The organism is Phenylobacterium soli (assembly GCF_003254475.1).
Classification (GTDB): domain Bacteria; phylum Pseudomonadota; class Alphaproteobacteria; order Caulobacterales; family Caulobacteraceae; genus Phenylobacterium; species Phenylobacterium soli.
Genome location: NZ_QFYQ01000001.1, coordinates 1,263,777 through 1,374,622, shown reverse-complemented (window position 1 = coordinate 1,374,622; position 110,846 = coordinate 1,263,777). Strand labels below are relative to the sequence as shown.

The window sequence follows — 110,846 nt, the reverse complement described above, 5'->3', positions numbered from 1 at the left end:
GCACAACGACGGCTCGAACGGCCTCGACGGCCTGTTCCACGACTTCGCGAACCTGATCTACTACTAAGCCCCGCCCGGGACTCCGCCCCCGGGCCTCTGCGCTAAGCGCGACCTACTGCGCCGCCTCGGTCAGAGCCCGCGGCAGCTTGAAGCTCACCGTCTCGCGCGCCGCGCCCTCCTCCTGCACCTCGACGTCGAAACGCTCGGCGATCTTGGCGATGACCCCCTGCACCAGGTCCTCCGGGGCCGAGGCGCCGGCGGTCACCCCGACCGTGCGCGCGTCGTCCAGCCAGGCGAGGTCGAGCTTGCCGGCGTCGTCGATCAGATAGGCCGCCGCGCCCGCGCGCCGTCCCACCTCCGCCAGCCGCACCGAGTTCGAGGAATTGGCGCTGCCGATCACCAGCAGCACCTGCGCCTTCGCCGCCACCGCCTTCACCGCCTCCTGGCGGTTGGTGGTCGCGTAGCAGATGTCTTCCTTGTGCGGCGCGGAGATCTCGGGAAAGCGCTCGCGCAGGGCCCCGACGATCTCGGCCGTGTCGTCCACCGACAGGGTGGTCTGGGTGACGAAGGCCAGGGTCTTCGGATCCTTCGGGGTGAAGGCGCGGGCCTCCTCCACCGTCTCGATCAGGGTCACCGCCCCGTCGGGAAGCTGGCCCATGGTGCCCACCACCTCCGGGTGGCCGGTGTGGCCGATCAGCACGATCTCGCGGCCGGCGTCGAAGTGCCGCTGCGCCTCCACGTGCACCTTCGAGACCAGCGGGCAGGTGGCGTCGAGGTAGAACATCTTTCGGGCTTTGGCCTCGGCCGGCACCGCCTTGGGCACCCCGTGGGCCGAGAACACCACCGGCCGGTCCGGCGGACACGCCTCGAGCTCCTCGACGAACACCGCGCCCAGCGCCTTCAGCCGGTCGACCACGTGGCGGTTGTGGACGATCTCGTGGCGCACATAGACCGGCGCCCCGTAGGTCTCGATCGCCTTCTCGACGATCTGGATCGCCCGGTCGACCCCGGCGCAGAACCCCCGCGGCGCGGCGAGCAGCACGGTCAGCGGGGGCTTGGAAAGGGGGGCGGTCATGACGGCCCATACCTAGGCGCTTCACGCCGCGCCCGCCAGCCGCGTTGCCGCCGCATTCGATAGGCTTTAGTGAAGGCGCGAACCGCGGGATGGTCCCCGCGCGATTTCCCTTGCCTGGACGCCTTAATCCGATGCGCCGTCTCCTCCTCGTCTCGATCGCCGCCGTCATGGCCGCCACGCCCGTGCTGAGCTACGCCCAGGGCCGCCCCGGCCGCGGCGGTCAGGACCAGGCCGACCAGGACGCCGCCAAGAAGAAGAAGCGCGATCAGGAGTGGAACGACCGTCAGGCGCCGCTGCCGCAGCTGCGCAACGCCGGCCCCTGCCCCTATGTGAAGTCGCTCTACGACGCGGCCCGCTACGTCGAGTTCAAGGACAACAAGGAGGCCTCGGCCAACGTCGCCTACACCGGCGAGATCCAGGGCATCTCGGCGGGCTGCGCCTACAAGGGCGACGAGCCGATCAAGATGGCGATGCAGGTGCTGTTCGAGCTGGGCAAGGGCCCGCAGGCCGAGGGCTCCAGCAAGACCTACCGCTACTGGGTGGCCGTCACCGACCGGAACCGCGAGGTGCTGGCCAAGCAGCAATTCGAGATGAAGATCGATTTCCCCAAGGGCCAGGACCGGATCTATCACCGCGAAGAGCTGAACAACATCGTCATCCCGCGGGCGGCCGAGACCACCTCCGGCGCCAACTTCGAGGTGCTGATCGGCTTCGACGTCACCCCGCAGATGGCCGAGTTCAACCGCGCCGGTAAGCGCTTCCGCCTCAACGTCGGCCAGCAGGCCCAGGCCGACACGACCAAGAAATGAGCGACCTGAAGACGGCGTTCAGCGAAGCGGTCGCCGCCGCCTTCGCGGGCCTCGGCCTGCCTGCCGAGCTTGGCCGCGTCACCGCCTCCGACCGCCCGGACCTGGCCGACTTCCAGTGCAACGGCGCCCTGCCGGCCGCTAAGCGCGCCGAAAACGTCTCTGGCAAGAACCCGCGCGAGATCGCCACCGCCGTCGCCGAGGTGCTGAAGGCCGATCCGCGCCTCGCCGCGGTCGAGGTCGCCGGGCCCGGCTTCATCAACCTGAAGGTCGCCGATACGGCCCTCGCCGAGCGCGCCGACGCCGTCGCCGCCGACCCGCGCGCCGGCGCCGAGACCCTGGCGAACCCGCGCCGCGTGATCGTCGACTACGGCGGCCCCAACGTCGCCAAGCCGATGCACGTCGGCCACCTGCGCGCCTCGATCATCGGCGAGAGCGTCAAGCGCCTCTACCGCTTCCGCGGCGACACCGTGCTGGGCGACGCCCACTTCGGCGACTGGGGCTACCAGATGGGGCTCCTGATCGGCGCGGTCTGCGACGAGAACCCGGACATCAAGGCCGAGGTCGAGCGCCTCGACCGCGAGGGCGCGCCGCTGGACGCGGCGATTCCGGTCGTCTTCGAGAAGATCACCCTCGCCGATCTCGACCGCCTCTATCCGCTCGCCGCCGCCAAGGGGAAGGAAGACCCGGCCTACCGCGACCGCGCCCGCAAGCTCACCGCCGAGCTGCAGGCCAAGAAGCCTGGCGGCTATCTCCTGTGGCGGCGATTCCGGGAGGTGACCCAGGTCGCCCTCGAGCGCGACTTCCACGCCCTGGGCGTCGACTTCGACCTGTGGAAGGGCGAGAGCGACGTCGACGACCTGATCCCGGGCATGATCGCCGATCTCGACAAGAAGGGCCTGCTGGTCGACGACCAGGGCGCGCGGATCGTACGAGTCTCCCGTCCCGAGGACAAAAGAGAGCTGCCGCCCCTGCTGGTCGTCTCCTCCGAGGGCTCGGCGATGTACGGCACCACCGACCTCGCCACCATCCTCGACCGCAAGCAGAGCTTCGACCCGCAACTCGCCATCTACGTCGTCGACCAGCGCCAGGCCGACCACTTCGAGATCGTCTTCCGGGCCGCCTACCTCGCCGGCTACGCCGCCGAGGGCCAGCTCGAACACATCGGCTTCGGCACCATGAACGGGCCGGACGGCAAGCCCTTCAAGACCCGCGAGGGCGGCGTCCTGAAGCTTGCCGACCTGATCGAGATGACCCGCGACAAGGCGCGCGAGCGCCTGCACGAGGCGGGCCTCGGCGAAGACCTGCCGCCCGAGGAGTTCGAGGACATCGCCGGCAAGGTCGCCGTCGCGGCGCTCAAGTTCGCCGACCTCTCCAACTTCCGCGGCACCTCCTATGTCTTCGACCTCGACCGCTTCACCAGCTTCGAGGGCAAGACCGGCCCCTACCTGCTCTACCAGGCCGTCCGGGTGAAGAGCCTGCTGCGCAGGGCCGCCGAGGAGAAGGCCGAGGCCGGGCCCGTCCACGTCGCCGAGGGCGCCGAGCGCGACCTCGTGCTGACCCTCGACGCCTTCGAGACCGCCCTCTCCGAGTCCTACGACAAGAAGGCGCCGAACGCGGTGGCCGAGCACGCCTACCGGCTGTCCCAGGCCTTCTCGAAGTTCTACGCCGCCTGCCCGATCCTCAGCGCCGAGCCCGCCACCCGCGCCTCGCGTCTGACGCTGGCCCAAGCCACCCTCAAGCAGCTCGAACTCGCCCTCGACCTGCTCGGCGTGGCCGTCCCCGAGCGGATGTAGAAGACCCTCGCCTTCCCCTTGACCGACGCACGGTCACCCGCGCTCGGCTCTTCCCAACAACTCATCGTAGGGAAGGGAATTCGATGGTGGATCTGACCAACGCCTCGGCGCTCGTCACCGGCGGGGCCGGCGGCTTCGGAAGCGCCACGGTCAAGCGGCTCGCCGAGCGCGGGGCCAAGGTGGTCATCGCCGACGTCAACGACGAGCGCGGCGAGGCCCTGGCCAAGGAGCTCGGCAACGGATCGGTCTATGTGCGGACCGACATCCTCGACGAGGCCTCGATCGCCAACGCCGTCCAGACCGCCGCCTCCCTCGCGCCCCTGCGCGCCGCCGTCGTGGTCCACGGCGGCCCGCCGCCGCCCGGCGCCACCGGCCCGCAGCGCACGGTCAACAAGGAAGGCAAGCGCATCCCGCTCGCCAACTTCGCCCACACGGTGAACATCTATCTGAACTCGGCCTTTGCGGTGACCAGCCAGGCGGCCGAGGCCATGGCCCAGAACGAGCCGATGGCCTCCAACCAGCGCGGGGTGATCATCAACACCGCCTCGATCGCCGGCTACGAGGGCCAGCCCGGCCAGGCGGCCTACTCGGCGGCCAAGGGCGGCATCATCGGCATGACCCTGACCATCGCCCGCGATCTCGCCCCGCTGGGCATCCGGGCCATGGCCATCGCGCCCGGCACCTTCCTGACCTACGCCTACCGCTCGCGGATGACCGACGAGCAGGCCCAGGCGCACTGGGGCCCCATGGTCCCCAATCCCCGCCGCATGGGCGACCCGGACGAGTACGCCATCCTCGCCGCCCACATCGTCGAGAACGACTTCCTCAACGGCACCACCATCCGCCTCGACGGCGCCCAGCGGTTCTAGGCGCCAACCCGCAGTCCACCGCTCCATGGATCAGGCGGCCCTCGCGGCCGCCTTTTTCGCGCGCCGCGCCCAGCGCGCCGGCGCCGATCACGGCCTGTTGCGGGAACTCGCATTCCAGTGTTCTGTTGAGCCTGAGCCCGGGCGCCAAGACCCGGCTCTTAGGGAGATCCCTGCGATGCTCGACGCGCTCGCCCGGATGGTCGGCGGCCTCGTCAAGGCCTGGATGGACGGCTGCGCCCTCCACGCCCGTTCCACCCTCGGCTACACGCCCGACATGGCCGACTAGGCCGCCCCACGCCGAAGCCGTCGCACAGGGTTAGCCGGCGCACACCATCTCGCTCCATGCCTGGGCAAGGCCCGGGCCGTAACCTCGTGAGCGTCTGTCCCTCAGACGTTCCTATGGCGCGACGCCCCATGCCCCCTCCCCGGGCGTGGGGCGTCAATCCGCGCAAGGGAGCCGCCCGACCGGTCGCGGGCCGGGCTGGCTGCTCCCCAAACGCGACGCGCCCCCGCTCGCGGGGCGAGCGGGGGCGCGATGTCGGGTTAGCTGATGAGCGGCGTCAGGCGGCGACGCGGGCCGGGGCTGCGCCGTCGGCCAGCCGCAGCGCGGCCTCGTCGACGGAAAGGTCCAGCATCAGGGTCATCGAGGCCTCGCCCTGGAAGCCGGTGGTGACCAGTTGGGTGCGCCGCTGCCCGGCGTCCACCAGGCAGACCACCTGCTCCGGATTGACGTGGACTTCCCGACCGCCGGCGCCGGCGAGAGGCAGGGACACAAGACGCATGACGATCTCCAACTGAGAGGCCCACAGCCTCCCACCGGCCCATCGCCAAACGCTGAAACAGCAGGGTTTCGCCCGATTAACCCTCGCCCCAATCCTCGCCCGATTAACCCTCGCCGCCGTCGGGGGCCGAAACCAGCCCCGGCGCCAGCGCCAGCCAGGCCTGCCGCACCGGCTCCAGGCTCGGGTCCTGAAGCTCGCGCAGGTCGTGGCGCACCTCGAGCCAGAGGCCCGCCAGGTCGTTCTTGCGCCAGCGCGGCTGGGCCAGGAACGCCTCGCCCGCCCGATAGTCGAGCAGCACCAGCTTGCGCGACAGCTGGAAAACCGCCGGCGCCTGGATCTTCGCGCCCTTGGCGCTGCGGTCCTTGATCACGCAGTCGATCCACCCCTCGTACTTCGCCCCATAGAACAGGCGCGCGGGGATGTTGGTGGGCGTCCGCGGTTCGGCGCGGCGCTCGACGCCGCTCGGCCCGAAGGCGCGGGCCGTTTCCACGGACACGCCGGGCCGCAAGGGCGCGCTCGCCCTCAGGGACTCCAGCTGTTCTGGCGACATCGGCATTTTCGGCCTCGAACGGAACGCGGTTCTGCGAACCCGCCCTTATGCGCCGAAAAGGGTTAAGCCCGGCTTTGGCGGCGTGGTTAGCGCAACCTTGCCAGCGCCCGATCGCCCGGCCTGCGGCGCGACGCCGCACGGCAAAAAACCGGTCCCGCCGCGACGGGTGGAACCGCGCACCCGGTGGCGCTTTGGGAAGATGATTCAGCAGCTTCCGGTCTGAAGACGTCAAATGCCCTACAGCGTTCCCCCCTATCTCTACGGAGATAGCGACCAGCCGCTCGCCGGCCACGTTCACGCCGCCGACGAGATCCTCGACAGCTCCGTCGCGGCCTTCTCCCTCTCGGGCCCCGCCGCCCTGCCGATCCCGGTCGGCGACGCCCCGGCCCTGCTCGGCCACGCCACCGGCGGCGACGACACCCTCACCGCCAGCAGCATCGACGCCGCCGAGGCGGTGGGCGACGCCCTCGCCCTGCACGGCCGCGCCCGCGGCGGCGACGACCACGTCACGGTCGCCGCCCGCGGCCACGCCGAGGCCTATGGCGACGCCCTGGCCCTCGACGGCTTCGCCCATGGCGGCGACGACCTCGTCTCGGCGACCTCGCGCTTCGGCTCCTTCGCCTATGGCGACGGCCAGACCCTCACCGACCACGCCCGCGGCGGCAACGACACCGTCAGCGGCGGCGCCGACCTCACCGCCACCCTCTACGGCGACGGCGAGACCCTCAGCGGCCAGGCCCGCGGCGGCGATGATTTCGTGCGCACCGACTCGAGCTTCACCTTCGGCTCCGGCGACGTCCTCTTCGGCGACGGCCGCCTCCTCACCGACCGCGCCCGCGGCGGCGACGACACCCTCTCCGGGGCCGCCGGGCCCACCGCCAAGGCCACGCTCTACGGCGACGCCGAGACCCTCGCCGGCCACGCCCACGGCGGCGACGACGTGCTGATCGGGGGCCCCGGCTCGGACACTATGTACGGCGACGCGGCCGTGGTCGAACCGGGCGCCCACACCGGCGCCGACCGCTTCGTCTTCGCCCCCGGCGGCGGCCACGACCAGATCATGGACTTCCAGCCCGGCCAGGACCGCATCGAGCTCGACGGCTTCGGCCTGCACAGCCTCGGCCAGCTCGCCCCCCTGATGCACGACACCGCGGCCGGCGTCGTCCTCGCCCTCGACGCCCAGGACGAGATCCTTCTCCACGGCCTCCACGCAAACCAGCTCTCCGCCGGCGACTTCCTGTTCGGCTAGGCGCAATCCTCCCCCGTCAGGCAGACGGGGGAGCTGTCAGTCGCCGAAGAGCGACTGACGGAGGGGGCGGCTCGACGAGCTTGGGCCGGAACTCGCGGGGCGACATGACCCCGGTTATCCAGCGCAGCTGGCCCGGCCTTTGGCCCGCAGCGGGCGGTTAGGCCTGACGGCCTCGGATGAAACTGTACCAGTGCCATCCGCCCCCCTCCCGCCTTGACTCCCCCCCACCGCTCCATCAGTTTCCGGCCAACTCTCGCGGGAGAGATCGGGGGGCTTGCTGAGTCCCTCGGAGCCGAAGGCGCAACCGCCCCGGAAACGCTCAGGCAAAAGGACCGCGCGGGCTGACAAACGCTGGAAAGTAGCGGCCGGAAACGGTCGCTCGCCGAAGGAGCAGGGGGTCGCCGGGCTAGGGCGAGCCGAAATCTCTCAGGCTTCAGGGACAGCGGGGGCGCGAACGATCCGGCCGGCAAGGCCCTCGCTCGCCGCATCGTCAGCCGGAGTCCATCCCGTGAGCGCCACCGCCGAAGCCGACCTCAAGACCACGCCGCTCTACGAGGCGCACCTCGCCGCCGGCGCGCGCATGGTGCCCTTCGCCGGCTACTCCATGCCGGTGCAGTACCAAGGTGAATTTGGGGGCGTGCTCAAGGAGCACCTGTGGACGCGCGAGAGCGCGGGCCTCTTCGACGTCTCCCACATGGGCCAGGCCTGGCTGAAGGGCGTTGCCCCCCTCGCCGCCTTCGAGGAGGTGGTCCCCGGCGACTTCATCCGCCTCAAGCCCGGCAAGCAGAAGTATTCGGTGCTGCTCAACCGCCAGGGCGGGATCATCGACGACCTGATGGCCGGCCGGCCGATCGACGCCGCCGGGGCCGGGGCCGAGGACCTCTTCGTGGTCGTCAACGGCGCCTGCAAGGAGAACGACTTCAAGGTGATCGACGCCGAGCTCGCCGGCCAGGTGCGGATCGAGCGGCTCGAGGACCGCGCCCTGCTGGCGCTGCAGGGCCCCAAGGCGGCCGAGGTGCTCAAGGCCCACGCCCCCGAGGCGGCGACCATGGTGTTCATGGATATCCGCCGGATGAAGGCCTTCGGCGAGGACTGCATCGTCTCGCGCAGCGGCTACACCGGCGAGGACGGCTACGAGATCTCCGTCCCGGCCCATGCCGCGACCTTCGTCTGGAACACCCTGCTGGCCGACGAGCGGGTCAAGCCGATCGGCCTCGGCGCCCGCGATTCCCTGCGCCTGGAGGCCGGCCTGCCGCTCTACGGCCACGACCTCGACGAGACCGTCAGCCCCATCGAGGCCGACCTTTCCTTCGCGGTGAACAAGAACCGCCGCGAGCAGCGCGACTTCCCGGGCGCGGCGCGGATCGTCAAGGAGCTGTCCGAAGGTCCGGCCCGCCTGAAGGTCTGCCTGAAGGTGCTGGAAGGCGCCCCGGCCCGCGAGGGCGCCGAGGTCGCCGACGAGACAGGCGCGGTGATCGGCGTCGTCACCTCCGGCGGCTTTTCCCCGAGCCTGAAGCAGGGAATCGCGCTCGCCTTCGTCCCGCCCATCCATTCCGAGGTCGGCACGAAGCTGAAGGTCATCGTCCGCGGCAAGGCCCAGGCCGCCGAGGTGGTCCCTTCCCCCTTCGTCGCCCACCGCTACGTGCGCAAGCTCTAGGAGAGAACCCCGATGCGTTTCACCAAGGATCACGAGTGGGTGGAGCTCGACGGCGACGTCGCCACCATCGGCATCACCGCCTACGCCGCCGAGCAGCTCGGCGACGTGGTGTTCGTCGAGGTGCCGGAGGCCGGCAAGACCGTGAAGGCCGGCGACGGCTTCGCCGTGGTCGAGAGCGTCAAGGCCGCCTCCGACGTCTACGCCCCGGTGTCGGGCGAGGTGGTCGAGGGCAACGCCGCCCTGTCGGACGCCCCGGAGACCGTCAACGCCGCGCCGGAAGGCACGGGCTGGTTCGCCAAGGTCAAGGTCGCCGACAAGGCCGAGGTCGAGGCGCTCATGGACCGCGCCCAGTACGAAGCCTACCTCGCGACGCTCTAAGTCCCGCGCGCAGCGCGATCATTGTTCAAACCACGGAACACGCGGAACGCACGGAAACCTCTGCCGCCTACCCGCTCTAGGCTCGGCCGCTTCCGTGAGTTCCGCGTGTTCCGTGGTTCATCTCTTCTTCCAGGACGCCCATGCGCTACCTCCCTCTGACACCCTCCGACCGCGCGGAGATGCTGCGCGTGATCGGCGCGCCCGATGTCGACGACCTCTTCCGCGACGTGCCGGCGGCCGCGCGCAAGCAGGCCCTGTTCGACCTGCCGCTGCACGCCGGCGAGCTAGAGGTGGAGCGTGAGATCGCGGGCCTCGCCGCCCGCAACCGCGCCGCGGGCGAGGGGCCGTTCTTCTGCGGCGCCGGCGCCTACCGCCACCATGTGCCGGCGACGGTCGACCACATCATCCAGCGCTCGGAGTTCCTGACCTCCTACACGCCCTACCAGCCCGAGATCGCCCAGGGCACGTTGCAGGTGCTGTTCGAGTTCCAGACCCAGGTCGCGGCCCTGACCGGCCTCGAGGTGGCCAACGCCTCGATGTACGACGGCTCCACGGCCTGTGCAGAAGCCGTGATGATGGCCCAGCGCGTGACGCGCCGCGAGAAGGCGATCCTCTCCGGCGGCCTGCATCCGCACTACGCCGCCACCACCCAGACCATCGCCCACGCCGAGGGCATGGAGATCGAGCGCCTGCCGGCCGCCATCGACGCCGAGGCCGCCGTCATCGAGGCCATCGACGCCGAGACCGCCTGCGTGGTGGTCCAGTCGCCCAACGTGTTCGGCGTCGTCACCGACGTGACCAGGATCGCCGAGGCCGCCCACGCCGCCGGCGCCCTGCTCATCGTCGTCACCACCGAGGCGGTGAGTTACGGCCTCCTGAAGTCGCCGGGCGCCATGGGCGCCGACATCGCCGTCGCCGAGGGCCAGTCGATCGGCAACGCCCTGAACTACGGCGGCCCCTACGTCGGCCTCTTCGCGGTGCGCGAGAAGCTGGTCCGCCAGATGCCGGGCCGGGTGTGCGGCGAGACCGTCGACGCCGACGGCCGCCGCGGCTACGTGCTGACCCTGTCGACGCGCGAGCAGCACATCCGCCGGGAGAAGGCGACCTCCAACATCTGCACCAACTCGGGGCTCTGCGCCCTCGCCTTCACCATCCACCTGTCGCTGCTCGGCGAGGCGGGGCTGCGCCAGCTCGCCTCGCTCAACCACGCCAAGGCCCGCGAGCTGAAGACCGCGCTTTCCGCCGTGAAGGGGGTCGAGGTGCTCACCCCCCGCTTCTTCAACGAGATCGCCATCCGCACGCCGGTGTCGGCCACGAAGCTCGTCGAGGACTGCCTGGCCGACGGCGTCATCGCCGGCGTGCCCTTCGCCCGCCTCGACCCGCACGCGGGCATGGACGACGTCCTGCTCGTCGCGGCCACCGAGACCACCACACCTGAAGACATCGCGGCGCTCGCCGCGTCGCTTGCCAAGAGGATCGGCTGATGGCGATGAACAGCGTCGGACGCCCCACCAGCCCTGAGAGCGCCGGCGGCGCGGGCTTCACCTCCCTGACCGGCGGCCGCGGCCTCCTGCAGGACGAGCCGCTGATCTTCGAGACCGGCGGCTGGCAGACCACCGGGGTCGACCTGCCCGACGTCCCGCAGGACGCCTCGGACCTCGGCGACCTCGTGCGCGCCGATCCGATCGGCCTGCCCGGCCTCACCGAGCCCGAGGCGATGCGCCACTACGTGCGCCTCAGCCAGAAGAACCACGCCATCGACCTGGCGCTCTATCCGCTGGGCTCGTGCACCATGAAGCACAACCCGCGGCTCAACGAGAAGATGGCGCGCCTGGCCGGCTTCGCCGACCTGCATCCGCTGCAGCCGGTCTCCACCACCCAGGGCGCCCTGGCGCTGATGGACCGCCTCGCACATTGGCTGAAGACGCTCACCGGCATGCCGGCCGTGGCCCTGACGCCCAAGGCCGGCGCCCACGGCGAGCTCTGCGGCCTGCTAACCATCAAGGCGGCCCACGAGGCCAAGGGCCAGGGCCACCGCCGCACCGTCCTGGTGCCCACCTCGGCCCACGGCACCAACCCGGCCACCGCCGCCTTCGTCGGCTATTCGGTGACCGAGATCGCCCAGACCGCCGACGGCCGCGTCGATCTCGCCGACCTGGAGGCCAAGCTCTCCGGCGACATCGCCGCGATCATGGTCACCAACCCCAACACCTGCGGCCTCTTCGAGCGCGACATCCTCGAGATCTCGCGCCTGACCCATGCCGCCGGCGCCTACTTCTACTGCGACGGCGCCAACTTCAACGCCATCGTCGGCAAGGTCCGCCCCGGCGACCTCGGCGTCGACGCCATGCACATCAACCTGCACAAGACCTTCTCCACCCCGCATGGCGGCGGCGGTCCGGGCGCCGGTCCGGTGGTGCTGTCGGAGGCCCTGGCGCCCTATGCCCCCGCCCCCTGGGTGGTTTCCGGCCCCGACGGCCTGAGGCTGGTCGAGGAGGCCAAGGACGAGGCCGCGGCCGCCTTCGGACGGATGTGCGCCTTCCACGGCCAGATGGGCATGTTCGTCCGCGCCTACGCCTACATGGCCAGCCACGGCGCCGACGGCCTGCGGCAGGTGGCCGAGGACGCCGTCCTCAACGCCAACTACATCAAGGCCCGCCTCTCCGACGTCATGACCCCGGCCTTCCCCGAAGGCCCGTGCATGCACGAGGCGCTGTTCGACGACACCTGGCTCGAGGGCACGGGCGTCACCACCCTCGACCTCGCCAAGGCGCTGATCGACGAGGGCTTCCACCCGATGACCATGTACTTCCCGCTGGTCGTCCACGGGGCGATGCTGATCGAGCCGACCGAGACCGAGCCCAAGCGCGAGCTGGACCGGTTCTGCGAGGCGATGCTGGCCATCGCTCGCGCCGCCAAGGGCAACGATTCGGCGCGGCTGAAGTCGGCGCCGCACCTCGCGCCCATGCGCCGGCTCGACGAGACCCTGGCCGCGCGCAAGCCCAAGCTGACGTGGCGCCCGGACACCACCGCGCCGCTAGCCGAAGTGGCCGCCGCTTCGGCGTAAAGAGGCGCGGCGACAAAAGAATCTCGATGCAAGTCCGTGTCGGACTTGCATCGGGGGTGTGGCGCCGGCGCCATTGGCTGCGGAATAGAGTCGCGCCCACAAAAATTAACCGGACGTTGCCTTTACGTTTCCGTGGGGCGTTCGCATATCTGGCAAGCACGGCGGCGGTCCAGACCTCCCCTCGGGGCCGGCCCGTGCTTCCCAGGTAGAACCCAGTGTCACTCGCCATGCCCTCGCTGCGCGTGTACCGCGCCTCCGACGAATTCGCCCGAGAGCTCCTCGCGCGGATCGTTCGCTGGCTGCTGCTCGGCCTGGGCTTCGCGGTCATGCTGGTGGGCCTCGGCCTCGCCGCCCTCCCCGGTCACCTCGGCCTGCCGCTGCTGGTCGTCGGCCTGATGATCGTGCTGCGCAACTCCTTCAAGGCCCGCCGCCAGTTCGTGCGCATGCAGAAGGCCCATCCCAAGATGGTCTTCCCGATCCGCCGCCTGATGCGCAAGGAGCCGGAGGTCGTGCTGGTCTTCTGGCAGGGCTATCTGCGCATGGAGCGGCTGGTGCTGCCCCGGCGCGTCCGCTTCGCGGTCCGCACCCGCCGCTATTTCAAGCTGCGCATCCGCGCCCGCGCGGCGGCCTGATCCTAGATCCGGATATCGAGCTTCTGACCGAGGCCCGGCCCGGGCTTCGGGCCGGCCGCCGCCATCGCCTGCTCGGGCGCGGCCTTCCTCGGCTTGACCGGCGTGACCGGCGGCACCGCGAAGATCACGCGGCTGGCCGAAACCGGCGTTGCGCTGCCTATGGCGGGAGGCGACATGGGCGCATCCTATCGCGCCAGGGTTAAGGGACCGTAGGCGGAACAGGAAAAGGCCCGGGCGTGGCCCGGGCCTTCCCCGAACTCCGGCGTCGGTCGTCAGACGCGGATGTCGACCTTGTGGGAGGACGAGCCTTCGCCGGCCTCGCGGGCGGGCGCCACGCCCTTGTCGTTGTCGCCGTCGTGGTCGGCGTCGGCGGGCGCCACCTGCGGCCCCTGGATGGGCGCCGCGTGCTGGATCGGCGGCAGGCTGGAAATTCCGGATACGGACATCGTTGTCCTCCTTCAGGATCGAGCTGATCCCGCGGAGGTCATCGCCCATCGCGGTTAAGGAACGGGCCTCTGGAAATGGTAAAGGCCCGAAATGGCAAAGGCCCGGGGGTCGCCCGGGCCTCTACGCAGGTCAGGTTTCGCGGGCCGCGACGGCGGCGCGCTACTGGAGCTTGGCGGCGAGCTGGCCGATGGCGCTGTCCACCAGCGGATCGCTCTTGGCCCCGGCAAGCCGACCGGCCATCACCGACTCGGCGGCGCGGGCCGCCAGGTCGATGGCCGCGGCCTTCACCTCGGCGGCGGCCTGGGCCTCGGCGCTGGCGATGCGGCGCTCGGCGATCTCCTGCCGGCGCTGCAGGCTCTCGGCCAGCGAGGCGCGGGTCTCCGCGGCCAGGCGCTCGGCCTCGGCCTGGGCCTGGGCCAGCACCTCCTGGGCGTGGCGTTCGGCTGCCGCCCGCTCGGCCTTCAGCGTCTCGAGCAGGCGCTGGGCCTCCTCGCGGATGCGCGCGGCCTCGTCGAGGTCGGCCTGGATCTTCGCCGCCTTGGCGTCGAGGCTGCCCATGGCGATCTTGAACGCGCCCGCCCGCCACATGATGGCGAGGAGCACCAGGAGACCGATGCCGACCCACAGCTCGGGGTTGGCCAGGCTCCAGAACTCGGGTTCGAAAAACGCGGGCATCGCTTATCCCTGGCTCTTGATCGCGGCCGCCACGGCGCCGCGCGGGGCCTTGGCGCCCGTCAGCTTCTCGACCATCGCCTCGGCGACGTCGGAGGCCACCGTGGTGAGGTGTTGCAGGGCGCCGTCGCGGGCCGCACGGATGCGGTCCTCGGCCTCGGCCTGCTTGGCGGCGAGCTCCTCGTCGAGGGCCGCCTTGCGGGCCGCGATCTCGGCCGAAGCCTTGGCCGCCGCTTCGGAGGCCGTGCGCTGGGCCGAAGCCCGGGCCTCGGCGAGCGCGCGCTGCGCCCCCTCGGCCTGGCGATCGGCCTCGGCCTGCACTTCACGCGCGCTGGCGAGCGCTCCCTTGATGGTCGCTTCCCGCTCGTCGAACACCCGGCGGACGCGCGGCCCGAAGACCTTCGACATCAGCAGGTAAAGGATCGCGAACAGGATCAGCAGGTACGCGATCTGGCCGCCCCAGTGTTGGAACTGGAACTGCGGCAGGCCGGCGCTGTGCGCGGCCTCCGTGGACGCGCCGTGCTGTCCCACGTTCGCCGCCGACTCTGCGGCGCCGTTCTCGACCGAATGGGTCGTCGCGGGATCGGTCTCTAAGGCCATCAGTGAAGGGCTCCAGGTATCGGAAGTTCAGGCGGGGCCCCTGACGGGGCCGCCGCCGGCGTCCTCTCGGATCAGCCGAACTTCAGCAGGATGCCCAGCACGAAGGCCAGGATGCCGAGGGCTTCCGCGAGCGCGGCGCCGACGAACAGGTTGCCGATCTGGCTGGCGGCGGCCGACGGGTTGCGCAGGGCGCCCGACAGGAAGTTGCCGAAGATGTTGCCGACGCCGATGCCGGCGCCGATCATGCCGAGCGTCGCGAGGCCGGCGCCGATTTGCTTAGCAGCTTCAAGATCCATGGTTCTTCTCGTCCTAGGAGTGTGGGTAGAGGAAAAGGGGTGATCGCCTCAGTGACCGTGGCCGAGATTGACCACGTCGTTGAGGTAGATGCAGGTCAGCACGGCGAAGACGAACGCCTGCAGGAAGGCCACAAGGATTTCCAGGGCCGTCAGGGCGACGACCATGCTGAGGGAAAGGGCCGCGCCGGGGATGCCGAGGTAGCCGAGGCCGCCGCCGGCGGCCATCGCCCCCAGCGCCACCACGAAGCCGGCGAACACCTTCAGCGCCACGTGGCCGCCCAGCATGTTGCCGAACAGACGAAGGGCGAGGGTCACCGGGCGCAGCAGGAAGGAGACGAACTCGATCAGCACGATCACCGGCAGCAGCACGATCGGCACGCCGGAGGGCACGAACAGCTTGAAGAAGCCGAGGCCGTTCTTGGCGAAGCCGATGATCAGCACCAGCAGGATGGTGATCGCGGCGAAGGTCGCGGTGATCGCCAGCTGCGAGGTCGCCGTGAAGGTCAGCAGCAGGCCCAGGATGTTCATCCCGAGGATGAACATGAAGACCGTGAAGACGAACGGGAAATACTTCCGCCCGTCATGGCCGATGATCGACTCCGCGAGGTTGTCGATCATGCCGAAGATGGTCTCGCCGGCGGCCTGAAGCCGCCCGGGCACCACCTGCATGTTCGCGGTCACCAGCGACATGAAGCCGACCACCACGACGAACGCGAGGGTCATCGCCATGTGCGAGTTGGTGAACGCCAGCTCGGTCCGGCCGAACAACGGCAGGTTCACGGTCCCGAAATCGACGAGCTTTTCGATCTGGAATTGGTGGATCGGATCGTTCGCGGCCATCGGCCTTAAGATTCCTCGTCGTCCTCGAACGGAACCGACGGAAGCGGTTCCTCACCTTGCTTCGCCAGCGCCATGAGGCGGTTGGCCGTTCGCCGAGCCATCCAGACCGACAGGGCGAATCCCAGAAGGACTCCCCCGATCAATCCCCACGGCGTCGTGTTCAAGACCCGATCGACGATGAAACCGCCCGCCAGCCCTACCAGCACCCCGCCGATCAGCTCGGCGATGATGCGATAAGCCTGGCTTACGGCCTGCTCACCGGCGTGCGACGTCACCGGACGCTGGGTCCGGGCCCCAAGGGCGGCCGCCCGTTCGTCGAGACGTCTGATCGCCTCTTCGCGTGCGTCGTTGGCAGGGGCCATGAACGTGCAATACGAGTTTCGGGCGAACGTATGTCCCCCCGGCTTGATCGCGGCGGAACCTATAGACGCGAATGCGGCGCGTCAAGGCTAGGCAAACACCGTTTATCTCCCTGATATCGCTACATTTTTTCGATATCGCGACAGATCGCCCGAGCTTGTCGCGAAGAAGCCGCCTAGGTGACGCGCCGTCAAGTGCAAGGGGGTCACACCCTGCGTGGCCGCGCCGGGCCCCCAGCGTCGACCTACTGGGCGGCTATGGCCTCGGCCTGGCTGAGGTCCACCGATACCAGTTGCGACACGCCGCGCTCGGCCATGGTCACGCCGAACAGCCGGTCCATGCGGGCCATGGTCACCGGGTTGTGGGTGATCACCACGAAGCGGGTCTCGGTGCGCCGGTTCATCTCGTCCAGCAGGTTGCAGTAGCGGTCGACGTTGGCGTCATCGAGCGGGGCGTCGACCTCGTCGAGGACGCAGATCGGCGCCGGCTGGGCGAGGAACACCGCGAAGATCAGCGCCATGGCGGTCAGCGCCTGCTCGCCGCCGGACATCAGGCTCATGGTCGACAGCCGTTTGCCCGGCGGGCAGGCGTAGATCTCCAGCCCGGCCTCCAGCGGATCGTCGGACTCCACCAGCCGCAGCTCGGCCTGGCCGCCCTGGAACAGGGTCTGGAACAGGGTCTTGAAGTGCTCGTGGATGACCTCGAAGGCCGCCGTCAGCCGCTCGCGCCCTTCGCCGTTCAGTTCGTCGATGCCGCGCCGCAGTGCGGCGATGGCGCCGGTCAGGTCGGCCCGCTCGGTCTGCATGCCGCCCAGCCGCTCGGCGTATTCGTTGGCCTCTTCCTCGGCCCGCAGGTTCACCGCCCCGATCGCCTCGCGCTGGCGCTCCAGGTTGAACAGGTGCGCCTCGATGCCCTCGGCGTCGGTCGGCACCGCCACAGCGTCCTCAGCCAGCTTGCGGGCGAGCTCCGACGGCTCGACGCGCGCCGTCTCGCGGATCTGGGTCGTCACCTCGGCGAGGCGTTCCTGCGCGGCCTCGGCATGGGCGGCGAGGCTCGCCCGCACCTCGCGCGCTTCCGACGCCGCGGCCTCGGCCGCCCGCAACGCCCGCTCGGCCTCGGTGCGCTCCCTGTCGCCCTCGGCCAGGGCGTCCGAGGTCTTGGCCCGGCGGGCCTCGGCCATGGTCAGCTCGTCGAGCAGCTGGGCGCGGCGCGCCTCCAGCGTGCCGGGCGCCGCCCGCGCCTTCTCCAGCGCGGCGAACGTCTTGGTCCGCGCCTCGGCCAAGGCCTCGGTGCGCTTGGCCGCGGCCTGCGAGCGGCGGGTCCAGTCGTCCCGTTCGCGGCTCGCCTGCTCCAGGCGCCGGGCGCGACCGTCGCGCTCGCGGACCTCCAGCTCCAGCGCCGCGCGCGCCGCCGCGGCGGCCTCACGGGCGGGGCCTGCCGCGGCCCGCGCGGCAGCCAGCTTGCCGGCCAGCTCGCCGCTCGAGGCCACAGCGCCCGCGGTCGCCTGCGCCTGGGCCAGCGCCTGCTCGTGCTCGGCGAGCTCGGCCTCGAAGCGGCCGATCAGATCGTCGAGAGAGGCGGCGTGCGCCTCCTTGCGGGCCGCCTCGCGCTCGAATCGCTCCAGGGCCGATCGTGCCTGGCCGGCCTTCTGCTCCAGGGCCGGCGGCTCGCGCCGCGCCGCCCGCAGCGCCTCCTCAGCCCCCCGCAGGGTGTCGGACGCCGCCTTCTGCGCGGCCCTGGCCACGTCGACCCTGGGCTGCAGCTTCTCGATCTCGGCCTCGACCTCGGCCAGCCGATTGCGCTGCTCCAGTCGCACGGCCGCGGCCTTGGGCGCCTCGGCCCGCGCAGTGAAGCCGTCCCAGCGCCACAGGTCCCCCTCGCGGGAGACCAGGCGTCCGCCCGGCGGCAGCGAGGCCTGCAGCCGGTCGCCGTCCGCCCGCTCGACGAGGCCGGTGAACGCCAGGCGGGCGGCGAGGGCCGGCGGCGCCTTCACCACCTGCGCCAACGGCGTCACGCCGGCGGGCCAGCTCGGCGCCGAAGCGTCGCGTCCGCCCCAGAAGGCCGGCGCGGCCTTGTCTAGCGCCGCGTCCAGGTCATCGCCGAGCGCCGCCGCCAGGGCCTGCTCGTAGCCGCGGTCCGGCGTCACCGAATCCAGGGCCGGGGCGAAGCCCGCCCGCCGCGCCTGGGCGACCAGCTGCGCCAGGGCCCGCGCCTCGGCCGTCAGCCGGCCGAGCTGTTCGTCGGACTTGCGCGCGACCTCGCGCGCCTGAGCCTCGGTCTCCACGGCCTTGGTCCGGGCCTCTTCGGCCGCATCGAGGGCGGCGCGCGCGGCGGCCAGCGCCGCCTCGGCCGCGGCCAGCTCGGCCTTCGCCTGCTCGGCCTGCGGATTGGCGAGCGCCCCGAGCGCCTCGCGTTCCTGGCGCGCCTGGTCGAGCGCCCGGCGGGTGCGGGCGACACGGCCCTGCGCTTCCTCCACCCGCGAGGCGGCGGCCCGCGACTGGGCCTCCTGCGCCGCCAGCTCGCCGGCCAGGCGCTCGACCTCGGCGTCGCCCGCGGCGCGGGCCGCCTCCGCGTCGCGGGCAGCGGCTTCCAGCTCCGGGATCCGCTCGGGCGCGCCGGCGATCGCAGCCTCCAGCGCCGCCAGGTCCTCGGCGAGGCGCTTCAGGGCCTCATCGGCGTCCTCGACGATGTGGGCTTCGCGGGCGGCGTCGGAATCGATCCGCGCGATCTCGTTCTCAAGCCGCGCGATCTCGGCGGCATGGGCCTCGTGCTCGCGGTCCAGCCGGTCCTTGTCGATGGCCAGCTTGTGCAGCACCGCCGCGGCGATGGTCTCGGCCTCGCGCAGCGGCTTGATCGCCTCCTCGGCGGCGGCGGCCCGGGTGGTCGCGGCGGCGGCGGCGCGGGCGGTCTCCTCCACGGCGCGGGCAGCGAGCTGGGCCTCACCCACCAGCCGCTCGGCCGCGGCCTGGGCTTCTGAGTATCGGGCGTAGAGCACCGCCCCCTGCAGGGCGCGGATCTCGGCCGACAGTTTCTTGTAGCGCTCCGCCTGGCGCGCCTCGCGCTTGAGCCGGCCGAGCGCCGACTCCAGCTCCTGGGCCACGTCGTCCAGCCGCCCGAGGTTGGTCTCCGCCGCGCGCAGGCGCAGCTCCGCCTCGTGCCGGCGGGTGTGCAGGCCCGAGACCCCGGCCGCCTCTTCGAGGATCATCCGCCGGTTCTGCGGCTTGGCGGCGATCAGCTCCGAGATCTGCCCCTGGCGCACCAGGGCCGGCGAGTTGGAGCCGGTCGAGGCGTCGGCGAACAGCAGCTGGACGTCGCGGGCGCGCACCTCGCGGCCGTTGATCCGGTAGGTCGAGCCCGCGCCCTTGTCGATGCGCCGCACCACCTCCAGCACCGGGTGGTCGTTGAACGCCGCCGGCGCGCGGCGCGCGGCGTTGTCGATGGTCAGCGCCACCTCGGCGTGATTGCGCGAGGGCCGGTTGGCCGAGCCGGCGAAGATCACGTCGTCCATGCCGCCGGCCCGCATGGCCTTGGCGGAGTTGGCGCCCATCACCCAGCGCAGGGCTTCCAGGAGGTTCGACTTGCCGCAGCCGTTCGGGCCCACGATCCCGGTCACGCCCGGCTCGATCCGGAATTCGGTCGGATCGACGAAGGACTTGAAGCCCGAGAGTTTGAGCCGCTGGAAGTGCACTACCGCCTCGCGGGCTTCTTCCTGGCCGGCGGCTTGCCGGCCTTCTGCGGAGCCGCCTTCGCGGCCTCGGCGATCGCCGCCTCCAGGCTGGCGAGGTCGACCGCCTCCAGCTTCTTGCCGTTGACCACCAGGGTCGGTGTCGAGTCGATCTTGTCCTTGTCCATGGCCGCGGTGACCCGGCCGTTGAGGGCGTCGAGCGCCGCCTGGTCGGTGAGGCAGCTCTCCACCTGCTTCTCGGCGAGCCCGTTCTTCACCCCGGCCTGGATCAGGATCGGGCCGATGTCGCCGGTCCGCCATTGGGATTGGCTGGCGAACACGTCATGCAGGATGGGGAAGTACTTCGCGGGGCCGCCGCAGCGCGCCACCAGGAAGCCCGCCGCCGCCACTTCCGGCGGCGCGGTGAGGAACTCCTTCAGGGTGTAGTGCACCTTGCCGGTGTCGACGTATTTGGCCTTGAAGGCCGGGAACACGGTCTCGTCGAAGTGGGCGCAGTGCGGGCAGGCGGCCGAGGCGTACTCGGTCACCTGCACCTTGGCTTTGGGGTCGCCGAGGCTCATGTCGCCGTTCACCGCGTTCGCCGGAACCCCGGCCAGCGCCGGCGCGGTCCCGAAGGCCAGGACGGCGGCTGCGATCAGGATGCCTCGGCCCATCGTCCGCGCTCCTACTTCGAGGCTTCGGCGAACGCCTGGTCGAGCTGGGCCGCGGTGACCTCGCCCTCGGCGACCTTCTTGCCGTTGAAGAAGAAGGTCGGCGTGCCGGTGACCTTGTCCTCCTGGACCGCGCGGGTGACGCGATCGTTCAGCGCCTTCATCGCCTTCTCGTCGTTGAGGCAGGCGTTGAACTGCTGCTCGGTGACACCGGCCGACTGGGCGATACGCAGCAGCACGCCGCGGAAGTCGCCGGTCTGGAACATCTCGGTCTGCGAGCGGAAGATGGCGTCGAGGACGGTGAAGTACTTGTCCTTGCCGGCGCAGCGCGCCACGAGGAAGCCCGCCGCCGCGACGTTCTCCGGCGGGGTCAGGTACTCCTTGAAGGTGTAGTAGACCTTGCCGGTGTCGATGTACTTGGTCTTGAAGCCGGGGAAGACGTCGTTGTTGAACCGCGCGCAGTGCGGACAGCTCGCCGAGGCGTACTCGACGACCTTCACCTTGGCGGACGGGTTGCCCATGCTCATGTCGCCCTCGGACGGGCTGGTCGGCCCGCCGGCCTTGTTGCACGCGGCCAGCGCCAGGCTCGCAGCCGCAGCGGCGAGGATCATGAGGCGTCGGTTGAACATCTTTGGGCGTCCCTCTGGTCCGATGGGGAGTTAAGCGCGATTCCGGCAAGCGCCTCCACCTTGGGGCGCCGCGCCGTCAAGGCGATGGGACAACCACGGGTTTGAGTCAATTCAGCGACTTAGCGGCCGCCCCGCATCACCCCGCGGCCGAGCTTCATCAGCGCCTGTTTGAGCGGGCCGTCCGGCGCCTCGGCGAGGCCCTTGGCGAGCTTGGCCTCGGCCGCGGCGTCCAGCGGCTGGGCGCGACGAGGGGGCTTGGCGCTCTCCGGCGTCAGCCGCAGCGGGCCCTGCACGACGCGCAGCTTCTGCACCGCGTCCGCGCCCAGGAACAGGTTCACCCGCGCCAGGATCTCGTGCGCCTGATGCTGGATGATCGCGGCCGACGGCCCCGCCACGCGGATCTCCAGCGAGGAAGGCGTCGAGCCCCGTCCCTTGGTCAGCTTCACCGGCTCGGTCCGGCGGGCGATCTCCGGGCCGACGATCTCGCGCCAGCGGGCCTGCAGGGCGCCGGCCCCTTGCCCGAACTTGGCGTCGAGCTCCTTCAGCACCGGCGCCAGACTGCGCCCGGCCGGCGGCGGCGGGCGACGCGGCGGGCGCGTGCGCTTCTCCGCCAGGATGCGGAGCGCCTCTTGCGGGCTGGGCAGGGAGCGGCGGGCCATCGCCTCCTTCTACCGCCAACGCCGGCCGGACGCTAAGAGGGGATGTGACCGCACCCGAGATCCGGACCGCCCTCCTCGCCTGGTACGACGCCAACGCCCGCGCCCTGCCCTGGCGCGCGCCGCCGGGCTCCGGGCGCCGCACCGATCCCTATCGGGTCTGGCTCTCAGAGGTGATGCTGCAGCAGACCACCGTCCCGCACGCCACGCCCTACTTCCTGAAGTTCCTGCAGGCTTGGCCGAGCGTGACCGCCCTTGCCGCCGCGGACGACGCCGACGTCATGGCCGCCTGGGCAGGCCTTGGCTACTACGCCCGCGCCCGCAATCTCCTGAAGTGCGCCCGCGCCGTCGCCGAGGACCACGGCGGCGTCTTCCCGGACAGCGAGGCCGGCCTCATGAGGCTGCCGGGCCTTGGCCCCTACACCGCCGCCGCCGTCGCCGCGATCGCCTTCGACCGGCCGGCCAATGTCGTCGACGGCAACGTCGAGCGGGTGATCTCGCGCCTCTTCGCCGTCGAGGAACCGCTGCCCGCCGCCAAGCCCGAGCTGAAGCGCCTGGCCGCCGGCCTCGTCGGCGACGAGCGCCCCGGCGACTGGGCCCAGGCGCTGATGGACCTCGGCGCGGTGGTCTGCCGGCCCAAGGCGCCGCTGTGCGACCGCTGCCCGCTGACCGCCCACTGCGCCGCCTACGCCCGCGGCGATCACGAGAGCTTCCCGCGCAAGAGCCCCAAGGCCGAGCGCCCGCACCGCCACGGCGTCGCCTACCTGCTGACCCGCGGCGACGAGGTGGCCCTGGTCCGCCGTCCGCCGAGGGGCCTGCTCGGCGGCATGCTGGCCCTGCCCACGTCGGAGTGGCGCGCCGCGCCGTTCAGCGCCGACGAAGCCCTGGCCGCAGCGCCGGTGGCCGCCGCCTGGCGATCGGCGGGCGCGGTCGACCACGTCTTCACCCACTTCAGCCTGACCCTGCGCCTCTACCGCGCCGAGGCCGACGCGGCGGGCGTCATCTGGACCCGCCGCTCTGGGCTCACCGCCCTGCCGAGCGTCTTTCTCAAGGCCGCCAAGACGGGGTTGAACAGACTCATCTGACCCCTCTCCCCTTGCGGGAGAGGGTGGCCGCCGGAGGCGGTCGGGTGAGGGGTCTCTCAAAATCCTCCGCGCCGCACGCAGCCCGAGGCGGTCTTCGACCCCTCATCCGTCGGGCTCCGCCCGACACCTTTTCCCGCAAGGGGAGAAGGATCCTTGCTCAGACCGGCAGCTGGCTGCGGACCTTGGCGCGCAGGACGTCGATGGGGGCCAGGCCCTTGTCCGACTTGAAGTGCCAGTAGGTCCAGCCGTTGCAGGCCGGCGCCGACTGCACCATGGCCCCGACCTTGTGGATCGAGCCGGTCAGCTCGCCTACCGCCAGACTGCCGTCCGGCCGCACCCGGGCGGCCTTCTTGCCTTGCGGGCAGTAGAGGATGTCGCCCGGCCGCAGCAGCCCGGCCTCGACGATCTGGCCGAACGGCACGCGCGGCTCGGACTTCTTGGAGCCGGTCACCGCCAGCTCCTCGGCGGTCGCCGGGACGATTTTGGCGATCCGCGCCTCGGCGAGCTTCACATATTCGGTCTCGCGCTCGATGCCGATGAACTTGCGGCCGAGCCGTCGCGCCGCCGCCCCGGTGGTCCCGGTGCCGAAGAACGGGTCGAGGATCACGTCGCCCGGCTTGGTGGACGACAGGATCACCCGGTGCAGCAGGGCCTCGGGCTTCTGGGTCGGATGGGCCTTGGCGCCGTCGGCGCCCTTCAGCCGCTCCTCGCCCGTGCACAGCGGCAGGGTCCAGTCCGAGCGCATCTGCAGCTCGTCGTTGGCCATCTTCATGGCGTCGTAGTTGAAGGTGTAGCGCTTGGCGCCCCGGCCCTTGGCCGCCCAGATCAGGGTCTCGTGCGCATTGGTGAAGCGCGTGCCCTTGAAGTTCGGCATCGGGTTCGACTTGCGCCAGACGATGTCGTTGAGGATCCAGAAGCCCAGGTCCTGCAGCGCCGCGCCCACCCGGAAGACGTTGTGGTAGGAGCCGATCACCCAGATCGCGCCATTGTCCTTCAGCACCCGCCGGCATTCCTTCAGCCAGGCGCGCGTGAAGGCGTCATAGGCCTCGAAGCTCTCGAAGCGGTCCCAGTCGTCGTCGACCGCGTCCACCTTCGAGTTGTCGGGCCGCAGCAGCTCGCCGCCGAGCTGCAGGTTGTAGGGCGGATCGGCGAACACCAGGTCGACGGAGGCGTCGGGCAGCCTCTTCAGCTCCTCGAGGCAATCGCCCTGGATGATGGTGTCGGCCTTCGCGCCCATTCGGAAACCTCTTGAACCCAGAGAATGAATCCTGGGGCCCTTATGGTGAAGAGGCCGTTTACTCGCGTGGTGAACGAAAGCTTACCGCGCGGGCCGCGCCAGCGCATCCCTAGCCGCGCCAGCGCACCCACGCCCCGTGCGGATGCACCTCCGCCAGGGTCCGCCGCTCGCCGCCGGGCCACAGCGTCAGCCGCACCTCCATGGTCGCCATGTTCTCCGGCGGCGGCTCCATGGCGAGCCAGGCGAAGGGCGCGTCCGGCGTCGCCTTGGCGGCGATCGCCGCGATCGCGGCGGCCAGCGCCGCCTGGCTCTGGGCCGGCATGTATTGCCAGAAGACCGAGTGGTAGAGCACCGTCACGGCCCCGGCCTTCGGCGCCACGCGGGCCGCGGTCCAATCCGGCGCGTCGCCGGGCTCCACCGTCACCCCATTGGCCAGGGCCAGCTCGATCGCGGCCCGGGCGCGCGCCAGCCGCTCGGTCTGGTCGGGCCAGACATAGGCCAGGAGCCGCCGCCGCTCGGCCGGATCGGTCAGGTCCACCGGCCGCCGGTCGCAGGCCGCCCGCTCGACCACCGCCACCTTCGCCCCGATCGGCGGCGGCGGCCCCTCCCAGGCGCTGTCGAGCCGCACGCTCGACTGCGGATCGCCCCAGGCGGCGCCCGGCGCGAACTCGTAGCGGTAGCGGTCCCAGAAGAGGTTCAGCCCGGCGCTCGCGGCGATCTCGAAGCAGCGCAGCGGCAGGCCGGTGACCCGCGCGATCTCCAGGAAACCGCCGACCAGGCAGATCGAGCGCCGCACCTCGTTGGTCTGCGGCTCGTGCTCCATGAACCGCGCCAGCCGCTCCGGCTCGCGCCGCATGGCGGCCAGGGCGGCGGTCCAGGCGGCGTCCACGTCGAGCCGGCCGTAGGCGTCGGCCAGGGCCGCGTCCTCGCCGCCGAGCGCCAGGTCGTGCAGCGCGCCCAGCAGCCGTAGCGCGGTCGCCGCGTCGAACAGGGCCTTCAGGCCGGCGCTCTCCCAGGGGGCCAGCAGCGGCCGCGTCGGGCCGCCGGCCAGCCAGTCGTCGGCCGCCCGCTCCAGCAGGGCGGCGCTGAACTCCGAGCCCAGCTTGCGGCAGGCGCCCGCCTGCAGCCGCAGGCCCTTGATGACGTCGATGTGGTCACGCATGGCCAAGGCGTCCGTCGCCCGGGCCCGAGCGTCAATCTTGATTCAAACGATCAATCGCCAGGGTCGAACGGCAGCTCGTCCTGCGCCCCCATGGCGTCGCCGAACGCCATCAGCGGGTCCTTGCCCATCAGCGCCAGCTTCACCGGGCCCCAGCCCATGCGGTGGATCTCGCAGGGCCCGAGGCTCAGCAGCGCCTCGGCGTGGATCGGCGCCCGATAGCCCTTGTGGCTGGCGAAGCCGTAACCGGGATAGCGCGCGTCCATCTCCACCATCAGCCGGTCGCGCGCCACCTTGGCCAGGATCGAGGCCGCGGCGATCGACTTCGACTTGGCGTCGCCCCCCACCACCGGCGTCACCTCGCACGGCAGGGCGAAGCGGTAGTTGCCGTCCACCAGGGCGAAGGCCGGCGCCACCACCATCGCCTCGACCGCCCGGCGCATGGCGAGCCCCGTGGCGTGCAGGATGTTGAGCTCGGCGATCTCCTCGACGCTCGCGAAGCCGACGCCCCAGGCCACCGCCTTGGCCTTGATCTCGATCTCCAGGCTCTCGCGCGTCTTGGCGCTCAGCTTCTTGGAATCGTCCAGCCCCTTGGGGACCTTGCGCGGGTTGGGATCGAGTATCACCGCCGCGGCGGTGACCGGCCCGGCCCAGGGCCCGCGCCCGGCCTCGTCGACGCCGCAAACCGGCCCACCGACGAAGGCCTTCTCGAGCAGCATGGAAGGTCCGCGCGCCACGGCCTCAGCCTCCCATCCGGCGGATCGGCGCGTGCCGGTGGCAGCAGGTCAGGTGGTCGTTGACCATGCCCACCGCCTGCATCCAGGCATAGACGATCACAGGGCCGACGAACTTGAAGCCCTTGGCCTTCAGCGCCTTGGAGACCTCGACCGCCAGCGGCGTCTGGGCCGGCACCTGGCCGATCCCCGTCCAGTCGTTCTGGATCGGCTTGCCGCCCGTGAAGCCCCAGCAGAAGACCGAGAAGTCCTCGCCGCGGTCGCGCATGGCCAGGTAGATCCTGGCGCTCTCGATGGCCGCGTCGATCTTGGCGTTGGACCGCACGATCCCCGGATCGGCCATCAGCCGCGCCCGGTCCTCGGCCCCATAGGCCGCCACCCTCTCCGGGTCGAAGCCGTCGAAGGCGGCCCGGAAGGCCTCGCGCTTGCGCAGGATGGTGATCCAGGCCAGCCCGGCCTGGAAGCCGTCAAGCACCAGCTTCTCCCACAGCGCCCGCGAGTCGTACTCCGGCACGCCCCACTCGGTGTCGTGGTAGGCCTCGTACAGCGGATCGCCCGCCATGCCGCGCCAGCCGCAGCGGACGACGCTTTGTTCCCCGACCTCGGAATCCATGGCGCGCACTCTCAGCCGAGGCCGCGCCAAACCTCAAGGGGCGTTCTTCGCTATGCGGCGTTCTCGCCCAGCGCCTCAAGGAGCCAGTCGGGCTTCTCCACCCGGATTGGACGTCCGTTCACCGCCAGTTCGCCGTCGATGCGGTCAAGCCGGACCAGCGCCATGGCCCCGCCCTCGCGGCCCGACAGCACCTCGCCGGCCCTGAGGGTCCCGGCCAGGATCTCCGCGCCGGGCTCGGGCGCCGGCCCCTCGAAGCGGATCGGCAGCATGCGGGTCTTCACCGTCCCGCGCCGCTTCATGCGCGAGGTGGTCTCCTGGCCGACGAAGCAGCCCTTCTTGAAGTCGATGCCGTTCAGGAGGTCGAAGTTGGCCTCGATCGGATAGAGGCGGTCCGAGCCCCAGTCCGCCGGACCGGGCACCCCAAGCGCCAGCTTCTGCGCCTCGCGCGCATCCTCGTCGGCCACCGCCGCGCCCGCCGGCTCCTCTGCCCCATAGCCCCGCCAGCCCAGCGCCGGCAGCCGCGGATCCGGGGTCCAGCCGGCGCCCGGCGCCGGTCCCTCCCCGCCGGGATAGAGGATCGCCACCGGCGTCTCGTCCTTGCCGAGCTCCACCTTGGCCCGCAGCCGGTACATGGTCAGCCGCTGAAGGATCGCGTCACGATGTTCCGCCTCTACGTCCAGCCAGCAGCCATCTTCCCGCCCCACCACGAAGAGATCGTAGAGCAGCCGCCCCTGCGGCGTGAGCAGGGCCCCGAAGCGGGCCTCGCCGGGCTTCAGCGTCTCCACGTCCTGGGTGATCAGTCCCTGCAGGAACGTGCGCCAGTCCGGCCCGCCCACGGCGATCAGGGCCCGGCTGTTGAGAGGCGCATAGGTCAGGTTTCTGCTCATGCGTCGCAATTTGGGGGAGGGATCGGTGGAGCGCCAGCGGCGAGCGCCTTATAGACAGTCCATGGCGCGCGGGTCCTTCCCGATTCTCTTTATCACGGCGACGCGGATCGGCGACGCCGTGCTGTCGTCGGGCCTCATCAAGCGCCTGCACGACGAGATCCCCCAGGCCAGCTTCACCATCGTCGCCGGCCCGGTCGCCGCGCCGCTGTTCGCCGAGGTCCCGAACCTCGACGAGGTGATCGTCTTCGCCAAGGCCAAGGACGGCAGCCACTGGTTCGACCTGTGGCGCAAGGTGCGCAAGCGCCGCTGGGGCCTGATCGTCGACATGCGCGGCTCGGGCATCTCGCGGTTCCTGTCGGCCAAGCGCCGCGCGGTCTATCGCCGCCCGGCCGGGGCCGCGCCGGTGCACAAGGTGCTGGAGGCCGCCCGCGTCCTGCGCATCGAGGACGATCCGGCCCCGCCGCACATCTTCACCTCGCCCGCCATCGAGGCCTACGCCGACGAGCTCACCGCCGGGACGGGGCCGATCCTCGCCCTGGCGCCGGCCGCCAACTGGGTCGGCAAGACCTGGCCGCTGGAGCGCTTCAGCCAGGTGGCCATCCGGCTTCTGCGCAATTCCGGCGCGCCGCTCGAGAACGGGCGGCTGATGGTGCTCGGCGGCCGCGACGAGGTGAACCTCGGCCGCGACCTCAAGGAAGTCGTCGCCCGCGGCCAGCTCATCGACCTGGCCGGCAAGGTCGACCTGCTCACCGCCTACGCCTGCCTCAAGCGCGCCCGCCTGTTCATCGGCAACGACAGCGGCGCCATGCACCTCGCCGCCGCCGCGGGCGTGCCGACGCTCGGCCTCTTCGGCCCCTCCGACGAACGCCTCTACGGTCCCTGGGGCGAGCATGCCCGCGCCATCCGCGGGACCCGCACCCTGGAACAGATCCAGCAGGCCGACCCCCACCTCACCCAGGCCATCTGCCACATGATGGACTTGGGCGTTGAGCCGGTGCTACGCGCCGCCGAGCAGCTGCTCGCCGAGAGCGAGCCGGCGCCGTTGGCGAGGACGCAACATGGCTGAGACCCCAAATGGCTGAGACCTTCGATCTGATCGTGCGTGGCGGCGAGGTGATCAACCACGCCGGCCGGGGCCTTGCCGACGTCGGCGTCCGCGGCGGCAAGATCGCCGCCATCGGCAACCTGTCGCAGGCCAGCGCCGGCGAGGTGTTCGACGCCGCCGGCCTCACGGTCATGCCGGGCGTCATCGACACCCAGGTGCACTTCCGCGAGCCGGGCCTGGAGTGGAAGGAAGACCTGGAAACCGGCTCCCAGGCCGCGGTGCGCGGCGGCGTCGTCGCGGTGTTCGAGATGCCGAACACCGAGCCCACCACCACCGACGCCGACGCCATGGCCGACAAGCTGGCTCGCGCCAAGGGGCGCATGCACTGCGACCACGCCTTCTATATCGGCGGCACCCACGCCAACGCCGAATTCCTGGGAGAGCTGGAGCGCCTTCCCGGCTGCTGCGGGGTCAAGGTGTTCATGGGCGCCTCCACCGGCACCCTGCTGATCAAGGACGACGCCGGCGTCGAGAAGGTGCTGCGCAACATCAACCGCCGCGCCGCCTTCCACTCCGAGGACGAGTACCGCCTGGAGGAGCGCCGCGCGCTCGCCCGCACCGGCGACTGGACGAGCCACCCGGAAGTCCGCGACGCCCAGGCCGCCATCCAGTCCACCGAGCGGCTGGTGCGCATCGCCAAGTCCCTCGGCAAGCGCATCCACGTCCTGCACGTCACCACCCGCGACGAGATCGAGTACCTCGCCGCCCACAAGGACATCGCCTCGGTCGAAGTGACGCCGCAGCACCTCACCCTCGAAGGCCCCGAGGCCTACGAGCGGCTGAAGGGCTACGCGCAGATGAACCCGCCGATCCGCGAGGCCCATCACCGCGCCGGCCTGTGGAAGGGCGTCGCCATGGGCGTCGCCGACGTGCTCGGCTCCGACCACGCCCCGCACACCATCGAGGAGAAGGCCCGGCCCTATCCGGCCTCGCCCTCCGGGATGCCCGGCGTGCAGACCCTGCTGCCGGTGATGCTGACCCACGTCGCCGAGGGCCGCCTGACCCTCGAGCGCCTCGTCGACCTCACCAGCCACGGCGCCAACCGCATCTTCGGCCTCGCCGACAAGGGCCGCCTCGCCAAGGGCTTCGACGCCGACCTCACCATCGTCGACCTCAAGGCCCGCCGCGAGTTCCGCCACGAGGACATGGCCACCCGCTCCGGCTGGACCCCCTTCGTCGGCATGGAGGCCAAGGGCTGGCCGATGGCGACCATCATCCGCGGCAACGTCGTCATGCGCGACGACGAGATCATCGCCCCCTCCCTCGGCGAGCCCGTCCGCTTCGCCGAGACCCTGGCCGGCTGAGTTCCTCTCCCCCGCGAAGAGGGCGGGGAGAGGGGCGGCGGAGGCATGGCCGCGGACGCTCGTTTTCAGCGGCCGGCCCACCCTGACGCCACGTCGCACTCGCGCCCTTATCAATGTTCAGGTTAGGTAGGTCCGTAAGCCAAGACCGGCCGCGTCCAAGAGCCGGATCAGGAGGGGACCACCATGCACTACGCCGAACTGAACCAGGCCTGGGCCGAGCTGACCGCGCCGGGCCAAGCCTTCGAGATCGTCGAGGTCCCGATCGGCGGCGTGCCCACCAAGACCTTCAAGAACTCGCCGCCCAACGTGCGCGCCCTGTGGCTGTCCACCGCCCAGTTCGCCGACCGCGACTACCTGGTCTACGGCGACGAGCGGATCACCTACGCCGAGGCCCACAAGCAGGTCGCCTCCATCGCCAACTGGATGTTCGCCCACGGGGTGAAGCCGGGCGATCGCGTGGCCATCGCGATGCGCAACTATCCCGAATGGATGCTGATCTACTGGGCCTGCGCCTGCACCGGGGTCGCCGCGGTCGGCATGAACGCCTGGTGGACCGCCTCGGAGATGGCCTACGGCCTGAAGGACGCCGCGCCCAAGGTGCTGTTCGCCGACGGCGAGCGCATCGCCCGCCTCGATGAGCAGCCCGGCATGCTCGGCGACACCTTCCTGGTCGCCACCCGCACCGACAAGCTGCCCGCCGGCGCCGTGCCCTGGTCCGAGGTGGTCGCCACCGGCGGCGCCCTGCCCGAGGTCGCCATCGACCCCGACGCCGACCTCTGCATCTTCTACACCTCCGGCACGACGGGCTTCCCGAAGGGCGCCCAGCTCACTCACCGGTCGTCGATCAACAACCTGATGAACATGATGTTCTCGGGCCAGGTGCACGGCCTCGCCACCCAGCGCGCCACCGGCGTCGCCCCGCCGGCCGAGCCGCCGATCCCGGTGACCCTTGTGACCACCCCGCTCTTCCACGTGACCGCCAACAACTGCGGCGCCTACGCCACCACCGCGGCGGGCGGCAAGATGGTGCTGATGTACCGCTGGGATCCGCTGGAGGCCCTCAAGCTCATCGAGCGCGAGCGCTGCACCTCGGCCGGCGGCGTGCCGGTCATGGCCCGCGAGCTCATCGCCCATCCGGACTTCGACAAGTACGACACCTCGAGCCTGCTCAGCGTCGGCGGCGGCGGCGCCCAGCTTCAGCCCGACCTCGTCGCCAAGATCGACAGCGCGGTGGCCACCGCGCGGCCGAACACCGGCTACGGCATGACCGAGACGAGCGGCATCATCACCTCGGTGAGCGGCGACTTCTTCGTCGACAAGCCGGCGAGCTGCGGCCGCGCCATGCCGACCTTCGACGTCCGGATCGTCGGCGAGAACGGCGAGACCCTGCCGCCCGGCCAGCCGGGCGAGCTCTGGGTCAAGGGCGCCTCGGTGATCAAGGGCTACATCAACCGCCCCGACGCCACCGCCGAGTCCATCACCGACGGCTGGTTGCACACCGGCGACGTCGCCTACCTCGACGAGGACCAGTTCATTTATCTGGTGGACCGCAAGAAGGACATGGTCCTGCGCGGCGGCGAGAACATCTACTGCGCCGAGGTGGAGAGCGCCCTTCACCAGCACCCGGCGGTGGCCGAATGCTCGGTGTTCGGCGTGCCCGACCCGCGCCTCGGCGAGGAGGTCGGGGCCGCCGTCGTCGTCCGCGCCGGCGAGACGCTCGACGCCGAGGCGCTGCGCGAGCACTGCGCCAGCCTGATCGCCCGCCACAAGATCCCGCGCTACATCTGGCTGCGCGACGAGCCCCTGCCGCGCAACGCCAACGGCAAGTTCCTCAAGCGCGAGCTGCGCGAGACCCTGAAGGCCGAAGAGGCGGCGTGACCGAGGCGGCGGTCGCGGAGGAAGCCATGCCGATGACCGCCACCCGCCGGACCGTCCTCGCCGGCGCCGCGGCCGCCATCGCCGCGCCGGCCGTCGCGGAGGGGCCGATGCAGGACGCGCTCGACTACGTGCAGGGCCAGCGGACCACCGGCTTCCTAATGGTCCGAAACCGCCAGGTGCTGGTCGAGCGCAACTGGCCGCTGGGCGCCGACGCCGGGAAATTCCGCGACGACTTCACCTATGGGACGACCGCCGGCGGGGCCCTTCTCGAAGACGTCGCCTCCCAGCAGAAGAGCTTTGTGGCGGTGCTCGCCGCCATCGCCGCCGACAAGGGCCTGCTGGACGTCGAAAAGCCCGTCTCGGCCTATATCGGCCCCGGCTGGTCGAAGGCCGCCCCCGGGCAGGAGGCCGCCATTCGCGTCCTTCACCTGCTGACCATGAGCAGCGGGCTTTCCACCGAGTTCGCCTACGCCGCCCCGCCGGGAACGACCTTCCTCTACAACACGCCGGTCTACGCCGTGACCAAGGCGGTGCTGGCCGCCGCGGCCAAGGCGCCGCTGGAGGCGATCACCCGCGACTGGCTGACCGCGCCCGCCGGCATGGCCGACACCGCCTGGCGTCCGCGCCCCGCCAGTTTCGGCGACGTCGGCAATCCCACCGGCCTCGTCACCAGCCCGCGCGACGTCGCCCGCTTCGGCCAGCTAATCCTCGACGGCGGCGTCGCCGAGGGCGGCCGCCGTGTCGTCTCGGCGGCGGCGTTGAAGGCCCTCTTCGCCCGCTCGCCGGCCAATCCCGCCTACGGCCGCCTCTGGTGGCTGAACGGCTCGGACTACGCGATCCGGCCGCTGGCCAGACGCACCGACGGCCCGCTGATCCCCGCCGCGCCCGCCGACCTCGTGGCAGCGCTCGGCGCCCTCGACCGCAAGCTCTACGTGGTCCCGAGCCTTGGCGCCGTGGTCGTCCGCATGGGCCAGGCGGCCCCCGACCACGACTTCGACCAGCAGCTCTGGCTGCGGCTTTCCCGGGCGCTGGCCTAGGCCCTCACAGCCCCAGCACCGCCTTGGCCATGATGTTGCGCTGCACCTCGCTGGTGCCGGCGTAGATCGTCCCGGCCCGGTCGTTGAAATAGCGCGGCGCGGCGGTCCAGGCGTGCTCCGGCCCGACCGGCTCGCGGTCGTTCGAGGACGCGAAGCCCGGGGTGTCGCCGCCGGGCGCGGCGGCGTGCGGCTGCCAGACCCCGGCGTAGGCGCCGGCAACCGCCAGCGCCAGCTCCACCAGCTTCTGGCTGAGCTCGGTGCTGACCGTCTTGAGCAGCGAGGATTCCGGCCCCGGCGCCTCGCCGCGCGACAGGCCGGCGTTGACCCTGAGCTCCACCGCCTCGAGCGCCTCGACCTCCATGGCGAGCTCGGCGGCGCGGCGGCGGTAGGCCCGCGCCTCCTCATTTGTCCCCAGCCCCTTCAGAGCCTCCGCCGTGCGCGCCAGCCGAACCTTCAGGCCCGGGGCCGAGGGCGATCCGCCGCGCTCGAACTGCATCAGGTGCTTGGCCACGCTCCAACCCTCGCCGACGCGGCCGACGACATTCTCCTTCGGCACGCGCACGCCCGAGAAGAACACCTGGTTCTGGATGTGCTCGCCGCTCGAGAACACCAGCGGCTTCACCTCCACGCCCGGGCTGGTCATGTCGATCAGCAGGAAGGTGATGCCGCGCTGGCGGATCGCCTCCTGCGAGGTCCGCACGAGGCAGAACATCCAGTTGGCGGCGTGGGCGTGCGTCGTCCACACCTTCACCCCGTCGCAGACGAAGTGGTCGCCCTCGTCGCGCGCCGACATCTTCAGCGCCGCCAGGTCCGAGCCGGCCTCGGGCTCCGAATAGCCCTGGCACCAGAAGTCCTCGCCCGACAGCATCGGCGGCAGGAAGCGCGCCTGCTGCGCCGGCGTCCCGTGGGCGATCAGCACCGGGCCGCACATGCCCAGCCCCATGGGCGAGAGCGGCGGCGCCCCGGCCGCGGCCAGCTCGCCGGCGAAGATGTAGCGCTGCGCCACCGACCACTCGCAGCCGCCGAAGGCCTTGGGCCAGGCCGGCGCCACCCAGCCCTTGCGGTGCAGGATCCGCTGCCAGGCGAGGCTGATCTCCGGGTCGGCGTAGACGCTGGTCATGCCGCGCCCGGCCCGGCGCAGCTCCGGCGTCAGCTCCGCGTCCAGGAAGGCCCGCACCTCGTCCCGGAAGCGTGCGTCCTCGGCGCTCCAGCCCAGCTCCATGGTCCCGCTCCTCGTTTCGTTCGCGCCATCAGAGCCGATGCGACGCGGCGTCAGCAAAGCGGGCTGGACCCGGGCCGCCGAGCGGCTATGCAGATGGCATGACCGATCAGCGCCAGCCCGCCGCCGACGCCCCCATCGCCGCGCTCGAGTGGGGCGTGAAGCAGAGCTTCTGCAACTACGTCCGCATGGCCGGCGGGAGCATCGAGACCGCCGCCGGCGCCGAGGCTGTGGAGGGCGGCTTCCGCTTCCCCGCCGCGCCGGGCGAGGGCCGCTTCCAGGGCGAGGTCCGCTTCGACGCCCACGGCGGCATGCTGGCGGTGCGCCTCGCCGACCCGGCCGTGGAGATCGGGCCCGGCCGCGCCGTGCTCTCCATCGCCGACCTCTCGGCGGGCGGCCGGCGCGTGGAGATCGCCACCCTCGACCTCGCCGCGGCGAGCACCGAGGCCGACGGCGCGCGCCTGATTCCGGCGGCCCTGACCCTCGACGGCAGCTTCGTGCTCGGCGACCACTACCCGCCCGGGACGGCGCTGGACCCCCTACGGCTCGCCCCCGTGCGGCTCGCCCCGGACCGCGCCCGGTGAGCCGGTCCCGCAGGCTTTAACTCAGGCTAAATCGCGCCTTACCTTAGGTAAATGCGCGTATTACGTGTCCACCCCCAGGAATCCACGAAATAATTGTCCGGAAGCACAGGATGGACAGTATTTCCGTCGAGTCTGCCTGCACCTATAACGATTAATCTTGTTCCTCGAATAATCTTGTCGGATTAGGTCCCGAAGTGGGAGAGCGCCGTTCTTGCGACGGCGCGGTTCGGGGGACTTCGACCGATGTTCGGCGTGCTTTCGCATGGCTGGTCGCGCCTGTGCGCGGCCACCTTCAGCGGCTCTTCGCGGGTGGCGGCCGTGCTGGCCACAGCCTTCGCGGTCGTCGCCCTGGCCGCGCCGGGCGTCGCCCTCGCCGTGCCCAGCAGCAACGCCAACCTCTCCAGCCTCGACGTCGGCGGCCTGACCCTGTCGCCGTCCTTCGCGGCGGCCACGACGAGCTACACCGCGACGGCGCCCAGCGCGACGGCCTCGGTGATGGTCACCGCCGTCACCGCCGACGCCAACGCCACCATCACCGTCGACGTGGTCAATCCGGCGACCAGCGGCGTCGCCTACGGCCCGGTCAGCCTCAATTTCGGCAACACCACCATCGGCGTGCAGGTCACCGCCCAGGACGGGACCACCACCAAGACCTATCAGGTGACCATCTACCGGCCGGTGGGCGGCGGCGGCGGCGGCGCCTCGACCGACGCCACCCTCTCCGGCCTCACCCTGTCCGCGGGGACCCTGTCGCCGTCCTTCGCCGCGGCGACGACGAGCTACACCGCCTCGGTGGCCAATGCGGTCTCCTCGATCACCGTCACCCCGACCCTCAACGACCCGACGGCTTCCATGACCGTGAACGGCTCGGCCGTGACCAGCGGCTCGGCCTCCGGCTCGATCGCCCTCAACGTCGGCGCCAACACCATCACCGTCGCCACCACGGCCCAGGACGGCGTCACGACCAACAGCTACGTCGTCACCGTCACCCGCGCGTCGGCCTCCCTCACCGCCCAGACGATCACCTTCGCCAATCCCGGCGGCCAGAACTTCGGCACGACCCCGACCTTCGTGGCGACCTCGGATTCCGGCCTGACGGTCAGCTTCTCGTCCTCGACGACGGGCGTCTGCACCATCACCTCCGGCGGCGTGGTGACCTTCCTCACCGCCGGCAACTGCACCATCAACGCCGACCAGGCCGGCAACGGGACCTACGCCGCCGCCACCACCGTCAGCCGCACCGTCACGGTGTTCCCGGTCGCCCCCGGCGCGCCGACCATCGGCGCGGTCACCCCCGGCGACACCCAGGCCAGCGTCGCCTTCACCGCCCCGGCCTTCACCGGCGGCGACACCATCACCGGCTACACCGCCACCTCCAGCCCCGGCGGCCTGACCGGGACCTGCGCCAGCTCGCCGTGCACCGTCACCGGCCTGACCAACGGCACGGCCTACACCTTCACCGTCACCGCCACGAACTCGGCCGGGACGGGCTCGGCCTCGGCGGCCTCGTCCGGCGCCACGCCCAAGGCCAGCCAGACGATCACCTTCGCCAATCCGGGCGCGCAGAATTTCGGCACGACGCCGACCCTGACCGCGACCTCCAGCTCCGGCCTGACGCCCACCTTCTCGTCCTCGACGACCGGCGTCTGCACCGTCACCTCGGGCGGCGCGCTGACCTTCGTCACCGCGGGGTCCTGCACCATCGCCGCCGACCAGGCGGGGAACGGCGGCTACCTCGCCGCCACCACGGTGTCCCGCACCTTCACGGTCAACCCCGTCGTCCCCGGCGCGCCGACCATCGGCGCCGTCACCCCCGGCAACGGCCAGGTCGGCGTGGCCTTCACCGCCCCGGCCTCCAACGGCGGCTCCGGGATCACCGGCTACACCGTGACCTCCAGCCCCGGCGGCTTCACCGGCACGGGCGCGTCGAGCCCGATCACCGTCAGCGGCCTGACCAACGGCACGAGCTACACCTTCACCGTCACCGCCTCCAATTCGGCCGGCACGGGCTCGGCGTCGAGCCCCTCGGCCAGCGCCACGCCCGCCGTGGCCTCCACCGACGCCACCCTGTCGGGCCTGACGCTCTCCTCGGGAACCCTGTCGCCCGCCTTCGCCGGCGGCACGACCAGCTACACGGCCTCGGTGGCCAACGGGACCGCCTCGATCACCGTCACCCCGACGGTCAACGAGAGCCACGCCACGGTGAAGGTCAACGGAACCACCGTGACCAGCGGCTCGGCCTCGAACGCCGTCGCCCTCAATGTCGGTTCGAACACCGTCACGGTGCTGGTCACCGCTCAGGACGGGACCACCACGACGACCTACACCCTCACGGTCACCCGCGCCGACGCGCCGCCGCCTGACCTCGATCTGTCCGATCTCCAGGTCACCACGGGCGATTCTTCCTCGCCGGGCGCCCCGGTTCCGCTGGAGCGGTTTTCGGCCATGACCTCTTACGGCCGGGTCAAACTCATCGTGACCTCCGTCACGGTGAGCGCCAGGCCACCGCCGGGCGCCCATCTGACCATCAACGGTCAGGGCGGATCGACCCCGCCCGGCGCGGCCGTCAGCGTCGTCGTGCCGCTGAACCGGGACGACAACACCATCACGATCGTCACCTCGGCGGGAACGTTCACCAAGACCTACATCGTCTACATCAAGCGGATGGTGACCGATAACGCCGACCTCAGGTCCGTGAAGATCTGCGGCAAGACCTACGGCTGCAGCTCGACGGCCGTGGACCCGGCGACCACCAGCTACACGATCCCGGCGGTCGGCACGCTCACCATCTGGCCGACGCCCGCCGACGGGACCGCGCGCGTGGAGGTGAACGGGGCGCCCGCCTCGCCCACCTCGAGCATCCAGATCACCGCGCCGGCCACGGCGGTCACGCCCGTGGCCATCAAGGTGACGTCAAACGACTACACGGTCACCAAGACCTACACCTTCACCTTCAGCGCTCCGAAGCCCAGCGCCGACCTCAGCGCGCTCGGCGTCTCGGCCGGGACCCTGTCGCCGGACTTCGATCCGGCGAAGGTCAGCTACGATCTCCCGGTTTCCAGCGACACGGCCTCGGTGACGCTGAGCCCGACGGCCAAGGACGGGGCCGCCAGCGTCCGGGTGATCAACGTGGCGAGCGGCCAACCGGTGTCCGGCCCCGTCGCCCTCAGGGCCGGCGCCGCCAACCCGCTGTCGGTGACGGTCACGGCCAGCGACAAGTCCACCGCCAAGACCTACTATGTGAACGTCTCCCGGCCGAACCCGCTGACCGTCGAGGCCTACGACGCGCCGGCGACCGGCAAGGTCGGCGTCCTCTACGAGGCGGGCTTCCAGCTCGGGACCTCCCAGGGCGCCATCTGGTCGGCCAGCGGCCTTCCGCCGGGCCTGAGCCTGACGGAGAACGCCTCGCCCACGAGCCGGCCCTCAACGTCGCCCTCGTCCAACCCCAAGGCGTTGATCTCTGGCACGCCGGCCAAGGCCGGAACCTACACCTTCACCGTGACCGCCACGGCGAACGGCTACGGCGCACCCCTGGGCGGCGCCACCGGCTCGGCCAGCGTCACGGTCAACGTCGCCGAGGGCCCGTCGGACGTCGATCTCACGGCCCTGAGGCTCGAGGCCGGCGCGGCCGTCCCGCTGTCGCCGGCGTTCGATCCGGCGACGACCGCCTACACCGCCAGCACCGCGAGCGGCCAACTCTCGATCGGCGCCACGCCGCGGGATTCCGGCGCCACGGTGACGATCGACGGCGTCCAGGACGGGACCCAGGTTTCGCTGAAGCCCGGCGCCAATGTCATCACCATCAACGTGAGCAAGGGTTCGGCCTCCAAGACCTACACGCTGACGGTCAACAAGGTCGCCGCCGGGGCCAACGCCGACCTCAAGGGCCTCACCCTGGGCGCCGGCGCGACGCTCTCGACGCCCTTCGCGCCCGACACCTTGGCCTACAAGGCCACGGTGACCAACGCGACGACGTCGCTCCAGATCGCCGCGCCGACCGCCGACGCGAACGCCACGGTCAAGTTCAACCCCGCGGGACAGCAGTTCGGCCAAGGAACGACGGCGTCGCTGCAGGTCGGCGACAACGTCTTCAAGATCGCCGTGACCTCGGCCGACGGGACGCTCACCAAGACCTACACCCTCACGGTGACGCGGGCGGCCTCGGCCAACGCCGACCTGACGAACATCTCCGTCGTCTCGGCGGAGCTTGGGGTCGAACTCACGTCGAAACTGTCGCCGGCCTTCTCTCCCGCCACGACCACCTACAGCCTGGTCCTCTCGCACGGGGAGAGCGTGATCGAGGTTGGCGGGGTGGCCGCCGACACCAACGCTCGCACCGCCGTCGACAGCGTGAACTCGACCGGCTACGCCGCGACGCAGGCGGTCAGCGTGGATGACAGCATCGACACGCCCAAAGTGATCCCGGTGACCGTCACGGCCCAGGACGGGACCACCACCAAGACCTATTCCATCAGCGTCACGCGACCGGCGGCTCTGAAGGTCGCATCGTCGGTTCCGGAGGCCACCTCCGGCCAGGCCTACAGCGCGACGCTCGCCGCCTCGGGCGGCAAGGGGCCCTACGTCTTCAAGCCCGCTGCGCTGGCGGGCACGGACAGCCTGCCGAAGGGCCTCACCCTGTCCTCGGACGGAACGATCAGCGGGACGACCAAGGAAGCCGGCAGCTATTCGATCGGCGTCAGCGTGAGCGACTCCGCCGGCGGCCGGGGCTCCGGAACCGTCGCCCTGGCGGTCAAGGACCCACCGACGCCTGTGCCCGTCAGGATGGAACTCACCGTACCCACCCTCAGGCCGGACACCTCGGGCTTTTCCACCCAGTTCGTGTTGTCCGTCACCGACGCCGCGCTCGGGACCATCGAGTCGCATCTCGAAGCGAACGTCGATGTTTCCTCGTCCGTCTCCTCGGCCCCGACGGCCGCCGCACTCAAGTCCGGCAAGTCCGCGGGCGCCCCGATGATGGCCACGGCCGGCCAGGCCGCGGCCTCCGCGGACGGCGACCTCACGCTCCTGACGTACAGGACCGGCCCCAACGCCATGGGCCGCGACCGGATCGTGGTGATCGGGACCCTGCCCGACGGCACGCGCGGCGCCGTCGCGCTCAACTTCGAGGTGCCCGGCAAGGCGCCCGACCTGACGGCGAACGTCGCCGCCAACGGCCTCGCCCGCCTCGATCCCACCGCCTCGATCATCGGCGGGCCGTTCGTGGGGCTGCAGATCCTCTCCCCGCCGGCCTACGGCCAGGTCAGCGTCTCGGGCCTGCAGCTCGTCTACACCCCCGACCCGACGCACCTCGGCCCGACGTCCTTCGTCTACGCCGTCGACCTCGGCTTCGGCCTCTCGGCGCCGGGGACGGTGACCGTCACCACGGGCCAGGGGGTCACCGCCCCGTCCCTGGCGGCCACCGCCTACGCCGGTCAGAAGGTCTCGCTCGACCTCACCGCCGGCGCCCAGGGCGGACCGTTCACCGGCGCCTCGGTGATCTCCATCTCGCCGAGCTCGGCGGGGACGGCGGCGATCCGCGCCACGGGGACGGGGACCTACGCCCTTGACTTCACCCCGGCGACCAGCTTCGCCGGCCCGGCCAAGGTGACCTACGCGCTCTCGGGCGCGGGCGGCGCCGCCATCGCCGACGCGACCATCACCGTGCTGGCGCGCCCCGACCCGAGCCTCAACGCCGACCTGCGCGGCCTGATCTCGGCCAGCGACCAGGCGGTGAAGACCTTCGCCCGCACCCAGACGGACAATTTCAACGGCCGCCTGGAAAGCCTGCGCTCGGCCCGCGGCCGCGGCGGCTTCGACATGAGGCTCGGCTTCGCCGCCGCCTCCAGTGGCGAGGATCCGCGCGACCAGGCCGGCTGGCGCACCCGCCGCCTCGCCCAGCAGGCCGCGCCGGATCCGACGGGCCAGTCCCCCGCCGGTCCTCGCGCCAGCGACGCGCCTTCGGCCACGACCGGCGCCTCCGGCCAGTCACCCGGCAAGCCTTCCGCCTTCGGGTCCTGGGTGGCCGGTGTGATCCAGATCGGCCACGTCGATCCGTCCGTGCAGCGCAGCCGCTACCGGCTCTCCACCTCCGGTCTCAGCGCCGGCGTCGACTACCGGCTCTCCGACCACCTCGTGCTCGGCGCCGGCCTCGGCTACGGCGAGAACAAGACCCGGGTCGGCTCCAAGGGCTCCAGGCTCGACGCCGACAGCAAGGTGGGCGCCGCCTATGGCTCCTGGCTGCCGCGTCCGGGGATCTTCGTCGACGGCGTGCTGGGCTACGGCAAGCTGAGCTTCGACGTCACCCGCTACTCGGCGGAGGCGGACAAGCTGCTGACCGGCTCCCGATCGGGCGACATGACCTTCGGCTCCCTGCGGGCCGGGGTCGACGCCCGGCGCGGCGCCCTCCACGTCTCGCCCTACGGCCAGGTGTCGTTCCTGGACGGCCGGCTGGACAGCTTCACCGAGACCGGCGATGGCGCCTTCGCCCTGCGCTACTACGCGCAGGACGTCCGCTCCCTGGCCGCCAGCCTCGGCCTCAAGCTGGAGGGCCAGCGCAAGGTCGGCCGTGAGCGCACGCTCTCGCCCCGCTTCCGCGTCGAGTGGCGTCACGAGTTCGACGGGATCGGCGACCAGGCGCTGAGCTACGCCGACACCGCCGGCTCGCAGCGCTACGTCGTCGGCGGCGACCAGCTCGGCCGCGACGAGCTCTCCTACGAACTCGGCGGACGGCTCCAGCTCGAGCACCAGATCGCCATCGACCTCGGCTACCGCGGCATGTTCACCGAGAGCAGCCACAGCGGGACCTGGACGCTCCGGCTCGACCACAGCTTCTGACGCCGATCCCCCCCTCCCGCTCCGGCGGGAGAGGCAGGGTGAGGGCCGGCTGGGCTAGCGCCGGACGCCGGACCGAGGGCCCTTGTTCATCGCCGCCTCAGCCCCAGGCCGCCGGCTGGAAGATCTCGACCACGTTCCCCGACGGGTCCTCGGCCAGGATTTGGGACCCGCCCGGCCCGGTGACCACCTCGTTGCGGAACCTCACGCCCTCGCCGCGCAGCCGCGCGACCTCGGCGGCGATGTCCTCGACGATCACCTGGAAGCGGATCCAGCCGCCGGGCTCGGGCTGGCGCCCGTCGGGCATCGGCCGCCCGGCCGAGCTCATCTTGCCGCTGAGCAGCAGCCGCAGCGGCCCCTTCTGCACCGCGGCGAAGGCCGGCGAGGATGGCCCGACCGGCGCGAAGCCGAAATGGCTGACGTACCAGTCCACGGATTGGGGCACGTCCTCCACCATGTAGCGCACGTTCACCTGGGATTGCGGGTGGGATTGTTCGCTCATCGGCTCCTCCTCTTTTCGCTCGTCTTGCTCTTTCGCTCGTTCTGTCAGGGCGCGAGCGTGCGCCGCAGAAGGTGCTGCAGGGCGCCGAGCGTGGCGTCGCGGTCGGCGCCCATGGCCACCGCCCGGGGCGCCTCGTCGATCGCGGCGTAGATCAACCGCGCCGTGGCTTCCGGCTCGACCGGAGCGAACGCCCCGGCCTCCTGGCCGGCGCGGATGACCGCCGCCAGCCGCACGATGGCGTGCAGGGCCAGCGGCCGGCGCTCGGCGAAATCCGAATGGAACAGGGCCTGGCCGATCCCCTGGCGGGCGGCGGCGAAGTCGATGAAGGCCGCCGCCTGGGCGTCCATCACCGCCGGCCAGTCCACCGGCGCCTCGACCTCGGTCGGCAGCGGATAGAGCCGGTCGAACTCGGCCACGAGCCGCTCGCGCACCGTCTCCAGGAGGTCGTCCCAGCTCGGGAAGTAGAGGAAGAAGGTGCCCTTGGCGACGCCGGCTTCGCGGACCACGTCCTCGACCCGCACGCGGGAGCCGTCGCGCTGCAACAGCCGCTCCGCCGCCTCGACGATCTCCTGCCTGCGCGCCTCCGGCTGAAGGCGCCGCCGCGCCGGCTTGCCCATCGGACACTCCTACTGACCGTTAGTCATTAATTACTGACCGCCGGTCAGTGTCAACCCTCGACGCTGCTGCTCGCAGGGCTTCGCTTCGGGAAGCGGGAAAACACTTGCACTTCCGGCATTCTCATGTTCTCTTTTTGTTCATGTCGGCGGATGAACTCCAGGATGGCCTGAGCCGTCTCTTCCATCTCGGAATGGAACTGGCCGAGCGCATCCAGCAGGACGCCATGGAGGCCGAGCAGCCGGAGACCCGCGCCAAGCTCGCCACCGCCTTCCACCGCATCTCCCGCTCGGTCCGTCAGACCGCCGCCCTCAAGCTGCGCCTCGAGCGCGAGGCCAAGCGCGCTGTCCGCGAGGACCAGGCGGCGGTGCGCGCCGACCGTGAGCGCCAGGTCGACCTGCGCAAGACCCGCATCAAGGCCCGGGTCGAACAGCTCATCTGGACCGAGTACGAAGGCGAGGACGCCGACAGGCGCGAAAGCATCCTCGAGGACCTCCTCGACGCCGACGCCCTCGAAGACGACTTCCTGGACCTCTCCCCCGAAGCCGAGATCGCCAGGCTCTGCATGGACCTGGGCCTTCCCAATCCTCCCCCAAAGGGGGAGGTGTCGGCAAAGCCGATGGAGGGGGTTGAAGCCCACTCAACCCTCAGCCCTGCCCCTCAACCCCCTCAGTCGCTCCGCGACAGCTCCCCCCCAGGGGGACCATCTAGGGGAGCATCTGAACGCCCGTCGTTTCCGCGCGATAATCGCGGGGAGGACTACTGGAACTCGGCCTGAGGGCTGAGCCCCCTTCCCATCCGGCGCGACAGTCAATAACGGTCGGTGGATGGACGCCGAGACCAGCCTGCTGACTGCGCCGTTCCGCGACGCGCGCTACGCCCCGCGACGCCTGGAGATCGAGCGCCGTGACGGCGGCGAGATGGTGCTGACCAACCCGACGCCCGTCTCGCTGCGCTTCCAGACCATGACCGCGGCCCTCGAGCACTGGGCGGCCGCCGCGCCGACGCGCATCTGGCTTGCCGAGCGTTCCGGCGCGGGCTGGCGCACCCTCACCTTCGCTGAGGCCTGGGACCAGGTTCGCGCCCTGGCCGGCGGCCTGCGCGAGGCGGGGCTCGTCTCCACCCGCCCCCTGATCGTGCTCTCGAACAACACGATCGACCACGCGCTGATCAAGTACGCGGCCATGAGCCAGGGCATGCCGGTGGCGCCCGTCTCGCCGCAGTACGGGCTCAAGGGCGCCAACCTCGCCCGCCTCGCCCACGCCTGCGAGGTGCTGAGACCGGCCGCCGTCTTCACCGAGGACGCCGCCCTGTTCGAGGACGGCCTCGCCGCGGACTGCCTGGCGGGCCTGCCGGTGATCGCGGCGAAGAACGCCCGGCGCAAGAACGCCCAATCCAGCGACATTCCACTCGACCGCCTCTTCGCCGCCGCCCCGGCCCAGCCGACCGCGACGCCCGACGACCACGCCAAGTACCTGCTGACCTCCGGCTCCACCGGCCTGCCCAAGGCGGTGATCTGCACGCACCGCACCATCTCCACCAACGCCGCCCAGATCGAGGCCTGCTTCGCCGATCCGGATCCGCCGGTGATGGTCCACTCCGCGCCCTGGAGCCACAGCCTCGGCGCCAACGCCATCCTGCACATGGGCCTGCACCGCGGCGGCACGCTCTACATCGACTGGGGCCAGCCCACCGCCGCCCGCTTCGGCGAGACCCTTCGGAACCTCCACGAGGTCGCGCCCACCTACCAGAACATGGTCCCCGCCGGCTGGATGCTGCTGGTCGACGAGCTGGAGAAGGACGAGACCCTCGCCCGCACCTTTTTCTCCCAGGTCCGCCTGCTGCAGTACGGCGGCGCGGCCCTCGGCCAGGCCACCGCCGACCGCATCCAGAAGGTCGCCGTCCGCACGGTCGGCGAGAAGATCAGCTTCGGCTCCGGCTACGGCGCCACCGAGACGGGCCCCACCGCCTGCAACGTCCACTGGCTCAACGACCGGATGGGCATGATCGGCGCGCCGATCCCCGGCACCTCGGTCCGTCTGGTGCCCGAGGCCGGCAAGCTCGACTTCCGGGTCAAGGGCCCGCAGGTCACCCCCGGCTATCTCGGCCGGCCTGACCTCTCCGACCGCGCCTTCGACGAGGAAGGCTTCTATGTCCTCGGCGATGCGGCCCGCTTCGTCGACCCCGAGAATCCGATGAAGGGCATGGTCTTCGACGGCCGCCTTTCTGAGAACTTCAAGCTCGCCTCCGGCACCTTCGTCGGCGTCGGCGAGCTGCGCATCCACGCCATCGGCGCCATCGGCGGCGCGGTCACCGACGCGGTGGTCTGCGGCGAGGGCGAGGAGGGCGTCGGCCTGCTCCTCTATCCCAACCCGACCATGGACCGCGCCGAGATCGCCGCCGCGGTCCGCGAGGGCCTTGACCGCCACAACGCCACCGCCAGGGGCGCCGGGGGCAAGATCGCCCGCGCCCTCGTCCTGCCGAACGGCCCGGACGCCGGCGCCGGCGAGATCACCGACAAGGGCTACATCGCCCAGGCGCTCGCGCGGCGCCTGCGGGCCGAGGCCGCCCAGCGCCTGTTCGCCAATCCCTGCCCTTCCGACGTGATGGAGTTCTGATCGCCATGAACGGCGCCGACGCCCTGATCTCCACCTTCGTGGCCAACGAGGTGACCGCCTGCTTCGCCAATCCCGGCACCTCGGAGATGCAGTTCGTCGCCGCCCTCGACCGCAATCCGCAGATGCGGCCGGTGCTCTGCCTGTTCGAGGGCGTGGCCACCGGCGCGGCCGACGGCTACGGCCGCATGGCCGACCGGCCGGCCTGCACCCTGCTGCACCTCGGCCCCGGCTACGGCAATGGCGTCGCCAACCTGCACAACGCCCGGCGCGCCTTCACCCCGATCGTCAACGTCGTCGGCGACCACGCCACCTACCACCGCCAGTACGACGCGCCGCTGAACTCCGACATCAAGACGCTGGTGACGCCCAACTCGCTGTGGGCCAAGTCGGCCGACAGCCCGGACGCCGTGGCCGGGCTCGCCGCCGAAGCCGTCGCCGCCTCGATGACCGCGCCCTGCGGTCCGGTCAGCCTGATCCTGCCCGCCGACAGCGCCTGGCTGGAGACCACGACTGAGCCGGCCATCGCCCAGAAGCCGGTCCGCCCCGCCCCCAAGGGCGAGCAGGTCGAGGCCGCGGCCCGCGCCCTCAAGGACGCCAAGAAGCCCATCATTCTGATCGGCGGCCAGGCCTGCCGGGCCGAGGGCCTGAAGGAAGCCGCCCGCCTGCAGGCCGCCGGCGTCACCGTCTACGCCGACACCTTCGTTTCGCGCCAGCCGCGCGGCGCCGGCGCCTTCGCGCCGCGCCGCATGCAGTACTTCGGCGAGGCCGCGCTGGCCGAGCTCGAGGGCGTCGATCTGATGATCTACGCCGGCACCACCCAGCCGGTCGCCTTCTTCGCCTACCCCGACCGGCCGAGCGTGCTGGTCCCCGAGGGCGCGGCGACCCTCTCCCTCGCCGACCGGGCCGAAGACGCCGTCGCCGGCCTCGCCGCCCTCGCCGACGCCCTGGGCGCGCCAAAGGAAGGCCCGGTCCAGCCGCTGAAGCTGCCCGACGCCGCGCCGAGCGGAAAGCTCAGCCCGCAGCTCTGCGGCGTCACCGTCGCCCGCCACCTGCCCGAGGGCGCCGTGGTCTGCGACGACAGCGTCACCTCCGGCGGCGGCATCGCCGTGCCGTCCATGACCGCCCGGCCCCACGAGGTGCTGGCGCTCACCGGCGGCGCCATCGGCGCCGGCCTGCCGCTCGCCATCGGCGCGGCGGTGGCCTGCCCGGACCGCAAGGTCGTCTCCCTGAACGGCGACGGCGCGGCCATGTACACGGTGCAGTCGCTCTGGACGATGGCTCGCGAGGACCTCGACGTCTGCGCCGTGGTCTTCGCCAACAACTCCTATCGCATCCTCAACATCGAGATGATGCGCACCGGCTCGGGCCAGGCCGGCCCGCAGGCGTCCAAGCTGCTCGAGCTCGGCGACCCGGCGATCGACTGGGTGTCGCTGGCCAAGGGCCTGGGCCTGCCGTCCGTGCGCTGCTCGACCGCCGAGGAGTTCGAGAAGGCCTTCGCCGGCGCCATGGCGAACAGGGGCCCGATGTTCATCGAGGCGGTGATCTAGCGACCGCTCCTGACGCATCGGCCGGCCAAAGAAAAAGGCCCGCGGGACGAACCCGCGGGCCTCTTCATGTTGGAGCCTTGGCCGTGGCCTCAGCTCGTCTTGTTGCCCGGCAGCTGGCAGCCGCCGGCGAAGCGGCAGCCGGTGGCGCCGAGGGCGTTCACCGGCGCGGCCGAGTACTCGATCATGTAACCCGGCAGGCCGTCCGAGCAGGCCACCTCGACGAGGATGGTGCCCTTCTGGGTCTTGGCGGCCGGACGGGCGTTGGAGACCGTGCAGCTCTTCTCGAACTTGCGCAGGTCGGCGGTCAGGGCCGAGTAGTCGGCCTTGCCGAGGCTGCACTTGTAGCCGGCGACCAGCGCGTGGCCGCAGTCGAGCACGTCGCCCTTGCCGGTGGCCGGGAAGATGCCGATGGCGCTGTTGCCGTCGGCGCAGACCAGCTCCACGGCCTCCTTGTTGTCGGGACGGGCCGGGAACAGGGCGTAGCGGGTGACCTGGCAGTTCGAGCCCGAGTTCTTGGCGAGCTTGGTGTAGAGCGCCGCCTGTTCGGTCTCAGCCTGGCGGGCGTCGGTCAGGGTGCAGCCGCCGAAGAAGCCCTGGGCGTGGCCGCAGTCGGTGGCCTGGGCCAGCTTCGCGCCGTTGGCCTTGTAGATGTAGCCCTTACCGTCCTGGCAGGACGCCTCGTAGTAGTCGGCGCCGTCCTTGGCGGTGGCGACGAAGCGGCGGTCCTTCACGACGCAGCCGTTGTTGGCCGCGGTCGCGAGGCTGTCGACGATCTTCAGGCGCGCCGTCTTGTCGGACAGGGCGCACTTGATGTTGCCGGCGCCGTCGTCGAAGTTCAGGCAGTTCTGCGCTTCGAGGCCCTTGGAGGCGTCGAACGGCGCGCTGGCGATGGCCACGTAGCCGGCGCCTTCCTGGCAGGCCACTTCGATGAAGGTCTGGGTCTTGGTCTGGCCGATGCCGCGGGTGGCGGTCGGGGTGCACTGCGCGCCAGCCTTGCTCAGCAGCGGCCCAAGGACCGCCTTCGGATCGGAGTTGCCGGGCAGCACGCACGGCAGGGACGGCGGCTTGCTGGGATCGGGCGACGTGTTCGCCTCGATGCAGGAGAAGACCGTCGTCGGGCCGCCGGCCGAGGCCTGCAGGATGTAGCCCATGGTGCCGGGCGCGCAGGCGACTTCATAGTAGCTCTGGTCGGGCGTGCCCTTCTTCTTGTCGCCGGGCGATTTGCCGACGAAGCGGGCGTCGCTCACTTGGCAGGGCAGGCCCGCGGCCTGCACCAGCGCCGGGGTCTCGGCCATGCCTTGCTTGCGTTGGGCGTCCGACACCGCCGGCGCGCCCTTCGGGGCGGACATCACGGCGATCGGCGCCAGCGCCGCGACGAGCAGGGCGGCGGCCAGCCCCAAAACCTTAGGCCTCATTTTCTTTGGTCTCTCCTGGGTGGAATCCTCTGGCGCGCACATAAGCGCCCGCTTCGTCCCAGGGTCAAGTTGAGCCAAGAACCCGGCCGAACTATGGCCTGTTTCCAAAGGCTTAGCGTCGCCTTGCGAGGCGCGCGACGAACGGCGTTATGCGCCGCGCACGCGAAGCCGAGCTCCCTGCACGCCGACCACCTCGACCCGGGCGCCGTCGGCAAGGGCTTCGCCGTCGGCCAGCTCCGCCGCCCATTCCTTGCCGTCGATGAACACCCGGCCGGTCCGGTCGCGGAAGGCGCCCACCGCGCGGCCCTGGTGGCCGATCAGCCTGGCGACGTTGTCGTTGATGTCGTGGCCGTGCGGCCGCAGCGACCGCGGCAGGTAGCGGCGAGCGAGCACGGTGGTGACGATGGTCAGGGCCGCGAACACCAGCACCGCCGTCGTGGCGGAGACGTCGGTGGCGGCGCTCAGCACGGCCACCGCCCCCGCCGAGGTCGCCGGCCACAGCAGCCAACCGGACCCGGTCAGCATCTCAGCGGCGAGCAGCACCGCCGCCAGGCCGGTCCAGACCCAGAAGGCATGGCTTCCCGAGAAGGCGACGATGTCCGCCATGGCTCAGGCTCCGGTCGGCGGGACGGCGGACCCGCCCTTCTGGCCGCGCGCCGCCCGCGGCGCGGCGGGGGTCTCGGCGCCGGCGAATTTCACCAGTTCGCCGACCCCGGCGATCGAGCCGACCAGGGCGGCCATGTCGGCCGGCACGATGACGGTCTTCTGCTGCGGGCTCTCGGCGAGCTTGCCGAAGGCCTCCACGTACTTCTGGGCCACGAAATAGTTGATGGCGTTCACGTCTCCCTTGGCGATGGCGTTGGAGACCAGCTCGGTCGCCGTGGCCTCGGCCTGGGCCGAACGCTCGCGCGCCTCGGCGTCGCGGAACGCGGCCTCACGCCGGCCCTCCGCCTGCAGGATCGCCGACTGCTTCGAACCCTCGGCGCGGGCGATCGCCGCCTGCTTCTCGCCATCGGCCTCGGTGATCACCGCCCGGCGCTCGCGCTCGGCCTTCATCTGCCGGGCCATGGCGTTGGTGATGTCCGGCGGCGGCTGCAGATCCTTGATCTCGATGCGCGCGACCTTCACGCCCCACGGGCTGGTCGCCTGGTCGATGACGTCCAGCAGGCGCGAGTTGATGTGGTCCCGCTGGGACAGCACCTCGTCGAGCTCCATCGCGCCCACCACCGTACGCAGGTTGGTCATCGTCAGCTGCGAGATGGCGTAGTCGAGGTTCTCTACCCGGTAGGCCGAGGCCGCGGCGTCCATCACCTGGATGAACACGATGGCGTCTACCTGGACGGTGACGTTGTCCTTGGTGATCACCTCCTGGCGCGGCACGTCGAGCACCTGCTCCATCATGCTGATCTTGCGCCCGATGCTCTCGACGAACGGCGTCAGGATGCTGATGCCGGGCTTCAGCGTGCGGGTGTAGCGGCCGAAGCGTTCCACCGTGTATTCGCGCCCCTGCGGCACGATCTTGATCGACCCGACGGCGATGACGAACGCCAGCACCAGGATCACAGCTGCAACCGCAAATCCCATGAACCCCTCCCGAACCACTGGAGCGGGAGTGTATCGGTGGTCCACGCGTCCCGCCATGGAAACCGGCGCCACGCTCGCGCCCAAGTCCTGGGCCTGCTACCGATCCATCATGACCCGCAAGATCATCGCCATCGCCGTCCTCGCAGCGCTCGCGCTGACCGGCGCGGCCGAAGCCAAGACCCGCACCCCGACCCACCGGCCCGCGCCGGCTGCTCCCGCCGCCGCGAAGCCGGCCGCCGCTCCGGCGACCCCGCCCCTGCCGACCGGTCCCTTCGACGCGCGCGAGCCGAGGGACCTCGCCGCCCTGCTCGGGGCGCTGGACGCCAAGGCGCAGGTCAGCGCGCACGACACCGAGAACGTGGTGCTCAAGGCCACCTCACCGGCCGGCGACTTCGCCATCCAGTACGCCGGCTGCAACCAGCAGGGTCACCTCTGCAAGGCCGTGCAGTTCGACGCCTCGGCTCAGGCCAGGACCGCGACCGTGGCCGAGATCAACGGCTTCAATCAGAGCTCGCTCACCTGCCGCCTCTACCAGGACAAGTCCGGCAAGCCGCATGTGCTCTACTCGACCCTGGTGTTCGCCAGCACCGGGCGCCAGGACATGCTGGCGCACGTCAACGCCTGGCGCGGCTGCCTTTCGGACTTCGCCGCGTTCCTGAAGGATCCGCCGGGCTATCTGGCGGCCGCTCCTTAAGCGGGTTCGGCCGCCTTGGTGCGGAAGGCGTTGGCCCGGTCCAGGGCGGCCTCGGCCTCGGCCATGATCCGCTTGACGATTTCGCCGGCGGGCAGGACGTCGCGCACGCCGCCCGCAGACTGGCCCATGGCGAAGCACGACTTGTCGGCGTCGAGGCCTTCGATCTGGCCGCCGATGCCGCCCATGACGCCCGCCTGGGTCGAGAGCATCGCCTGCATCGGGAAGGGCTGGATGTCGGCCGGACGGCTCTCCCAGTCCTCGACGTAGGGGTTCTTCTTCACCCGCATCGGCTTGCCCGAGTAGCAGCGGGTGCGGACCGTGTCCTCGTCGGACGCCTCGAGGATCGTCTCGCGGTACATCTCGCCGGCGTGGGCTTCCTGGCTGGCGATGAAGCGGGTGCCCATCCAGACGCCCGTGGCGCCGAGGCAGAGCGAGGCCGCGAGGCCGCGGCCGTCGTAGAGACCGCCCGCCGCGACCACCGGGATCTTCACGGACTCCACGGCCTGGGCGACCAGCGGCATGGTGCCGACGAGGCCCGTGTGGCCGCCGCCCTCGCCGCCCTGGCAGATGACCGCGTCGCAGCCGGCCTGCTCGGCCTTCACTGCGTGCTTCACCGCCCCGCAGACGACCATGACCTTCAGGCCCGCCTTCTTCAGCTTCTCGAGGATCGGCATGGGCACGCCGAGGCCCGCCACGAAGGACGAAGCGCCCTCCTCGATGATCACGTCCACCGAGGCGACGAGGCTCTCCGGCGATGCGGCCAGCAGGTCGACGCCGAAGGGCTTGTCGGTCAGCGACTTCACCTTGCGCATCTGCTCGCGGATGAAGTCCGGCCCGCGCCCAGCCATGCCCAGCACACCGTAGCCGCCGGCGTTGGAGACCGCCGCCGCCAGCTCCGCGTAGGAGACACCGCCCATGCCGGCCAGCATGATCGGATGCTTGACGCCAAGCAGTTCAGTCAGGGGGGTACGCAGGGCCATGATTTCCTCCGGCTTTTGGCCACCATGGCGCCCGCGAGCGCCGGAGAAAACCGTGACGCGAGGGAAATCCGGCGATCAGAAGATCGTATAGCCGCCGTCGATGACGAAGCTGTCGCCGGTATGGAACTTCGAGGCGTCCGAGGCCAGGTAGACGGCGATGCCGGAGAAGTCCTCCCACTCGCCCCAGCGGCGGACGGGCACCCGCTTCAGGATCACCTGCTCGTTGAACTTGTCGTTGTCCTGGGCGCCCTGGGTCATGTCGGTGGCGATCCAGCCCGGCAGGATGGAGTTGGCGCGCACGCCGTAGCGCGCGTACTCGACCGCCAGGCCCCGCACCATCGACAGCACCGCGCCCTTGGTCGAGGCGTAGGCCTCGTTGCGCGGCGCGCCGTGGATCGCCGAGGTGGAGGAGGTGACCGCCAGCGAGCCGCCCGGATCGCCGGCATTGGCCCGCTCGACCATGTGCTTCACCGCTTCCCGGAAGGTCCAGAACACCGCGTCGAGGTTGACGGTCGTGACGCGGCGCCACTTCTCGGTGGTCATCTGGTCGAAGGGCGCGCCGCCGCCGATGCCGGCGTTGGCGGCGCAGAAGTCGAGCCGGCCGAAGGTCTTCAGCACCTGAGCGACGCCGGCGACCACCTCGCCCTCGTCGGCGACGTTGACCTTCTGGGCGAGCACCTCGACGCCGTGCGCCTTGAGGCGCGCCTCGGCCTTGGCGTTCTTCTCCTCGTTCTGGCCCCAGATGGCGACCTTCGCGCCGGCCATGGCCAGGCCCTCGGCCATGCCCAGGCCGATGCCGCCATTGCCGCCGGTGATCAGCGCCACCTTGCCCGTGAGATCGAACGGCTTGAACGCCATGGCCCTGCCTCCCTCGCTGAATTCAAACAGTCGTTGGATGGCACAAGCCGTGTTTCCGGGGCGGCGTCAAGCCGAAGGGCCGCGCCTCAGGCCGCCGTCCAGCCGCCGTCGACGCTGAGCGCCGCGCCCGTGGTCGAGGCGCCCATGTCGCTGACCAGATAGAGCAGCATGCCGGCCAGGTGCGGATATTCGACGAAGCTCTTGTTGGGCTGCGCGGCGAGGATCACGTCCTCGACGACCCGGTCCACGGGGATACCGCGCGCCTTGGCCTGGTCGGCGATCTGCGCCTCGACCAGGGGCGTCTTCACATAGCCCGGACAGATGGCGTTGACGGTGATCCCGCTGCGCGCGGTCTCCAGCGCGATCGCCTTGGTGAAGCCGACGATCCCATGCTTGGCCGCCACATAGGCCGACTTGAACGGCGAGGCGACAAGGCCGTGGGCCGAGGCCAGATTGACGATCCGGCCGCGCCCCTGGGCCTTCATGATCGGCACCGCCGCCCGGGTCGCGTGGAAGGCGCTCGTCAGGTTGATGGCGATGATCTGATCCCACTTCTCGATCGGGAACTCCTCCACCGGCGCGACGTGCTGCACCCCGGCGTTGTTGAGGAGGATGTCGAGCCGGCCGAACTCACGCTGGGCGAAGGCGACGAGGTCCGCGATCTCGCCGGGCTTGGTCATGTCGGCCCCGTGGTAGATCGCGCGCACCCCGGCGCTCTTCTCCAGCGCCGCGCGATCGGCCTCGATCTTCGCAGGATCGCCGAAGCCGTTCAGCACGACGTTGACGCCTTCGCCGGCGAGCGCATGGGCCATCGCCTGGCCGATCCCGCTCGTCGAGCCTGTGACCACCGCCACCTGCCCCTTCAGACCATAGTCGGCCATCTCAGGCTCCCTTGCGTTTGGCGACCACCGGCGGCGGCTGCGGCCGCGAGAAGGTGAACTCCTCGTCCGAGGAGAGCTGCGGGACGAACCGGTAGCCTTCGGAATCGAAGCCCTTGAGATCGGCGGCCTTGTCGATGCGGTGGTCGATGGCGTAACGCGCCATGAGGCCGCGCGCCTTCTTGGCGAAGAACGAGATCATCCGCGCCTCGCCGTCCTTCTCCTCGAGGAACTTGCAGGTCAGCACCGGCAGCTTCAGCGCGGTGCGGTCGACCGCGCCGAAGTATTCGCCGCTGGCGCAGTTCACGAGCGTCTTGTCCTTGTGGCGGGCCGCCGCCTGATTGAGGGCCTCGGCGATCCGCGGTCCCCAGAAGTCGTAGAGGCTCGCGCCGCGCTTGGTCTTCAGCCGCGTGCCCATCTCCAGCCGGTACGGCTGGATGGCGTCGAGCGGGCGCAGCACGCCGTAGAGACCGGAGAGGATCCGCACGTGATCCTGCGCCCAGGCGAGCCCCTTCTTGTCGAGCTCGCGCGCCTTCAGCCCCGTATAGACGTCGCCGTTGAAGGCGAAGGCCGCCTGCAGCCCCTCTTCAGAGGCCGCATCGAAGGCCTGGAAGCGCTCGCGGTTCAGCTTGGCCAGGTTGTCCGACAGCGACATCAGCCGCTTCAGGTCGCTGGCGGTGAGCTTCTTCGTGGCCTTGGCGAGCTCGGCGGTCTCCTCCCCCAGCTCGGGAAGGGTCAGCGGCGCCGACGGCGGGCCGGAGGTGAAGTCGAGCGCCTTGGCGGGCGAGAGCACGATCAGCATGGGTCCTGCTTTGGCGCGACTTGGCCGTGGCGCCAAGCGTAGAACAGGACCCTAAAATAGGACTCTGGGGTTCATGATGCGCTTGGGGTCGAGGGCGAGGCGGATCGCCCGCATGGCCTGCACCTCCACGGGGCTCTTGTAGCGCAGCGCCTCGGCCGTCTTCATGGCGCCGAGGCCATGCTCGGCGCTGATCGAGCCGCCCAGCGAGACCACGAGGTCGTGGACGATCCGGCTGCCCTCGTCGCGCTTGGCCGAGTGCTCGGCGTCGGAGCCGCCGTCGGGCCGCAGCACGTCGTAGTGGATGTTGCCGTCGCCCACGTGGCCAAAGGCGGCGATCCGCGCGCCGGGCGCGATCTGCAGCATGGCGGCGGTCGCGCGGTCGAGGAAGGTCGCGACCTGGCTTACCGGCACCGACACGTCGTGCTTCCAGGTGGCGCCTTCCGGCTTCTGGGCCGGGGACTGGTTCTCGCGGATGGCCCACAGCGCCTTGGCCTGGGCTTCGGTCTGGGCCACCACGGCGTCGCGGATCAGCCCGTCCCCGAGACCCGAGGCCAGGAAGCGCTCCATGGCGCTTTGCGCCGAGCCCGCCTCGCCGCTCGCGAACTCGGCGAGGACGTACCAGGGATGCCGCTCGGCCAGCGGATCGCGGGTGCCGGCGATGTTGCGCAGGGCGAACTCGATGCCGAGCCGGCCCATCAGCTCGAAGGCTTCGACGTCGCCGCCGGTCTCCTCCTTGGCGCGCGCCAGCAGCCGGATGGCGTCTTCGGGCGAACCGACGCCGATGAAGGCCACGGCGCGGGAGGCCATCTGCGGATAGAGCTTCAGCGCCGCGGCGGTGACCACCCCGAGGGTGCCTTCAGCTCCGATCAGCAGCTGCTTGAGGTCGTAGCCGGTGTTGTCCTTGCGCAGGCGCTTGAGCCCATTCCAGACCTCGCCCGTCGGCAGCACGGCCTCGAGCCCCAGCACCAGGCTTCGCGCCATGCCGTAGCGCAGCACCTGGGTGCCGCCGGCGTTGGTTGAGATCACCCCACCCACGGTGGCCGAGCCCTCCGAGGCGAGGCCCAGCGGAAAGCGCCGACGCTGGGCGGCGGCGGCCTCGTGCACCTCGGCCAAGGTTACGCCGGCCTCGGCGACGATCACGTCGTCGAAGGCGTCGAGGTCGCGGATGGCATTCAGCCGCTCGGTGGACAGCAGGATCTCGCCCTGCGGGATCTGGCCGCCGACGAGGCCGGTGTTGCCGCCCTGCGGCGTGATCGCCACCCCGGCCTCGAAGCAGACGCCGACGACGGCGGCGACCTGTTCGGTGGTCTTCGGCAGCGCCAGGAAGGGCGTCGTCCCCGTCCAGCGATCGCGCCACTCCAGCAGCTTCGGCGCCAGCTTGGCCGGGTCCTGGCTCCAGCCGCCTTCACCGAGCACGGCCTTGAGGCGGGAGATGACGTCGCCTGACATTCGAGGGGCGGGAACGGGAGCGGTCATGGCGGAAATCTAGTGCCTCGGACTCAGCCGACAAAGCCCGCCGCGCGCTTCAGCCGGTCGTTGATCGCCTCGCCCAGGCCCTCGTGCGGGATCGGGGCCACGGCGATGCCGCTCGCTCCGGAGCGATCGGCGGCGCGCAGAAAGCCGAACAGATTGGCCGCGGCTTCCTTCAGGTCGCCAGCCGGGCTCAGATTGAACACGCGCGCCCCCGCGGGCGATGGCCCGAACGCGAGATAGGCCTCGTCCGCCTCCGGAGCCGCGGCGTCCAGCCGGACCGGCAGGTTGGGCGCGTAGTGGCGCGCGAGCCGGCCGGGCGAGCGCCGGGCGTCGGCCTCGGCTTCCGCCAACGGGCCGATCACGGCCTCGATCTCGGCGCGGGTCACCGCCCCCGGACGCAGCAGCCGCGCCTCGTCCAGCAGGGACACCACCGTCGACTCCAGCCCGATCGCGCAGGCGCCCCCGTCGAGCGCCACCGCGGCGCTGTCTCCGGTCTCCTCCGCCGCGTCGGCGCAGGTGGTCGGGCTGGGCCGGCCGGAACGATTGGCTGACGGCGCCACCACCGGCCCGCCGAAGTTGCTCAAGAGCGCATGGGTCAGCGGGTGGGCGGGCGCCCGCACGGCGACGGTGTCGAGCCCGGCGCGGGCGAGATCGCAGACCGCGGCCGTATCCAACACCGGCATCACCAGGGTCAGCGGCCCGGGCCAGAACCGCGCGGCCAGCGCCTCGGCGCGGGGGTCGAAGTTGGCGATCCGCCGGGCGGCGGCGGCGTCGGCCACATGGGCGATCAGCGGATTGAAGCTCGGCCGCCCCTTGGCCTCATACACCGCCGCGACGGCTTGCGGGTTCGAGGCGTCCGCCGCCAGGCCGTAGACCGTCTCCGTGGGCAGGATGACGAGCCGCCCCTCGCGCAGGGCGCGAACCGCCTCGGCTATTCGCGCTTCGCCGTCAGGCTGACGTTGACGCTCACCTTGGCTGGAATCTGATCGGTGCTGCTCCACTCGCCCTGTCCAATGCCGAAGGAAGTGCGGTCGAGGGTCGTTACACCGCTGACCTCGGCCTTGTCGCCCGCGATCTTCAGGCGGAACGGCAGGTCCTGCGGCTTGGTCACGCCGCGCAGCTGCAGGGTTCCGTGGGCGACGTAGCGGTCGGGGCCGGTCTTCTCGAACCTCGTGGCGCTGAACATCGCCTTGGGATGGGCCGCGGCATCGAACCAGTCGCCCGAGGGCAGCACGGCGTCGCGCTGCTGGTCGCCGGTGTTGATTGACCCCACGTCGATGGTCACCTTGACCCGGGAGCGGTCCAGGGCCTCGGGCGAGAACTGCACGTCGGCCAGCCAGCGGTCGAAGCGGCCCTTCACGGGTTGACCGCTCCAGGTCGCGGTGAAGGCCAGGGTCGAGCCCGGCTGCACCGCCCAATTCACCGGCCCGGCAATGGCGGTCGGCGCTGCGGCGCTCGGCGCCGGCCCCGTCGGACTGGTCTGCGGCGAGGCATCGGCGTCGGCGGGCTCGCCGGGAGCCTGCGCCTCCGCCGGTTCCTGGGCGGGGCCTTGCGGTGTGACCGCCGGAGCGGGCGCGGCCATGCCGGGCGGCGGCGGCGTCACGAGGCGGCCGAAGACGATCACGCCCACGAAGGCCAGCAGGATGATCAGGATCCGCGGCTCGGCCCAGCGCCCGGCCACCGCGCCGGGCGCCATACGCGCGAGCACGGGCTCGTCCTTGCTGAACAGCTGGTGCTTCAGGGCGCCGGCCACGTGCAGGGCGAGCAGCACATAGATCACCTTGGCGATCACGCCGTGGCCGCCCTCGCCGATGTCGTGCCACAGCTTCTTGGCGGCGGGCGCGAGGTCGCCCACCAGCGGCAGGTTGGGCCAGGGCACGACGCCATAGAGCAGGGTCGGGATCGGGATACGGCTCGCCGAGACCATCAGCCAGCCGGTCAGCGGCATGGCGATCATCACCACGTAGAAGCCGACGTGCGTCCAGCGCGCGAGCTCGCGCTCCCAGCGCGGCATGGTCGCGGGCAACGGCGCCGGCGGGTTCATTAGGCGCCAGGCCAACCGCACGAGGCTGAGCAGCAGGATGGTGATGCCGATCGACTTGTGGAGCTGGGTGACGGCGAAGCTGGTCGGCGTTCGCGGCCCTTCCATCCGCCCGGCCAGCACGACCTGCAGGACGATGCCGGCTGCGATCACCCAGTGGAGCAGGATGGCGACCAGGGAATAGCGGGCGCTGCCGGCGGCTTTCGGATCTTTCGCGACGTCGGTCATGGGCTCCTACTTCCGGACGAACTCGAGCTCGAAGGCAAGATCGACGTCGTCGCCCGCCCACTGGCTCATGGCCGTTGCTCCGAAATCGGAGCGCTTGATGTGGGCGGTCCCCGAAAAGCCCATTCGCGTACCAACGCCCAACAGCCCCGGACCGGCCCCGTTGAACACCACATTCAGCGTCACCGGCCGCGTCGCGCCATGGAAGGTCAGGTGCCCGGCGAGCTGCCCCTCGCCGTTCTCGCCGCCCGTGATCGCGGTCGACGCGAAGCTGATCACCGGATTGGCCGCCGCGCCGAGGAAGCCTGCGATCTGCCTGTTGAAGCCCGCGTCGCCAGTGTCCGCCGACGCCGGATCGACCTTGAACGTGACCTTGGTCGCCTGCCAGTTGGCAGGATCGTAGGTGAAGCCGCCGTCCAGTCCGTCGAAGCGCAGGGTGTAGCGGGAGAAGCCGCCCATGTGCGGCACGCGGGCGATCAGGCTGGCGTGCCTTTTGTCGAGGACATAGGTCCCGGCCGGCGCCTTCGCCGGGTCGCGGCTGATGGGGTTGGCCGAGGCGGAGCCGGCCAGAGTGAGGCTCGCTCCAAGGACGACGGCGGCGATGCGCATGTTCATGACGGCGGCTCCCCAGCTCTCGTCTCACCAGATGGTGCGAGCCAAGCTTGGCTGAAAGACGGCGCCTGCGCGCCGTCCGCGACTTCCCTAAACGCGGCCCGAGCGACTAGAAGGACCGTCTCTTAGAGGAAGCACCTGCCATGACGTTCCGCGCTCCGGTCCGCGACATCGCCTTTGCGCTCCAGACGGTGGGCCATCCGGCCCTGCTGGAACGGGCCTTTCCCGAGCTGGACGCCGACACCGTGGCCGCCGTGCTCGAGGCCGCCGGGCAGTTCGCCGACTCCGAGCTGGCGCCGCTGAATCGCCGTGGCGACCTCGAGGGCGCGAAGTACGCCAACGGCGCGGTCACCGCCGCGCCCGGTTTCGCGGACGCCTACAAGGCCTTCGCTGCGGGCGGCTGGAACTCCCTGTCGGCCGATCCGGAGTTCGGCGGCCAGGGGCTCTCCAAGGCCCTGGAGCTCTCGGTGTTCGAGATGACGCACGCCGCCAACATGGCGTTCGGCCTTTGCCCGATGCTGACCCAGGCGGCCATCGAGGCCCTGGCCCTGCATGGCACCGAGCGCCAGAAGCGCCTCGTCCTGCCGAAGCTGGTGTCCGGCGAATGGACCGGCGCCATGTGCCTCACCGAACCGCAGGCCGGCTCGGACCTCGCCGCCCTGACCACCATGGCCCGGCCGGACGGCGAGGGCGGCTACACCCTGCACGGCCAGAAGATCTTCATCACCTGGGGCGATCACGACGCCACCGACAACATCGTCCACCTGGTGATCGCCCGCACGCCCGACGCCCCGCCAGGGGTGAAGGGCATCAGCCTCTTCCTCACCTCCAAGTACCTGCTCGACGACGAGGGCCGGATCGGCGCGCGCAATGACTTCCGGCCGGGCTCGATCGAGCACAAGCTCGGCATCCACGGCTCGCCCACCTGCGTCATGCTCTACGAGGGCGCCAAGGCCGAGCTGGTCGGCGAGATCGGCCAGGGCCTGGCCCACATGTTCGTCATGATGAACGCCGCCCGCCTGCAGGTGGGCGTCCAGGGCGTCGCGATCGCGGAGCGCGCCTTCCAGCAGGCCCTGGCCTTCAGCCAGGAGCGCCGCCAGGGCCGCGCCGTCTGGTCCGGCGACTATCCGGCGGCGATCTACGACCACCCGGACGTGCGCCGGATGCTGATGCTGATGAAGGCCAAGATCGAGGCGGCGCGGGCCATCTGCCTGACCACCGGCGTCCTGGCCGACCTCGCACGGCTGGCCGATACGGAACAGGAGCGCGCCGCGGCCAAGGCCCGCCAGGAGCTGCTCACGCCGATCGCCAAGGCCTGGTCGACGGACGTCGGCGTTGAGGTGGCGTCCATGGGCGTGCAGGTGCACGGCGGCATGGGCTTCATCGAAGAGACCGGCGCGGCTCAGCACTACCGCGACGCCCGCATCGCCCCGATCTACGAGGGCACCAACGGCATCCAGGCCAACGACCTCGTCGGCCGCAAGGTCGGCATGGGCCAGGGCGCGGTGATGCGCGAGCTCTGCGCCGAAATCCTGCTCACCGCCCAGACCCTGACCGAGGTTCCCGACCTCGCCATCGTCGGCAAGCGCCTCGCCCAGGGCGCCGCGGCGCTGGAGCACGCGACCGATTGGGTCCTGGCCCACGGCGGCCCCGACGCCCTCTCCGCCGCCGGTCCTTACCTGAAGCTCGCCGGCGACGTGATCGGCGGCTGGATGCTGGGCCGTCAGGCCCTGGCGGCCGGCGGTTCGGATGATCCCTGGCTGCAGGGCAAGGCCGCCCTCGCCCGCCTCTACTCCGGCCAGGTGCTGAGCCTCGCGCCGGGCCTCGCGGAGGGACTCAAGGACGGCGCGGCCGACCTCGAGGCGATGACGCCTGCGGCGCTGGCGGGGTAGTCCGGCCCGATTTCAACCGGCAGGAGAAAGACCGGCGTTTTTCTAAGCTTTACCTTTCCGAGCTAGCCTCCGCGCCTCCCAAGGGGGTAGCGATGACGGCGTCCGAGCCGAAGCCTGTGGAAGGCCTCGGCGGTGTGAATTCGAGGTGGAACGGATACCAGCTGACGCTCGCCGGGCTCGTGCTGCCGGTGTGGGCGCACCTGGTGTTCAATCTGCTGGCCGGCGTGTCCTGGTGGCTGCTCGGTCACCCCTATGCGGGCGCAGGCTATGTGGTCTGGGCCACCGCCTTCGACGCCTTCCTCCAGCGCACCCTCAGCCGCTGGATCGAGCACAGCGATACCGCCGACGAGGTCCCCGGACTTCGCAGGCTGGCGATCCTCTCCGGCATCCGCATGGTCGTCTATCTCGCCCCGACCCTGGCGCTCGTCTTCACCGGCGGCATCAAGGAGATCGTCTACTTCGGCGTCCAGGTCGTCACCCTGATCGTCCTGGCCCAGGCGGCGGGCTCCCTCTCGCGGATGGTGTTCTGGGGCTTTGCAGGTCCGGTGACGCTCGCAGGCGCGCTGGTGATCGGCTGGTTGCTGTCGCCCGTCGCCGCGGCCGCCTGCCTGCTGGGCTTGGCCGTGACCACCTTCCTCCTGGTGATCATCTCGGCCAACACCTTCAAGGCGGTCTCCACCTGGCATGCCGCGTTCAACTCGAACCTCGACCTCGTTACCGAGCTGCAGACGGCGCGCGACCAAGCGGTCGCCGAACGCGAAGCCGCCAACCGGGCGCGCGAGGCGGCCCGCCAGGCCAACCGCGCCAAGTCGAACTTCCTGGCCACCATGAGCCACGAGATCCGCACGCCGATGAACGGCGTGCTCGGCATGGCCCAGCTCCTCAAGCGCGACGAGATCGACCCGGCGCAGTCGGAGCGCCTGGACGTCCTGATCGAGAGCGGCGAGTACCTGCTCTCGATCCTCAACGACATCCTCGACGTTTCCAAGATCGACGCCGGCCGGCTCGAGCTGATCACCGGCCCGGAGGACCTCACCCTGTTCCTCGATCGGCTGGTCGGCTTCTGGACCGGGCGCGCCGACGAGCGCGGCGTCGACCTGGCCCTCATCCTGCGCGGCGATCTGCCGAACGTGGTGATGATGGACGCCCTTCGCATGCGTCAGGTGCTGTTCAATCTCGTGGGCAACGCGCTGAAGTTCACCGAGGCCGGCTCGGTGCAGATCATCGCCGAGGCGCGGCCCAAGGGCGCCGATCACAGCCTCGTCCACATCGCCGTGCGCGATACCGGTCCAGGGATTTCGGCCGAGCATCTGCCGATCCTCTTCGAGCGCTTCTCCCAGGCCGACGAAACCGAGATGCGCAAGTTCGGCGGCACCGGCCTTGGCCTCGCCATCGCCAAGCAGCTCACCGAACTGATGGGCGGCCGCATCTGGGTGGAGAGCCAGCTCGGCCTCGGCTCGACCTTCCACATCGAGGTGCCGCTGGCGCTCAGTCAGGGGGCGCTGCGCAAGCCGAGCCCGGCGAAGGCGCCCGAGGAGCCCGAGCTCGAGGCGGGTCTCCACGTCCTCTGCGTCGACGACAACGCCACCAATCTGCTCGTGCTCGACCAGCTGCTGACCAGCCTCGGCCACGCCGTGGTCAAGGCCGCCAGCGGACCCGAGGCGCTGGAGGTGATGGGCGCGCAGGCGTTCGACCTCGTGCTCCTCGACATCCAGATGCCGGGGATGAGCGGCGTCGAGGTGCTGCAGAACCTTCGCGCGACGCCGGGCCCCAACCAGCGCGCGCCGGTGGTCGCCCTGACCGCCGACGTCACCTCGGGCGGGCGGACGCGCTACCTCGAGCTCGGCTTCACGGAGCACGCCTCCAAGCCGATCCAGATCCTCGACCTCACCGAGGCCATGGCGCGCGCCCTCGCCGCCGAGCCGGCAGCGGACGCGGCGGCGGAAATCCGCTCGGCCTGACCCTCAGGCGGCCGCGAGGCTCGGCAGGTCGTGCAGGGCCGGATCGAGCCCGCGGCCCATCATGTCGATGAAGTTGTCGCGATAGAACCTGCGCTTCACCGCCTCCGAGCAGCCCTCGAGGCTGTCGTTGAATCGCTTCAGCGGATTGCGGCCGCCCTCCACGTGCGGGAAGTCGGAGGAGAACAGGATCATCTCCTCGCCGGAGTTCTCGATGATCCAGCGCACGTCCTCATGCGGATAGGGCGTCACCCGCAGCTGGCGGCGCAGGATCTCGCTGGGCTTGCCCGAGAGCTTCTGCAGGCGCTCTTCCTTGGCGAAGGCCGCGACGCCGGAATCGAGAAACTTCATCAGGCTGGGGAGCCAGGACGCGCCCAGCTCGATGGCGCCGAACTTCAGGTTCGGGAAGCGGTCGAAGACCCCGTCGATCACCAGGGCGGAGAGCGTCTGCCACACCGACACCGGGATGGTCATGAAGGTGAGCGAGGTGAAGTTCTCGTCGCCGCCATGGAAGTCCTTCACCTTCGGCAGGCCGTTCTCCAGATAGTCGGGGTGCATCTTCTCCTCGCCGCCGACGTGGAAGAGGATCGGCACGCCGGCCTCCTGCGCCACGGCCCAGAGCCCGTCGAGCTCGACGTGGCTGGGCGAGAAACCCGGCGGATGTCGCGAGGGCACGATCAGGCCCTTGGCGCCGAGCTTCAGCGCCTCGCGGGCGATCTCCGGCGCCCGGGCGCGGTCGACCAGCGGCACATACCCCGTGGCCAGCAGCCGGCGGTCCACCGAGCAGAACTCGGTCATCATGCGGTTGTGGGCGCGCGCTGCTTCGACGGCGAGTTCCACCTCACCCATCTGCTCGAGCCCGAAGTTCGAGAGGCAGGCGGTGGTGAAGACGAGCTGGCTGGCGAAGCCGAGATAATCGAGCGTCTTCGGGCGGTCCGACGCCTTGAAGGCGCCCAGCGCCTCGTAGTTCTTGCGCAGCAGGATGTTGGCTTCGGCCCCGGCCAGGAACTCCGAGTCCTCCATCTTGGCCGCGGCGTTGGCGAACCATTCGGGCAGCACGTCCTTGCGCCCGGTCTTGGCGACGAAGTCGTCGCGGTGCTTGGGATCGATGTAGCGGTTGATCGTCCCCGGCAGCTCCATGATGTGGCTGTCGGCGTCGTGAATGGTTTGGCCCTCGACGTACGGCATGGCACATCCTCCCGTTATGGTTGGGTCCATTTCACGCCCCGGTACGGAGCAGGGTCAAGCCTCGGTTTTCGCCCTGCATCCCGTGGACGCGGCGCGGGCGCTGATCGGCTGGACGCTGCTGGTCGACGGCGTCGGCGGCGTGATCGTCGAGACCGAGGCCTATCACCACGAGGATCCGGCCTCGCACAGCTTCTCGGGACCGACGCCCCGCAATGCGGTGGTGTTCGGCCCGGTCGGCCGGGCCTACGTCTACCGCTCCTACGGCATCCACTGGTGCCTGAACGTGGTCTGCGGCGCCGATCCCGGCAGCGCCGTGCTGATCCGCGCCATCGAGCCGACCCTCGGACTCGAGCTGATGCGCGAGCGGCGCGGCGTCGAAGATCCGCGCCAGCTCTGCTCCGGCCCGGGCAAGCTGTGCCAGGCGCTGGCGGTGACCCGCGCGCACGACGGCCTGTCACTGGAGGAGGCGCCCTTCGCGCTGGCGCCGCGCGCATCCGACCCGCCGATCGTGGCCGGCCCGCGGATCGGCATCAGCCGCGCCGCGGACCTGCCCTGGCGCTTCGGAGTGGCCGGCTCGAGATTCCTCAGCCGACCCTTCTCGAAGGCCTAGAGCTGGGCCATCAGGTACTCGGCTGAGGACACCTTGAATTCGCCCGGCGCCTCGACGTTGAGCTCCTTCACCACGCCGTCTTCGACGATCATCGAGTAGCGCTGCGAGCGCAGGCCCATGCCGAACTTGGAAGCGTCGAAGTCCAGGCCCACGGCCTTGGTGAACTCGGCGCCGCCGTCGGCCAGCATGACGATGTCCTCGCCGACCGCCTGGTCTTCGCCCCAAGCGCGCATGACGAAGGCGTCGTTCACCGAGAGGCAGGCGATCACGTCGACGCCCTTGCCCTTGATGTCCTGCGACAGCTGCTTGAAGCCCGGCAGGTGCTTGGCCGAGCAGGTCGGCGTGAACGCGCCCGGCAGGGCGAAAAGGGCCACCTTGCGGCCCTTGAAGAACTCCTCGCTCGACACCGGCTTGGGCCCTTCGGCCGTGGCCTGGGTCAGCGTCACGTTCGGCAGCTTGTCGCCAACTTTGATGGTCATGGCCGCATCCTCTCCCTTTGCGAAGCTTCGCAGATAAGGGCCCCGGCGGCGGGCGCAACCGCAGGCGCGCCAAAACGGCCCTTGAATACGCCATCATCCCCGCCAAATTGGGCGACGATGCAAGGCGGTTTCTTCTCCGGCCAGCTGCTGATCGCCATGCCGGGCATCTCCGATCCCCGGTTCGAGCGGGCGCTGATCCTCGTCTGCGCCCACGACGGGCAGCATGCGATGGGCGTTGCGGTCAATCGGCCGGTGGAGGGACTGACGCTTCCCGACCTGCTGACCCGGCTCGACATCAAGACCAGCATCGTCCTGCCGCCCGACCTTGTGCTCATCGGCGGGCCGGTGGAGCGCGAGCGCGGCTTCGTCGTCCATACCGACGACTACATGACCGATCACAGCCTCGAAATCGGCGCGGGCCTGGGCCTCACCGCCACCCGCGAAGTTCTCGAGGCGATCGCCCAGCACAAGCAGCAGCCGCGCCGCGCCTTCCTGGCCCTGGGCTACGCCGGCTGGGGCGGCGGCCAGCTGGAAGACGAGATCAAGGAAAACGTCTGGCTCACCTGCGAGCCCGACGAGGCCCTGGTCTTCGACGCCGACTACGAGACCAAGTGGAGCCGGGCCCTGGCCAAGATCGGGGTCGATCCGGACCGCCTGAGCAGTATCGCCGGCCGCGCCTGACGCGGCCCTAGCCGCGGCTGCCCCGCGCCTTCACCGGCGCCGCGCCGTCCACATAGCTTTCGTTGAGATAGACCTCGGCCTCCTGGGCCGACAGCGCCGGCGCATAGCCGAAGCCCTGGCCGTAGTCGCAGCCGAGCGCCAGCAGCTGGCGGGCCATGCCGGCGTTCTCCACGCCTTCCGCCACGACTTCCAGCGACAGGTCCTGGCCGAGCTTCACCACCGAGGAGACGATCTTCGCCGACCCGGTGTTGGTGGCCATGGTGCGCACGAAGTAGCGGTCGATCTTCAGGGTGTCGAACGGCAGGCGCGTCAGGTAGCTCAGGGACGAGAAGCCGGTGCCGAAGTCGTCGAGCGCCAGGCCCGCGCCCGCGGCGCGCAGATCCTCCAGGATCACCGCCGCGCGGTCGGGGTCGCGCATCACGTCGCTCTCGGTGACCTCGAGCTTCAGAGCGCCCGGCGGCAGGCCGGTCTCCTGGCGGATCCGGGCGACGTCGGCCACCAGGTCGGGCCGGTCGATCTCGCCGGTGGAGAGGTTCACCGCCACGCTCAGCTCGCCCGCCGCGCGGTGACGCAGCCGCCACTGCGAAAGCTGGCGGGCGGCCTCGCGCATCATCATCGCGCCCAGCTCGCGCATCAGGCCCATCTCGTCGAGCAGGGGCAGGAACTGTTCGGGCGTGAGCAGGCCGCGTCGCGGATGGCGCCACCGGACCAGGGCCTCGAAGCCCGACAGGGCGCCCGTCGAAAGCCGGACGATCGGCTGGTAGTAGGGCGCGAGCTCGCCGCGGGCCATGGCGCCGCGCAGATCGCCTTCCAGGGCGAGGCGCGAGAGGCCGTCGGTCTCCAGCGTCCGCCCGTAGGCCGCCGCCCCGCCGCGGCCGTGGCTCTTGGCCGACTCCACCGCCAGCTCCGCCCGGCGCAGCAGCTCGGCGGCTTCCGGCGCGTCGAGGCCGCCGCTGGCCTCCACCGCGCCGATCGAGAGGGTCGGATGGATGTCAAAGCCGGCCACGCGGAGGGGCTGCTCCAGGGCGCGTCGCAGGGCGTCCGGCCCCGGCGAGACCTCCACCGGTGCGAGCGCCGCGAATTCGTCCTCGCCGATCCGGCCGAGCAGCGCTCCGGCCGGGAAGGCGGCGGCGAGGCGGGAGCCCAGGGCCGCCAGCACGAGATCGGCGCGCTCGTGGCCGAGGGCCTCGTTGAGTCGGCGAAGCCGGTCGAGGTCGGCGACGATCAGCTCGTGGCGGCCCGCCGCCTGCAGCCGCTCGCGCGCGCCGGCGAGGAAGCCGCCGCGGTCAAGCAGGCCCGTCAGGCCGTCCTGGTCGGAGGCGGCGAAACGCGATTCCAGCGCCACGACGCCGGCGGCGCGGCAACCGTCCTCCAGCCACACTCCCCGCCAGATGCAGACGCCGCCCGCCCGCATGCGCAGCCGCACGGCCACCTCTGCGCCCGGTTCGCGGATGCGCAGGATGTCCTCGGCGAAGGCGCGGTCCTGCGGCAGGGACAGGGCGCGGAGCGCGGCGGAAGAACAGTCGGGGCTGAGCGGGCCAAGGCCGAGAGCGCGGGTGGCGCCGGTCAGGCGCAGGCGATCGTTCTCCGGCTCCCACAGCCAGAGCGCCACATCGGCGGCGCCGAGCGCCTCCAGCGTGGTCGTCGCATCCCACATCCAGCCGGTCGGCATCGTTGAAGGGTCGCCTGAATCCGAAGCGCTAGGTCCCGGAGGCGCCGATCAGACGGACACCCCCTCGTCCGGCCCCTCGAGCCCCTGGATCGGGGACACCAGGCCGAACAGCACATGGTCTCGCCAGGCGCCGTTAATTTTCAGATAAGCCTTGGCCTGCCCCTCCTCGGCGAAGCCCGCCTTCAGCAGCAGGGTCCGCGAGGGCTCGTTCTCCGGAATGCAGGCCGCTTCCAGGCGGTGGAGGCCGAGGGTGCGGAAAGCGAAGTCGCTCATCGACCGCACGGCCGCCAGCGTGAGGCCCTGGCGGGTGAAGGGCTGGCCGCACCAGTAGCCGATGGTGCCCATCTGGGCGACGCCACGGCGGACGTTGGACAGCGTGATCCCGCCGGTCAGCGCCTCGTCATGGGCGCGCAGCACGAAAAAGGCATAGGCCGCGCCGAGCTCGCGATCGCGCGCGTAGGCCGCCAGACGCCGGCGGAACGCCGCCCGGGTCAGGTCGTCGGCCGGCCAGGTCGGCTCCCACGGTTGCAGGAAGGATCGCGAGGCCGCGCGCAGCTCGCGCCAGGCGAGGTAGTCCGACGCCCGCGGCGGACGCAGCACGACGCCGTGGCCTTCGACGCGAAGGCTGCTTTCGGGGGCGATCCAATCGAGCAGCGCCATGCGGCGAGCCTCGCGGAATTCGCGGGCGCGTCAAGGCTTTAGCCGAATAGCGCCCGCTGGAAGCCCTCGGCCGCGCCGAGCGCCGCCTTGGGGCCCAGCACGGCCACCGCGGCGCGGCCCGGCTGCAGCATGGCCTCGGTGAGGCGAACGAGGTCGGCCGAGGTCACCGCGTCGATCTCGGCGGCCACTTCCTCCGGCTCCAGCGTACGGTCGAACAGCAGGGCCTGGGCCGCCGCCTGTTCGGCGCGCGACAGGGCCGATTCCCGGGCCATGAACATCGCGCCCTTGAGCTGCGCCTTGGCCCGGGCGAGCTCCGCCCCGCCGACCGCCGCGGTCATGCCGGCGATCTCGTCCGCCGTCACCTTGGCGAGCTCGGCCGCATCGGAGGCCGCGCAGCCGGCGAAGACGCCGAGCACGCCGGTGTCGGAATAGGTCTCGGCGTAGGCGTCGATGGCGTAGGCGAGGCCGCGCTTCTCCCGCGCCTCCTGGAACAGGCGCGAGGCCATGCCGCCGCCGAGGATCTCGGCCAGCAGGCGCAGGGCGAAGTAGTCGGGATGGCGCGCGCCCACGGTCGGCAGCAGCATCACGAGGTTGGCCTGCTCCAGCTTCTTGGAGACCGGCCGCAGGCCGCCGCTGAACGCCGCCGGCTCGGATGTGGCGAGCGCCGCGCCGCCGCGCATCTGGCCGAAGTCCCGCTCCACCAGCTCGAGCAGCTGGGCTTCATCCACCGCGCCGGCGGCGCTGACCACCAGGGTCTCCGGCGCATAGAGCGCCGCGCGCCATTCGCCCAGGGTCTGCGGGCTCGCGTCGCGGATCGAGGCGGTGGTGCCGAGGATCGAGCGCCCCAGGGCGTGGCCGTCGAAGGCGGCCTCCTGCGCCAGCTCGAAGACGAGGTCGTCGGGCGTATCGGCCGCCTCGGCGATCTCCTGGCCGACCACCTGCTTCTCCCGACGCAGATCCTCGGCGGCGAGGGTCGGCCGCTGCACCAGATCGGCGATCACCCCGACGCCGAGGTCGAGGCCGTGCGCCAGGGCCCGCACCTGGTAGCTGGTCCGCTCATAGCCCGTGGCGGCGTTGATCTGACCGCCCTCGGCCTCGATGGCCTCGACGATGTCCTTGGCCGAGCGCTCGCCCGCGCCCTTGAACACCATGTGCTCAAGAAGGTGCGACCAGCCGGAGCGGTCCTTCGGTTCGAAGCGCGCGCCGCGGCCGGCGACGACCGAAAGCGCCACGGTCTGCAGGCCCGGCATGGGATCGCAGATCACGCGCACGCCATCGCCGAGCCGATGGATCGGCAGGCCCTTGGGCTCAGGCTTCTGCGAAGGCGCGGACATAGGCCTTGATGGCGGTGGCCTCGGCCGGCAGGGCGTCGAAGCGCTCGGGCCGGGCCGCCAGGTTGGCGGCGCCGCGCGGCAGCTCGGGCGCGAGGCCTGCGGCCTCCGTCACGTCCTCCGGGAACTTGGCCGGGTGGGCGGTCGAGAGCACGATCACCGGATCGGGCGTGCCCGCCACCTTGCCGAGGCCCGCGACCGCGACCGCGGTGTGCGGATCGATCAGTTCGCCGGTCTCATTGAGCGTCGACAGGATCGTGCGGCGGATCTCGTCCTCGCTCACCGACACCCCGCGGAACAGCTCGCGCATGTAGGCCAGCGCCTGCGGCGGCACGTCGATGGCCCCGGCGCTGCCGAAGGCCTGGAAGGCGCGCGTCGTCTCCACCGCGTCGCGGCGGGCGGCTTCGAAATAGAGGCGTTCGAAGTTGGAGGCGGCCTGGATGTCCATGGCGGGCGAGATGGTCGGCTGCACCTGGCCGCGGGCGTAGCGGCCCTCCTCGAACGCACGGGCCAGGATATCGTTGGCGTTGGTCGCCGCGATGATCCGCTGGATCGGCAGGCCCATGCGGTGCGCCACGTAGCCTGCGAAGGCGTCGCCGAAGTTGCCCGACGGGACGCAGAAGCTCACCGCCCGGTCCGGCGCGCCCACGGCAACCGCCGTGGTGAAGTAATAGACCGCCTGGGCCGCGATGCGGGCGAAATTGATCGAGTTCACGCCCGAAAGGTCCACCGCCTGGCGCAGCGCCTGGTCGGCGAAGATGTCCTTCACGATCGCCTGGCAGTCGTCGAAGGTCCCGGCGACGGCGACGCAGCCGACGTTCGCCTCTTCCGCCGTGGTCATGAACCGGCGCTGGACCTCGGAGATGCGCCCCTGCGGGAAGAGCGCGACGACCTTGACGTTCTTGCGGCCGCGGAAGGCCTCCACCGCCGCACCGCCGGTGTCGCCGGAGGTCGCGCAGAGGATGGTCTGGACCCGGCCCTCCTGACCCAGCAGGTGGTCGTAAAGACGCGCCAGGATCTGCATGGCGACGTCCTTGAAGGCGAGGCTCGGACCGTGGAAGAGCTCGGCGATGAACGCGCCGGGCGCGACCTGGACCAGCGGAACCACGGCGGCGTGGTTGAAGGTCGCGTAGGCCTCGCGGCACATCTCCAGCAGCACGTCGCGCGGGATCTCGTCGCCGGCGAAGGCGCCGATCACCGCGGCCGCCACCTCGTGGTAGGGCCGTCCCAGGAAGCCGCGGATCTCGTCGGCCGAGAACTGCGGCCAGGCCTCGGGCACATAGAGGCCGCCGTCGGGAGCCAGGCCGGCCAGCACCGCGTCGGCGAAGCCCACCGCGGGCGATCCGCCCCGCGTGGAGATGTAGCGCATCAGGCCCTCGTCCTTCGGAAAAGCACGGCGGCATAGACGCCGAGCAGGGCCGCGGCAAGGCCGAACCAGGTGAGCGCGTACTCGAGGTGCCGGTTGGGGATCTCCCCCGGCAGCGGCGCCGGGACCAGGACCGGCAGCTCGGGATTGGTCGGGGTCTCGGCGGACAGGAACACGGGCGCGGGCTGCGCCGCCTTCAGCGCCGCGGCCATGGCGGCGACGTCGCGGGTGAACCAGTGGCCGGGCTGGTTGGCCGGGGCCATGAAGTTCGGCTTGTCCGGCCGGCGCAGCACGCCGGTCAGCCGCACCGGGGCGCTCGCGGCGGCGTCCACCTTCGGCCGCGCAGCCGCGGTGTCGGGGATGAAGCCGCGATCGACCAGCACCGTGCGATAGCGGGCGCTTTCGACGGGACAGGCGGAGATCAGGCGCACCCCGGCCTGGCCGTCGCGCAGACCGTCGAGTTCGAGGAACGGCGCGGTCGCCAGGCCCGGGCACACCGCGGTCACCCGCGTGAAGTCGACGTCGCGGCCCTCGCCGAGGGCGCCCATCACCGGACCGATGTCGACCGCCTTCGCCGACTGCAGGGCGGCGATGTGGGCCAGGAGGCCCTCTTTCCACTTGAGGCGCTGCAGCTGCCACACGCCGAGGCCGACGAGGATCGCCAGGCAGATCGCCACGGCGATGGTCAGGCCGACCGGAAACGCGGCGCGGCCGGCGCCGCCGCGCGCCTCAGTCATGGCGCGCTTCGGAGGCCTTGTTCATGAATTGCGCCGCCAACATCAGCCCCTTCATCGGCCGAAGGAGGACGAGGCACAGGATGAGGGTGGCGGGCAGCCAGAGGATCAGGTGGACCCAGACGGGCGGATGGACGGCGATCTCGGTGATGAGGGCCGCGAAGGCCACCACGAAGCCGGCGATCAGGATCACGAACACCGCCGGGCCGTCGCCGGAATCGGCCTTGGCCAGGTCGTACCCGCAGGCCTCGCACCTGGGCGAGACCCGCAGGAACCCTTCGAACAGCCGACCCTCACCGCAGTTGGGGCACCGTCCCAGGGCCCCTGCCACGAGTGCGTTCGGCTTGTTCATCGCATCAGCCGGCGTGGGTGCCGAAGATCACGTAGATGAAGGCGAACAGGAACAGCCACACCACGTCGACGAAGTGCCAGTACCAGGCGGCGGCTTCGAAGCCGAAGTGCTGCTTGGGGGTGAAACCGCCCATCAGCAGGCGGATCAGGCAGACCGTCAGGAAGATGGTGCCGACGAGCACGTGGAAGCCGTGGAAGCCGGTGGCCATGAAGAAGGACGAGCCGTAGAGGCCGGCGTTGGCCGCTTCCGTCGAGAAGAAGTACTTGTGCTCGATGATGTGGCTGTACTCGTAGGCCTGGATCGAGGTGAACATCACGCCGAGCAGGATGGTCAGCAGGAGGCCGATCTTGGCGCCCTTGCGGTCGCCGCTCTGCAGCGCGTGGTGCGACCAGGTCACCGTGGTGCCCGAGAGCAGCAGGGTCAGGGTGTTGACCAGCGGCAGGTTCCAGGCCGGGACCGTCTCGACGCCGTGCGGCGGCCAGGTGGCCCAGGCGGTCCGCACTTCCTCGATGGACGACAGCGTCCGGTGGCCGTGGAACAGGGCCATCTCGAAGAATATCCAGAACCAGGCGACGAAGAACATCACCTCGGAGGCGATGAACAGGATCATGCCGTAGCGCAGGCCGATCGAGACCACCGGGGTGTGGTCGCCCGCGTTGGCTTCCTTCACCACGTCGCGCCACCAGCCGAACATGGTGTAGAGCACGCCCGCCAGCCCCGCGAAGAACACCCAGGGCGTATGCGCCGGAAGGCCGAACAGACCCTTCATCCAGGTCACGCCGCCCAGAGCCATCACCGTCGCCGCGATCGAGCCGGTCAGCGGCCAGGGGCTCGGGTTCACCAGGTGGTAGTCGTGCTTCACGTCGCCGTGGGCCATCGCGGTCCTAACCCCTCACATTTCCCCCCGCGCGAATGAGAGTCGCGCGCAGTCGAGCCGACGCTATAGCCTTGAGCCGCGTCATCCGCCAAGGGGAAACGCGGCCGATTCGAAGGGGTCGGCAGGTGATTCTCGCCCTGTCCTCGCGGCATTCGCGAGTTCACCCAACGGCGCCCCGCTGTGCGCCCCGGCTCAGTGCGACTTCGCCCCGGCCTCGGGCGCGCGGGACGGCGGCGGCGCCCAGGTGCGGACCCAGCGCGCGCCCTCCCACAACTGCTTGACCCGGTGGTCGCCGAGGTGCTCGGCGGCGGCTTCGGCGACCAGGTCATCGCCGGCTCGGAATTCGAAGCGACGGGTCACCCGACCTTGCGGATCGAGAACGACGAGGCGGTAGAGCGGCATGCGGAACCTCCGCCGGCCACTCAGCCCCCGCACGCGCCCGCGCGCCTTGATCTGGCGCAGCGCTGCAGGCGCTGCCGTCAGCGCGCCGTTTCGGGCGGCGCCTTGGCGTCGGTCGCGGGGAAGAAGGTGTAGGACAACGTCACTTCCTTCTGGCCCTTGGTCTCGAAGTCCGAGGCGTACTTCGGATCGACGAAATAGAGCACCGGCATCTCCACCGTCTGGCCGGCCCCGATCGTCTGGTCGGAGAAGCAGAAGCATTGGAGCTTGCGGAAGTAGGCGCCGGCCTGTTCGGGCACCACGTTGAACACCGCCCGGCCGGTCACCGGATGGTCGGCGTGGTTGGTGACCTTGAAGAAGGCGAGCTTGGTCTCGCCGAGCTTCACCGGCTGGGCGACCTGCTCGGCCTCGAAGTCCCAGGGCAAGCCGTTGGTGTTGGCGTCGAAGCGAACGGTGATGGTGTGGTCGACGACGGCCGTGGGGGCCGCCTTGGCGCGGGTGACCGTGCCGTCGTAGCCGGTCGCCTGGCAGAACGCCTTGTAGGCCGGCACCGCGGCGTAGGCGGCGCCGATCATTCCGAAGAAGGTGACGGCGCAGATGATCCCGAGCTTACGGTTTCGCCGCTGCTCAGCCGTCAGCGGCGGACGATCAGAACCGGTTCCCGACATTGCCCCCGAGCCTCACGATGGTGACCACGAAGATGAGGATCACGAACAGAACCAAGCCCAAGGCCAAGGCGATATTGCGGCCGCGGCGGGCCTTCGCTTCGGCCCCGGATTCGGGCTGATCCGGACGGGCGGGGTCGCTCATAGGGAAAGGAGCTCCAGCGGCTTGGCGCCCATGAGGTGCTCCGCCAGCAGGGTGGCGAAGATCAGGGCGAGATAGAGGATCGAGAAGGCGAACAGGTTGCGCGCGTCCTTGGCGCCGGCGCGCACGTCGTAGAGCCCGTCGGTGTTGCGCTGGCCGCCCGCCTCGCCAGCGTGGCTGCGGAAGAGCCGCCAGGCGAGCAGGATGAACACCAGGCCGCCCAGACCCGAGACGGCCAGGTAGGCCGCGCCGCCGAGGCCGGTGAACGCCGGCGCGATGCAGATCGGGATCACCAGCAGGGAGTACATCAGGATCTGGCGGCGGGTGGAGGCCGCGCCGGCCACCACCGGCATCATCGGAACGCCCGCCTTGGCGTAGTCCTCGGAGGTGTAGAGCGACAGCGCCCAGAAGTGCGGCGGGGTCCAGAAGAAGATGATCGCGCAGAGCAGCCAGGCGTTGAGCGGCGCGGAGCCGGTCGCCGCCGCCCAGCCGATCACCGGCGGCAGCGCGCCGGCGAGCCCGCCGATGACGATGTTCTGCGCCGTCGAGCGCTTCAGCCACATCGTGTAGATCACGGCGTAGAAGAGGATGGTGAAGGCCAGGAGGCCGGCGGCGAACCAGTTCAGCGCCATGCCCATCAGCATCACCGAGAAGAGCGACAGCACGACGCCGAGGGCCAGAGCGTCGGCGCCCTGGACACGGCCGGCCGGAACCGGGCGTCCGCGGGTGCGCCGCATCTTCGCGTCGATGTCGGCGTCGTACCACATGTTGAGCGCGCCGGAGGCTCCGGCGCCCACCGCGATGCAGAGGATCGCCACGGCCGCCAGCACCGGGTGCACCGGCCGGTCCGCGCAGACCAGGCCCGTCAGGGCGGTGAACACGACGAGCGACATGACCCGCGGCTTCAGCAGCTGGACGTAGTCCTGCCACCTCGACGGGGCGCGGGAAGGGGAATGGGCCGTGGCCATGGCCATGAAACTATACTCTCGAATGGACGAGGGGCGCGCCTCGAGTTTCGAAGCGCGCCCCCTTAGCCCTTTGACGCGGTCGCCGGCTAGTGGATGTCCGGCTTCACCACGGGCAGTTCGTTGAACTGGTGGAACGGCGGCGGCGAGGACAGGGTCCACTCCAGCGTCGTCGCGCCCTCGCCCCACGGATTGGCCTCGGCCTTGCGGCGGAAGACCATGGCGTCGAGCAGGACCACCAGGAAGATGCCGACGCCCACCAGGGTCACGACGTAGCCCAGCGAGGACACCTCGTTCCACTTGGTGAAGGCCTCGGGGTAGTCGATGTAGCGGCGCGGCATGCCCTGCAGACCCAGGAAGTGCTGCGGGAAGAAGATCAGGTTCACGCCGATGAAGGTGACCCAGAAGTGGAGGGCGCCGAGCCACTCGCGGTACTTCACGCCCCACATCTTCTCGAACCAGTAGTAGAAGCCGGCGAAGATCGCGAACACCGCGCCGAGGCTCAGCACGTAGTGGAAGTGCGCCACCACGTAGTAGGTGTCGTGGAAGCTGTAGTCGATGCCGGCGTTGGCGAGGACCACGCCGGTCACGCCGCCGACGGTGAACAGGAAGATGAAGCCGATCGCCCAGAGCATGGGCGTCTTGAAGTCGATCGACCCGCCCCACATCGTCGCGATCCACGAGAAGATCTTCACGCCCGTGGGCACCGCGATGACCATGGTGGCCGCCACGAAGTAGGCCCGCAGGTTGATGTTCATCCCCACGGTGTACATGTGGTGGGCCCACACCACGAACCCGATGAAGCCGATCGCCACCATGGCGTAGGCCATGGCCAGGTAACCGAACACCGGCTTGCGCGAGAAGGTCGACACGATGTGGCTGATGATGCCGAAGCCCGGCAGGATCAGGATGTAGACCTCGGGGTGGCCGAAGAACCAGAACAGGTGCTGGTACATGACGGGGTCGCCGCCACCGGCCGGGTCGAAGAAGTGGGTGTGGAAGTTGCGGTCGGTGAGCAGCATGGTGATCGCACCGGCGAGAACCGGCAGCGAGAGCAGCAGCAGGAACACCGTCACCAGGATCGCCCAGACGAAGAGCGGCATGCGGTGCAGGGTCATGCCCGGCGCGCGCATGTTGAAGATCGTGGTGATGAAGTTGATGGCGCCGAGGATCGAGCTGGCGCCCGCCAGGTGCACCGAAAGGATGGCGCAGTCGAACGCCGGTCCGGTGTGGCCGGTGGTCGACAGCGGCGGATACATCGTCCACCCGCCGCCGAAGCCGCGGCCGGGGCCGCCGTCGACGAACATCGAGGTGAGCAGCATCACCCAGGCCGCGACGAGCAGCCAGAAGGAGATGTTGTTCATCCGCGGGAAGGCCATGTCCGGCGCGCCGATCATGAGCGGCACGAACCAGTTGCCGAAGCCGCCGATCATCGCCGGCATGACCATGAAGAAGATCATCACCAGCGCGTGGCCGGTGACCACCACGTTATAGCCGTGCTTGGACGGCTCGATGAGGCCCAGCTGGGCGATCAGGCTGTGCGGCTGGAAGACCTGGATGCCCGGAGCGGCGAGCTCCCAGCGGATCAGGCCGGACAGGGCGCCGCCCACCAACCCCGCCATGATGGCGAAGAGGATGTAGAGGGTGCCGATGTCCTTGTGGTTGGTCGAGAAGAGCCAGCGCGTCAGGAACGGCGGCTTGTGCTCGTGGCTGTCGTGATCGTGGGCGGCGGCTGAAGTTGCCATCTTACGCTAGGTCCCCGGGATCAGTGCGCGGCCGGCGCCTGGGGCGCGGCCGTGGTGTTGGTGGCGGACGTCGGAGAAGGCGTCGCACCGGCAGGCGCGGCGGGGTTCTCCGGAGCGGTCGCGGCGGCGGGCTGGCCCGCAGCGGCGGCCGAAGGCGCGGCCGCGCCGGTCCCCTGGACCTCGGCCGAAACCTGGGTCGGGGTCGGAGCGGCCATCGTGCCGTGCTTCGAGGCGACCCAGGCCGCGAACTCGGCGTCGCTCACCGCGTGGACTTCGATCGGCATGAAGGCGTGGTCGACGCCGCAGAGCTCGCGGCACGAACCGTAGTAGACGCCCGGCTTCTCGATCTTGAACCAGGTCTCGTTCACGCGGCCGGGGATGGCGTCGATGATCACGCCGAACGCGGGCACCGCGAAGGCGTGGATGACGTCGGCGCCGGTGACCAGCACCCGCACGGTCTTGCCGACCGGCACGACCAGCGGCTCGGTCGCCGCGAGGCGGTAGGGCACGCCCTTCGCCTTGGCCTTGTCCTCCGGCAGGACGTTGGACACGAACTCCGAGATCTTCTGGTCCGGATACTCGTAGCCCCAGTACCACTGGTAGCCGGTCGCCTTCACCGTGAGGTCGGGCTTGGGCATGTCGTGGTAGGCGAAGAGGAGCTTGAACGAGAAGATCGCGATGAACACCAGGATGAGGACCGGGACCAGGGTCCAGACCACCTCGATCGCGGTGTTGTGGCTCCACTTCGCGGGGACCGGATTGGCCCGCTTGTTGAACTTCACCATCACGTAGATCAGCAGGCCCAGCACGAACAGCGTGATGGCCGTGATGATCGGCAGCAGGATGGCGTTGTGGAAGAAGATGGCGTCATGCTTGAGCGGCGTGACACCCGGTTGCAGGTCGATCGCGCCAGGCGTCGGTTGACCCATCAAATCTTCGGCGAAGGCGCTGGCGCCCCAGAATGCCGACATTGCGCCCGCGGCGAGCCCCATCGCCAGCGATCGCATCCCCTGAAACCCTGACTTCATGTCCCCTCGGTCTGGCTGGCCGGAGTGCGAGTTGGTCGCAACCCCGACGACAGAGGGCGCGCATGCGCGGCCGCGCGTGCCCGGCCCCTTCGACCGGGGTGCATACGCGCATCATTATCGATTGCCAAGGCGCTTCCCGTGCGGCGCCTGACGCTTATTTGATCAGCGTCATTGCATTCCGCTGTCGGTCTCCCATGGAATCCGATGGGAATACCCGCGTTCGTTGTGCCGGCGCCCCGAACGGGCCTGCGCGATTCGACCGGGAGCGGGCCAACAGCGGGTGACGCGGGCGGGCGCTCTTCCTATCTTGTGGGCATGAACGCGCACGCCTCCGCCCCCTCCATCCTGCAGTCCGCCGGCGTCGATCCGGAACGCGCCCGCGAGGTCCTGTCCGACGCCCTGGCGGGCGCGGACGATGGCGAGCTCTTCGTCGAACGGTCGGAGAGCGAATCCTTTCTCTTTGACGACGGGCGGCTGAAGTCGGCGGCCTACGACTCGACGGAAGGCTTCGGCCTTCGGGTGGTGGCGGGCGAGACCGCCGGCTACGCCCACGCGAGCGAGATCTCCGAGGCCGCCATCCGCCGCGCCGCCGACTCGGCGCGGCTCGCCAAGCGCGGCTATTCGGGAACCGCGGCCGACGGGCCGCGCGCCACCAACGCCAAGCTCTATGGGGAGGACGATCCCCTCGCCTCGCCCGATTTCTCCGACAAGGTCGCCCTGCTGCAGGAGATCGACGCCTGGTGCCGGGCGCGCGACCCGCGCGTGGTGCAGGTCATGGCCTCGCTCGCCGGCGAACGCCGCGAGGTGGAGATCCTGCGCGCCGACGGTCGGCTGATCCGCGACGTGCGCCCGCTCTGCCGGGTGAACGTCCAGATCACCGTCGAGCGTGACGGCCGGCGCGAGAATGGCTTCGCCGGCGCCGGCGGCCGCGCCGGCTTCGAAGCCTGGATCAGCCCCGAGAAGTGGCAGGAGCAGGCCGAGGAGGCACTGCGCCAGGCGCTCGTCAACCTCGACGCCGTCCCCTGCCCGGCCGGCGAGATGGACGTGGTCCTCGGGCCGGGCTGGAATGGCGTGCTGCTGCACGAGGCCGTCGGCCATGGCCTCGAGGGCGACTTCAACCGCAAGGGCACCTCGGCCTTCTCGGGCCGGATCGGCGAGCGCGTGGCCGCGCCCGGCGTCACCGTGTTCGACGACGGCGCGATCGCCGGCTACCGCGGCTCGCTCACCGTCGACGACGAGGGCACGCCCACCGAGCGCACCATCCTCATCGAGGACGGCATCCTGAAGGGCTACATGCACGACCGGATGAGCGCCCGGCTGATGGGCCTCACCGCCACTGGCAACGGCCGGCGCCAGTCCTACGCCCACATGCCGATGCCGCGGATGACCAATACCGGCATGCTCGGCGGCGACACCCCGCGCGAGGAGATGATCCGGTCGACGAAGCGCGGCCTCTACTGCGCCAACTTCGGCGGCGGTCAGGTGGACATCACCAACGGCAAGTTCGTCTTCCAATGCACCGAGGCCTACCTGATCGAGGACGGCAAGGTCACGACGCCGGTGAAGGGCGCGACCCTGATCGGCGACGGCCCTTCGGCGCTGACCCGCGTGACCATGATCGGCGACGACTTCTGCTTCGACCCTGGCGTCGGGGTTTGCGGCAAGTCCGGCCAGAGCGTGCCGGTCGGCGTCGGGCAGCCGTCGCTGAAGATCACCGGCCTGACGGTCGGCGGCACCGCCGTCTGACCAAGGAAAAAGTTCGCCGCGGATCGATGGTCCGCGGCAACCTTTCCGCAAATTAATGCACCTTACGCGCAATTAATTGGCGCGATCGCCATTCGCCGGGCGACCAAGGCCCCGTTTCCTGGGGAGGACCGGTGAATGTTGCTTCTGACTCTGCTCGCCCAAGCCGCGGCCGTGGCCGCGCCGGCCGCCCAGCCGGCGACGCCGCCGCAGGGGGTGGCGAGCTACCCGGCCTCCTACTTCGCGAGTTCCAGCACCAACACCGCCCGCGACATGGTGGAGCGGCTGCCGGACTTCACCCTCGACACCGGCGCCAGCGTCCGCGGCTTCGAGGGCGCGGCCGGCAATGTGCTGATCAACGGCCAGCGGCCGACCTCGAAGACCGACGCCCTGGACGCCATTCTGCAGCGCATCCCGATTGGCAAGGTGGAGCGCATCGATCTGATCCGCGGCGGCGCGCCGGGCATCGACATGCAGGGCAAGACCGTGATCGCCAACGTCATCCTGAAGAAGGATTCCTCGGTGCGCGGCGTCTTCGCCCTCGCCGACCAGCACGTGAACGACGGGCGCAACATGACCGGCGTGCGTCTGGAGGGCTCGGGCGGTCTGGCCGGCGGCCGCAGCTGGGAGGGCTCCGCGCGCTATGGCATGGGCCCTGACGATGGCGTCGGCCCGGGCAGAAACGTCACCCGCTTCGCCGATGGCCGGCCGCCGCAGATCGCCAGCATCCGCAGCAAGGGCACCGACATGCTCTGGCAGTTCGCCGGCGCCTTCGAGACCCCGCTCGCCGGCGGGCGCTTTCGCGTCAACGGCTTCGAGAACCTCGAGAAGTTCAAGGAGCCCGAGCAGGACGACTTCTCCTCGCCCGCCTTCGACCTGCAGGACTTCGACTACAAGCAGGTGACTCACGACACCGAGGCCGGCGCCCGCTACACGCGGCCCTTCGGGGCCTCCACCGACCTCGAGGCCATCGCCCTTCGCACCACGCGCCACCGGACCACCCGCTCGGTGTCGCACGACGCCTTCCCGGCGGTCACCGGCAGTGACCACGACGAGGATTTCTTCAACGACCGCGACTCCAGCGAGCTGATCTTCCGGGGCGTGCTGAAGCACCGCTTCGGCGACAAGCTCTCCCTGGAGGCCGGCGTCGAGAACGCGGACAACAAGCTCGAGAGCAAGACACGCTTCTCGGCCAATGGCGCGCCGGTGCCGCTGCCCGCCGCCAACGTGCAGGTCGAGGAGAAGCGCACCGAGGCCTTCGTGAAGGGCGCCTGGCGGCCGGCCCCCGACTGGACGGTCGACATGGGCCTCCGCTACGAGACCTCCGACATCTCGTCCCAGGGCGACGTGGCGCTCGGCAAGAGCCTGTCCTTCGCCAAGCCGCGGATCACCGTCGCCTGGGCGCCGCAGCCCGCCACCCAGTTCCGGGCCCGTGTCGAGCGCGAGGTCAGCCAGCTCGACTTCAACGACTTCGTCGCCTCCTCCAGCCTGACCAACGCCACCGGCGTCACCACCGGCAACCCCAACCTCAACCCGCAGCAGGCCTGGGTGGTCGAGGGCGAGGTGGAGCAGCGGCTGTGGACCGGTTCGTCGATCGTGCTCGCCGCGCGGCACTACAAGCTGACCGACGTCGTCGACCGGGGCCCGGTGTTCGCACCGAACGGCGCGGTCTTCGACCAGCCGACCAACATCGGCGACGGAACCAAGGACGAGCTGCAGGCCACCGTCACCCTGCGCATGGACGCGCTCGGCTGGAAGGGCGCCCTGATCAAGGGCGACTTCACCAAGCGCTGGAGCGAGGTGACCGATCCGGCGACGCACCAGAAGCGGGAGATCTCCAAGCTCCACCCGGTCGACTGGACGATCAACTTCAGCCAGGACCTGCCGGCGCAGCACGCCAGCGTCGGGTTCGACCTCTACAATCCCTGGCGCGAGACCTCGTATCGGTTCAACTTCGTCGAGACGGTGAAGGTGCAGGGCTACTTCAAGCCCTTCGCCGAGTGGAAGCCGCGGCGCGACATCAGCCTCAGGGTCGAGCTGCCGCTGATCAACCACCCGAAGGACCGGCTGAAGGACCAGATCCTGATCTTCGACGGATCGCGCACGGCCACCGCCCTGCCCTCCGCCATCCAGACCCGGACCTTCACCTTCCCCTACAGCTGGTACATCCGCTTCCGGAAGGAATTCGGCTGAGGCCGAAGCCTCAGGCGTTGCGGTCGGCCCGCACCGCCTGAGGGTTCACCGCCTGGCGCTCGCCGTCCATGACCGGCGCCGTCGGCTCCGGCTGCTGCGGACGGCTGTCGCTCGCGCCGTGGGCCCACTTCTTGAGCACCGGCGAGAGCGCCAGCATCAGGACCCCGGCTCCGATGCCCCAGATGCCGATGGTCTTGAACACCTCGGCGTAGGTGGCCATCGCCTTGGCCGGGTCGAGCACCTGGCCGGCCACCGTCTCGGTGGCGGTCATCTGGGCGATGCGGCCGGCCAGCCACTGGGCGCCGGAGGTGCCGAGGAACCAGGTGGCCATCATCGTCGACACCACCGCGGCGGGCGCGAGCTTGGTCATCTGCGAGAGGCCGACCGGCGACAGGCACAGCTCGCCCGTGGTCTGCATCAGATAGGCGACCGCCAGGAAGATCAGCGGCGTCCTGAAGTCCGGCCCGGCGAACTGCATGCCGAAGATGATCACGAAGAAGCTAGCGCCGACGAACAGCAGGCCGAGCGAGAACTTGGCCACCGGGTTGGGGTCGCGGCCCTGCGCGCCGAGCCAGGCCCAGAGGGCGGCGAACACCGGCGCGAAGATCAGGATGCCGCTCGCCTGGAAGACCTGGGTCTGGGCCGGCGTCATGGACTGGCCGAAGCCGATGCGAAGATCGGTGGCGCGCTCGGCGAACTGGTTGAGCGAGGAGCCGCCCTGTTCGTAGAGAGCCCAGAACACCACCGAGGCGAGGATCAGCGACAGGGCGAGCAGCATGCGCTGGCGCTCCTCCTTGCCGCAGCTCGTGGCCATGAACCAGCCGAGGTAGCCGAGCACCGCGATGGCGCCGGCCGCCAGGATCCAGCCGACCAGCTCGTAGCGCTGGACGACGAACCAGATCACGGCGACGCCGGCGATGCCCGCGAGGTAGATCACCCACTCGAGGCTGAGCGGACCGGCGACCTTGGCCTTGAGGCGCTCGGGGTTCGGCGGCTCGGCCTTGCCCTCGAGCAGCGGCTTGCCGAAGACGAAGACCAGGTAGCCGAGCAGCATTCCGAGGCCGGCCGCGCCGAAGCCCGCCCACCAGCCGATCTTCTCGCCCAGCCAGCCGCAGGCGATGGCCGCCCAGAACGAGCCGAGGTTGATGCCGAAGTAGTAGAGGGTGAAGCCCGGGTCGCGGCGCGGGTCGCCCTGCGGATAGAGCTGGCCGACGATCGAGGAGATGTTCGCCTTCAGGAAGCCGACGCCCATGATGATCATGGCCAGGGCCAGGTAGAGGACGTTGGTGTAGATCGGCGCCGCCTGGCGGACGCTGAGCTCGTAGGAGCCCTTGGGCAGGACGGCGGGCAGCGGCGCGTTCGCCGGCAGGCCCTTGATGGCCAGGCCGCCGTCGCCGGTGGGCGCGTAGGCGTAGGTCTGGTCGCCGACCTTCAGCTTAACGTCACGGGACTCGGCGCGGCCGGTGACCTGGAACTCGTACTGGGCCTGGTTGTAGGTCAGGATCTGGGTCGCGGGCGGCCCCTCGAAGGCCATGGTGAAGTGGCCGGCGACCAGCAGCAGGGCGCCGAAGGCGACGGCCTTGCGGGTGCCAAGGAAGCGGTCGGCCAGGAAGCCGCCGATCAGCGGCGTCAGATAGACGAGGGAGGTGTAGGCGCCGTAGCCGCCCTGGGCGGACTTGTCGTCCATCAGCAGGTGCTGGGTCAGGTAGAAGATCAGGAGGCCGCGCATCCCGTAGTAGGAGAAGCGCTCCCACATCTCGGCGAAGAACAGAATGACCAGGCCGCGCGGGTGGCGCCTGAGCTGCAGCATGACCGGTACGACCGTCGCCACGGAGACGACGAGGCCGGCGAGAAAGACGATGTCCATAGGGGGATCCGGATCCTGGGCTTTCGGCGGCGCGTGTTGTTTAAGGTTCGATCCGCGCTCGGTCGGTCGATTTGCGGGGAGAAGATCACGCGATCTTGCGCGCGGCAAGCAAGGTCCTGCCCCACTGGAGCCCTCCCGCCGGAGCCCCCATGTGACCTGACGCGTTCATTGGGCGAGAGAAGGAGCTCCGCATGCTGAAGCCCGGCCCCGACCATCCGATCACCCTGACGCCCGCGAGCCAGCGCTGGCGCGCCTACTACGCCGGCCACGTGATCGCCGACACCGACGACGCCCTGATCCTGCAGGAGGCCAACCTGCCGCCGGTGGTCTATTTCCCGCGGGAGGACGTGGGCATGGAGTACATGGCCCGCACCGACCGCTCGACGCACTGCCCCTACAAGGGCGACGCCGCGTACTACACGCTCAACATGGACGGCCAGATCGCCGAGAACGCGGTCTGGACCTACGAGCACCCGCACCCCGGCATGGACGCCATCGAGGGGCGGCTCGCCTTCTACACCGACCGGGTCGAGGTCTATCCCGTCGACGACGAGACCCTGAATCACAAGCGCCACCCCGACGACGTCGACCAGGTGGTCCAGCACACCGACGCCGGCGACGGCCACTCCCAGCGCGAGCACTGGGCGCCGACCACCGAGACGCCGGACCACCCGGACGGCGGGCTGCGCTGACAGCCCTTCACCTCAAGCGAGCTTCGCCATAAGCTTCCACCATGGGTGGAAAAGCATGGATGGCGGGGCTCACCGCCGCGATGACGATCAGCGGTGTGGCGACAGCCGCGCCGCCGGCGAAGTGTGGCCTGGCCAAGGTCGCCGAGCTGCCGGTGACGATGCGGGGGCGCGGCCCCCTGGTCCACGTCAAGATCGACGGGCAGGACACGGCCCTGACGGCGGACAGCGGCGCCTTCTTCAGCATGCTGACACCCGGGGCGGCGCAGCGGCTCGGGCTTTCGACCCACCCGCTGCCCGCGGGGATGGAGGTCCGGGGCGCGGGCCGTACAATCAACGCCTCCGTGGCGACCGCGAAGACCATGGAGATCAGCGGCTCCACCCTGCGCCACGTGGACTTCCTGGTCGGGGGCCAGCCGCTCGCCACGGAGACGGACGGGCTGCTGGGCCAGAACATCCTCGGCGTGCTCGACGTCGAATATGACCTCGCCAACGGCGTGATCCGGCTGATGAAGGCGGAAGGCGACTGCCGGACCGCGTCCCTGGCCTACTGGTCCAAGGACATGCCGCTCGGCATGATGACCATCGAACCCCAGTCGCCGCTCGAACCGGCGCTGCGCGGACGGGCGAGCATCAACGACAAGTCGATCGAGGTGAGTTTCGACACCGGCGCGGCCGTCACCCTGATCAAGGAGCCGGCGGCTCGCCGGCTCGGCCTGGCGACCAAGGACGCGCCGTTCAAATCCGGCGGCGTGATCAGCGGCATCGGCGGCGGCATGGACGATTCCTGGATCGCGACGATCGGCTCGTTCGAGATCGGCGGCGAGCAGGTGAAGAACACCCAGATGACCGTGACCCGGCTGACGGGCGTCGGCTCCGACCTGATCATCGGCGCCGACTTCTTCCTGTCCCACAGGGTGCTGGTCGCGAGGTCGCAGCATCGGCTCTACTTCACCTACAACGGCGGGCCGGTCTTCCGACTGGAGCGGCCGGCGGCGCAGCAGGTCGCGGCGGCCGACGGCGCGGCCGAGGAGACGCTGGCGGACGCGGCCACCTACGACCGGCGCGGCGCCGCATTCCTGGCGCGGCGGGAAGCGAGGCGGGCGATCGCCGACTTCAGCAAGGCCGTGGAGCTGGAGCCGAAGAACCCCGAGCACCTCGTCAATCGCGCCTATGCCTATCTCGGCGCCGGCCAGCCGCTGCTGGCGATGTCCGACTTCGACCAGGCGCTGGCGCTGAAGCCCGACGACCTGCGGGCGCTCGAAGGCCGCGGCGGCCTCTATCTCGCGAGCCATGAGTTGACGCGGGCCAAGGCCGATTTCTCGGTGGCCCTCAGCCACGCCCCGCCCGACTCCATGCTGCCGATCGAGGTCGCCGGCGCCTATGCTCAGGCCGGCGACTTCACTCAGTCGATGACCATGTACGATGCCTGGATCGCCGCCCACGGCCACGACGAGCGGCTCGCCCGGGCGCTCAACGGGCGCTGCTGGGCCCGCGCCCTGTCGGGCCGCGACCTGCAACTCGCCCTCGACGACTGCGACGCGGCCCTGCGGCGGGCCACCGTCGCCGGCTTCCTGGACAGCCGCGGCCTCGTCCACCTGCGGATGGGCCACTGGGACAAGGCCATCGCCGACTACGACGCGGCGCTGAAGCTGCGTCCGGACCTGTCCTGGTCGCTCTATGGCCGGGGCCTGGCCAAGCTCGCCAAGGGCGCGACCGCCGACGGGCAGGCCGACATCAAGGCCGCCCTCGCCATCAGTCCGAACATCGCCAAGGAGGCCGGACGGTATGGCGTGACGCCGGTCGCCTCGGCGGAGCCGGCCGCCGCTCAAACCGCCGGCGGGCCGGGGTAGCGGGGATCGGCGACGGTCATACCGATGCCCTCGGTGGCGCGGACCGGGAGGGCGGCCATGTCGACGCCCTCCAGGCAGAAGACGTTGACGCCGAAATGGTCGGGGGCGGCGCGCTTGCGGTGAAAGACATAGATGCCGCAGCGGCTGCAGAAGTAGTGCTTGGCCCTACCGGTGTTCCATTCGTAGAGACTGAGCGCCGCCTCGCCCTCGGTGACGGCGAGCTGGTCCTCGTGGACCTTGGCCATCAGGGCGTTCTTCTTCACGCACAGGGTGCAGTCGCAGGTGGTCAGCTCGGTGAGCTCGGCGTCCACGACGAAGCGCACCGTCAGGCAGTGGCAGGCCCCCGCGTAGCGCGGCATCAGTAGGCAAAGGCCTCGAACACCTTGGAGGCGTCGCCGGCCCAGGGCCCGTTGTAGAGCTCGAGCAGGCGCTCGGCCGGGGTGATCCCGCTGGCGGCGATCTCGTCGAGCTCGCCGAGGTAGCCGCTCTCGTCCACCAAGCCGCCGGAGAGGCGGTTGCGGCGCTTCAGCCCCTCGCGGGCGATGGCCAGCATGTCCTTGGCGACGTCCTGCACGGTGCGGCCGGCGATTTCGGCCTTGAGGCCCACGCGGGCGACGTCGGCGCGCAGGCGCTCGTGGTCGGCGATGTCCCAGCCCTTGCAGAGGTCCCAGGCCGCGGCCAGCGCCGCCTCGTCGTAGAGCACGCCCATCCACAGCGCCGGCAGGGCGCACAGGCGGCTCCACGGGCCGGAGTCGGCGCCGCGCATCTCGAGGTACTGCTTGAGGCGCACCTCCGGGAACAGGGTGGTGGTGTGGTCGGCCCAGTCCTTGATCGTCGGCTTGACGCCCGGCAGCTCGGGCAGCTCGCCCTTCATGAAGTCGCGGAACGAGCGGCCGGCCACGTCGATGTACTTGCCGTCGCGCTTGACGAAGTACATCGGCACGTCGAGCGCGTAGTTGGCGTAGGTCTCGAAGCCGAAGCCGTCCTGGAAGACGAAGTCGAGCATGCCGGTGCGGTCGGCGTCGGTGTCGGTCCAGACGTTGGCGCGAGCCGAGACGAAGCCGGTCGGCTTGCCCTCCTTGAAGGGCGAGTTGGCGAAGAGGGCGGTGGCGATCGGCTGCAGCGCCAGGGAGGCGCGGAACTTGGCCACCATGTCGGCCTCGGAGCCGAAGTCGAGATTGGCCTGCACGGTGCAGGTGCGGAACATCATGTCGAGGCCCATGGAGCCGACCTTCGGCATGTACTCGCGCATGATCTTGTAGCGGCCCTTGGGCATCACCGGGATCTCGTCCCGGCGCCAGACGGGCGTGAAGCCGAGGCCGAGGAAGCCGAGGCCGAGCTCGTCGGCGACGACCTTCACCTCCTGGAGGTGGCCGCCGGTCTCCTCGCAGATCTCGTGGATGGTCTCGAGCGGGGCCCCCGAAAGCTCGAACTGGCCGCCCGGCTCGAGCGACACATTGGCCATGCCGCGCTCCAGGGCGATGACGTTGTCGCCCTCGTAGACCGGCTTCCAGCCATAGCGGGTCAGGCCGTCGAGCAGGGCCTTGATGCCGTTCGGCTCGTAGGGAACGGGGGCGTGGCTGCCCAGCCGGAAGACAAACTTCTCGTGCTCGGCGCCCACGCGCCAGTCGGACTTCGGCTTGGCCCCGGATTCCATCCAGCGGACCAGGTCCTCGAACACGAGCGGACGATCGTCGCAGGCGACCTCGGCCATACACTTCCTCCCAGCCCAACCCGGTTCGCCCACAACCGATGAGAGGAGGGCGAGGTCCAGCGGCGGCAATCTTTACGTCGCTTAGCTAAGTGGGCGCAAATCCGCCAAGCTCAAGTCCAGTCGCCGAGCTTGGCCTGCCAAAGCGTTAGCGCGGCGATGGCGGCGGTGTCGGCGCGCAGGATGCGGGGCCCGAGGGTCGCGGGCGTGGCGAAGGCGAGCTCGCGCAGGCGGGCGCGCTCGGCGGGCGAGAAGCCGCCTTCGGGGCCGATCAGCACCGCCCAGGGCGCGGCGGGCTGGCCGGCGAGCGCCTCCAGCGCGGGCCTGGCGTCGCCGGCCTCGTCGCAGAACAGCAGCCGGCGGCCGGCCGGCCAGTCGGCGATCAGGCGCTCCAGCTTCACCGGCTCGACGACCTGCGGGACATCGAGCCGGCCGGTCTGCTCGGCGGCCTCGACGGCGATGGCCTGCAGCCGGTCGACGCGGGTGTGGTCGGCGTTGGTGCGCTCGGTGATGACGAGCCGGACGCGGGCCGCGCCGAGCTCGGCGGCCTTCTCGACGATGGTCTCCAGGCGGGCGCGCTTGACGAGGGCGATGACGAGATCGAGGTCGGGCCCGACGGCCTGAGGCCGGGTCTGGGCCTGGACGTCGAGGGTGACGGCGCGTTTGCCGACGCTCTCCACCACCGCGCGCCACTCGCCGTCGCGGCCGTTGAACACCAGCAGCTCGTCGCCGGCGGCGAGGCGCATGACGGCGGCGAGGTAGCGGCTCTGGCCCTCGTCGAGGGCGAGCCGGACGGTCGGCGCGAGGGAGTCGGGCACGAAGAGGCGGATCATCGGGGGTGTTCTAGCGAGGAGGCGGGCGGAAGGAAGTGGGGATGAGGAAACCTTCTCCCCCGAAGATGTCCTTCTCCCCTTGCGGGAGAAGGTGTCAGCCGGAGGCTGACGGATGAGGGGTTGAAGATCAGTTCAGCTACGCCGCGCTTCGACGGCTTGCAGAATCTGGTCGAGCACGCGTTCGGCGACGTCGACCTCCCGGTTGGTGAAGCGCAGCACACGGAATCCCTGCGCCGCCAGCCAGGCGTCGCGCACGGTGTCACGCTCGGGATCATGGAAGGGCCCATCCGCCTCGATCACCAGCCGGTGTCGAAGGCAGAGGAAATCGACGACGTAGACGCCGATGGGCGCCTGACGCCGGAACTTCAGTCCGTCCAGCCGCCGGTTCCTGAGGAGGCTCCAGAGCCTTCGTTCGGTGGCGGGTGCGGCCTGGCGCAATGCGCGGGCGCGTCGGGGGGATGGCATGGGATCGGAGCTATTCTTGCGGAAAGGTTCATCGACCCCTCATCCGTCGGGCTGCGCCCGCCACCTTCTCCCGCAAGGGGAGAAGGAAGGTTCAGGTCGATGGCGAGGCGGGCGACCTGGGTGTCGAGGTCCTGGTCGAGGAAGTCGTCTTGGAGGGCGTCGGCGTCGAGGAGATCGTCGAGGATGGACTCGCACCGGTCGGCCTCCTCGCCCTCGTGCTCGGTCCAGATGAGCTGTTCGACCTGGGCTTTCACCTTGGTCTTGCGCAGGTCGACCTGGCGCTCACGGTCGGCGCGGACCGCCGCTTGGTCCTCGCGGACCGCGCGCTTGGCCTCACGCTCGAGGCGCAGCTTCAGCGCGGCGGTCTGACGGACCGAGCGGGAGATGCGGTGGAAGGCGGTGGCGAGCTTGGCCCGGTCGGCGGGCTCCTCGGCCTCCATGGCGTCCTGCTGGATGCGCTCGGCCAGCTCCATCCCGAGATGGAACAGACGGCTCAGGCCAGCCTGGAGATCGACCTCGGTCACCATGAACAAAAGTAGAACATGAAAATCCCGGAAAGGCAAATTTCCGGGGCGAGTTTTTTGACCGCGGAAAACGCAGAAGGGCGACTTCCCCCGTCCGTGTCATCCCGGTTTCGACCGGAGAAGACCGGGATCACACGAGATCTCACGCCGTCGATGTCGACCTGAGCGGTCAGCCCTTGGCGGCGGCCAGGATCGGGCCGCCCTTGCCAGCCTGGAGGAACACCGCCGTCCGCAGGCCGGGCTCCTGCGCGGCCGGCAGGCGGAGGGTCTGCGGCCGGCCGGTCCAGGCGCCCAGGCGCACGAGCTGCCTGACGATGTTCTTGTGCGGCAGGGTCTTGCCGCCGTTCTCGCCGCGCCGGATCGGCACCTGGAGCACGCGTGGGTCGTAGCGGGCGAGCCAGACCTCGGCGCTCCCCTGCCCCGCTCCGATGCGGACGGCGTCCGGGGCGATCTCGACGTCCGGCCTCGAGGCGCCGCGGTCGGCGGCGGCGACCAGGGCCGCGAAGGCGCGCGGATCGACGCCCACCCCGTCCTTGCGGCCGTTCACCACCACCTGGGGCGTGTAGACGTTGGGATGGCGGAGCGCGCGGGCGTAGTCCCACTGGCGCGCGGTGTAAGACGGCCGGGCGAAGGTGTCCTTCCAGCCGAGCTGGTCCCAGTAGGTGACGCTGAAGGACAGGGCGAGGACCTCGGGCCGGTCGGCCACGGCGGCGAGATTGGCGTTGGCCGGCGGACAGGAGGAACAGCCCTGGCTCTGGAAGAGCTCGATGACCACCGGATGGCGCGCGTCGGCGGCGAGGGCGCGCGAGGCGGAGGTTCCAGCTAGAAGCGCGCCGGCCAACAGTGCGGGAGCGAGACGCGCGGAGGACGGGCGGCGAGCGTATTGCATGCCGATGAGTTCGCCATGGCGCGCGGTTCGGTTACATCAGGCGCATGACGACGACCGCGCCCCTGCCCGACGCCGCCCCGGCCAACTGGGTCGACCGGTATGCGCCGGCCTGGTCGCGGCCCTGGCTGCGGCTGGGGCGGTTCGACCGGCCGACGGGGATCTGGCTGCTGATGCTGCCAGGCTGGCAGGGCATCGCCCTGGCCGGCGCCATGGCCGGGCGCGCGCCGGACTGGAAGCTGCTGGTCGAGTTCTTCGTCGGGGCGGCGCTGATGCGGGCGGCGGGCTGCGCCTACAACGACATCGTCGACCGCGACTTCGACGCCAAGGTGGCGCGGACCGCCGGGCGGCCGATCCCGGCGGGGCAGATCAAGGTCTGGCAGGCCTGGGCCTTCGTGGCCCTCTGCTGCCTGATCTCGCTGGGGGTGCTCCTGACCATGGGGCCGCTGGCCATCGGTCTGGGCGCCGGGTCGCTGGCGCTGGTGGCGGCCTATCCGTTCATGAAGCGGATCACCTGGTGGCCGCAGGCCTGGCTGGGGCTGACCTTCAACTGGGGCGCCCTTCTGGGCTTCGCCGCGGCGACCGGGGTGATCGAGGCGCCGGCCCTGCTGCTCTATGCGGGCGGCATCTTCTGGACCCTCGGCTACGACACGATCTACGCGATCCAGGACCTCGAGGACGACGCCCTGGCCGGGGTGAAGTCCTCGGCCCGGCGGCTCGGCGCCGGCGCACCGCGGGCGGTGGCGATGTTCTACGCGGTGGCCGTGGCCCTGGCGCTGGCGGCGGCCTGGACGGCGGACCTCAGCCTCTTCTTCACCCCGGGCCTGGCGCTCTACGCCACCCTGCTGTGGCTGCAGGCCCGGCGGGTGAAGATCGACCAGCCGCGGCTCGCCCTCGTGCTCTTCAAGTCGAACACCTGGGCCGGGCTGATACTGTTCGTGGGCCTAGCGGCCGGCGCCGGCCGCGTCTGACGCGCAGAGAAGTCCGACCACGAAAGACACGAAAAACACGAAACGATGCAGGGCCGGCAGCACGGCGGTTCGCGTCTTTCGTGATTTTCGGGGTTCGACATGGGGCGCGCTGTCGCGCGTGGCCTGGGGCGTTTCCCGGGGGGCGTTTCCCGGCGGGAGGCGTTTCCCTGCGGTCAGCCTGTCATCGCACGGTTATCGGCGGTAAGATGGCGGCCATGTCCGTGGCCGCACGCGTCGATCCGAAGACCTACTTCTCGCCCGAGGAATGGGCGCCGCTGTCGCGCCGGTCGGCCTGGAAGGGCCCGGCGATGGTGGCGCACGCCTGGAGCGTGATCGGCCTGGCCGGAGCCATGGCGGTGCTGTGGCCGGTGACCATCCCGCTGGCCATCGCCATCATCGGCGGCCGCCAGCTCGGCCTCGCCATCCTGATGCACGACGCCGCGCACGGGGCGCTGCACCCGAACCTGAAGGTCAACGACTGGGTCGGCAACCACCTGACCACCGGCGACCTTGGGCCCTACCGGCCCTACCACCTGGGGCACCACAAGTACGCCCAGCAGGCGGAGGATCCGGACCTCGGCCTCTCGGCGCCGTTCCCGATCACCCGCATCTCGCTGCGCCGCAAGATCGTCCGCGATCTGACCGGTCAGACCTACTACAAGCAGAAGTGGTCGGGCCTCGTTTCGCGGATCCGCGAGCGCAAGCCCGGCGAGCCGCTGTGGCCGATCCTCAAGGACGCGGTCGTGCGGCGGAAGCGCTTCTTCACCGGTATGGCCGTGACGCTGGCCCTGACGGCCCCGTTCGGGCTGTGGTGGGTATGGCCGGTGTTGTGGCTGGTCCCGCAGGCGACCTGGCTGCCGATGATCACCCGGCTGCGCAACATCGCCGAGCACGCCTGCGTGGCGAAGAACGAGCCCGACCCGCTGCGCCACGCGCGCTCGACCCACGCCAACCTGATCGAGCGGGCGTTCCTGGCGCCCTACTATGTGAACTACCACTGCGAGCACCACATGTTCATGCATGTGCCCTGCTACAACCTGCCCAAGGTGCAGCGGATGCTGAAGGCCAAGGGCGTGTTCCCGCAGATGCTGAGCGCCGGCAGCTACGCCGAGGTGCTGCGGCTGGCCTCCTCCAAGCCCGAGACGGTCGCGGCCGCGGCGTGATCGAGCAGAGCCTGCAAGGCCGGCGCGCCTTCATCCTTCAGAACACCACCCTGGAGCCCCCGCCGCACACGCCGGAGCTTGCGCTGCACGTGGCCTCCGAGATCACCCCGATCTGGAAGATGACCGAGGAGGCGCTGGAGGAGATCGGGCTGCCGCCGCCGTTCTGGGCCTTCGCCTGGGCGGGCGGGCAGGCGCTGGCGCGCTACACCCTCGATAACCCGCAGATCGTCACCGGCCACGGGGTGGTGGACTTCGCCTCGGGATCCGGGATCGTCGCCATCGCCGCCAAGAAGGCCGGGGCGGCGCGGGTGCTGGCGGCGGACATCGACCCGTTCTGCGAGGCCGCCACGGAGCTGAACGCCCAGGCCAACGGGGTGGAGGTGGACTTCACCGCGGAGAACCTGCTGGACGCGCCGCCGCCCGCCTGGGCGAGCGTCATCCTGGCGGGCGACATCTGCTACGAGAAGCCGCTGGCCGAGCGGGTCATGGCCTGGCTGGGCCAGGCCCGGGCGGCCGGCGCCACGGTGCTGATCGGCGATCCTGGCCGCAGCTATTTCCCGCGCCAGGGCCTGACCAAGCTGGCCGAATACCAGGTGCCGACGACGCGGGAGCTGGAGGACATGGAGGTCAAGAAGACCGCCGTGTGGAAGCTGCCGTAAGCCCCTGCCCTAGCCCACCACCCTGTGCCGCAGCATGTGGCCGGCCGCCGAGCCCAGCATCTGCAGGAACATCTCGTCGCCGCGCTCGGTCTGGGTGACGATCATCGCCGCGAAGAAGGCGGTGCCGAACAGCAGGTAGGCGCCGCGGGCGTAGTGCCGCTCGAGGTCGGCCATGGCGTAGCCGGTGACCCCGAGGCTCTGCAGGGTGCGCAGGTAGAGCTCGAGCAGCTCGGGCTCGTGGGCGGCGAGCTCGGCGGCCGGCAGGGCGCCGGCCAGGAAGTAGGCGAGGTCGGTCGCCCCGGCGCCATAGGCGAAGGACTGCCAGTCGAGCACCGTCACCGGATGGCCGCCGCGCGGGGTGGCGAACATCATGTTGTCGGGACGGAAGTCGTTGTGGGTCAGGCAGCGCGGGCCGTCGTGGGCGGCGCCGAAGGTGGCGAACCGCGGCGCCAGCCAGTCGCCGACCTGGACCCAGTCGGATTGCAGGCGCGGGCCGTAGCGGTCCTTGAACGCCTGCCAGAGGGCCATGACGGTCTCCTCGTTGGCGGCGCTGGGCGGGGCGGCTCTGGAGCCGGAGACCCAAGGCAGGTCGTCGAGCCGGTCGTCGGCCCAGTGGGAAGCGTGCAGGCGGGCCGCCTCGATGACCACCTGGCGGGCCTGGTGCAGGGTGACGCCGCGCAGCTGGTCGCCCTGCTCGGCGGGGGCGAGGTCCTCCATGATGAGGACGAAGTCGCTGGTGGCGGGATCGACGTCGGCCAGCCAGCAGCGCGGGGTGCTGACCAGGGCCTTGGGCGCCAGCTCCTGATAGAAGCGCACCTCGCGCAGGTAGTTGCCGAGGGCGACGCCGGTGGCGCGGCTCTCCGCGCCGGCGGCCGGGAACTTGCCGACCAGGGTGTCCGGCGCGCCGGGGCCGCGGCGGGCGTACTCCAGGTGGAAGCGGACGCTGTCGCCGATCTGGCCGGTGCCGACCGGCTGGAGGCGCGCGCGGGCGACCTCGGCGTCGACGCCGGCGCCCTGCAGGACGGCGGTCAGCCAGGGCCCGTCGATGGCGGCGGGCGGACGGATGTCGGCCCCGGTCTTGGGATGGGTGAGGACGGTCACGGCAGCGGGTGGACGTAGACTTCGTTGAGGGTGATCAGCTCGCCGTCGAGCAGCACGAGGTCGAAGCCGCGCATCCGCTGGCCGCCCTCGATGTCGCAGTACCAGCGGCCGCAGTAGCCGCCGGCGATCGGCCACACCTCGTCGGGGGTGTAGGTCATGGCCGGGGTGGCGGCGAAGAGGCCAGTCAGATAGGCGCGCAGGGCCTCGCGGCCCTGAAGACCGCCGGCGGTCTGCGGGTCCTTGTAGACGCAGGCCGGGGCGTAGAAGCCGACCAGGGCCTCGACGTCCTTGTCGGTCCAGGCCTTCAGCCAGCGGGCGTTGTAGGCCTCGAGGTCGAGCTTGGTGGCGCCGGCGAGGGTCATGCGTCCTCCACTTGATTTGCCAGGGGGGCTGCTTCGCCCAGCACGCGGGCGCGGTGGTCGTCGGTGAAGAGCTCGGCTGGCAGGCTCTCCGGCCCGGCCATGACGGCGAAGGCGTGGGCCTTGAGGCTGGGGTCGGCGGCCGAGCGCTCGAACAGGCTGCGGCGGCGTTCGCGGGCCGCCTCGCCGAACTCCATGTCGAGGCTGGCCTGGATCTTGGCCACGAAGCGCAGGCGGCGCAGGCGCTCGAAGCGCTCCTCGCCATAGGGGGAGAAGTCGAGGGCTGACCAGTCGTCGGCGGCCTTGAGGATCTCGGAGACCATGCGCACGTCGCGGTAGGTGATCGAGAGGCCAAGGCCGAGGATCGGGTCGTTCCAGCCGGCGGCGTCGCCGACCAGCACCACCCCGGGGGCGTAGGGCCGCTCGGTCCAGGCGTCGGCGTTGAAGTAGCTGTAGAGCGGGCCGGCCGGGCGGCCGGCGACGAGGGCGCGGTTGTTGGGGCTGCACGACAGGGCGAAGGCGTCGAGGAAGCGGCGGGCGCCGTCCTCGCCCTTGAAGCGCCTGGCCTGGTCGAGCGGATAGCCGCCGTAGACCCGCACCTTGCCGCCGCCCTGCGGGAAGGCGAGGAAGCCGAACTCGTCCTCGGTGCCGATCGCCTGGACTTCCGGGTCCCAGCCCTCGACGCCCTCGACCAGCAGGCCGGCGAACCAGTGGTGGGGCGGATCCTGCAGCAGGGGAATGCCGACCGCCTCGCGCACCTGGGAGGTGCGGCCGTCGGCGCCGACGATCAGCCTGGCGCGGGCTTCGTGCGCCTGGCCGTCGTGCGCGAAGGCGACGGCGGGATTTTCGCCGGCGGTGACGGCGGTGACCTGGACGCCGCGCAGGGCCTTCGCGCCGGCCGCCTTGGCGGCGTCGAACAGGGTCTGGCAGTGCAGCGGATGGCCCAGACACAGCGGGCCCGGCACGCCCTCGCGGAAGATGCCGAGCGGCAGGGGCGCGGCCTCGGCCGCGGCCGGGTCGAGGGTCTCGTCGTAGGTGACGTGGCGGGTGATGTGATGGCCGCCGGCCGACATCAGGAGATCGTAGAGGCCGACGCGCTGGACCTCGGCGACGCCCCAGGGGGCGATCCACTCGCCGCGCACCCGGTCGACGTAAGCCTCGGACTGTTCGAGCAGCAGGACGGAGCGACCGGCCCGGGCCATGACGGTCGCCAGGGCGGAGCCGCCGATGCCGCCGCCGACGATGACGAGATCGTACGCTTCCACCTTCCCGGCTCCCTTGCTTCCGCCGCGGTCTGGCGCCGCGCTCGAAAGGATTGGTGGCGGCTCGCCGGGGGCGCGTCCAATCAATTGGCTTGGCCCATCTATAGGCCACCCTTATCAATGCAGCTCATGGACCGCCGGGACCCTGTGGAGCTGCGGCTGGTGCGCGCCTTCGTGGTGCTGGCCGAGGAGCTGAATTTCGGCCGCGCGGCCGAGCGGCTGCACGTCACCCAGCCGGCGCTGTCGGCGCAGCTTCGCCAGATGGAGGCGCGGCTGGGGTTTCCGCTCTTCGAGCGGAGCACCCGGCGCGTGGCGCTGACCGCGCAGGGCGCGGCGCTGCTGCCGCACGCCCGGGCCCTGGTCTCCGAGAGCGGCCGCTTCGCCCAGGCGGTGGCGCAGATGCAGCCGAGGCCGCAGCGGCGCGTGGTGCTGGGCGCGGCGCTCTACACCCTGGAGATCCGCGAGCGGCAGATGCTGCTGGAGGCGTTCTTCGAGCGCTATCCGGACGCGCCGATCACCGTGCTGCCGCTCTGGCAGCGGGAGGTGGCGCGGGCGCTGCTGCGCGGCGAGGCGGACCTGGCGCTGATGCTGGGGGTAGCCGCGCCGCTGGCGCAGTGGGAGGCCGAGCCGATCGCCGAGGTGATCTTCCCCGAGACCCTGCCGCGGCTGGTGCTGCGGCGGCGCGAGGCCGGGCTGCTGGTGCCCAAGGAGAGCCCGCTGGCGGCCCATACGGTGATCCCGGCGGCGGCGCTGGAGGGCGTGGCGGTGGCCATGGTCGGGCCGACCCACGGCAGCGCCATCCTCGGGCCGCTACGGGCGGCGCTGGACCGGGGCGGGGCGCGGACCATCGTGCCGCCCGAGCCGCACGCCATCGGCGTCGAGCGCTACGGGCGCCAGTTCCGCATGCCGGCGGTGTCGCTGGGCTGGTTCAACACCGGCGAGGACGGCGATCCGGACATGGTCCGCCGGCCGCTGGAGGGGCTGGAACTCGTCACCGAGTTCTCGCTGGTCGGCTCCAGCGGCGCGCTGAGCCCGGCCGCGGCCCTGTTGTGGGACGAGGCGCGGCGGCAGTTCCCGGACGCGCGCCTCGTCGAGGGCCGGATCTAGAACGGCCTCTAGGCAGCCGCGGAGGCCTCGTCGTCCGCCCCGCTGGAGAGGCGCGCGCAGGCGGCCAGCAGGGTGTCGCGGGCCTGGTCGAGGCTGCGGCGCTCGGCCTCCAGGGCCTCCAGCCGCTCCTTGAAGAGCCGCAGCGCCAGAGCCGTCTGGGCCTCGGGACCGCCGGCCTCGTAGGTGTCGAGGATCTCGCGGATCTGGGCCAGGGTCAGGCCGACGGCGCGGCCGCGGACGACGAGCTGCAGCCGGGCGCGATCCTTGTAGGAATAGACCCGCTGGCCCTGATGGCGGCGCGGGAAGAGCAGGCCCTGGTCCTCGTAGAACCGCAGGGCCCGGGTGGTGCAGCCGAACTCGCGGCAGAGCTGGCCGATGGAATAGATTCGAAACGGTGCGACGCGACGCAAATGGGTCATGGCGCGTTTCTCCTGACGCTCGCTCCCTTATGCCTTCAGTCTGCGGAGGCCGGCGGCCGCGCGTCCAATAGAAGTTAATCGCGAATTGATCGCCGCCCGTTATGAATGGGCGAGCGCCGCCGCCAGCGGCGCGGCGAGATCGCCGCGGCCCTCGACCCGCACGCGCTCCAGCCCGAGCCAGCCGGCCATCAGCTTCAGCTCCTCGGCGAGGGCGATCGGCGTCGCCTCGCCGGCCCAGGGCTCGGCGTGGCTCGCCTGGACGATCAGGTCGCCGGCCTTGCGGTCGGCCTTGAGGTCGACGCGGGCGGTCAGGGCGTCGCCCTCGAGGAACGGCAGGACGTAGTAGCCGTGGGTGCGCTTGTGCGCCGGGGTGTAGATTTCCAGCCTCACCTTGACGCCGAAGATCCGCTCGGTGCGCTCGCGGAACCAGATCAGGTTGTCGAACGGCGAGAGCAGGGCGTGAGCCTCGACGCGGCGCGGCCGGCGCGCGGCCGGATCGAGATAGGCGGTCTCGCGCCAGCCCTTCACCGTCACCGGGACGAGGTCGCCGGCCTCGACCAGCTCGGCGAGGCGGTCCCTGAAGCCCTCCACCGGCAGGCGGAAGTAGTCGCGCAGGTCCTTGGCCGTGGCGACGCCCATGGCGCGGGCGGAGATGCGGATCAGCTCGCGCCAGGCGTCCTCGCGCGGCGGCGTCGGCGCATCGACGACGGCGGCGGGCAGCACCTTCTCGGGCAGGCCGTAGACCCGCTCGAAGGTCCCGCGCCGGGTGGCGGTGGTCAGCTCGCCGGTCCAGAACAGGCACTCGACCGCGCGCTTGGCGTCGCTCCAGCCCCACCAGCCACCCTCGCCCTTGTGTCCCATCTCCAGCTCGGAGGCCGAGAGGGGGCCGCGCTCGCCGATCTCGCTCAGCACCCTGTCGACGAAGTCGCGCCGCTCGCGCAGGAAACGGGCGATCCCCTTCCAGGTGCCGACCCCGTCGTGGGCGTCGGCCATGCGCCAGCGCAGCAGGGGCTGGGCCGAGAGCGGCAGGAGCGAGGCCTCGTGCGCCCAGTACTCGAAGAGCGGCCGCTTCCTGCCCCAGGCGATCTCCTCGAGCAGCGGGCGCGGATAGGCGCCGAGGCGGGAGAAGGCCGGCAGGTAGTGGGTGCGCGAGACGACGTTGACGGAATCGATCTGCACCACGCCGAGGCGCTCGATGGTCTTGAGGAGCTGGCGCTTGCCGATCCCGCCCTCGGGCCGCGGCTGAGCGAAGCCTTGCGCGGCCAAGGCGATACGGCGGGCCTCGGCCGGCGTGAGCGTGTCCTTCATCGAGCCCCGAGCCTTGCTACGGTTGCGAGGCTAGCCGACGAACGAAACCGGAACAAGGTCAGCGCGTCAGGCGTCCGTCGTCGAGGTCGGAGAGCTCGAAGCGGAAAAGGATGTCCGGGTCCGGCGGCTCGACCGAGCCGGCGATCTCAGGCGGGGCGAGCTGGCCGACGATGTGGGAGAGCAGCGCCAGGTGGGCCTTCTTCTTGTGGTCGGCGCGCACGATGGTCCAGGGCGCCCGCTCGGTGGCGGTGCGCTTGAGCATCTCGTCGCGGGCGGCGGAATAGGCGTCCCACTTCTCCTGGGCGACGGCGTCCATCGGCGAGGCCTTCAGCGCCTTCAGGGGATCGTCGGCCCGCTCCTTCAGCCGCTGCGCCTGCTCGGCCTTGGAGACGTCGAGCCAGATCTTGAGGAGCTTCAGGCCGCTGTCGATCAGCATGGCCTCGAAGGACGGGACCTCGCGCAGGAAGTCCTCCTGCTCCTTGGGCGTGGAGAAGCCCATCACCCGCTCGACCCCGGCGCGGTTGTACCAGGAGCGGTTGAAGATCACCGTCTCGCCGCCCGCCGGCAGGAAGCCGACATAGCGCTGAAAGTACCAGAGGCTGCGCTCGCGGTCCGAGGGCTTGGGCAGGGCCACGACGCGGGTGGCGCGGACCGAGAGGTGCTCGGTCAGGGCGCGGATAGAGCCGTCCTTGCCGGCGGCGTCGCGGCCCTCGAAGATGATCAGCACCTTCTCGCCGGCCTGCATGGCGTGCTGCTGCCAGCGGACCAGGGCGAGCTGGCGGGTCTGGAGTTCGGCTTCGTAGCGCTCGTCGTTCATGGCGCCAGTAACGCCCATCTTGGCGGCCGGGCTCAACAGGCTGTTGCGCAAAAGCCGCGCGAACAGGTTCTGCGAACATTGGTCGGCGGCCCCGCTTGACGCACGGTGAGGCGCTCCGTAGCGTGCCGGTTCTTCGAGGCCGCAACAGGGAGGTTTGAAAATGGCGACCGCTGTATTCCAGACCCTCCGACCGCGCCTCCGGCCGCCGCCGCGCCGCTAATTCAACCGGACGGCTTCGCAGATCCCCGACCGCGGGATTCGCGAAGCGATCCCGCGCGCCCGCGGTCCACCGGTCCCTGAAACCGGCTTCCCGCGTCGCCCCCACACACTCTTCCCAACTTCGCGCCCGACGTGCGCGCCGCCGCCATGGCGGTCCCGTCGGACGCCCATCGAGACGTTCGTCATGACCGACCATTACGAGGACTCCGACGAGAACAAGCCGCGGGTCCTGAACAACCGCCAGGTGCTCGGCTACCTGGCCGGCTACTGGCGCCGAAGGCCGGCGCTGTTGTGGATCACCGTCGTCATGACGGTGGTGGCCATCGGCTTCGACCTCTCCGTCCCGTGGGCCGCCGGCAAGCTGGTGGACATCGTCGCGGCGGGGCCCAAGGCGCTGGACGCGGCCTGGCGGGCGTGGGGCCTGCTGGCGGTCTGCTATGGCCTGGGCCTGATCCTGCGCAACACGGCGATGCGGGCCTGGATCCCGTTCGCCGCCGCCAACATGAAGGAGATCATCGACGAGTCCTTCGAGAAGGTTCAGTCGTTCTCCGCCGACTGGCACGCCGACACCTTCGCCGGCGCCACCGTGCGGCGGCTGTCGCGCGCCATGTGGGGCTATGACACTGTCTCCGACGCGGCGGTGATCTGGCTCGGCCCGGCGTTCCTGGTGCTGACCGGATTGTGCGTCACCCTCGGCCTGCGCTGGCCGGAGGTGGGCGCCTTCGCGGCGGTGGTGGTCGCCGCCTTCGTGGCCTCCAACATCTGGCTGACCGAACTCTACGCCCGGCCTTCGAACCTGAAGGCGGTGGCGCTGGACTCGCGGATCGGCGGGGCGCTGGCGGACTCGCTGTCGTCCAACGCGACAGTGAAGGCCTTCGGCGCCGAGCGCCGCGAGGAGGGGCGCATCGGCGAGGTCACGACCCTGTGGCGCAAGGCGGCCAGCGTCTCCTGGAACCGGTTCACCAACCTGTGGCTGCTGCACAACCTGCTGCTCGTCGTCCTGCAGGCCGGGATGACGGGCATCCTGGTGGTGCTGTGGTCGAAGGGCCAGGCCCGGGCCGGCGACATCGCCTATGTGATCACCGCCTTCATGCTGATGACCGGCTACCTTCGGAACATCGGCGACAACATCCGCATGACCCAGCGCGGCCTCGACGACATCGAGGACGTGGCGCGGTATTCGCAGATGGACCCGCAGGTGATGGACGTGGAGGGCGCCAAGCCGTTCCACGCCGGCCGCGGCGAGATCATCTTCGACCGGGTGACCTTCCGCTACAAGTCGGCGGCGCGGCCGCTCTACGACCGGTTCGGCCTGATGATCGAACCGGGCGAGCGGGTGGCGCTGGTCGGGCCGACGGGCTCGGGCAAGTCGACCTTCGTGAAGCTGATCCAGCGGCTCTACGACGTGGAGGACGGCCGGATCCTGATCGACGGGCAGGACGTCGCCCATGTGACGCAGGGCTCGCTGCGGCGCGCCATCGCCGTGGTGCCGCAGGACCCGGCCCTGTTCCACCGGACGCTCGCCGAGAACATCGCCTACGGCCGGCCCGGCGCCACGCAGGAGGACATCTTCGAGGCGGCCCGGCGCGCCCGCGCCCACGAGTTCATCACCCGCCTGCCCAAGGGCTACGACACCCTGGTCGGCGAGCGCGGCGTGAAGCTCTCCGGCGGCGAGCGCCAGCGGGTGGCCATCGCCCGCGCCTTCCTGGCCGACGCGCCGGTGCTGGTGCTGGACGAGGCGACCTCCTCGCTCGACGTCGAGACCGAGCGCCAGGTGCAGGCGGCGATGGAGGAGCTGATGGTCGGGCGGACCACCATCGTCATCGCCCACCGGCTCTCCACCATCCGCGGCTCGGACCGGATCCTGGTGTTCGACGATGGCCGGGTGGTGGAGGAAGGCGCGCACAAGGAGCTGGTGGCCAGCGGCGGCCATTACGCCCGCCTGCACGCGGTGACGGAGGGCTGGGCGTAGGCCCTCTCCCTCTCGCTGCGCGGGGGAGAGGGTTACTGGGTGTTGGTGGCGTTGGCGGCGGGCGCGCCGGGCTCGGGATGGCGATCGGAGAGGGTGTTGGTCGCCGGCGGCGGGGCGTGCGGGGCGGCGGTGGCCGGACCCTGCGCGCCCGGCGTCGTCGCCGCGTCAGGCATGGAGGCGGCGACCTCGCTGTGGGCGGGCGTCGGGGCGGCGTCCCTGCGGCTGCAGGCGGTCAGGCCGAAGGCCACGAGCAGGCAGGCGGCGGGAACGATCGGGTTCAGCGCAGGCTTCATGGAGCGGTCTCCTGTGGAGCGGGTCGCAGACCCAAACGCCGGGCGGCCCGCCGGGCTCCGAAGCTCAAGTCCCCTCTCCCGCTCTCCTCTCACTGCGCGGGGGGAGAGGGACTCGACTCCGGAAGATCTCGGCACTAGAACAAACGATGAACACGAAGGAGGCGGCCATGCGCGAGGACGGCAAGATCGACTATGTGGAGTTCCCGGCCGGCGACCTGATCCCGCTGAAGCGGTTCTACGAGGCGGCGTTTGGCTGGACCTTCACCGACTACGGCCCGACGTATGCGGCGATGGCCGAGGGGCTGGACGGCGGCTTCAACGGCGACGCCGCCGACCAGGCCGGCGCTCCGCTGGTGATCCTCTACGCCCACGACCTCGAGGCCATGGAGGCCAAGGTGCGCGCCGCCGGCGGGGTGGTGACCCGCCCGATCTTCGACTTCCCCGGCGGGCGCCGCTTCCACTTCAAGGACCCGAGCGGCAACGAGCTGGCGGTGTGGTCCGAGGGGTGAGGCGTTTCGGATACCCCCGTTGCTTTACGCGGCGGCGGGGGTTCACTGTCCAGCCCGGCCGGATTGCCGGCGGGAGGACGGACCATGAGCGTGGCGCACAAGGCCAACCAGGCGAAGACGCCGGGGGAACTGGCGCGGATGAACGAGGTGCTGCGGCTCCAGAAGGCGGCGCACATCCGTGACGGGGCGCCCAGCGCCGAGCAGCGCATCGACCGGATCGACCGCTGCATCAACCTGCTCATCAAGTACGAGGGCGAGATCGCCCGGGCGCTGAACGCCGACTTCGGCAACCGCGCGGAGGCGGTGAGCGGCATCACCGACATCGCCGGCTCGATCGGGCCCTTGAAGCACGCCAAGGCCCACCTGAAGGGCTGGATGAAGGCCGAGAAGCGCAAGACGACGCCGGCCCTGCTGGGCCTCTTCGGCGCCAAGGCCGAGGTGCGCTACCAGCCCAAGGGCGTGGTCGGCGTGATCAGCCCCTGGAACTTCCCGGTCAACCTGACCTTCGCCCCGCTGGCCGGCATCCTGGCGGCGGGCAACCGAGCCATGGTCAAGCCGTCGGAGTACACCCCGGTGACCTCCGAGGTGATGGCCAAGATGTTCGCCGAGGGCTTCACCGAGGAGGAGATCGCCTGCTTCCCCGGCGGGCCGGACGTCGGCCAGGCGTTCTCGGAGCTGGCCTTCGACCACCTGATCTTCACCGGCGCCACCTCGATCGCCCGCCACGTGATGGCGGCGGCGGCCAAGAACCTGGTGCCCCTGACCCTGGAGCTCGGCGGCAAGAGCCCGGTGATCGTCTCGCGCAGCGCCGACTACGCCACCGCGGCGGCGCGGATCATGGCCGGCAAGACGCTGAACGCCGGCCAGATCTGCCTGGCGCCCGACTACGTCCTGGCCCCGGCCGACAAGCTGGACGCCTTCGTGGGCGAGGCCAAGAAGGCGGTCCACCAGATGTTCCCAACCATCCGTGACAACCCCGACTACACCGCGGTGATCGCCGACCGGCACTTCGAGCGGATCAAGGGCTATGTGGACGACGCGCGGGCCAAGGGCGCCGAGGTGGTGGAGATCAACCCGGCGGACGAGGACTTCCGCCAGCAGGAGCACCGCAAGATCCCGCCGACCCTGATCATCAACCCCACCGACGAGATGAAGGTGATGCAGGAGGAGATCTTCGGGCCCGTCCTGCCGGTGATCACCTACCGCTCGGTGGACGAGGCGGTGGACTATGTGAACGCCCACGACCGGCCGCTGGGGCTCTACTACTTCGGCGCCGACGCGGCCGAGCAGGAGCGCGTCGTCGAACGCACGACCTCGGGCGGGGTGACGGTCAACGACGTGATCTTCCACGTCGCCCAGGAGGACCTGCCGTTCGGCGGGGTCGGCCCGTCGGGCATGGGCAGCTACCACGGCCACGACGGCTTCAAGGAATTCAGCCACAAGAAGGCGATCTACACCCAGCTCAAGAAGGACCTGGGGCCGATGAAGGCGCTGCGCCCGCCCTATGGCGAGGGCGTGAAGAAGTACCTGGCCTCGGCGCTGAAGGGCTAGGCGCGCAGGGCGCGGGCGGGGGTCAGTTGACCCGCCGCTCGCGGCCGGCCCAGTAAGGCTCGCGCAGCTCGCGCCGCAGGATCTTGCCCGAGGCGTTGCGCGGCAGGGCCTCGATGAAGTCGACGCTCTTGGGCGCCTTGAAGCCGGCGATGCGCGTGCGGGCGAAGGCGATGATGTCCTCGGCGTCGGCCTCGACGCCGGGCTTGAGGGCGACCACGGCCTTGACCGCCTCGCCCCACTTCTCGTCCGGCACGCCGATGACGGCGACCTCGGCCACGGCCGGATGGCCGTAGACCGCGCTCTCCACCTCGGCCGGATAGATGTTCTCGGCGCCGGAGATGATCATGTCCTTCACCCGGTCGTGGATGAAGAGATAGCCGTCCTGGTCGAGGTAGCCGGCGTCGCCGGTGCGCAGCCAGCCCTCGGCGTCGATGGTCGAGGCGGTGGCGTCGGGCAGCTTCCAGTAGCCGGGCATGTTGGCCACCGAGCGGGTGGCGACCTCGCCGACGACGCCGGGCGGCACGGCCTTGCCGGCCTCGTCGATGATCTTGATCTCGACGCCCGGCATGGGCACGCCGGCGGCGCGCATCCGCGGATTGCCGGCCGGGTCGTGGTCCTCCGGCGGCAGGTAGACGATGGTGCCGCAGGTCTCGGTCATGCCGTACTGCTGGACGAAGCCGCAGCCGAAGACGGTCATGCACTCGCGCAGCAGGTCGAGCGGGATCGGCGAGGCGCCGTAGAGGATGTACTTCAGGCGGCTGAAGTCGACGGTCTGGGCGCGCGGCTGACGCACGACGATCTGCAGCGCCGCCGGCACCATGAACATCTTCGAGACCCGGTCGTGCTCGATGTAGTCGAGCACCTTCATCGGATCGAACTCGCGGGCGACGACGCCCTTGGCGCCGTTCATCAGGCCGACGATGCCCCAGCCGGTGCCGCCGATATGGGCGACGGGCATGGCGACGAGACTGATGTCGTCGGGGCCCCAGGTGTTCCACTCGAGCCCCGCCTCGGCCGCCGCCTGGCGCCCGCCGAGGATGTTCTTGTGGGTGAGCATGGCGCCCTTGGGCCGGCCGGTGGTGCCGGAGGTGTAGAGCTGGACGGCGACGTCCTCGGGCGTGATGGCCGGCGGGGCGAAATCGGCGGGCGCGGCGTCGCGCCAGGCCTCGTAGGTGGGATAGCCGCCCTCGCCCGGCTCCATCGCTATGATTCCTGGGGCGACGACCTTAGGCTTGGCGGTCAGCTCGCCGAGAACGGCGGGGACCTGGCCGATGACCTCCGGACCGACGAACAGCAGGGGCGCCTCGGCGTCCTGGACGATGTAGGCGACCTCGGCCGGCGACAGGCGCCAGCCGATCGGCGTCATGACCACGCCGAGCTTGGCGGCGCCGAACAGGAGCTCGAAGTAGTGGTCGCTGTTCTTGCCGAAATAGGCGATCCGCTGGCCCTTCTTCAGGCCCTCGGCGGCGAGGGCGCTGGCGGCGCGATCGGAGCCGCGGTGGAAGTCGGCGAAGGTGGTCTCGCGGCCCTCGAACACCAGGGCGAGGGCGTCCGGCCGCTGCTCGGCGTGATAGCGGGCGATGTCGCCCAGGGTGGGCATGCGGGCGAAGTCGACGGCGGATCGGGTCATGCCGCTGGAAGTGAATTGTCGACGGGGCGTCATGCAAGGGATCGGGCAAGCCGGGCTGACGCAGCGGCGCCTCGAGTTGGAAGATTGGTGCCCCAGGCCGGACTCGAACCAGCACTCCCTCGCGGAAAGCAGATTTTGAGTCACACATGTCTGGGTGAGCGGATTGATTATACAGCGATTTCTTCATGCGTCGAGCCTTCTGTGTAAGAGACTGCGTAAGGATCGGCCCGCATCTCGACGCCGTGAGCCGCAGGCTCAGACCTTCGGCGGCGGCGGTGCTGGACGGCCGCCCTGCGTGGCGAGGAGCTTGGCTTTCATCCAGTCGATCTCGGCCTGCTGGCCGCGGGTGATCGTCGCGCAGAGGGCGCGGATATCCCGGTCGCGCAGGCGCGCCTGCTTACACATCAGGAGCGCCCCCGCATGGTGCGGGATCATTGAGCGCAGGAACTGCGCGTCGCCGATGGCTGACTGGGCGGGGGTCGCGGCAAAGGCCCCGACGAGGATCGCGAGTCCAGCTCCCCCGAGGCCGAGGTTCAGCCGCCTCTGCGGGTACATCGAGCCCATCAGCAGGAGCTCGAAGATCAGCATCGGCGCGGTCATCATCGCCGCCATGTAGGCTTGATTCAGATTCGGCAGGACGTTCGCGACGCGGTCCACCATCGCGTACATCAGCGCGAACATAGCTGCGAAGTGCAGCGCGGCCATGGCCGCCAAGCGGACGTAGGGCCTGTCGTGCATGAGTCGGTCCTCGGCTGGCGCCACTGGCGCAACCGAGAACTAAGCGACGAGGGATCGGAAATGGGTCCCGCTATCCGCAGACTGCAATCGCCTCAAAACCACGCCCGCAGGCCGACCACGAAACTCGTCGCCTCCGGATCCTCGCCGGCCGCGCGCGCGTAGTCGGCGGTCTTGCCGAAGCGACGGTCGTAGGAGACGCCGATGTAGGGCGCGAACTCACGGCGGATCTCGTAGCGCAGGCGCAGCCCCAGCTCGGCGTTGGAGAGGCCCGAGCCGGTCCGCGTGGCGCGGGTGTCCTGGCCGGCGAAGTTGAGCTCGGCGCGGGGCTGCAGGATCCACCGCTGGGTCAGGCGCAGGTCGTAGGTCCCCTCGGCGCGGGCCAGCACCTCGCCCTGGGTCGAGACGAAGAGCGCGCCCTCGACGTCCAGCCAGTAGGGCGCGAGGCCTTCCACGCCGACGGTGGCGTAGGTGCGGTCGTGCGGCTTGAAGTCCTGGCGCACCCCGGCCTGCAGGTTCCAGAAGGGCGTGATCGCCCGCGAATAGAGCGCCTGCAGCTCGGCCGCCTCGACGCCTTCGCCGCGCGTGCCCTCGCCCTCGGACTTGAAGACCAGGCGGTTCACGTCGCCGCCGAAGGACGCCTGACCGTCCCAGCGGTAGCCGTCCGGTCCAGAGCGCGACTGATATTCGGCGAGCTTGGCGATGACCTTGGAGTAGCGGACGTCGCCATGCTCATGCTGCAGCAGCGTTCGAGCCGCGGCCATGGCTGCGGGGTCGTAGTCGCGATCCGCCGCATGGTCCGTCGGCGGCGGGGGCGGCGGGGTCTGGGGGATGGCCTCCTCGGCCGGCGCAGCCTCGGCCGGCATCTCGTCTCCGGCGTGCGGGCTCTCCGCCGCGGCGCCCAGCGCCGCCGGCGTCGACATCGTGTGACCGGCATGAGGATCGGCGGTCTCGCCACCCGCCTTCGGCATCGCCGGCTGAGCCGGCGGCATGGTCGACATGTCGTGGCCGGCGTGGGGATTGGCCGGCGTTGCGGGCGCCTTCCGCTTCGCGGCCGGCTTGGCCTTCGCCGGCGTCTTCGGCATCGCCATGCCCGGCATGTTGGGATCCATCGGCTGGGCGTTCGCGACGGAGGCGAGGACGAACGAGGATACGAGGGCGAGCAAGACGGGCCGGATCATGCGGCGGCTCCCTCGAGCGGCCGCACGGCGAACACCTGAAACATGCCGGCGTGCATGTGGTAGAGCATGTGGCAGTGGAAAGCCCAGTCGCCGGGCTCGGCGGTGAAGTCCCACGCCACCTTCCCGCCCGGCAGAACGATCACCGTGTGCTTGCGCGGGCGGTGGCCCTTCGGTCCCGACGCCAGCTCGAAGAAGTGGCCGTGCAGGTGGATGGGGTGGGCCATCATGGTGTCGTTGACCAACGTCACCCGCACCCGCTCGCCCTTGCGGAAGCTGTAGGGCTGCGTCGTCTCCGAGTACTTCCGGCCGTCGAAACCCCACATGAAGCGCTCCATGTTGCCGGTGAGCCGGATCTCCAGGGCGCGCGACGGCGTCCGCGGATCGGGGTTGGGCTCGAGCGCCACGAGGTCCTTGTAGACCAGCACCCGGTGGCCGACGCTCTCGAGGCCCTGGCCTGGGTCGCCGGTGCGGTCCTGCGGCATCGGCGCGATCATCTGCACCCCCGGCCCGAGCTTCACCTGCGGCGCATTCAAGGGGTCCAGCATGGACATCTGCATGCCGCCCATATCCCCCATAGCATCGGAGCCGCGCGGCTTGGGGGCCGCCATCCCCGGCGCCGACGACATGTCCATGCCAGGCATCGAGGCGCCGCCGCCATGGCCCATGGCCGCCATGTCCATGCCCATGTCCTTCATCGTGGCGAGCGGCCGTGGCCGCAGCGGCGGCACGGGCGCGCTCATCCCGGGTCGCGGGGCCAAGGTGCCGCGGCCGAGCCCAGACCGGTCCACCGCCTCGGCCACCAGGGTGTAGGCTTGATCCTGCGGCGTCACGATCAGGTCGTAGGTCTCGGCATTGCCCATCTGGATTTCGTCCACTTCGACGGGCCGGACATTCTGGCCGTCGGCCGAGACCACCGTCAGCTTCAGGCCCGGGATGCGGACGTTGAAGACCATCTGGCCGGCGGCGTTGATGAGCCGCAACCGCACCCGCTCGCCCGGCTTGAACAGGCCGGTCCAGTTGTCGCCCGGCCCGTGCCCGTTCACGAGGAAGGTCGAGGCGGCCCCCGTGACGTCAGAGATGTCGGTCGGATCCATGAGCATCTTCGCCCAGGCGATCCGTTCGCGGAGCGTCTGGTCCCGGCCCGCCAGCAGCCCCGCCAACGTCTGTTTCTGGAAGTTCCAGTAGCCGCTCTGCTGCTTCAGCTTGTCGAACACCACGTGCGGGTGGATGAAGCTGTAGTCGGAGAACATGACCGTGTGCTCACGGTCGAACGCCACGGGATCCGGCGCCTTGGGTTCGATGATGATCGGGCCGTAGAGCCCCTCGAACTCCTGGAAGCCGGAGTGGCTGTGGTACCAGAAGGTGCCGCTCTGGATCAGCGGGAACTCGTAGACGAACGTCTCGCCGGGCTTGATGCCCGGGAAGCTGACCCCCGGCACGCCGTCCATGGCCGGTGGCACCAGGACCCCGTGCCAGTGGATCGAGGTCGGTTCGTCCAGCTGGTTGGTGACCGAGATGCGGACCCGCTCGCCCTCCTTGAGACGTAGCAGCGGGGCCGGCAGGCTGCCGTTGACGGTGACCGCATGGCCAGCCTTGCCGTCGATGAGGATGTGCGACCGCGCGATGACCAGCTTGATGTCCGATCCGGTCAGTTCCGGCAGGACGCTTTGCGGGCCGGTGGCGCCCCAGGCGAGCGTCGGGGCCAGGCTGGACATGGCCGCTGAGGCGGTGAGGACGCTGGCGCCGCGGAGCAACTGCCGGCGATCGAATTGCGACATGAGGACGACCCGGGAGGCGAGCGTTCGAAGCGTTGTGCGATCAATACGCGCGAGGGCTGGACTGTCCCTCACATTGTAGGCCCATCGGGCGCACTTTTCGGCGGTTCGCGTGTTCGTGAGGGAATTGCCCGACCTGGGCGTATAGGCATCGTGGCCTCGGCGTGAGGCCGAGGAGCCCGACGATGACGAAATTCCACCTTGCGGCCGCGACGGCGGCGATCGCCCTCCTGACGGCGGCGCAGGCCCAGGCTCACGCCAAGCTGGTGAGCGCGATACCCGCTGACGGCGCCACCGTCGCTGCGCCCAAGCAGATCGTCCTGAAATTCAGCGAGAAGCTGCAGCCGAAGTTCTCGACCGCGCACCTAATGATGCCCGCCATGAACAACATGGCCATGCCGGTGAAGGCGACCGTCGCCAAGGACGGCGTCACCATGATCGTGACTCCCAAGGGAGCCCTGTCGACCGGCGCCTATACCGTCCACTGGCAGGCGGTGGCCGCCGACACGCACAAGATGGAAGGCAAGGTCAACTTCACCGTCCGCTGACCGGGATGGAAACGGCGATCATCCTGACGCGCGTCGCGCAGTATATCGCGGCCGCGACGCTGTTTGGGACGCCGCTCTTCCTGACCTACGCACGCTCCTCGAGCGCGACGGCGCAGGGCGCCGGCCTGTCGTGGGCGCGTCCCCTGGCCGGCGGCGCCGCCTTCGTGGTGCTGCTCGGATCGGGCCTCTATCTATGCGCCCAAACCGCCATGATGGCGGGCGATGCGGCCGCTGCGACCGATCCGGAGATGCTGACGGGGGTTCTCACGGACAGCGCCATGGGCTTCGCGGTCCTCGCGCGACTGGCGGCGGCGGTCCTGGCGCTCGTCACCGCAGCGGTGCTGAAGCCTGGCCGGCCGCTCTGGCTCCTGCTGAGCGGCCTGGGCGCCGTCGTCCTGCTGAGCTTCGCGTGGAACGGCCATGGGGCCGCCACCGAGGGAGCGGGCGGATGGATCCATCTCTTTGCCGACCTCCTTCACCTGCTCGCGGCCGGCGTCTGGATCGGCGCCCTGGTCGCCTTTGCCGTCCTGCTGGCGAGGCCTGCCCAGCTGGAGGGGCCGGGAGCGAAGGCTCTGCACGAGGCGCTGGAAGGCTTCTCCGGAGTGGGCTCGGCGGTGGTCACCGTCATCGTGGCGACCGGCCTCGTCAACACTTGGTTCCTGGTCGGGCCCACGCACCTGGCGGGCCTCTTCAGCACCGCCTATGGACTTCTGCTGTTGGCGAAGCTCGCCGCCTTCGGCGGCATGGTTCTCCTCGCCGCGCGCAATCGGTTCGCGCACACGCCCGTCCTCGGACGCGCCCTGACGGCCGAGGCGGCCCAGCCCTCATTGCAGGCGCTGCGCATCAGCGTGGCGCTCGAGACGGTGCTAGGCATGGCCGTCTTGATCCTGGTCGCGATCCTCGGAATGCTCGAGCCCGTCGCGGCGCTGTAAGGCGCGGCGGACACCAGACAATACAAGGGGGGAAGCACATGCTTCGGGTGGCGCTGCAATTCCACAAGTGGATCGCCCTGGTCGTGGGCATCCAGGTCCTCGGCTGGGTCCTCGGCGGTCTGATCATGACGGCCATCCCGATCGAGCGGGTGCACGGGGACAACCACCTCGCCGCGCCGGTCCTGCCGCCCATCGACCTCAAGCGCCTCGTGCCTCTGGAGAAGGAGCTGGCGACCGCGGACATGACCGACGTGGGGAGCGCGACGCTGAAGAACACGCCCCGCGGCCCGATCTGGGTGCTGAAGTCGGCGGCCGGCAGCGAGGGCTGGTGGAACGCCTACACCGGCGAGAACATCGACGAGATCACCAAGGCCGAGGCCCAGACATACGCCCAGCAGGCCTACCGCGGGGCCGGCCGGCTGCAGGCGGTCGTCTACAAGGAGACCGCCCCGAAGGAGGCGCAGGTCAGCGGGCCTCTATGGCAGGCGAGCTTCTCGGATACGGAACACACCCGCCTCTACCTCGACGCCTTCACGGGCGAGGTGCTGAGCCGGCGCTCGTCGCTCTGGGGCCTCTACGACTTCTTCTACCAGATCCACATCATGAACTTCGGC

The 110,846-nt window shown here is 70.5% G+C and carries 105 protein-coding genes and 1 riboswitch (2 of these 106 cut by a window edge); of the genes, 39 read left to right on the top strand and 66 right to left on the bottom strand.

Annotation, left to right across the window (positions count from 1 at the left end):
* Positions 1–67 carry the 3' portion of a hypothetical protein gene (locus DJ017_RS06780; RefSeq protein ID WP_133255400.1) on the top strand. It extends 1,907 nt beyond the left edge of the window, so only the last 67 of its 1,974 coding nucleotides appear in the window; its start codon lies beyond the left edge, outside the window; it ends in the stop codon at positions 65–67.
* A 45-nt stretch (positions 68–112) separates the two neighbouring features.
* Here the strand turns inward: DJ017_RS06780 and ispH are convergent, their stop codons facing one another.
* A complete protein-coding gene (gene ispH / locus DJ017_RS06775; protein ID WP_111527998.1) occupies positions 113–1,075 on the bottom strand; it encodes a 4-hydroxy-3-methylbut-2-enyl diphosphate reductase in 963 nt (320 codons plus the stop codon).
* A 131-nt stretch (positions 1,076–1,206) separates the two neighbouring features.
* Between ispH and DJ017_RS06770 the strand changes: the two genes are divergently transcribed.
* From DJ017_RS06770 to DJ017_RS06760, 3 genes are all read left to right on the top strand, one after another.
* Positions 1,207–1,884, top strand: coding sequence for a Tat pathway signal sequence domain protein (locus DJ017_RS06770; protein ID WP_111527997.1), 678 nt, complete (start codon positions 1,207–1,209; stop codon positions 1,882–1,884).
* Positions 1,881–3,677, top strand: coding sequence for an arginine--tRNA ligase (argS, locus tag DJ017_RS06765; protein WP_111527996.1), 1,797 nt, complete (start codon positions 1,881–1,883; stop codon positions 3,675–3,677). Before DJ017_RS06770 ends, argS begins: the two co-directional genes overlap by 4 nt.
* Positions 3,678–3,760: 83 nt before the next feature.
* Complete coding sequence (locus tag DJ017_RS06760) at positions 3,761–4,546, top strand: SDR family NAD(P)-dependent oxidoreductase (RefSeq protein ID WP_227000050.1); 786 nt, start codon at positions 3,761–3,763, stop codon at positions 4,544–4,546.
* 560 nt (positions 4,547–5,106) lie between these two features.
* Here DJ017_RS06760 and DJ017_RS06755 read toward each other — a convergent pair.
* Entirely contained in the window at positions 5,107–5,328 is a 222-nt protein-coding gene (locus DJ017_RS06755; RefSeq protein ID WP_133255399.1) for a hypothetical protein, read from the bottom strand.
* Positions 5,329–5,431: 103 nt separating this feature from the next.
* Positions 5,432–5,824 (bottom strand): PilZ domain-containing protein, encoded by a 393-nt coding sequence (locus tag DJ017_RS06750; RefSeq protein ID WP_133255398.1) that lies wholly within the window; start codon positions 5,822–5,824, stop codon positions 5,432–5,434.
* 286 nt (positions 5,825–6,110) lie between these two features.
* Here DJ017_RS06750 and DJ017_RS06745 point away from each other — a divergent pair, with 286 nt between their 5' ends.
* The 6 genes from DJ017_RS06745 (at position 6,111) to DJ017_RS06720 (ending at position 12,861) form a co-directional block, all read left to right on the top strand.
* Positions 6,111–7,127: a calcium-binding protein gene (locus tag DJ017_RS06745; protein WP_111527993.1), complete on the top strand. Its 1,017-nt coding sequence runs from the start codon at positions 6,111–6,113 to the stop codon at positions 7,125–7,127.
* A gap of 246 nt (positions 7,128–7,373) precedes the next feature.
* A riboswitch (glycine riboswitch) is annotated at positions 7,374–7,472 on the top strand.
* 163 nt (positions 7,473–7,635) lie between these two features.
* Positions 7,636–8,784 (top strand): glycine cleavage system aminomethyltransferase GcvT, encoded by a 1,149-nt coding sequence (gene gcvT / locus DJ017_RS06740; RefSeq protein WP_111527992.1) that lies wholly within the window; start codon positions 7,636–7,638, stop codon positions 8,782–8,784.
* Positions 8,785–8,796: 12 nt separating this feature from the next.
* Positions 8,797–9,162, top strand: a complete 366-nt coding sequence (gcvH, locus tag DJ017_RS06735) for a glycine cleavage system protein GcvH (RefSeq protein WP_111527991.1) — start codon at positions 8,797–8,799, stop codon at positions 9,160–9,162.
* A 140-nt stretch (positions 9,163–9,302) separates the two neighbouring features.
* Positions 9,303–10,646, top strand: a complete 1,344-nt coding sequence (gcvPA, locus tag DJ017_RS06730; RefSeq protein ID WP_111527990.1) for an aminomethyl-transferring glycine dehydrogenase subunit GcvPA — start codon at positions 9,303–9,305, stop codon at positions 10,644–10,646.
* Complete coding sequence (gene gcvPB / locus DJ017_RS06725; protein ID WP_111527989.1) at positions 10,646–12,229, top strand: aminomethyl-transferring glycine dehydrogenase subunit GcvPB; 1,584 nt, start codon at positions 10,646–10,648, stop codon at positions 12,227–12,229. The genes gcvPA and gcvPB overlap by 1 nt, the downstream gene beginning before the upstream one ends.
* Positions 12,230–12,456: 227 nt before the next feature.
* Positions 12,457–12,861 carry a hypothetical protein gene (locus DJ017_RS06720; RefSeq protein ID WP_111527988.1) on the top strand — a complete coding sequence of 135 codons (405 nt, stop codon included), beginning with the start codon at positions 12,457–12,459 and terminating at the stop codon, positions 12,859–12,861.
* Positions 12,862–12,863: 2 nt separating this feature from the next.
* Here DJ017_RS06720 and DJ017_RS20270 read toward each other — a convergent pair whose 3' ends face one another.
* From DJ017_RS20270 to DJ017_RS06675, 11 genes are all read right to left on the bottom strand, one after another.
* Complete coding sequence (locus DJ017_RS20270; RefSeq protein ID WP_165830545.1) at positions 12,864–13,037, bottom strand: hypothetical protein; 174 nt, start codon at positions 13,035–13,037, stop codon at positions 12,864–12,866.
* Between the two features lie 96 nt (positions 13,038–13,133).
* On the bottom strand, positions 13,134–13,307 hold the full coding sequence (locus DJ017_RS20265) for a hypothetical protein (RefSeq protein WP_165830544.1): 174 nt from the start codon (positions 13,305–13,307) through the stop codon (positions 13,134–13,136).
* Between the two features lie 160 nt (positions 13,308–13,467).
* The gene (locus DJ017_RS06715) at positions 13,468–13,983 is read right to left on the bottom strand and encodes a F0F1 ATP synthase subunit B (protein WP_111527987.1); all 516 of its coding nucleotides are present in this window, start codon (positions 13,981–13,983) and stop codon (positions 13,468–13,470) included.
* A 3-nt stretch (positions 13,984–13,986) separates the two neighbouring features.
* Positions 13,987–14,580 (bottom strand): F0F1 ATP synthase subunit B family protein, encoded by a 594-nt coding sequence (locus tag DJ017_RS06710; RefSeq protein WP_111527986.1) that lies wholly within the window; start codon positions 14,578–14,580, stop codon positions 13,987–13,989.
* A 71-nt stretch (positions 14,581–14,651) separates the two neighbouring features.
* Positions 14,652–14,876 carry a F0F1 ATP synthase subunit C gene (locus DJ017_RS06705; protein ID WP_111527985.1) on the bottom strand — a complete coding sequence of 75 codons (225 nt, stop codon included), beginning with the start codon at positions 14,874–14,876 and terminating at the stop codon, positions 14,652–14,654.
* Positions 14,877–14,924: 48 nt separating this feature from the next.
* On the bottom strand, positions 14,925–15,716 hold the full coding sequence (locus DJ017_RS06700; RefSeq protein WP_111527984.1) for a F0F1 ATP synthase subunit A: 792 nt from the start codon (positions 15,714–15,716) through the stop codon (positions 14,925–14,927).
* A 5-nt stretch (positions 15,717–15,721) separates the two neighbouring features.
* Positions 15,722–16,078 carry an AtpZ/AtpI family protein gene (locus tag DJ017_RS06695; protein WP_111527983.1) on the bottom strand — a complete coding sequence of 119 codons (357 nt, stop codon included), beginning with the start codon at positions 16,076–16,078 and terminating at the stop codon, positions 15,722–15,724.
* Between the two features lie 242 nt (positions 16,079–16,320).
* The gene (smc, locus tag DJ017_RS06690) at positions 16,321–19,764 is read right to left on the bottom strand and encodes a chromosome segregation protein SMC (RefSeq protein WP_111527982.1); all 3,444 of its coding nucleotides are present in this window, start codon (positions 19,762–19,764) and stop codon (positions 16,321–16,323) included.
* Positions 19,764–20,414 (bottom strand): thioredoxin domain-containing protein, encoded by a 651-nt coding sequence (locus DJ017_RS06685; RefSeq protein WP_111527981.1) that lies wholly within the window; start codon positions 20,412–20,414, stop codon positions 19,764–19,766. Before DJ017_RS06685 ends, smc begins: the two co-directional genes overlap by 1 nt.
* Positions 20,415–20,425: 11 nt before the next feature.
* Positions 20,426–21,040, bottom strand: coding sequence for a DsbA family protein (locus DJ017_RS06680; RefSeq protein WP_111527980.1), 615 nt, complete (start codon positions 21,038–21,040; stop codon positions 20,426–20,428).
* Positions 21,041–21,159: 119 nt separating this feature from the next.
* On the bottom strand, positions 21,160–21,699 hold the full coding sequence (locus DJ017_RS06675) for a DUF721 domain-containing protein (protein ID WP_111527979.1): 540 nt from the start codon (positions 21,697–21,699) through the stop codon (positions 21,160–21,162).
* Positions 21,700–21,743: 44 nt separating this feature from the next.
* Between DJ017_RS06675 and mutY the strand changes: the two genes are divergently transcribed.
* Positions 21,744–22,781, top strand: a complete 1,038-nt coding sequence (mutY, locus tag DJ017_RS06670; RefSeq protein ID WP_111527978.1) for an A/G-specific adenine glycosylase — start codon at positions 21,744–21,746, stop codon at positions 22,779–22,781.
* A 157-nt stretch (positions 22,782–22,938) separates the two neighbouring features.
* Here mutY and DJ017_RS06665 read toward each other — a convergent pair whose 3' ends face one another.
* From DJ017_RS06665 to ygfZ, 5 genes are all read right to left on the bottom strand, one after another.
* The gene (locus tag DJ017_RS06665) at positions 22,939–24,018 is read right to left on the bottom strand and encodes a site-specific DNA-methyltransferase (RefSeq protein WP_111527977.1); all 1,080 of its coding nucleotides are present in this window, start codon (positions 24,016–24,018) and stop codon (positions 22,939–22,941) included.
* Between the two features lie 109 nt (positions 24,019–24,127).
* On the bottom strand, positions 24,128–25,180 hold the full coding sequence (locus tag DJ017_RS06660) for a DUF2332 domain-containing protein (RefSeq protein WP_133255397.1): 1,053 nt from the start codon (positions 25,178–25,180) through the stop codon (positions 24,128–24,130).
* 50 nt (positions 25,181–25,230) lie between these two features.
* A complete protein-coding gene (locus tag DJ017_RS06655; protein ID WP_111527975.1) occupies positions 25,231–25,896 on the bottom strand; it encodes a ribonuclease HII in 666 nt (221 codons plus the stop codon).
* Positions 25,897–25,918: 22 nt separating this feature from the next.
* Positions 25,919–26,524: a DNA-3-methyladenine glycosylase I gene (locus tag DJ017_RS06650; RefSeq protein ID WP_111527974.1), complete on the bottom strand. Its 606-nt coding sequence runs from the start codon at positions 26,522–26,524 to the stop codon at positions 25,919–25,921.
* Positions 26,525–26,574: 50 nt separating this feature from the next.
* Positions 26,575–27,411, bottom strand: a complete 837-nt coding sequence (gene ygfZ / locus DJ017_RS06645) for a CAF17-like 4Fe-4S cluster assembly/insertion protein YgfZ (protein ID WP_111527973.1) — start codon at positions 27,409–27,411, stop codon at positions 26,575–26,577.
* 61 nt (positions 27,412–27,472) lie between these two features.
* Between ygfZ and DJ017_RS06640 the strand changes: the two genes are divergently transcribed.
* The 4 genes from DJ017_RS06640 to DJ017_RS06625 all read left to right on the top strand — a co-directional run bounded on the left by DJ017_RS06640 (position 27,473) and on the right by DJ017_RS06625 (position 32,735).
* Positions 27,473–28,477: a glycosyltransferase family 9 protein gene (locus DJ017_RS06640; protein WP_111527972.1), complete on the top strand. Its 1,005-nt coding sequence runs from the start codon at positions 27,473–27,475 to the stop codon at positions 28,475–28,477.
* A gap of 8 nt (positions 28,478–28,485) precedes the next feature.
* The gene (locus DJ017_RS06635) at positions 28,486–29,820 is read left to right on the top strand and encodes a dihydroorotase (protein WP_111527971.1); all 1,335 of its coding nucleotides are present in this window, start codon (positions 28,486–28,488) and stop codon (positions 29,818–29,820) included.
* A 183-nt stretch (positions 29,821–30,003) separates the two neighbouring features.
* Entirely contained in the window at positions 30,004–31,698 is a 1,695-nt protein-coding gene (locus DJ017_RS06630) for a class I adenylate-forming enzyme family protein (protein WP_111527970.1), read from the top strand.
* The gene (locus DJ017_RS06625; protein ID WP_227000049.1) at positions 31,695–32,735 is read left to right on the top strand and encodes a serine hydrolase domain-containing protein; all 1,041 of its coding nucleotides are present in this window, start codon (positions 31,695–31,697) and stop codon (positions 32,733–32,735) included. Before DJ017_RS06630 ends, DJ017_RS06625 begins: the two co-directional genes overlap by 4 nt.
* Before the next feature lie 4 nt (positions 32,736–32,739).
* Here the strand turns inward: DJ017_RS06625 and DJ017_RS06620 are convergent, their stop codons facing one another.
* Positions 32,740–33,957 (bottom strand): acyl-CoA dehydrogenase family protein, encoded by a 1,218-nt coding sequence (locus DJ017_RS06620; RefSeq protein ID WP_111527969.1) that lies wholly within the window; start codon positions 33,955–33,957, stop codon positions 32,740–32,742.
* Positions 33,958–34,055: 98 nt separating this feature from the next.
* On the opposite strand from DJ017_RS06620, the gene DJ017_RS06615 reads away from it, so the two are divergent.
* Together DJ017_RS06615 and DJ017_RS06610 are read left to right on the top strand one after the other, a co-directional pair.
* Positions 34,056–34,538, top strand: a complete 483-nt coding sequence (locus DJ017_RS06615; RefSeq protein WP_111527968.1) for an HtaA domain-containing protein — start codon at positions 34,056–34,058, stop codon at positions 34,536–34,538.
* A gap of 243 nt (positions 34,539–34,781) precedes the next feature.
* Positions 34,782–41,372 carry a cadherin-like beta sandwich domain-containing protein gene (locus DJ017_RS06610; RefSeq protein WP_111527967.1) on the top strand — a complete coding sequence of 2,197 codons (6,591 nt, stop codon included), beginning with the start codon at positions 34,782–34,784 and terminating at the stop codon, positions 41,370–41,372.
* A gap of 97 nt (positions 41,373–41,469) precedes the next feature.
* Here the strand turns inward: DJ017_RS06610 and DJ017_RS06605 are convergent, their stop codons facing one another.
* Both DJ017_RS06605 and DJ017_RS06600 read right to left on the bottom strand, forming a co-directional pair.
* The gene (locus tag DJ017_RS06605; protein WP_111527966.1) at positions 41,470–41,871 is read right to left on the bottom strand and encodes a VOC family protein; all 402 of its coding nucleotides are present in this window, start codon (positions 41,869–41,871) and stop codon (positions 41,470–41,472) included.
* Between the two features lie 44 nt (positions 41,872–41,915).
* Positions 41,916–42,488 (bottom strand): TetR/AcrR family transcriptional regulator, encoded by a 573-nt coding sequence (locus DJ017_RS06600; RefSeq protein WP_111527965.1) that lies wholly within the window; start codon positions 42,486–42,488, stop codon positions 41,916–41,918.
* A gap of 191 nt (positions 42,489–42,679) precedes the next feature.
* On the opposite strand from DJ017_RS06600, the gene DJ017_RS06595 reads away from it, so the two are divergent.
* The 3 genes from DJ017_RS06595 to DJ017_RS06585 are packed head-to-tail and all read left to right on the top strand — an operon-like array spanning position 42,680 to position 46,651.
* Complete coding sequence (locus DJ017_RS06595; protein ID WP_133255396.1) at positions 42,680–43,264, top strand: flotillin family protein; 585 nt, start codon at positions 42,680–42,682, stop codon at positions 43,262–43,264.
* A 49-nt stretch (positions 43,265–43,313) separates the two neighbouring features.
* Positions 43,314–45,104, top strand: coding sequence for a feruloyl-CoA synthase (locus tag DJ017_RS06590; protein ID WP_111527963.1), 1,791 nt, complete (start codon positions 43,314–43,316; stop codon positions 45,102–45,104).
* A 5-nt stretch (positions 45,105–45,109) separates the two neighbouring features.
* The gene (locus DJ017_RS06585; protein WP_111527962.1) at positions 45,110–46,651 is read left to right on the top strand and encodes an acetolactate synthase large subunit; all 1,542 of its coding nucleotides are present in this window, start codon (positions 45,110–45,112) and stop codon (positions 46,649–46,651) included.
* 89 nt (positions 46,652–46,740) lie between these two features.
* Here the strand turns inward: DJ017_RS06585 and DJ017_RS06580 are convergent, their stop codons facing one another.
* The 3 genes from DJ017_RS06580 to DJ017_RS06570 form a co-directional block, all read right to left on the bottom strand.
* Positions 46,741–48,066: a hypothetical protein gene (locus DJ017_RS06580; RefSeq protein WP_133255395.1), complete on the bottom strand. Its 1,326-nt coding sequence runs from the start codon at positions 48,064–48,066 to the stop codon at positions 46,741–46,743.
* Positions 48,067–48,213: 147 nt separating this feature from the next.
* Positions 48,214–48,672 (bottom strand): NfeD family protein, encoded by a 459-nt coding sequence (locus DJ017_RS06575; RefSeq protein ID WP_111527960.1) that lies wholly within the window; start codon positions 48,670–48,672, stop codon positions 48,214–48,216.
* A 3-nt stretch (positions 48,673–48,675) separates the two neighbouring features.
* The gene (locus DJ017_RS06570) at positions 48,676–49,650 is read right to left on the bottom strand and encodes an SPFH domain-containing protein (protein WP_111527959.1); all 975 of its coding nucleotides are present in this window, start codon (positions 49,648–49,650) and stop codon (positions 48,676–48,678) included.
* 55 nt (positions 49,651–49,705) lie between these two features.
* On the opposite strand from DJ017_RS06570, the gene DJ017_RS06565 reads away from it, so the two are divergent.
* A complete protein-coding gene (locus DJ017_RS06565; RefSeq protein WP_111527958.1) occupies positions 49,706–50,344 on the top strand; it encodes a YbjN domain-containing protein in 639 nt (212 codons plus the stop codon).
* Here the strand turns inward: DJ017_RS06565 and DJ017_RS06560 are convergent.
* The 8 genes from DJ017_RS06560 to DJ017_RS06525 all read right to left on the bottom strand — a co-directional run bounded on the left by DJ017_RS06560 (position 50,341) and on the right by DJ017_RS06525 (position 58,216).
* The gene (locus DJ017_RS06560) at positions 50,341–51,324 is read right to left on the bottom strand and encodes an NAD(P)H-dependent flavin oxidoreductase (RefSeq protein WP_111527957.1); all 984 of its coding nucleotides are present in this window, start codon (positions 51,322–51,324) and stop codon (positions 50,341–50,343) included. The genes DJ017_RS06565 and DJ017_RS06560 overlap by 4 nt on opposite strands.
* A 75-nt stretch (positions 51,325–51,399) precedes the next feature.
* Complete coding sequence (locus DJ017_RS06555) at positions 51,400–52,182, bottom strand: SDR family NAD(P)-dependent oxidoreductase (RefSeq protein ID WP_111527956.1); 783 nt, start codon at positions 52,180–52,182, stop codon at positions 51,400–51,402.
* 86 nt (positions 52,183–52,268) lie between these two features.
* Entirely contained in the window at positions 52,269–53,063 is a 795-nt protein-coding gene (locus DJ017_RS06550; protein WP_111527955.1) for a 3-hydroxybutyrate dehydrogenase, read from the bottom strand.
* A gap of 1 nt (position 53,064) precedes the next feature.
* Entirely contained in the window at positions 53,065–53,862 is a 798-nt protein-coding gene (yaaA, locus tag DJ017_RS06545; RefSeq protein ID WP_111527954.1) for a peroxide stress protein YaaA, read from the bottom strand.
* Between the two features lie 51 nt (positions 53,863–53,913).
* The gene (locus DJ017_RS06540; RefSeq protein WP_111527953.1) at positions 53,914–55,338 is read right to left on the bottom strand and encodes an FAD-binding oxidoreductase; all 1,425 of its coding nucleotides are present in this window, start codon (positions 55,336–55,338) and stop codon (positions 53,914–53,916) included.
* Between the two features lie 23 nt (positions 55,339–55,361).
* Positions 55,362–56,270, bottom strand: coding sequence for an L-threonylcarbamoyladenylate synthase (locus DJ017_RS06535; protein ID WP_227000208.1), 909 nt, complete (start codon positions 56,268–56,270; stop codon positions 55,362–55,364).
* The gene (locus DJ017_RS06530; protein WP_111527951.1) at positions 56,267–57,604 is read right to left on the bottom strand and encodes a YceI family protein; all 1,338 of its coding nucleotides are present in this window, start codon (positions 57,602–57,604) and stop codon (positions 56,267–56,269) included. The genes DJ017_RS06535 and DJ017_RS06530 overlap by 4 nt, the downstream gene beginning before the upstream one ends.
* Positions 57,605–57,610: 6 nt before the next feature.
* Positions 57,611–58,216: a YceI family protein gene (locus DJ017_RS06525; RefSeq protein ID WP_111527950.1), complete on the bottom strand. Its 606-nt coding sequence runs from the start codon at positions 58,214–58,216 to the stop codon at positions 57,611–57,613.
* Positions 58,217–58,356: 140 nt separating this feature from the next.
* Between DJ017_RS06525 and DJ017_RS06520 the strand changes: the two genes are divergently transcribed.
* The gene (locus DJ017_RS06520) at positions 58,357–60,105 is read left to right on the top strand and encodes an acyl-CoA dehydrogenase (protein WP_111527949.1); all 1,749 of its coding nucleotides are present in this window, start codon (positions 58,357–58,359) and stop codon (positions 60,103–60,105) included.
* Positions 60,106–60,197: 92 nt separating this feature from the next.
* Positions 60,198–62,066: an ATP-binding protein gene (locus DJ017_RS06515; RefSeq protein ID WP_111527948.1), complete on the top strand. Its 1,869-nt coding sequence runs from the start codon at positions 60,198–60,200 to the stop codon at positions 62,064–62,066.
* 3 nt (positions 62,067–62,069) lie between these two features.
* On the opposite strand, the gene DJ017_RS06510 is transcribed toward DJ017_RS06515, so the two are convergent.
* Positions 62,070–63,251, bottom strand: coding sequence for an amidohydrolase family protein (locus DJ017_RS06510; protein ID WP_111527947.1), 1,182 nt, complete (start codon positions 63,249–63,251; stop codon positions 62,070–62,072).
* 82 nt (positions 63,252–63,333) lie between these two features.
* Here DJ017_RS06510 and DJ017_RS06505 point away from each other — a divergent pair, with 82 nt between their 5' ends.
* Complete coding sequence (locus DJ017_RS06505) at positions 63,334–63,861, top strand: DNA-3-methyladenine glycosylase (RefSeq protein ID WP_264371484.1); 528 nt, start codon at positions 63,334–63,336, stop codon at positions 63,859–63,861.
* Here the strand turns inward: DJ017_RS06505 and DJ017_RS06500 are convergent.
* A complete protein-coding gene (locus tag DJ017_RS06500; protein ID WP_111527945.1) occupies positions 63,858–64,340 on the bottom strand; it encodes a peroxiredoxin in 483 nt (160 codons plus the stop codon). The two genes, DJ017_RS06505 and DJ017_RS06500, sit on opposite strands and share 4 nt — an antisense overlap.
* A 117-nt stretch (positions 64,341–64,457) precedes the next feature.
* Here DJ017_RS06500 and DJ017_RS06495 point away from each other — a divergent pair, with 117 nt between their 5' ends.
* Complete coding sequence (locus DJ017_RS06495) at positions 64,458–65,021, top strand: YqgE/AlgH family protein (protein WP_111527944.1); 564 nt, start codon at positions 64,458–64,460, stop codon at positions 65,019–65,021.
* Between the two features lie 7 nt (positions 65,022–65,028).
* Here DJ017_RS06495 and DJ017_RS06490 read toward each other — a convergent pair whose 3' ends face one another.
* The 13 genes from DJ017_RS06490 to coxB all read right to left on the bottom strand — a co-directional run bounded on the left by DJ017_RS06490 (position 65,029) and on the right by coxB (position 76,957).
* Positions 65,029–66,693, bottom strand: coding sequence for a putative bifunctional diguanylate cyclase/phosphodiesterase (locus tag DJ017_RS06490; RefSeq protein WP_111527943.1), 1,665 nt, complete (start codon positions 66,691–66,693; stop codon positions 65,029–65,031).
* Between the two features lie 48 nt (positions 66,694–66,741).
* Entirely contained in the window at positions 66,742–67,353 is a 612-nt protein-coding gene (locus DJ017_RS06485) for a GNAT family N-acetyltransferase (protein WP_111527942.1), read from the bottom strand.
* A 38-nt stretch (positions 67,354–67,391) separates the two neighbouring features.
* Positions 67,392–68,687, bottom strand: a complete 1,296-nt coding sequence (locus DJ017_RS06480) for a M16 family metallopeptidase (protein ID WP_227000048.1) — start codon at positions 68,685–68,687, stop codon at positions 67,392–67,394.
* On the bottom strand, positions 68,662–70,053 hold the full coding sequence (gene thrC / locus DJ017_RS06475) for a threonine synthase (RefSeq protein WP_111527941.1): 1,392 nt from the start codon (positions 70,051–70,053) through the stop codon (positions 68,662–68,664). Before thrC ends, DJ017_RS06480 begins: the two co-directional genes overlap by 26 nt.
* Complete coding sequence (locus tag DJ017_RS06470) at positions 70,053–70,787, bottom strand: SURF1 family protein (RefSeq protein ID WP_111527940.1); 735 nt, start codon at positions 70,785–70,787, stop codon at positions 70,053–70,055. Before DJ017_RS06470 ends, thrC begins: the two co-directional genes overlap by 1 nt.
* Positions 70,780–71,136 (bottom strand): DUF983 domain-containing protein, encoded by a 357-nt coding sequence (locus DJ017_RS06465; RefSeq protein WP_111527939.1) that lies wholly within the window; start codon positions 71,134–71,136, stop codon positions 70,780–70,782. Before DJ017_RS06465 ends, DJ017_RS06470 begins: the two co-directional genes overlap by 8 nt.
* Positions 71,137–71,140: 4 nt before the next feature.
* Positions 71,141–72,013 carry a cytochrome c oxidase subunit 3 gene (locus tag DJ017_RS06460; RefSeq protein WP_111527938.1) on the bottom strand — a complete coding sequence of 291 codons (873 nt, stop codon included), beginning with the start codon at positions 72,011–72,013 and terminating at the stop codon, positions 71,141–71,143.
* A 192-nt stretch (positions 72,014–72,205) separates the two neighbouring features.
* A complete protein-coding gene (locus tag DJ017_RS06455; protein ID WP_111527937.1) occupies positions 72,206–72,415 on the bottom strand; it encodes a hypothetical protein in 210 nt (69 codons plus the stop codon).
* A 77-nt stretch (positions 72,416–72,492) separates the two neighbouring features.
* Positions 72,493–73,080 carry a cytochrome c oxidase assembly protein gene (locus tag DJ017_RS06450; RefSeq protein WP_111527936.1) on the bottom strand — a complete coding sequence of 196 codons (588 nt, stop codon included), beginning with the start codon at positions 73,078–73,080 and terminating at the stop codon, positions 72,493–72,495.
* Complete coding sequence (locus DJ017_RS20260; RefSeq protein ID WP_165830543.1) at positions 73,061–73,222, bottom strand: hypothetical protein; 162 nt, start codon at positions 73,220–73,222, stop codon at positions 73,061–73,063. Before DJ017_RS20260 ends, DJ017_RS06450 begins: the two co-directional genes overlap by 20 nt.
* Positions 73,219–74,193, bottom strand: coding sequence for a heme o synthase (gene cyoE / locus DJ017_RS06445; RefSeq protein ID WP_111527935.1), 975 nt, complete (start codon positions 74,191–74,193; stop codon positions 73,219–73,221). Before cyoE ends, DJ017_RS20260 begins: the two co-directional genes overlap by 4 nt.
* An 80-nt stretch (positions 74,194–74,273) precedes the next feature.
* Positions 74,274–75,929, bottom strand: a complete 1,656-nt coding sequence (gene ctaD / locus DJ017_RS06440) for a cytochrome c oxidase subunit I (RefSeq protein WP_111527934.1) — start codon at positions 75,927–75,929, stop codon at positions 74,274–74,276.
* Between the two features lie 20 nt (positions 75,930–75,949).
* Complete coding sequence (coxB, locus tag DJ017_RS06435; protein ID WP_111527933.1) at positions 75,950–76,957, bottom strand: cytochrome c oxidase subunit II; 1,008 nt, start codon at positions 76,955–76,957, stop codon at positions 75,950–75,952.
* Positions 76,958–77,272: 315 nt separating this feature from the next.
* Here coxB and tldD point away from each other — a divergent pair, with 315 nt between their 5' ends.
* Both tldD and DJ017_RS06425 read left to right on the top strand, forming a co-directional pair.
* Positions 77,273–78,703: a metalloprotease TldD gene (gene tldD, locus DJ017_RS06430; RefSeq protein ID WP_111527932.1), complete on the top strand. Its 1,431-nt coding sequence runs from the start codon at positions 77,273–77,275 to the stop codon at positions 78,701–78,703.
* Between the two features lie 135 nt (positions 78,704–78,838).
* Positions 78,839–80,893: a TonB-dependent receptor plug domain-containing protein gene (locus DJ017_RS06425; protein ID WP_111527931.1), complete on the top strand. Its 2,055-nt coding sequence runs from the start codon at positions 78,839–78,841 to the stop codon at positions 80,891–80,893.
* Between the two features lie 10 nt (positions 80,894–80,903).
* On the opposite strand, the gene DJ017_RS06420 is transcribed toward DJ017_RS06425, so the two are convergent.
* Positions 80,904–82,760: a peptide MFS transporter gene (locus DJ017_RS06420; protein ID WP_111527930.1), complete on the bottom strand. Its 1,857-nt coding sequence runs from the start codon at positions 82,758–82,760 to the stop codon at positions 80,904–80,906.
* Positions 82,761–82,951: 191 nt separating this feature from the next.
* On the opposite strand from DJ017_RS06420, the gene DJ017_RS06415 reads away from it, so the two are divergent.
* Both DJ017_RS06415 and DJ017_RS06410 read left to right on the top strand, forming a co-directional pair.
* The gene (locus DJ017_RS06415) at positions 82,952–83,452 is read left to right on the top strand and encodes a DUF427 domain-containing protein (RefSeq protein WP_111527929.1); all 501 of its coding nucleotides are present in this window, start codon (positions 82,952–82,954) and stop codon (positions 83,450–83,452) included.
* A gap of 59 nt (positions 83,453–83,511) precedes the next feature.
* Positions 83,512–85,302 (top strand): aspartyl protease family protein, encoded by a 1,791-nt coding sequence (locus tag DJ017_RS06410; RefSeq protein ID WP_227000047.1) that lies wholly within the window; start codon positions 83,512–83,514, stop codon positions 85,300–85,302.
* Here DJ017_RS06410 and DJ017_RS06405 read toward each other — a convergent pair.
* From DJ017_RS06405 to DJ017_RS06380, 6 genes are all read right to left on the bottom strand, one after another.
* Positions 85,278–85,661 carry a GFA family protein gene (locus DJ017_RS06405; protein ID WP_111527927.1) on the bottom strand — a complete coding sequence of 128 codons (384 nt, stop codon included), beginning with the start codon at positions 85,659–85,661 and terminating at the stop codon, positions 85,278–85,280. The two genes, DJ017_RS06410 and DJ017_RS06405, sit on opposite strands and share 25 nt — an antisense overlap.
* Positions 85,661–87,016, bottom strand: coding sequence for a glutamate--cysteine ligase (locus DJ017_RS06400; protein WP_111527926.1), 1,356 nt, complete (start codon positions 87,014–87,016; stop codon positions 85,661–85,663). The genes DJ017_RS06405 and DJ017_RS06400 overlap by 1 nt, the downstream gene beginning before the upstream one ends.
* Positions 87,017–87,126: 110 nt before the next feature.
* Positions 87,127–87,846 (bottom strand): 16S rRNA (uracil(1498)-N(3))-methyltransferase, encoded by a 720-nt coding sequence (locus DJ017_RS06395; protein ID WP_111527925.1) that lies wholly within the window; start codon positions 87,844–87,846, stop codon positions 87,127–87,129.
* A gap of 132 nt (positions 87,847–87,978) precedes the next feature.
* The gene (locus DJ017_RS06390) at positions 87,979–88,311 is read right to left on the bottom strand and encodes a DUF559 domain-containing protein (protein WP_111527924.1); all 333 of its coding nucleotides are present in this window, start codon (positions 88,309–88,311) and stop codon (positions 87,979–87,981) included.
* The gene (locus tag DJ017_RS06385) at positions 88,212–88,838 is read right to left on the bottom strand and encodes a hypothetical protein (protein ID WP_133255393.1); all 627 of its coding nucleotides are present in this window, start codon (positions 88,836–88,838) and stop codon (positions 88,212–88,214) included. The genes DJ017_RS06390 and DJ017_RS06385 overlap by 100 nt, the downstream gene beginning before the upstream one ends.
* Before the next feature lie 166 nt (positions 88,839–89,004).
* Positions 89,005–89,676: a DUF1223 domain-containing protein gene (locus tag DJ017_RS06380; RefSeq protein ID WP_227000046.1), complete on the bottom strand. Its 672-nt coding sequence runs from the start codon at positions 89,674–89,676 to the stop codon at positions 89,005–89,007.
* 92 nt (positions 89,677–89,768) lie between these two features.
* Between DJ017_RS06380 and ubiA the strand changes: the two genes are divergently transcribed.
* The 3 genes from ubiA (at position 89,769) to DJ017_RS06365 (ending at position 92,514) form a co-directional block, all read left to right on the top strand.
* A complete protein-coding gene (gene ubiA, locus DJ017_RS06375; protein ID WP_111527921.1) occupies positions 89,769–90,692 on the top strand; it encodes a 4-hydroxybenzoate octaprenyltransferase in 924 nt (307 codons plus the stop codon).
* Between the two features lie 215 nt (positions 90,693–90,907).
* Positions 90,908–91,855, top strand: a complete 948-nt coding sequence (locus tag DJ017_RS06370; RefSeq protein WP_111527920.1) for a fatty acid desaturase family protein — start codon at positions 90,908–90,910, stop codon at positions 91,853–91,855.
* Positions 91,852–92,514 carry a class I SAM-dependent methyltransferase gene (locus tag DJ017_RS06365; protein ID WP_111527919.1) on the top strand — a complete coding sequence of 221 codons (663 nt, stop codon included), beginning with the start codon at positions 91,852–91,854 and terminating at the stop codon, positions 92,512–92,514. Before DJ017_RS06370 ends, DJ017_RS06365 begins: the two co-directional genes overlap by 4 nt.
* Positions 92,515–92,523: 9 nt before the next feature.
* On the opposite strand, the gene DJ017_RS06360 is transcribed toward DJ017_RS06365, so the two are convergent.
* The 3 genes from DJ017_RS06360 to DJ017_RS06350 are packed head-to-tail and all read right to left on the bottom strand — an operon-like array spanning position 92,524 to position 95,239.
* Positions 92,524–93,615 (bottom strand): phosphotransferase family protein, encoded by a 1,092-nt coding sequence (locus DJ017_RS06360; RefSeq protein ID WP_111527918.1) that lies wholly within the window; start codon positions 93,613–93,615, stop codon positions 92,524–92,526.
* Positions 93,612–93,977: a YybH family protein gene (locus DJ017_RS06355; RefSeq protein ID WP_111527917.1), complete on the bottom strand. Its 366-nt coding sequence runs from the start codon at positions 93,975–93,977 to the stop codon at positions 93,612–93,614. The genes DJ017_RS06360 and DJ017_RS06355 overlap by 4 nt, the downstream gene beginning before the upstream one ends.
* The gene (locus DJ017_RS06350) at positions 93,974–95,239 is read right to left on the bottom strand and encodes an FAD-dependent oxidoreductase (protein ID WP_111527916.1); all 1,266 of its coding nucleotides are present in this window, start codon (positions 95,237–95,239) and stop codon (positions 93,974–93,976) included. The genes DJ017_RS06355 and DJ017_RS06350 overlap by 4 nt, the downstream gene beginning before the upstream one ends.
* A gap of 126 nt (positions 95,240–95,365) precedes the next feature.
* On the opposite strand from DJ017_RS06350, the gene DJ017_RS06345 reads away from it, so the two are divergent.
* Entirely contained in the window at positions 95,366–96,343 is a 978-nt protein-coding gene (locus DJ017_RS06345; RefSeq protein WP_111527915.1) for a LysR family transcriptional regulator, read from the top strand.
* 8 nt (positions 96,344–96,351) lie between these two features.
* Here the strand turns inward: DJ017_RS06345 and DJ017_RS06340 are convergent, their stop codons facing one another.
* From DJ017_RS06340 to ppk2, 3 genes are all read right to left on the bottom strand, one after another.
* A complete protein-coding gene (locus DJ017_RS06340) occupies positions 96,352–96,762 on the bottom strand; it encodes a MerR family transcriptional regulator (protein ID WP_111527914.1) in 411 nt (136 codons plus the stop codon).
* Positions 96,763–96,861: 99 nt separating this feature from the next.
* On the bottom strand, positions 96,862–98,070 hold the full coding sequence (locus DJ017_RS06335; RefSeq protein ID WP_111527913.1) for a winged helix-turn-helix domain-containing protein: 1,209 nt from the start codon (positions 98,068–98,070) through the stop codon (positions 96,862–96,864).
* 58 nt (positions 98,071–98,128) lie between these two features.
* Positions 98,129–98,887 carry a polyphosphate kinase 2 gene (gene ppk2 / locus DJ017_RS06330; RefSeq protein ID WP_111527912.1) on the bottom strand — a complete coding sequence of 253 codons (759 nt, stop codon included), beginning with the start codon at positions 98,885–98,887 and terminating at the stop codon, positions 98,129–98,131.
* 403 nt (positions 98,888–99,290) lie between these two features.
* Here ppk2 and DJ017_RS06325 point away from each other — a divergent pair, with 403 nt between their 5' ends.
* Positions 99,291–101,078, top strand: a complete 1,788-nt coding sequence (locus DJ017_RS06325; RefSeq protein WP_111527911.1) for an ABC transporter ATP-binding protein — start codon at positions 99,291–99,293, stop codon at positions 101,076–101,078.
* A 32-nt stretch (positions 101,079–101,110) separates the two neighbouring features.
* On the opposite strand, the gene DJ017_RS06320 is transcribed toward DJ017_RS06325, so the two are convergent.
* Positions 101,111–101,371, bottom strand: coding sequence for a hypothetical protein (locus DJ017_RS06320; protein WP_111527910.1), 261 nt, complete (start codon positions 101,369–101,371; stop codon positions 101,111–101,113).
* A 167-nt stretch (positions 101,372–101,538) separates the two neighbouring features.
* On the opposite strand from DJ017_RS06320, the gene DJ017_RS06315 reads away from it, so the two are divergent.
* A complete protein-coding gene (locus DJ017_RS06315; RefSeq protein ID WP_111529997.1) occupies positions 101,539–101,880 on the top strand; it encodes a VOC family protein in 342 nt (113 codons plus the stop codon).
* A gap of 84 nt (positions 101,881–101,964) precedes the next feature.
* Positions 101,965–103,431 (top strand): coniferyl aldehyde dehydrogenase, encoded by a 1,467-nt coding sequence (locus DJ017_RS06310; protein WP_111527909.1) that lies wholly within the window; start codon positions 101,965–101,967, stop codon positions 103,429–103,431.
* A 22-nt stretch (positions 103,432–103,453) separates the two neighbouring features.
* On the opposite strand, the gene DJ017_RS06305 is transcribed toward DJ017_RS06310, so the two are convergent.
* The 4 genes from DJ017_RS06305 to DJ017_RS06290 form a co-directional block, all read right to left on the bottom strand.
* On the bottom strand, positions 103,454–105,061 hold the full coding sequence (locus DJ017_RS06305) for a fatty acid--CoA ligase (protein WP_111527908.1): 1,608 nt from the start codon (positions 105,059–105,061) through the stop codon (positions 103,454–103,456).
* A gap of 255 nt (positions 105,062–105,316) precedes the next feature.
* Positions 105,317–105,766 (bottom strand): DUF305 domain-containing protein, encoded by a 450-nt coding sequence (locus tag DJ017_RS06300; RefSeq protein WP_111529996.1) that lies wholly within the window; start codon positions 105,764–105,766, stop codon positions 105,317–105,319.
* 125 nt (positions 105,767–105,891) lie between these two features.
* Positions 105,892–106,977 carry a copper resistance protein B gene (locus DJ017_RS06295; protein WP_111527907.1) on the bottom strand — a complete coding sequence of 362 codons (1,086 nt, stop codon included), beginning with the start codon at positions 106,975–106,977 and terminating at the stop codon, positions 105,892–105,894.
* Positions 106,974–108,755 (bottom strand): copper resistance system multicopper oxidase, encoded by a 1,782-nt coding sequence (locus tag DJ017_RS06290; protein WP_111527906.1) that lies wholly within the window; start codon positions 108,753–108,755, stop codon positions 106,974–106,976. The genes DJ017_RS06295 and DJ017_RS06290 overlap by 4 nt, the downstream gene beginning before the upstream one ends.
* A gap of 182 nt (positions 108,756–108,937) precedes the next feature.
* Here DJ017_RS06290 and copC point away from each other — a divergent pair, with 182 nt between their 5' ends.
* The 3 genes in view from copC to DJ017_RS06275 are tightly spaced (at most 38 nt apart) and all read left to right on the top strand, a layout consistent with a single transcriptional unit that may run on beyond the window.
* Positions 108,938–109,300 carry a copper homeostasis periplasmic binding protein CopC gene (gene copC / locus DJ017_RS06285; protein ID WP_111527905.1) on the top strand — a complete coding sequence of 121 codons (363 nt, stop codon included), beginning with the start codon at positions 108,938–108,940 and terminating at the stop codon, positions 109,298–109,300.
* Between the two features lie 5 nt (positions 109,301–109,305).
* Positions 109,306–110,232, top strand: coding sequence for a copper homeostasis membrane protein CopD (gene copD / locus DJ017_RS06280; RefSeq protein WP_111527904.1), 927 nt, complete (start codon positions 109,306–109,308; stop codon positions 110,230–110,232).
* 38 nt (positions 110,233–110,270) lie between these two features.
* Positions 110,271–110,846, top strand: partial view of a PepSY domain-containing protein gene (locus DJ017_RS06275; protein ID WP_111527903.1) — the 5' portion only. The gene runs 147 nt beyond the window's last position; only the first 576 of its 723 coding nucleotides appear in the window; it begins with the start codon at positions 110,271–110,273; its stop codon lies beyond the right edge, outside the window.

Excerpts from the sequence above, each read along its gene's own strand:
- ispH (WP_111527998.1), bottom strand. The coding sequence starts at position 1,075 with ATGACCGCCCCCCTTTCCAAGCCCCCGCTGACCGTGCTGCTCGCCGCG.
- DJ017_RS06770 (WP_111527997.1), top strand. The coding sequence starts at position 1,207 with ATGCGCCGTCTCCTCCTCGTCTCGATCGCCGCCGTCATGGCCGCCACG.
- argS (WP_111527996.1), top strand. The coding sequence starts at position 1,881 with ATGAGCGACCTGAAGACGGCGTTCAGCGAAGCGGTCGCCGCCGCCTTC.
- DJ017_RS06760 (WP_227000050.1), top strand. The coding sequence starts at position 3,761 with ATGGTGGATCTGACCAACGCCTCGGCGCTCGTCACCGGCGGGGCCGGC.
- DJ017_RS06755 (WP_133255399.1), bottom strand. The coding sequence starts at position 5,328 with ATGCGTCTTGTGTCCCTGCCTCTCGCCGGCGCCGGCGGTCGGGAAGTC.
- DJ017_RS06745 (WP_111527993.1), top strand. The coding sequence starts at position 6,111 with ATGCCCTACAGCGTTCCCCCCTATCTCTACGGAGATAGCGACCAGCCG.
- gcvH (WP_111527991.1), top strand. The coding sequence starts at position 8,797 with ATGCGTTTCACCAAGGATCACGAGTGGGTGGAGCTCGACGGCGACGTC.
- gcvPA (WP_111527990.1), top strand. The coding sequence starts at position 9,303 with ATGCGCTACCTCCCTCTGACACCCTCCGACCGCGCGGAGATGCTGCGC.
- gcvPB (WP_111527989.1), top strand. The coding sequence starts at position 10,646 with ATGGCGATGAACAGCGTCGGACGCCCCACCAGCCCTGAGAGCGCCGGC.
- DJ017_RS06720 (WP_111527988.1), top strand. The coding sequence starts at position 12,457 with ATGCCCTCGCTGCGCGTGTACCGCGCCTCCGACGAATTCGCCCGAGAG.
- DJ017_RS20270 (WP_165830545.1), bottom strand. The coding sequence starts at position 13,037 with ATGTCGCCTCCCGCCATAGGCAGCGCAACGCCGGTTTCGGCCAGCCGC.
- DJ017_RS20265 (WP_165830544.1), bottom strand. The coding sequence starts at position 13,307 with ATGTCCGTATCCGGAATTTCCAGCCTGCCGCCGATCCAGCACGCGGCG.
- DJ017_RS06715 (WP_111527987.1), bottom strand. The coding sequence starts at position 13,983 with ATGCCCGCGTTTTTCGAACCCGAGTTCTGGAGCCTGGCCAACCCCGAG.
- DJ017_RS06710 (WP_111527986.1), bottom strand. The coding sequence starts at position 14,580 with ATGGCCTTAGAGACCGATCCCGCGACGACCCATTCGGTCGAGAACGGC.
- DJ017_RS06705 (WP_111527985.1), bottom strand. The coding sequence starts at position 14,876 with ATGGATCTTGAAGCTGCTAAGCAAATCGGCGCCGGCCTCGCGACGCTC.
- DJ017_RS06700 (WP_111527984.1), bottom strand. The coding sequence starts at position 15,716 with ATGGCCGCGAACGATCCGATCCACCAATTCCAGATCGAAAAGCTCGTC.
- DJ017_RS06695 (WP_111527983.1), bottom strand. The coding sequence starts at position 16,078 with ATGGCCCCTGCCAACGACGCACGCGAAGAGGCGATCAGACGTCTCGAC.
- DJ017_RS06685 (WP_111527981.1), bottom strand. The coding sequence starts at position 20,414 with ATGGGCCGAGGCATCCTGATCGCAGCCGCCGTCCTGGCCTTCGGGACC.
- DJ017_RS06680 (WP_111527980.1), bottom strand. The coding sequence starts at position 21,040 with ATGTTCAACCGACGCCTCATGATCCTCGCCGCTGCGGCTGCGAGCCTG.
- DJ017_RS06675 (WP_111527979.1), bottom strand. The coding sequence starts at position 21,699 with ATGGCCCGCCGCTCCCTGCCCAGCCCGCAAGAGGCGCTCCGCATCCTG.
- DJ017_RS06665 (WP_111527977.1), bottom strand. The coding sequence starts at position 24,018 with ATGGGCGCGAAGGCCGACACCATCATCCAGGGCGATTGCCTCGAGGAG.
- DJ017_RS06660 (WP_133255397.1), bottom strand. The coding sequence starts at position 25,180 with ATGCGTGACCACATCGACGTCATCAAGGGCCTGCGGCTGCAGGCGGGC.
- DJ017_RS06655 (WP_111527975.1), bottom strand. The coding sequence starts at position 25,896 with ATGCTGCTCGAGAAGGCCTTCGTCGGTGGGCCGGTTTGCGGCGTCGAC.
- DJ017_RS06650 (WP_111527974.1), bottom strand. The coding sequence starts at position 26,524 with ATGGATTCCGAGGTCGGGGAACAAAGCGTCGTCCGCTGCGGCTGGCGC.
- ygfZ (WP_111527973.1), bottom strand. The coding sequence starts at position 27,411 with ATGAGCAGAAACCTGACCTATGCGCCTCTCAACAGCCGGGCCCTGATC.
- DJ017_RS06640 (WP_111527972.1), top strand. The coding sequence starts at position 27,473 with ATGGCGCGCGGGTCCTTCCCGATTCTCTTTATCACGGCGACGCGGATC.
- DJ017_RS06635 (WP_111527971.1), top strand. The coding sequence starts at position 28,486 with ATGGCTGAGACCTTCGATCTGATCGTGCGTGGCGGCGAGGTGATCAAC.
- DJ017_RS06630 (WP_111527970.1), top strand. The coding sequence starts at position 30,004 with ATGCACTACGCCGAACTGAACCAGGCCTGGGCCGAGCTGACCGCGCCG.
- DJ017_RS06620 (WP_111527969.1), bottom strand. The coding sequence starts at position 33,957 with ATGGAGCTGGGCTGGAGCGCCGAGGACGCACGCTTCCGGGACGAGGTG.
- DJ017_RS06615 (WP_111527968.1), top strand. The coding sequence starts at position 34,056 with ATGACCGATCAGCGCCAGCCCGCCGCCGACGCCCCCATCGCCGCGCTC.
- DJ017_RS06610 (WP_111527967.1), top strand. The coding sequence starts at position 34,782 with ATGTTCGGCGTGCTTTCGCATGGCTGGTCGCGCCTGTGCGCGGCCACC.
- DJ017_RS06605 (WP_111527966.1), bottom strand. The coding sequence starts at position 41,871 with ATGAGCGAACAATCCCACCCGCAATCCCAGGTGAACGTGCGCTACATG.
- DJ017_RS06600 (WP_111527965.1), bottom strand. The coding sequence starts at position 42,488 with ATGGGCAAGCCGGCGCGGCGGCGCCTTCAGCCGGAGGCGCGCAGGCAG.
- DJ017_RS06595 (WP_133255396.1), top strand. The coding sequence starts at position 42,680 with ATGGAACTGGCCGAGCGCATCCAGCAGGACGCCATGGAGGCCGAGCAG.
- DJ017_RS06590 (WP_111527963.1), top strand. The coding sequence starts at position 43,314 with ATGGACGCCGAGACCAGCCTGCTGACTGCGCCGTTCCGCGACGCGCGC.
- DJ017_RS06585 (WP_111527962.1), top strand. The coding sequence starts at position 45,110 with ATGAACGGCGCCGACGCCCTGATCTCCACCTTCGTGGCCAACGAGGTG.
- DJ017_RS06580 (WP_133255395.1), bottom strand. The coding sequence starts at position 48,066 with ATGAGGCCTAAGGTTTTGGGGCTGGCCGCCGCCCTGCTCGTCGCGGCG.
- DJ017_RS06575 (WP_111527960.1), bottom strand. The coding sequence starts at position 48,672 with ATGGCGGACATCGTCGCCTTCTCGGGAAGCCATGCCTTCTGGGTCTGG.
- DJ017_RS06570 (WP_111527959.1), bottom strand. The coding sequence starts at position 49,650 with ATGGGATTTGCGGTTGCAGCTGTGATCCTGGTGCTGGCGTTCGTCATC.
- DJ017_RS06565 (WP_111527958.1), top strand. The coding sequence starts at position 49,706 with ATGGAAACCGGCGCCACGCTCGCGCCCAAGTCCTGGGCCTGCTACCGA.
- DJ017_RS06560 (WP_111527957.1), bottom strand. The coding sequence starts at position 51,324 with ATGGCCCTGCGTACCCCCCTGACTGAACTGCTTGGCGTCAAGCATCCG.
- DJ017_RS06555 (WP_111527956.1), bottom strand. The coding sequence starts at position 52,182 with ATGGCGTTCAAGCCGTTCGATCTCACGGGCAAGGTGGCGCTGATCACC.
- DJ017_RS06550 (WP_111527955.1), bottom strand. The coding sequence starts at position 53,063 with ATGGCCGACTATGGTCTGAAGGGGCAGGTGGCGGTGGTCACAGGCTCG.
- yaaA (WP_111527954.1), bottom strand. The coding sequence starts at position 53,862 with ATGCTGATCGTGCTCTCGCCCGCCAAGGCGCTCGACTTCACCTCCGGC.
- DJ017_RS06540 (WP_111527953.1), bottom strand. The coding sequence starts at position 55,338 with ATGACCGCTCCCGTTCCCGCCCCTCGAATGTCAGGCGACGTCATCTCC.
- DJ017_RS06530 (WP_111527951.1), bottom strand. The coding sequence starts at position 57,604 with ATGACCGACGTCGCGAAAGATCCGAAAGCCGCCGGCAGCGCCCGCTAT.
- DJ017_RS06525 (WP_111527950.1), bottom strand. The coding sequence starts at position 58,216 with ATGAACATGCGCATCGCCGCCGTCGTCCTTGGAGCGAGCCTCACTCTG.
- DJ017_RS06520 (WP_111527949.1), top strand. The coding sequence starts at position 58,357 with ATGACGTTCCGCGCTCCGGTCCGCGACATCGCCTTTGCGCTCCAGACG.
- DJ017_RS06515 (WP_111527948.1), top strand. The coding sequence starts at position 60,198 with ATGACGGCGTCCGAGCCGAAGCCTGTGGAAGGCCTCGGCGGTGTGAAT.
- DJ017_RS06510 (WP_111527947.1), bottom strand. The coding sequence starts at position 63,251 with ATGCCGTACGTCGAGGGCCAAACCATTCACGACGCCGACAGCCACATC.
- DJ017_RS06500 (WP_111527945.1), bottom strand. The coding sequence starts at position 64,340 with ATGACCATCAAAGTTGGCGACAAGCTGCCGAACGTGACGCTGACCCAG.
- DJ017_RS06495 (WP_111527944.1), top strand. The coding sequence starts at position 64,458 with ATGCAAGGCGGTTTCTTCTCCGGCCAGCTGCTGATCGCCATGCCGGGC.
- DJ017_RS06490 (WP_111527943.1), bottom strand. The coding sequence starts at position 66,693 with ATGCCGACCGGCTGGATGTGGGATGCGACGACCACGCTGGAGGCGCTC.
- DJ017_RS06485 (WP_111527942.1), bottom strand. The coding sequence starts at position 67,353 with ATGGCGCTGCTCGATTGGATCGCCCCCGAAAGCAGCCTTCGCGTCGAA.
- DJ017_RS06480 (WP_227000048.1), bottom strand. The coding sequence starts at position 68,687 with ATGTCCGCGCCTTCGCAGAAGCCTGAGCCCAAGGGCCTGCCGATCCAT.
- thrC (WP_111527941.1), bottom strand. The coding sequence starts at position 70,053 with ATGCGCTACATCTCCACGCGGGGCGGATCGCCCGCGGTGGGCTTCGCC.
- DJ017_RS06470 (WP_111527940.1), bottom strand. The coding sequence starts at position 70,787 with ATGACTGAGGCGCGCGGCGGCGCCGGCCGCGCCGCGTTTCCGGTCGGC.
- DJ017_RS06465 (WP_111527939.1), bottom strand. The coding sequence starts at position 71,136 with ATGAACAAGCCGAACGCACTCGTGGCAGGGGCCCTGGGACGGTGCCCC.
- DJ017_RS06460 (WP_111527938.1), bottom strand. The coding sequence starts at position 72,013 with ATGGCCCACGGCGACGTGAAGCACGACTACCACCTGGTGAACCCGAGC.
- DJ017_RS06455 (WP_111527937.1), bottom strand. The coding sequence starts at position 72,415 with ATGCCGCTCTACCGCCTCGTCGTTCTCGATCCGCAAGGTCGGGTGACC.
- DJ017_RS06450 (WP_111527936.1), bottom strand. The coding sequence starts at position 73,080 with ATGTCGGGAACCGGTTCTGATCGTCCGCCGCTGACGGCTGAGCAGCGG.
- DJ017_RS20260 (WP_165830543.1), bottom strand. The coding sequence starts at position 73,222 with ATGAGCGACCCCGCCCGTCCGGATCAGCCCGAATCCGGGGCCGAAGCG.
- cyoE (WP_111527935.1), bottom strand. The coding sequence starts at position 74,193 with ATGGCCATGGCCACGGCCCATTCCCCTTCCCGCGCCCCGTCGAGGTGG.
- ctaD (WP_111527934.1), bottom strand. The coding sequence starts at position 75,929 with ATGGCAACTTCAGCCGCCGCCCACGATCACGACAGCCACGAGCACAAG.
- coxB (WP_111527933.1), bottom strand. The coding sequence starts at position 76,957 with ATGAAGTCAGGGTTTCAGGGGATGCGATCGCTGGCGATGGGGCTCGCC.
- tldD (WP_111527932.1), top strand. The coding sequence starts at position 77,273 with ATGAACGCGCACGCCTCCGCCCCCTCCATCCTGCAGTCCGCCGGCGTC.
- DJ017_RS06425 (WP_111527931.1), top strand. The coding sequence starts at position 78,839 with ATGTTGCTTCTGACTCTGCTCGCCCAAGCCGCGGCCGTGGCCGCGCCG.
- DJ017_RS06420 (WP_111527930.1), bottom strand. The coding sequence starts at position 82,760 with ATGGACATCGTCTTTCTCGCCGGCCTCGTCGTCTCCGTGGCGACGGTC.
- DJ017_RS06415 (WP_111527929.1), top strand. The coding sequence starts at position 82,952 with ATGCTGAAGCCCGGCCCCGACCATCCGATCACCCTGACGCCCGCGAGC.
- DJ017_RS06410 (WP_227000047.1), top strand. The coding sequence starts at position 83,512 with ATGGCGGGGCTCACCGCCGCGATGACGATCAGCGGTGTGGCGACAGCC.
- DJ017_RS06405 (WP_111527927.1), bottom strand. The coding sequence starts at position 85,661 with ATGCCGCGCTACGCGGGGGCCTGCCACTGCCTGACGGTGCGCTTCGTC.
- DJ017_RS06400 (WP_111527926.1), bottom strand. The coding sequence starts at position 87,016 with ATGGCCGAGGTCGCCTGCGACGATCGTCCGCTCGTGTTCGAGGACCTG.
- DJ017_RS06395 (WP_111527925.1), bottom strand. The coding sequence starts at position 87,846 with ATGATCCGCCTCTTCGTGCCCGACTCCCTCGCGCCGACCGTCCGGCTC.
- DJ017_RS06390 (WP_111527924.1), bottom strand. The coding sequence starts at position 88,311 with ATGCCATCCCCCCGACGCGCCCGCGCATTGCGCCAGGCCGCACCCGCC.
- DJ017_RS06385 (WP_133255393.1), bottom strand. The coding sequence starts at position 88,838 with ATGGTGACCGAGGTCGATCTCCAGGCTGGCCTGAGCCGTCTGTTCCAT.
- ubiA (WP_111527921.1), top strand. The coding sequence starts at position 89,769 with ATGACGACGACCGCGCCCCTGCCCGACGCCGCCCCGGCCAACTGGGTC.
- DJ017_RS06370 (WP_111527920.1), top strand. The coding sequence starts at position 90,908 with ATGTCCGTGGCCGCACGCGTCGATCCGAAGACCTACTTCTCGCCCGAG.
- DJ017_RS06355 (WP_111527917.1), bottom strand. The coding sequence starts at position 93,977 with ATGACCCTCGCCGGCGCCACCAAGCTCGACCTCGAGGCCTACAACGCC.
- DJ017_RS06345 (WP_111527915.1), top strand. The coding sequence starts at position 95,366 with ATGGACCGCCGGGACCCTGTGGAGCTGCGGCTGGTGCGCGCCTTCGTG.
- DJ017_RS06340 (WP_111527914.1), bottom strand. The coding sequence starts at position 96,762 with ATGACCCATTTGCGTCGCGTCGCACCGTTTCGAATCTATTCCATCGGC.
- DJ017_RS06335 (WP_111527913.1), bottom strand. The coding sequence starts at position 98,070 with ATGAAGGACACGCTCACGCCGGCCGAGGCCCGCCGTATCGCCTTGGCC.
- ppk2 (WP_111527912.1), bottom strand. The coding sequence starts at position 98,887 with ATGAACGACGAGCGCTACGAAGCCGAACTCCAGACCCGCCAGCTCGCC.
- DJ017_RS06325 (WP_111527911.1), top strand. The coding sequence starts at position 99,291 with ATGACCGACCATTACGAGGACTCCGACGAGAACAAGCCGCGGGTCCTG.
- DJ017_RS06320 (WP_111527910.1), bottom strand. The coding sequence starts at position 101,371 with ATGAAGCCTGCGCTGAACCCGATCGTTCCCGCCGCCTGCCTGCTCGTG.
- DJ017_RS06315 (WP_111529997.1), top strand. The coding sequence starts at position 101,539 with ATGCGCGAGGACGGCAAGATCGACTATGTGGAGTTCCCGGCCGGCGAC.
- DJ017_RS06310 (WP_111527909.1), top strand. The coding sequence starts at position 101,965 with ATGAGCGTGGCGCACAAGGCCAACCAGGCGAAGACGCCGGGGGAACTG.
- DJ017_RS06305 (WP_111527908.1), bottom strand. The coding sequence starts at position 105,061 with ATGACCCGATCCGCCGTCGACTTCGCCCGCATGCCCACCCTGGGCGAC.
- DJ017_RS06300 (WP_111529996.1), bottom strand. The coding sequence starts at position 105,766 with ATGGCCGCGCTGCACTTCGCAGCTATGTTCGCGCTGATGTACGCGATG.
- DJ017_RS06295 (WP_111527907.1), bottom strand. The coding sequence starts at position 106,977 with ATGATCCGGCCCGTCTTGCTCGCCCTCGTATCCTCGTTCGTCCTCGCC.
- DJ017_RS06290 (WP_111527906.1), bottom strand. The coding sequence starts at position 108,755 with ATGTCGCAATTCGATCGCCGGCAGTTGCTCCGCGGCGCCAGCGTCCTC.
- copC (WP_111527905.1), top strand. The coding sequence starts at position 108,938 with ATGACGAAATTCCACCTTGCGGCCGCGACGGCGGCGATCGCCCTCCTG.
- copD (WP_111527904.1), top strand. The coding sequence starts at position 109,306 with ATGGAAACGGCGATCATCCTGACGCGCGTCGCGCAGTATATCGCGGCC.